We start from the raw sequence: 112,384 nt of genomic DNA, 5'->3' as shown, positions 1-112,384 counted from the left end.
TGCCCCTGACGGTGTGGGGCATTTTCACGGCGACCGTCATGGCGTTGCTGGCATTCCCTGCACTCTTCGTTGCCTCGGTCATGCTGCTGCTCGACCGTCTCCTGGGAACCAGCTTCTTCATGCCCTCCCTCGTCGAGATGGGCACGCTTTCGAAATATGGCGGCGGCAGCCCGCTGCTCTTCCAGCACCTGTTCTGGTTCTTCGGCCACCCCGAGGTCTACATCGTCGCCCTGCCCGCCTTCGGCATCGTCTCCGATCTGATCAGCACGCATGCGCGCAAGAACATCTTCGGTTATCGCATGATGGTCTGGGCCATCGTGGGGATTGGTGCGCTCAGCTTCGTCGTGTGGGCGCACCACATGTATGTGAGCGGCATGTTCCCGCAATTCGGGTACTTCTTCGCCACCACGACGCTCATCATCGCAATCCCCACTGCGATCAAGGTCTACAACTGGGTGCTGACGCTGTGGCGCGGCGACATTCATCTCAGGGTGCCGATGCTGTTCGCCCTCGGCTTCATCATCACCTTCGTGAATGGCGGCCTCACCGGCCTCTTCCTCGGCAACGTCGTCGTGGACGTGCCCCTCTCGGACACCATGTTCGTGGTCGCGCATTTCCACATGGTGATGGGCGTGGCACCGATCATGGTCGTGCTCGGCGCGATCTATCATTGGTACCCCAAGGTCACGGGACGGATGCTGAACGACGTCCTGGGCAAGTTTCACTTCTGGGTCACCTTCCTCGGCGCCTACCTGATCTTCTTCCCCATGCACTATCTTGGACTGCTCGGGGTTCCGCGCCGGTATTTCGAACTCGGCGACACGGCGTTCATCCCGTCCTCGGCCCATACACTGAACGCCTTCATCTCCGTGGTGGCCTTGACCGTCGGCTTCAGCCAGATGGTGTTCCTGTTCAATCTTGCCTGGAGCCTGTTCAAGGGTGAGGCCTCGGGCGGCAATCCGTGGCGGGCGACGACGCTGGAGTGGCAGACGCCGGAGACGCCCCCCGGACACGGCAACTGGGGCAAGGAGCTCCCGATCGTGTACCGCTGGGCCTATGACTACAGTGTGCCCGGCGCCGCGGAGGACTTCATTCCGCAGAACCAGCCGCCGCGCGCGACGCAGCTCGTTCAGGGAGCTGCTTCGTGAGCGCCATCATCCTGTTCCTGGCTGTGCTTGCGGTGATCGCCGGATGGTGGCTGTCGCAGCAGCGGCTGATGGCCAAGCCCTGGCTGGAGGAAGGCTCGGTCGGTGACTTCCCCGGCGGCGATAGCATGACCTGGCCGGCAGCGAAGGTCGGACTTGGCGTGTTTCTCGCTGTCGCGAGCGCACTGTTCGTCCTCTTCATCAGCGCCTACTCGATGCGCATGAGCGTGGTGGACTGGCGGCCGCTGCCGGTCCCGCGGCTGCTGTGGGTCAACACGGGCGTCCTGGTCCTGAGCAGTGTCGCGCTGCAATGGTCGTACGTGGCTGCCGGGCGAGACGATACCGAGAGCGTCAAGATCGGTCTGCTCGCCGGCGGAGCAACTGCCGTGATCTTCCTCGCCGGACAGCTCCTGGCCTGGCAACGGCTCGGGGCTGCCGGATATTTCGTGGCGTCCAATCCGGCCAATTCCTTCTTCTACCTGTTGACCGCAGTGCACGGGCTGCATCTGACGGGTGGCCTGGTGGCCCTCGGCCGAACCTCGGCCAAGGTGTGGCGCGGCACCGAGATCGCCGACATGCGCTTGAGCGTGGAGCTGTGCGCCATCTACTGGCACTTCCTGCTGCTGGTCTGGCTTGTCCTGCTCGGTCTTCTCACGGGCTGGACCGACGATTTCGTCAACATCTGCCGTCAATTGCTGAGCTAGGGAGGCGAGACCAGATGGCTGAAACCGTGCTGACACATTCGGGCCAATCGCCTGCGCGGCTTGAAGGCTGGCGCGGCATCGCCGCCGACTGGGCGTCCGATCAGCGCGCCTTCAAGAACGTGTCCTGGGGCAAGGCCATGATGTGGATCTTCCTCCTCAGCGACACCTTCATCTTCAGTTGCTTCCTGCTCTCCTACATGACGGCGCGCATGTCCACGACCGTGCCGTGGCCGAATCCCAGCGAAGTCTTCGCCCTCAATATCGGGGGCCACCACATCCCCCTGATCCTGATCGCCATCATGACCTTCGTCCTGATCAGCAGCAGCGGCACGATGGCGATGGCCGTCAATTTTGGCTACCGCCGGGATCGCGTGAGAACCGCAATCCTGATGCTGGTCACGGCGGCCTTCGGCGCAACCTTCGTCGGAATGCAGGCGTTCGAATGGACCAAGCTGATCATGGAGGGCGTTCGACCCTGGGGCAATCCATGGGGCGCGGCGCAGTTTGGCTCAAGCTTTTTCATGATCACCGGTTTCCACGGCACCCACGTGACGATCGGCGTGATCTTCCTGATCGCGATCGCGCGAAAGGTCTGGCGGGGCGACTTCGACGTCGAGAGGCGCGGCTTCTTCACAAGCCGCAAGGGCTATTACGAGATCGTCGAGATCATGGGCCTGTACTGGCACTTCGTCGATCTCGTGTGGGTGTTCATCTTTGCATTGTTCTATCTTTGGTGAGGTCGGCGCATGACAAACGCGGCGGTACACATGGAAGGCCAGCTCCACGCTCCGGCGCACGGCGCAGTCGCAACAGCAGCCGTGCACGCCAAGGGGCAACAGCACCCGATCAAGCTCTACCTCGTGGTCTGGGGCTGGCTGTTCGTCCTCAGCACGTGCTCCTACCTCGTCGACTACTTTGGCCTACACGGCTACCTCAGGTGGTCGCTGATCCTGCTGTTCATGGTGTTGAAGGCCGGCCTGATCGTCGCCGTCTTCATGCACATGGCCTGGGAGCGGCTGGCCCTCACCTATGCCATCCTGCTGCCGCCGATCGCGGTAATGGTGTTTGTGACCATCATGGTGCTCGAATCCGAATACACCCACTTGCTTCGGGTGATGTTTTTCGCAACCCCGTCGTAGCGGCAAGCTGATTTGCACTGTCATGCCCCGCGAAGGCGGGGCATCCAGTAACCCGTGTCAGCAGTCGGTTCCTACAATGCCCGCCACGGAGTACGGGATCATCCGCCTTCGCGGATGATGACAGGGGTGGGGCGCCATCGCCGCGCGGCTCGCATCAGCCCTCGAACGCGTCGATCGACGCCGTGCTGCCGCGCGAGACCAGCGTCTCGTCCGCCGCAGGCAACGGCTCGCCCTTGTCACGAAAGCGGTTGGTGATGGGATAGCGGCGGTCGCGGCCGAAATTCCTGGCCGTCACCTTCACGCCCGGTGCGGCCTGGCGGCGCTTGTATTCGGCGACGTTGAGCAGATGATCGATGCGGGTGACCGTCTCGCGCTCGAAGCCGGCGGCGATGATCTTGTCGAGCGGCTCCTCGCGCTCGATCAGACGCTCCAGGATGGCGTCGAGCACGTCATAAGGCGGCAGCGAGTCCTGGTCGGTCTGGTTCTCGCGCAGCTCCGCCGTCGGCGGGCGCGTGATGATATCGGGAGGAATCACCTCGCCCGCAGGCCCGAGCGCGCCGTCGGGCTTCCAGTGGTTGCGCAGCGCGGCCAGCCGAAACACCTGCGTCTTGTAGATATCCTTGATCGGATTGAAGCCGCCGTTCATGTCGCCATAGAGCGTGGCGTAGCCGACCGACATTTCCGACTTGTTGCCGGTCGTCACCACCATCAGCCCGGTCTTGTTGGAGATCGCCATCAGCAGCGTGCCGCGGGTGCGGGCCTGCAGGTTTTCCTCGGTGATATCGGGCGGCAGATTCTTGAAGATGCCGGACAGGATGGTCTCAAAGCCGGTCACGGCCTCAGCGATCGGCAGCACCTCGTAGCGGATTCCGAGATGCCCGGCGAGCTCGCCCGCGTCCGCGATCGAGCTCGCCGCCGTGTAGCGGTAAGGCAGCATCACGCCGTGCACCTGGTCCGCACCGAGCGCATCGACGGCGATCGCTGCGCAGAGAGCGGAGTCGATGCCGCCGGAAATGCCGAGCAGCACGCCGGGAAAGCCGTTCTTGGCGACATAGTCGCGCAAGCCCAGCACGCAGGCGGCGTAGTCGGCGTGGTCGCCCTCGGGCTGCGCGGCAATCGGCCCCGCGCAGCGCCAATCCTCGCCGTTCCTGGTGAAGCGCAATGTGGTGACGCTCTCTTCGAACGCCGGCAATTGCGCCGCGAGCGAGAGATCGCCGTTGAGCGCGAAGGAACCGCCGTCGAACACCAGCTCGTCCTGGCCGCAAACCTGGTTGAGATAGACCAGCGGCAGACCGCTCTCGGTGACACGCGCCACGGCGACAGAGAGGCGCACGTCGCTCTTGTCGCGGGCATAGGGCGAGCCGTTCGGCACCAGGATGATCTCGGCGCCGGTCTCGGCCAGCGTCTCGACCACGTTCTCGTAATCCTCGGACTCCTCCAGCCAGATGTCCTCGCAGATCGGCACGCCGATGCGCACGCCGCGCACGGTCACGGGACCTGCGGCAGGTCCGCGCGAAAACAGCCGCTTCTCGTCGAACACGCCGTAATTCGGCAGATTGCACTTGAAGCGAAGTGCGGCGATTTTTCCGCCATCGAGCAGCGCGCAGGCATTATGGAGCCTGCCGTCCTCGATCCAGGGCGTGCCGACCAGCACCGCCGGGCCGCCATCGGCGGTCTCGCGCGCGAGCGCCTCGATCGCGGCGCGGCAGGCGTCCTGGAACGCCGGCTTCTGCACCAGATCTTCCGGCGGGTAGCCGGCGATGAACAATTCCGGAAACAGCACGAGATCGGCGCCGTCGGACCTGGCTTGCGCGCGCGCGTCACGCACCTTCGCGGCATTGCCCTCGATGTCGCCCATGGTCGGATTGAGCTGGGCGAGCGTGACCGCGAATACGTTGAGACGTTCGGTCATGGCCGCCGCACTCCGCTTCAGAGGAACCCCAATCGCTCGACGATGGCGATGATCCAGAACGCGCCGGCCATCAGCAGCGCAACGCCGACCGCGGCCGAGCCCATGTCCTTGACCCGGCCGATCTGCTTGTCGTGATCCATGGTCAGCCGGTCGGCAAGCTTCTCGATCGCGGTGTTGAGCAGCTCGACCGTCAGCACGAACGCAACCGAACAGACCAGTTCGACCGCCCGCAGCGCCGTCGCGGCGACGAACCACGCCAGCGGCACCGACAGGATGAGCGCAAAAATCTCCTCGCGAACGGCCTGCTCCGACCGGAACGCGAAGGCCAGACCGTTGCGTGAATTGATCGTCGCCTTCCAGATCCGCAGCAAGGTGTTAGAGCCCCGCGGCGACCGGCATCGGCCTGGCCTTGCCGGCGCGTTCCTGCTTGAGGAGCTCCGCGATCAGGAAAGCCATGTCGATCGATTGCTCGGCATTGAGGCGGGGATCGCAGACCGTGTGGTAGCGGTCATTGAGATCCTCGTCGGTGATCGCGCGGGCGCCGCCGATACACTCGGTGACGTCCTGACCGGTCATCTCCAGATGCACGCCGCCGGCGTGCGTGCCTTCCGCCGCATGGATGGTGAAGAACGACTTCACCTCCGACAGGACGCGATCGAACGGGCGTGTCTTGTAGCCCGACGTCGAGGTGATGGTGTTGCCGTGCATGGGATCGCACGACCAGACCACAACCCTGCCCTCGCGCTTCACGGCGCGGATCAGTCCCGGCAGATGGTCGGCGACCTTGTCGGAGCCGAAGCGGTTGATCAGCGTCAGCCGGCCCGGCTCGTTGTCGGGGTTGAGCACGTCGATCAACCTCAGCAGCTCGTCGGGCTTGAGCGACGGGCCGCACTTCAGGCCGATCGGGTTCTTGATGCCGCGGAAATATTCGACATGGCCGTGATCGAGCTGGCGGGTGCGGTCGCCGATCCAGATCATGTGGCCCGAGGTCGCGTACCAGTCGCCGGTGGTGGAATCGACGCGGGTCATGGCCTGCTCGTAGCCGAGCAGCAACGCTTCGTGGCTGGTGTAGAAATCGGTCGAGCGCAGCTCGGGATGGGCCTCGAGATCGAGGCCACAGGCGCGCATGAAATTGAGCGCGTCCGAGATGCGGTCGGCCAGCTCCTTGTAGCGGCGGGACTGCGGGCTATCCTTGAGGAAGCCGAGCATCCACTCATGCACACTGCCGAGATTGGCGTAACCACCGGTCGCGAACGCACGCAGCAGGTTCAGCGTCGCAGCCGACTGGCGATAGGCCATCAGCTGGCGCTGCGGGTCCGGCACGCGCGCTTCCTTGGTGAAGGCGATGTCGTTGACGATGTCGCCGCGATAGCTCGGCAGCTCGACGCCGTTCATCTTCTCGGTCGGCGACGACCGCGGTTTTGCGAATTGGCCGGCAATGCGGCCAACCTTCACCACCGGCACCGCGCCGGCATAGGTCAGCACCACCGCCATCTGGAGCAGTACGCGGAAGAAATCGCGGATGTTGTTGGCGCCGTGCTCGGCAAAGCTCTCGGCGCAATCGCCGCCCTGGAGCAGGAAGGCCTCGCCGGCCGCAACGCGGGCCAGCGACTTCTTCAGATTGCGCGCCTCGCCCGCGAACACCAGCGGCGGAAAGGTCGCAAGCTGCGCCTCGACGTCGGCCAGGGCCTTGGCGTCGGGATAATCGGGCACCTGTAGCACCGGCTTGCTGCGCCAGGACTCGGGCGTCCACCGCTCGGACATCGCAATCTCTCCGTGAAGTAAAAAAGCACAACCTGATCTGTGGGTTGCGAGGGCCGCCTTATACACAGCCCGGTCCCCCGCCGCCAGTTGTAAATCCATTTCGCACTGCAAACCCTTGCGGGGAAAGCCGAATTCGCATTTGCTGAGGGCCGGCAAGGAAACTGGCAGGACATCGGCTGCCCATGGACGCGGCGCGCGACGACGTTTTCATCGACGAGATCACCTTCCCGGCGACGGACGGGTATCCGCTGGCAGGCACCCTGTTCCTGCCGCGCGGCACCAAACGCCATGCCGTGCTGATCAACTCCGCCACCGCCGTCCCGCGAAAGATCTATCGCGGCTTTGCCTCCTACCTCGCCCATCGCGGCTGCGCGGTCCTGACCTACGATTATCGCGGCATCGGCGATTCCCGGCAGCCGGCGATGGTCGGCTACAACCAGCCGAAATCGCTGGTCGGCTTCAGGGCCTCGATGTCGGACTGGGCCGCGCAGGATGTCACCGCCGCGGTGCGCTGGATGCGCGAGCGCTACACCACCCTGCCGCTCGCCTATGTCGGCCACTCCTTCGGCGGCCAGGCGCTGGGATTGATCGAAAACAACAGCGACATTTTACGCGCCGCTTTCGTGGCCTCGCAGGCCGCGACCTGGCGGCTGATGGCGTCGCCGGAAAGATATCGCGTCTACGCCTTCATGAATTTCGTCGGCGTGCCGCTCGTCCACGCGCTCGGCTACGCGCCGGCCTGGGCCGGCATCGGCGAGGATCTGCCCAAGGGCGTCTTCCTGCAATGGGCCGACTGGGTCTCCAGCCCGCGCTATCTGTTCGACTCCAAATTGCCGGCGCTGGAGAACTTCGCAAAGTTCAAGGGCGAGCTGCGCGCGCTCTGCTTCTCCGACGATCCCTGGGCGACGCGGCCCGCGGTCGAGCTGCTCGCGAGCGGCTTCACCGCGATCAAGCCGGAGGTGCTGACGGTGAAGCCGTCCGACGTCGGCGCCAAGGCGATCGGCCATTTCGGCTTCTTCCGCCCCGAGCACCGCGACACGCTGTGGCGCGGCGTCGCGGAATGGATCCAGGGGGAGTGACATTATGCGGCCGCCGCGGGCAGTTTGATGACGATCCGCAATCCGCTTCGTTCGCCCTCCGTGATGTTCGCAGCGTCGATCGATCCCTCGAGTCGATCGACAATCCGCTTGACGATCGAGAGGCCCAGACCGACGCCCTCGCCTTCCGGCCGCTGCCCACGGAAGAACGGCTCGAATATCCGGCCGATCTCTTCGGGGGACACGCCCGGCCCATTGTCCTCGATCCGAAGCACAGCCATGGCACAGTCCCGGTAAATCGCCACATCGATCCTGCCGCCCGCCGGCGTGAAACGGAGCGCGTTATCGAGAAGATTGCGGATCATGGCTGCGAGCATGACCGGCTCGCCGCGCACCGGAACAGACTCGGCCCGTTCGAAACCGAGATCGACGCCGCGGCTGATCGCCTCCCGCAAGAGATCGGCGATGACGCTCTTCGCCGCATGATCGAGCTCCACAACCTCCCATTGCCCGCAATCGGTGGACGCAGCGTCGTGTCGTGCCCGCGCAAGCAACTGCTCCAGAAGATGCTTGCTGCGACTCATGCCCTGCCGAAGCGCCGCAAGGCGCTCGCGCGCGGCCGGTGGCAGTTCGACGTGATCGAGATTCTCAGCCTGTACGCTCAACGCCGTAAGCGGTGTGCGCAGTTCGTGCGCGGCGTCCGCGATAAACCTTCGCTGCTGCCCTATCATCTCGTGCATGCGCTGCAACAGGCCATTGATGGAAGACACGAACGGATTCAGTTCGCTTGGGAGGTCGCGAAGCGGCAAGGCCGTCATGTCATCCGCACGCCGTGCGTTGAGTTCGTCCGCCAGCCGGACCATGGGTCGAAGCGATCCGGCAATGACAAAGGCGATCACCAGCATCAGGCAAGGGATCAGCGCGGCGATCGGAAGCACGGTGCGGAGCGCCATGTCACTTGCGATCTCATCCCTGACCCCCGTGCTCTGGGCCACGGCAAACCGGCTGCCGTCGGATCGCGTCCTCAGCACCACCCGGACCGGCTTTCCCTGTCGCGTTGCATCGCGCATCCCATCCTGAAGCCGCCACAACTGGCGTTCCTCGGGTGTGCCTTGCGGCGTCCTGCCCAGCTCCATCAGCCAGACTTCGGAGTTTTCATCGACCCCATGGAGGTCCTGAGCTCCGGTGAAGCCACCACTCTGAACGAGGCCCGCGATCTGGATCAGCACGGAGTCCTGCGTCTCGATCGCCTCATCGAATGCCCACCGGTGTGCGAAGACGCCCCCGATGAGGCCGGTCACCAGCACGATCGTCGTCAAGCTGATGAACAGCCGGCCGCGTAGCGAGTTGATCATGGCGCGCGATCCACCATCCATCCCATCCCGCGCACGTTGCGGATCGCCTCCGTGCCGAGCTTCTTGCGGATGGTGTGGATCAGGAATTCGACCGCGTTGCTTTCGACCTCCTCGTTCCAGCCGTAAAGCTGCCGCTCGAGCTCGCTCCGCGACAGGATGGTGCCGGGGCGCGTCAACAAAGCCTGGAGCAGCGCGAACTCGCGCGCGGTCAGGAGGGCCGTTTGGCCAGACAGAGAAGCCTCGCGGGTCGCGGGATCGAGACTGAGCTTGCCGTTGCCAAGCACGGCGGGCGCACCGCTGCCTTCGCGGCGAAGCACCGCCCGCATCCGCGCCAGCAATTCGCGTATCTCGAACGGCTTGACCAGATAATCGTCGGCGCCGAGATCGAGGCCTTCGATCCTGTGATCGACGCCATCCCGCGCGGTGACGATAATGACCGGGCACCTGCAGCCATTCGCGCGCAACTGCCGCAGGATATCCCGACCGTCCGCATTCGGCAGGCCGAGATCGAGCAGCAGCACCTCGTAAGACTCGGCTGAGGCGGCAAGCAGCGCGGACTCGCCATCCCTCACCCAGTCGACGGCGTAGGCAGCATCCTTCAGCGCCTGCTCGACGGCGGCCCCAACCATCCTGTCGTCTTCGATCAGCAAAACCCGCAAAGCTCGATCCTCGAAACCGCCGGGCCATCCGGCCGTCAAAATCATGACCGTTCCGACTTAGCGCAGAGTTAGGGAGCGCCAGCAGGCCCAAAATGCGGCGAAGGCCGCCCCGCATTGAAAATTCTCGTCCCTAAGCCCGGCCTAAGTCGCCTGCGCGACGGTCTCGCATCGCTTCGGCTTTGGGAGATTTGGGCGTGTCGCAATATTCAGGTCTTGGCGCAAGACGGATGCTGAACAAGGTTCCGGAGGTCACGGCGATCTTCTGGGCCATCAAGATTCTCTCGACCACGGTTGGCGAGACCGGCGCCGACTATCTCGCGGTGCATGTCGGCCTCGGCGCCAGCCTGACCGCGATCTGCATGAGCGTCCTGCTGGTCGCGGCACTGCTGCTGCAACTGAACCGCCGCGTCTACGTGCCCTGGATCTACTGGCTGACCGTCGTTCTCGTCAGTATCGTCGGCACGCAGCTCACGGATCTCCTGACCGACAAGCTCGAGATCAGCCTCTACATCAGCACAGCGGCGTTCGCTTGCGCGCTCGCCGCGACCTTTGCGGTCTGGTACGGCGTCGAGCGCACGCTATCGATCCACAGCATCGTGACGACGCGGCGCGAGCTGTTTTATTGGACGGCAATCCTGTTCACCTTCGCGCTCGGCACGGCCGCAGGCGATCTTGCCACCGAAGCACTTGGTCTCGGTTTCCAGCTCGGCGTCGCCGCCTTCGGCGTGCTGATCGCGGCGGTGATGATGGCCTATTATTTCGGCGCCAATCCCGTCCTCACCTTCTGGCTTGCCTACATCCTGACCCGCCCGCTTGGCGCCTCGCTCGGCGATCTGCTCTCGCAATCGCGCGAGTACGGCGGCATCGGCCTCGGCACGATCCAGACCAGCATCGCCTTCCTGACCGTGATCGTCGGCCTCGTCGCCTGGGTCTCTTTCGAGGGCGACGGCAGGCGCCGCGCCGATCCGGCGTAATAGCTTCAACCGCGAAATCCCGCTCCCTGCATGAAGCAGGGGCTCCACCAGGAGAAACCACATGATGAAACTGATTTCCGCCGTCGCCGTCTGCCTGCTGACGACCTTCGCGGGCGAACCGCACATGCACGCGAGCCAGCACTTCACCTTCGTGCCGCTCGCGGAAGCCGCGACCGCAAAGCTTGGCGATCTCACGCCGTTCCGGAGCATCGTGGTCGACGTCGCCGCGCTGATCGACAAGGGCGACCTCCCCGCCGCCAAGACAAGGATCAAGGACCTCGAGACCAAATGGGACGAAGCCGAAGCCGGATTGAAGCCGCGCGCGGCAGCCGATTGGCACACCGTCGACAAGGCGATCGACCGCGCGCTGGAGGCGCTGCGCGCGGGCGCGCCGGATGCGGCGAAGTGCAAACAGGCGGTCGCAGATCTGCTCGCGGCCATGGATACCGCCGCGAAGTCCTGACGCCTCTGCGCGCCATCATCCCGTCAGCCGCGGATCCCGGTCCGCGGCTGACGCATCAACGAGGACACAATGGAAGATCAGACCAAAAGCAGTATCAGCAACGAGAGCAAGGTCCCCGAGGTCACGCTCGGCTTCTGGATCATCAAGATCGCCGCCACCACGCTCGGCGAGACCGGCGGCGACACCGTCACCATGACGCTGAACTGGGGCTATCTCGCCGGGACTTGCCTGTTCCTCGCGGCCATGATCGTCCTGGTCGCGGCGCAGGTCCGCGCGCGCAAATTCCATCCAGCACTGTATTGGGCCACCATCGTCGCATCGACCACCTTCGGCACCACGATGGCTGACTTCGCCGACCGCTCGCTCGGCATCGGCTATACCGGCGGCTCGACGCTGCTGCTCACTTGTCTCGTGCTGGTGCTCGGCTTCTGGTATCGCGCCGAGGGAACGATCTCGGTCAACAGCGTCAGCACACCGCGCGTTGAGGCGTTCTATTGGGGCGCGATCACCTTTTCACAAACACTGGGTACTGCGCTCGGCGACTGGATCGCGGATACCGGGGATATGGGCTATCGCGGTGGCGCACTGATCTTCGCGGCCGGACTCGCCGTTATCGCAGCACTTTATTTCTGGACGCGCGTCTCACGCGTCACGTTGTTCTGGGCCGCCTTCATCTTGACGCATCCGCTGGGGGCGACCGTCGGCGACTTTCTCGACAAGCCGCTCGACCACGGCGGCCTGGCGCTGAGCCGGCCGCTGGCCTCGGTCGTGATCGCAGCTTTTATGCTGGGGTGCCTGCTGCTGCTCCCGCAACGCGCGGGGCAGCATCCCGGCAACACCCCGGCGCCGGAGCAAGCCTGAATGGCCGAACGTTAGCGAATGATCGTCGTCAGAGACGAGTAGCGCCGGTTCGGCTTGGCCTCGCCCGGCGCAAACTGCGCGAAGGCCTCGCTGACGCGGACCGCCGGCGGCGTATCGCTGGCGAAGCGGAATTCCTTCGGCCGCGGCGCGTAGAAGCTGGCGCTGTAATAGGCGTCGTCGAAACGCGCCTCGCCGACGCCGAACAATGCGTCGCAGACGAACAGGAGCGCGTAGACTCCCGCAACCGCCGCAACGATCTCCCTGAGAACAGACATGTCGATGCCCCAACCTTTTGCAGGCAGGAAGCACGCCGGTTCCAAAGCCGAGGTTTAAGGCAGCGGCCTTCTTGTCCGCAGGGTTTGCCGCCGCTGAGCGGAATGCAGACAATTTTATCGATGTCGAAAAGAGAGCCCGCCTGACCGGACGATCAGGCGGGCCCAGGATTGGCCGATCGGGAGGTTATCAGACGGCCAGATTCATCCAGACAGCCTTGGGCTCGGTGAAATTGTCGAGCGCGGCGGTGCCGTGCTCACGGCCGAGGCCGGAGTCGCGCTCGCCGCCCCAGGGCAGGCGCACGTCGGTGTAGCCATAGGTGTTCATCCAGACCGTGCCCGCACGCGCCCGCTTGGCGAAGCGCTGGAGCTTGCCGATGTCGCGGCTCCAGACGCCGGCGGCGAGGCTGTAGGCCGTGCCGTTGGCGATCCTGAGCGCATCGGCCTCGTCCTTGAACTTGATGACGCTGACGACGGGGCCAAAAATCTCCTCCTGCGAGATCCGCATCTCGTGTACGACGCCTGCGAACACCGCGGGGCTGATGAAATAGCCGCGATCGCCGACCTTCTCGCCGCCGGTGACGAGGGTCGCGCCCTCCTTCTGGCCGATGTCGACATAGTCGAGGATCGACTTCATCTGCTTCTCGGAGATGACGGGGCCGAGCACCGTCTTGCGATCGAGCGGATCGCCGATCCTGAGCGACTTTGCGCGCGCCGCGAGACGCTCGACGACCTCGTCGTACGCCTTCTCCTGCACCAGCACGCGGGAGCCGGCCGAGCACACCTGGCCGGCATTGAAGAAGATGCCTGAGGCCGCAGCCTTGGACGCCGCTTCGAGATCGGCATCGTCAAAGATGACGTTGGCCGACTTGCCGCCGAGCTCGAGCGAGACGCGCTTGAAGTTGCTGGCCGCGCCCTTCATGATTCCGCGGCCGACGCCGGGCGAGCCGGTGAAGGTCACCTTGTCCACGTCAGGGTGATTGACCAGTGCGTCGCCGACGACCCGGCCCGGACCGGTGACGACGTTGAAGACGCCCGCCGGCAGGCCCGCTTCGAGCGCGAGCTCGGCGATGCGCAGCGCCGACAGCGAGGTCAGCTCGGCCGGCTTCATCACGATGGTGCAGCCGCAGGCCAGCGCCGGCGCGAGCTTCCACATGCCGATCATCAGCGGGAAATTCCACGGCACGATCGCCGCGACCACGCCGACCGGCTCGCGCACTGTATAAGTCAATGCATCGTCACGTACCGGCACGACGTCGCCGCTGATCTTGTCGGCCCAGCCGGCGTAATAGATCAGCGTGTCAACGGCAGCTGGAAAATCCTGGCGCGTCGTCGCGGAGATCGGCTTGCCGGCATCGATCGACTCGAGCTCGATGATTTCTTCGGCGTGTGCCTTAAGCAGATCCGCCCAGCGCAGCAGTATCTGGCCGCGCTCCGAGGCGCGCATCGTACGCCACGGACCTTCGAATGCCCGGCGCGCGGCTGCCACGGCATGCTCGACATCGGCCTCGCCGCCTTCGGCGACGACGGCGATGACCTGCCCGGTGGCGGGATTGAGGGATTTGAAGGTACGGCCGGAGCTGGCGGGGACGCGGCGGCCGTCGATGAGCAGATGCTGCGGCCGGGCCATGAATTCGGTGGCCGGAGAGTGCGCAAAGTCATATGCAACGGACATCATATTTCTCCTGTTCTGGTATACCAGACTAGGCGCCTATTGGCTGGAGTAAATATGATATGGTTTGCCAATGGACGCCTTACATATGAAGCGTAGTTCATAAGGATTTCAGATGCTTCAGATCGAGATCGAGGCCGTCTGGCGATTTCGCCACGAGGGCAGCCCGCGCACCGCCGTGATCATGCTCGGCGTCCTCAACGAAATCAGGAAGACCGGAAAGATCACGAGCGCGGCCAGCGATGTGCACCTGTCCTACCGGCACGTCTGGAATCTGATCGAGCAATGGTCGGAGTTCTTCGGAACCCCTCTGGTCGAGACCCAGCGCGGCAAGGGCTCGAAGCTCACGCCGTTCGGCGAGCGGCTGGTGTGGGCCGGCGAACGCATGCAGGCCCGGCTCGGGCCACAGCTCGAAAATCTGGCGCAGGAGCTGGCGAGCGAGATAAAGCCGTTCCTCGAACAGCGCCCTTCGGTGATCCGCGTTCATGCCAGCCACGGCTTTGCCGTGGCAAAACTGCGCGAATTCCTCGATCGCGAGCCCGGCATCGGCGTCGACCTGCGCTATGTCAGCAACCAGCATTCGCTGGTCGCGCTGGCGCAAGGCGCCTGCGACCTCTCCGGCCTGCATCTGCCGCACGGCGCGTTGCGCGCGCAAGGCATCAAGGCGGCGCGCGAATGGCTCGACCCGCGCGAGGATCGCATCATCAGTTTCGTCACGCGCGAGATGGGGCTGATGGTCGCGCGCGGCAATCCGCTGCGCATCGCCTCGCTTCATGACCTCACCGGGCCAAAAGTCCGCTTCGTCAACCGCGACCATGATTCCGGCACGCGCCTGTTGTTCGACCAGCTGCTTGCCGCGAACGGCATCGACGAGAGCAAGATCAACGGCGCGCAGCAGATCGAGTTCACCCATGCGGCGGTCGCAGCCTACGTCGCAAGCGGCATGGCGGATGCGAGTTTTGGTGTCGAGGCGGCCGCCCGCCACTTCGGCCTCGATTTCATCCGCATCCTCACCGAGGATTATTTCTTCGTCTGCAAGCGCGCCTTCCTCGATACCGGGCCGATGCAGCGCATCCTGGAGATCATGCGCAGCGCCGATTTCCGTGCCGCCGTCGCCACCCTGCCCGGCTACGTGCCGTCGGATACCGGCAACGTGACCGGCGTGAAGGCGTTTCTGGAGATGCACGCCGTGCGGTGATGCTCGGCTCGGCAATGATCTCGCGTCCCGCCGATGGGATGCGCGGCACGGGCACTATCGCCAGCGGCTGACCTTCGTTGGCTCACTCAAGCTGATCGTCAACCACATCTGACCCGGCGCGGCACCTTATTGCCGAGCGCTCGGACTCAGCAGGCAGGCCGCAAGCTCGGTGCGGTTGTGCACGCCGAAGCGTCGGCACAGGTTCGCGACGTGCTCCTTCACGGTCTGATCGGAAATCCCCATCTCGCGGGCGATTTCCTTGTTGGTCTGGCCGCGGCAGACCCGGATGGCGACGTCCGCGGATCGTGGCGGAAGCGATGCCGAGAGCGTCGCCACCGGCGTCGCTGCCGGCTCGGGGACCCGGATTGCGGCAGGATGGGCGTCGATCGCGCCCGCGTTCGTCATGTTGGTCAAAGCGAGCGAGCCGGCCCGACACAGCATCTCCATGCGCTGCCGCGACCGCATCGTGTACGGCGCGTCCGTATCAGTCGTCGCCGTAAACAGCACGCCGACGATCTTCTGCCCGCACCACAACGGGCCGCCCATGTTGTATGCAAAGCCCCACTCGTGCAGCATCTCGAAGGACGGACTGTGCCGCCATTGCTGCGGACCGATCACCGTTTCGCCGTCGACCGCGCGGCCTTGGGTCATGATGCAGTCGAGCACGGGGTCGCGCTTCCAGAAGCCGGCCCTGTAATTGTCGAGCAGGCCTTCTGCGACGTGCCGGCTGTAGACCAGTTCCGGTTCGAGCCCGTCGAGCAAATAGAGGCCGACGGTCGGCGATCCCGTCAATTCCGTGATCGCCGAGCAGCAGGCAATGCCAAGCGCGCGCACCGAGCGGCTCTCGGCGATGGACATCAGCCGATCTGCGAGCTGGCGCTCGGGCAGACCATCCAAATGCTCCTGCTCGGCTCTCACCGCCACTCCTCGCGCGAACGCGCCATGCCCTCGGACACACGCGCGTCATTGCCGATTGTTATAGGCTTAAAATTTCTGCCTTGCCTGATCTTTGGTCAAGCGAAAAGAAGCGGCAAAACACTGCTCTCCCGGCCCAGCTTTGCGGCAGAGCAGCATGGCCAACACCCCCCATGATGGGGGATTGCTGCTTTAGCCGCCTCATCTCTAGCATCCTGGCCATCGGGATCGCGTAACGACGTTCGCGGGTTCCGACGGGGACATTTCGACACCAACGCGAGCCGTTCGTCGCGCGCACCAACAGTCGTTGGCGCGTGTGGGCGGAGTCTTGCCCGCGACCGGCGTCTGTTCCGCCCGACCCAGATCTTCGCGTCCAGCAGCGTTGCGCGAAGAACCAACAGCCCGACGTGGAGACACCGACCATGAGCCCTTCCGTGCAACTCGCAGTAAAGCCTTCCGCGACCCCGACGGTGGCCGAGTTCCATGCGCGCCTCGACGCGCTGCTACCGCTGGTCGAATCCAGGGCCGCGGAGGCTGAGACACAGGGCTATCTGACTGACGATGTGGTAGCGGCGCTGCGCAACGCCGGCATCTACACCATGCTGTTCCCGAAGGAGGTCGGCGGCGCCGAGCTTCTGCCTTACGACGCCATGACCGTGATCGAGCGGCTCGCGTACGCTCACGCCTCCGCCGGCTGGTGCGTCATCGGCAACAACATGGAAGGCACGACGCTCGCCATCTACATCGAGGACGAGGGTATCAAGAAAGTCTTCGCGGGCGGGCCTGACATTACGATTGCCGGCAACGGCGTGCCGCGCGGCTTCGCCCGACCGGTCGATGGCGGTTACATGATCCGCGGCAACTGGGCCTATGGCAGCGGCATTCAGCACGCCGAGTGGGTCCATTCAGGCTGCTTCGTCACCGACGCATCCGGCAAGGACATGGTGTTCGGCCCGAACGGCCAGCCCAAGATCGTCGTCACCCACCATCCGCGCGCGACCATCAAGTTGATGGGCAATTGGGACGTGCTCGGCCTGCGCGCGACGGGAAGTTTCGACTACACTTTGAGCGAGGGCGACGAGTTGTTCGTGCCCACGCACATGACCTACGATTTTGACATTGGCGCGCCGCGCCGAGGTGGTGTGCAGGGTGCACTGGGGCTGGCAGGCTACAGCGCCTGGGCGCATTCCGCCTGGGCCGTCGGTGTCGGCCGCCGCATGCTCGACGAACTCGTCAAGGTGATCGTCCAGCGCCAGGATCCATTCGGCAAGTCGCGCGACAGCGCGAGCTTCAAGTTCCAGTTCGCGCAGGCCGAAGCTCGTTTCCGCGCAGCACGTGCGTTGGTCCACGAAACCTGGAAGGACGTCTCGGAGACTTGTGCCGGCGGTGAAAGTCCGTCGCTGGAGCAGATGACGATGATCAAGCTGTCATTGCGCCACGTCCACGACGTTCTGTCGGACGTCGCCACCTTCGCGCATCGCGCCGCCCGCGGCGCCTCGCTACACAACACGCCGATGCAGCGGTTCTATCGCGACATCCATTCGGGCACGCAGCACATCCTGATGGCCGACCAGATCGTCGAAGAGTGCGGCCGTGCGCTGCTCGGCCTCCCCGGCCCCGGTGCGCAATGGACGGTCTTCGGGGTGACGGGCTGAGCAAGCGACCAGACACGAGGGCGTCGAGGTGAGGACATCCCGCATCGTTGGCTTCTGCGGCAATAGTTGGCGCCCGGCGAAGTCGCGCATGCTGGTGGAAGCCGTCGCCGCCGATCTTCAGGCGCAGCATGGACTGAAGACCACCGTCCTCGATCTTGTCGATGCCGGTTGCGGCATCGCCGGCTTCACCCGGACCGCACTCGATGACAACGCGCGCGCCGTCGTCGAGGCCATCGAACAGGCCGACGGTCTCGTGATCGGATGCCCGGTGTTCCAGGGCTCCTATCCCGGATTGTTCAAGCACGTATTCGACTTGATCGAACCCAGCGTGCTGCGCAATCGCCCGGTGCTGCTGACCGCGGTCGGCGGCGGCCTGCGCCACTCGCTGGTGGTCGAGCACCAGCTCCGCCCGCTGTTCGGCTTCTTCGAAGCCTGCACCGTTTCGACGGCGATCTACGCCAGCAGCGGCGAGATCGTACCGGGCGAGCCGCTCGCACCAATGACAGCCGCGCGGCTCGCCAACGCCGTCGAACAATTCGCCTCACTTCTCAGCGGTCGCCAGGAAGCCGCCGCATGACTCACCAACGCCCGGCTCTGCCGCCTTCAACCGGAGATGACCATGCTTGATACCGTCAAACCCTCGCCCGATCTCACCGGCTTCTCCCGCGCGGAACATACGATCAACCGCGTGCGGACCGTCGTTCACAGCATCGGAAGCGGCCCGGTGCTGGTGTTCCTGCACGGCACCGGCACCTTCACCGGCTTCGAGATGGCGCGCGATTGGGCGAAGCGGCACACGGTCATCATCCCCTATCATGCGGGCTTTGGCGATTCCGGCGACGCCGAGACGGTCGACACCGTCGAGGATCACGTCCTTCACTACATGGATCTGTTCGACAAGCTTGGCCTTGAGCAGTTCGACCTCGCCGGGTTCTCCCTCGGCGGATGGCTTGCCGCGGAGTTCGCGATCCGTCAGCCGCATCGGGTCCGCAAGCTGGTGCTGGTTGCGCCCGCCGGTCTTGTGGTCGGAAGCGCGCCTGCGCCCGGATTGTTCGAGATCGCACCGCAAGAACTGCCAGCCTATCTCGCGCACGATCCGGCCGCGGCACTCCGTTACTTTCCCAAGGCGCCCGATCCGGCCTTCGACGCCCGGCTTGGACGCGAGGTCACGGGCTTTGCCAAGCTGATCCGCAGCGAACCGCAGGGCAATCCCAAGCTCGCGCACTGGCTGCATCGGATCACGATGCCGACGCTGGTGCTGTGGGGGGCCGCAGATCGTTTGCGCCCGACCGCCCAGGCAGATGCCTGGAAAGCAGGGCTCCCCGACGCACGCGTGACGCTGGTGCCGGCGACCGGTCATCTCGTGTTCGAGGAAACGCCGTCTTCCGCACACTACGTCACCGATTTTCTCATCGATTGATCCCGCACACAACAGAGGACACCACCATGATCGAGATGCCTCCGGGCGTGACCCCTGCCAAAGAAGGCTTTGGCAACGTCATCTGGAACATTCTGGGCCAGACCTACACGCTGAAGCAGCACTCCGAGGCATCGATGGCCTGGCATGCAGTGTTTCCGGATGGCACCTTCGTGCCGCCGCACGTGCATCCGACCCAGGATGAATTCGTCTATGTGCTGAGCGGCCGCTACGACCTCTGGCTCGACGGCAAGGACTTTGTCGCCAAGGCCGGCGACCTCGTCCGCATGCCCAAGGGCATCCCCCACGGTATTTTCAACAAGTCGGGCGAAACCGCCACCAGCCTGTTCTGGGTCGCACCGACGCGGTCGCTGAAAGAGCTGTTCGAGCGCATCCACAATCTCCCCGATCCGCAGGAGGTCGTGCGACGTGCCGCCGAACACGAGGTCAACTTCCTGCCGCCGCCCGCCTAAGGCCACGCCGATTCCGTCGACACGCAAACCGCGAGAACCGATGATGACCATGCTGACAACAACTTGGACGTCCATCTCCGAGAACGACCGCCGTCGGATAGCCCGGTGGCAAAAAGGCATGCTGGCGCTCGCCATCCTCTGCGAGATCTTTCTCGCCGCCGACTGGTATGCGTTCGCGGCCGTACTGCCCTTCGTCTCCGAGAGCCTCAAGCTCAATCCCGCCGAGGCCGGGCTTGCGCAAGGCATCTTTGCGCTGACCTACGGTATCGGCATGGTGGTGTGGTCTCCGGTCAGCCGGTCGATGACAGCGCGCAACATGCTGCTGATCGGGCTTGCGGGCACTGGTATCGGCATGGTGCTCCAGGTGTTCGTACAAAGCTACACACAGCTCGTGATGCTCCGGCTCGTGATCGGCTTCTTCGACGCCGGCATCTTCATCGGCAACATGAAGCTGATCTTCGGCTGGTTTCCGCAAAGTCGGCGTGGCTCGGTGGTAGGCATCATCCTCGCCGCCTACAGCCTCGCCATCACTATGGATTTCGCGCTCGGCATTCCCCTGACGATTGCGACCGGTTGGCGGACCTTCTTCGCCGTGCTGGCAATCGGCACGCTGCTCGTTGCAGCCGTCGACGCACTCGTCGTCCGCAACGATCCGCGCGAGCTCGGCATCGACGGTTTCACCTGGGGCAACGAAACACCGCAGGAGCACCTGCCGCTCGGCGAGATCTTCCGCTCGAAATGGATCGCGGTCGGCGGCTTCGGCATCGTGGCCTGCACCTTCGCGATCGCCGGCACCGCCACCTGGGTGGTGCCGGCCTTCATCACAGTACAGCACATGCCGCCGGAAGCCGGCGCTGTCATCGGCACCGTCATGGGGTTGTCGCAGGTGCTCTTCCTGGTGATTGGCGGCTACATGTCCGATAGGCTCGGCAAGCCCTTCATGATCAAACTCACCGCATGTCTCGCTTTCCTGACCGCGCTGATGTTCCTGTGGAGCGTGGTCACACCGATGTCGTTCTCGATGCTGGTGCTGTTTGCAGCACTCAGCGGTATCGCCCTGCTCGGCGGCGGCGCTATCTTCGCCCTGCTCAGCGAAAAATACTCCGACGCGCTCGCACCGGCCGCGATTGGATACGCCGAGGTATTTGGCATCTTCTCGGCCTTCGTGGCGCCCTGGATGATGGGCGCCATCATCAACGCCTCGGCCGGCTCGTTCACCGGCGCCTTCATTGCTTTCGCGGTGGTCGAGCTCATCATCGTCGGCCTTTTGATGATCCTCGCCCGCGAGGACGTCAGTCAGGGCGCGGTGGTCGGAAGCCCCGCGGAATAAGATGCAGCGATCAGGGCACGGGCTAAAGCCCGTGCTCTGCGGACCTCGACAAAGGTCCATCTTCTGGGAAATCGGGCGCCCTCACCTTGTCCGCGACGGGCAAGAGTGGCAATCTCGCGAGGCAGAGCCCAAGAGACCCCGTCATGCCGCGCGTGAGCGCCAAATCCCTCCCCCAGCTGAGCCTTCGCATCGACCTCGACGGCGAGGATCGGATCGGGCCCGGCAAGATCGAGCTTTTGGAGCAGATCCGCGAGCAAGGCTCGATCTCGGCGGCCGGCCGCGCCATGGACATGTCCTACAAGCGCGCCTGGGACCTCGTCGACGAGATCAACCGCATTTGCGGACATCCGGTGGTCGAGCCGCAGGCCGGCGGCAAGAACGGCGGCGGCGCGATGCTCACGCCCTTCGGCGAGAAACTTGTTGCTCGCTACCGCAAGATCGAACGCGACGCCGCGCGCGCCGTGCACAAGGAGCTGGAAGCGCTCAAGAGCGACATCGGCCGTTCGCGGAAATCGTGAACGGACGGGCGCGCATCCTGGCGGCTCGCTAGCGCATCCAGCGTGGCAGAGGCAGATTTTTCTTGCGCAGGAATTCCGGGTTGAACAGCTTGGATTGATAGCGCTGTCCGCCATCCGCGAGGATGGTCACGATGGTTTTGCCTGGACCGAGGTCGCGCGCAAGTCGCATGGCTCCAACGATATTGATCGCGCTTGAGCCACCCAGCACCAGCCCTTCGTGCTCGATCAGGTCGAACAGGACAGGCAAGGCTTCCTCGTCCGTAATCTGATATGCCGTATCGATGGGGGTGCCTTCGAGATTCCGGGTGACACGGACTTGCCCGATCCCTTCGGTGATGGAGTCTCCCTCTGCCGTCAGCTCGCCTTTGGTGAACCAATTGTAGAGAGCGGCCCCCATGGGATCGCTGAGCGCAATCTTGATGCCGGGATTTCGCTCCTTGAGGGCCCGCGCGATCCCACCCAAGGTACCGCCGCTCCCGACGGCACATGTGAAGCCGTCGATTCTTCCAGCCGTCTGCTGCCAAATCTCGGGACCGGTCGTGCGATAGTGCCCCTCCCGATTGGCGACATTATCGAACTGATTGGCCCAGAACGCACCGAGCTCCTCGGCGAGCTGGCCGGAATAGCGCGCGTAATGACCCGGATTGGAATAAGGTACGGCAGGTACCAGGCGCAGGTCGGCACCGCACAACCGCAACATGTCCTTTTTCTCCTGACTTTGCGTGTCAGGCATCACGATCACGCTTCGATAGCCGCGTGCATTCGCCACGAGCGCTATGCCGATTCCGACATTGCCGGCTGTTCCTTCGACGATGACGCCTCCTGGCCCAAGCTTGCCGCATCGTTCGGCATCGTTGATCATGGCCAGCGCCGCGCGATCCTTGATCGAGCCGCCGGGATTGAGAAATTCGGCCTTGCCATAGATCTCGCAACCCGTGGCCTCCGACGGCATTCGCAGCCTGATCAATGGCGTGTTGCCGATAGCGTCCAGGAAACCCGTTCGAACATCGCTCATCGCTTGCCACCTCTGCCCGCCCGCAACTTTAGGCTGGCGAACAGGCAAAGCGATTCTCTAGTTCATTCGAGGCGTGCAACATTTCCGGCGCTCGACCGGCCCAATCGGCAATTCCATTCTTAGGCGGTGTTTTGTTTACGCCTTTGGCCCAAGCCGCTAGTTCGGCCGCACCGACATTCCCGGCATCGGCTGGGTCAGCGCTTCGCCGAGCAGGCTCTGCTCGGCTTTCGGGATCGAGAAGCGCACCTTGAAGCCGTCCTCGGTCTGAAGCGTGATGATGCGCTGGGTCGTATCGGTCGCCTGCTCGATCGCCCAAGACGCCAGCGGATAGGCGTAGCGCAGGCTCTGGTCGCCGTAGCGGGCCTTCAGCGCCGCCTCGAGCAGCCCGGGCAGCGTCATGATGAGGGCGCCGACCTGGTTGAGCGAGACGCTGACCGCGGCGGGGTTGCCCGCCAGATCCTCGAAGCCCAGCGAGATCGCGCCGCCGTCGGACGCCACCTCGCAGGTCGTGAGCTGCCTCACCTTGATTTCCATCGTCAGTCCCGGAACGCGGTTCGCTATATTCATCACGATATATCGATATGTCCACCCGCGTCCAGCCCTGCTTTTCTGGAATTGATCGAACCGGCCGCCATGGCCGGTTCGGCAAAGTCGTGATATATAGTTCGATATAACGAGGCCCCGAACGGCCCGTTTCTGCAAGGGAGCGCAAAGCCAATGAGTGACTACAATCTTCTCATCGACGGCAAGATGGTGCCCGGCGACCAGACCATGCCGGTTCTCAATCCCGCGACCGAAGAGGTGCTGGCGCAGTGCCCGCGTGCCTCGAAGGCGCAGCTTGACGCCGCCGTCGCCGCGGCGAAGGCCGCCTTCCCGGCCTGGGCCGCGACCCCGATGGCGGAACGCCGCAAGCTCGTGAACAAGATGGCCGACGTGATCGAGGCCAATTCGGGCGAGCTCTCCCACATCCTCACCAGCGAGCAAGGCAAGCCGCTTGGCGACGCCACCGGCGAGGTCCTCGGCATGGCCGCGTTCTTCCGCTACCTCAGCTCGCTCGAACTGCCGATGAAGGTGATCGAGGATTCCGGTGACCGCAAGGTGGAAGCCTATCGCCGCCCGCTCGGCGTCGTCGGCGCCATCATTCCCTGGAACTATCCGCTCCTGATCCTCAGCTTCAAGCTGCCGTCGGCGCTGCTCGCCGGCAACACGCTGGTGGTGAAGCCGGCGCCGACCACGCCGCTCGCGACGCTGCGCTTCGCCGAGCTGATCAAGGACGTCCTGCCGAAGGGCGTTCTCAACTTCATCACCGACGCCAACGACCTCGGCGGCGAGATGAGCAAGCATCCTGATATCCGCAAGATCTCGTTCACCGGCTCTTCCGCCACGGGGCAGAAGGTGATGGCGAGCGCGGCGCAGACGCTCAAGCGCATCACGCTCGAGCTAGGCGGCAACGACGCCGGTATCGTGCTCGACGATGTCGACCCGAAGAAGGTCGCTCCCGGCATCTTCGAGGGCGCGTTCCAGAACTCCGGCCAGGTCTGCCTCGCCATCAAGCGGCTCTACGTCCACGAGTCCGTCTATGACGAGCTCTGCAACGAGCTGGTCGCGATCGCCAAGAGCACGGTGGTCGACGACGGCGCCAAGCAGGGCACCAAGCTCGGACCGCTGCAGAACAAGATGCAGTACGAGAAGGTGAAGACGTTCCTCGAGGACGCGCGCAAGAACGGCAAGGTGGTCGCCGGCGGTTCGGCGATGGACCGTCCCGGCTATTTCATCGAGCCGACCATCGTGCGCGACATCCAGGAAGGCTCGAAACTGGTCGACGAGGAGCAGTTCGGCCCGGTGCTGCCGCTTATCAAGTACTCCGACAAGAACGATGCGATCCGCCGCGCCAACGCCACCACCTACGGCCTCGGCGCGTCGGTCTGGTCGTCCGACATCAAGCGCGCGCACGAGGTCGCAACGCAGCTCGAGTCCGGCACGGTCTGGATCAACAAGCACCTCGACATGGCCCCGCACATCCCGTTCGGTGGCGCCAAGCAATCGGGCATCGGTACAGAGTTCGCCGAGGAAGGTCTCGCCGAATTCACCCAGCTCCAGATTATCAACGGCCCGCCGGCGGCCTGATCGGAAAACCGGGGCCGCGGCGGAAACGTCGCGGCCCCAATTCTTTGCCGTCAAACGGAGGCCGACCATGTTCGATGCGCAATGCGACCTCGCCGCCCTCGTCTACGAGGCGCATCAGGACCCCGACGCGGTCCTGCGCAGCTTCGCGGCGGATCTGAATGCGCGTGGCTGTCGCGTCGTCGGCATGGTTCAGGCCGGCCAATGCGCGGATTCGAGCCTGTCGGCCGTGCTGCTTCACAGCGGCGAGACGCTTCCGCTCGCGCAGGATTTCGATCCGGCCGCGCGCGGCTGCCGTCTCGATCTCGCGCGGCTGCAAAATGCGGGGATGCGGATCGCGGACGCCCTCTCGCATGGCGCCGATCTCGTCATCATCAACCGCTTCGGCAAGCGCGAGCGCGACGGCAAGGGCCTGTCCCATCTGATCGGACGCGCGCTCGACGCCGACATTCCCGTGGTGATCGCGGTTGGCAGAGACCATTTCGCCGACTGGATCAAGTTCGCCGGCGGCATGAGCGTCAGGCTCGGCTGCGAGCGCGGCGCGCTGGAGGCGTGGTGGCGCAGCATCTCCACAAGCAACGCGCGGCTTGACGTCGGATCACATCCTACGGTGTGCGAAATTCTGAAGTGAACGATCTGAGCCTGCCGGACTCGCGTACTTGTCCGTGGAGTCCTCACAGCATCGCGCCGACTTCCCCTGTCGCCGCCGCGCAGGCAGTAGTTTCCCGGAATATGGCCGACGGTCGGGCCTCTGATACGCTTGTGCGGATTCAACCCGCTCACCTCGACATGCCCTGGGTTCCCAAAATGCCGGTCCGTCGGCTAAAGCCATCGCGTGTCCTCAGCGTCGAGCGCTTCTCGGACTTCGACGAGTTTCGCGCCAACGAGGTGCTCGGACTCGGCACCAGCACGCCGCTCCGTCCGCGGGAATTCTCGTTGTCTCGCGCCATCCTGCCGCTCCGCGACGGGCTCTTCGTGCTCCAGCGCTCCTTTGCACGGCGGTTTGAGGCCGAGATCGGCACGGACAATGGCGTCGGCCTCGTTGTTCCCCTCACCTTTCACTCCATCGCCAATGGCCGCGAGGTCGATAGTTCGATGATCGCCGTCATGCGCGGCAAAGCCCCCGTCAAGGCGATCGAGCATCACCCCAACACTTACCTGATGCTGCGCTTCAACTCGGACATGCGCCATCGCGGCTGGGCGGATTTCGACACCGGCCTCGCCTATGTCCGCACGCAGGACGATCCGATGACGCGCCTGCGCGCGGCTATCGTGGAGATGTTCTCGCTGGCGTCGGCATGCAACGATCCCCGGCAATTCGAGGCGCTCTACCGCCCGATCCAGGAAACGCTGCTCGCCGGCCTCGACGCCACCCTGCTGCCGGCAGGCGCACGCAGCGCCCGCCCCGGTTCATTCGACAAGCACCGCAAGCTGATCGCGCATCTCGACGACGTCGTTGCGCTGTTCGGCAGCAAGCCGCTCTACAGCGACGACCTCGCCGCCGCGCTCGGCGTGTCCGTGCGCACGCTCCAGGTCGCGACGCACGCGGTGCACGGCGTGAGCCTGCACCACTATCTGCGCCTCAAACGGTTGTGGGCCGTTCGCGTCCAGCTCATGACCGGGGGCGATGGCTTGACCGTCAAGGCCGCCGCGCTCGGCAACGGCTTCTGGCACCTGGGCGACTTCTCAAGGAGCTACAGACTGGCCTTCGGCGAAGCGCCGTCCGAGACGCTGGCACGCGGACGGCGTCCGTTGCATCTGGCCATCGGCGCCTGAGAGTGCGGATCGCCCCTCAGGCGTGACCGTTCTGCTTGCGGTGCCCGCTCTCGCTGATGCGGTCGACCCAGGCGATACCGATTGCGGAAATGATGAAGGTCAGGTGGATCAGCACCTGCCACATCACGCCGGACTCGGTGAAATTGCTGCGCGTGGTGCCGAGATTGCCGGCCTCGATGAAGGTCCTGAGCAACGAGATCGAGGAAATGCCGATGATCGCCATCGCGAGCTTGATCTTCAGCACGCTGGCGTTGACGTGGCTCAGCCATTCCGGCTCGTCCGGATGGCCGTTCAGGTTCAGGCGCGAGACGAAGGTCTCGTAGCCGCCGACGATCACCATGACCAGCAGGTTCGAGATCATGACGACGTCGATCAGTCCGAGCACGACCAGCATGATCTGCTGCTCGCTGGCGTCGAACGAGTGCGCGACCAGGTGCCAGAGCTCTTTCAGGAACAGCAGCACATAGACGCCCTGCGCGACGATGAGGCCGACATAGAGCGGCACTTGCAGCCAGCGCGAGCCAAAGATGAGCTGGGCGAATGGGCCGATTTTCGGTCGCGGCCCGGCGTGCGCCGAAGGTGCTTTGGGTTCAGACGTCATGGATCACTCCGGATTGCAGGCAGGAATTGTCGCCTCAGAGACTCGCGATGACGGGCGCGAGTTCGAGCGAACCGCGATAGATCATCTCGAAGGCGACGTAAACGATGATGGCGAGACCGACATAGGCGATCCAGCGCTGCTTCTGCAACACCCGGCCGAGCAGATCGGCGGCGACGCCCATCATCGCGACCGACAGCAACAGTCCGAACGCGAGGATGTAGGGATGCTCGCGCGCGGCGCCTGCGACCGCGAGCACGTTGTCGAGCGACATCGAGACGTCGGCGGCGACGATCTGCAACGCCGCCTGCCCGAAGGTCTTGCGCGACGCCGGTGCGCTGCCCGCGCTGCCACCGTGGCTCAACGCGAGCTCGGTGTGCGCGGACTGCTCGCGCAGCTCGCGCCACATCTTCCAGCACACCCATAGCAACAGCACGCCGCCGGCGAGCAGCAGGCCGATCACCTGCAGGAGCTGGGTCGCGACGCCGGCGAAGACGATCCGCAAGGCTGTGGCTGCGACGATGCCGACGACAATGGCGCGGCGACGCTGCTCGGCCGGCAGGCCGGCGGCGGCAAGGCCGATGACGACGGCGTTGTCGCCGGCGAGCACGAGGTCGATCAGGATGACCTGGAGCAGCGCGGTCAGCGCGTCGGCGGTGATGAATTCAGTCATGATTGATCATTTTTCGATGCAGACGGATCGAGCCATTGCGGCTTCTTCCGCTCGACCCAATCCAGGACCTTGGAGCGCGAGGCGCGCAACGCCGGGACGTCTTCGGCGAGCAGTGCGAGGCCGAGCGGCAGCATCCAGACTCCGAGCACCGGCAGGAAGGAGAGCACGCCGCCAACGATGAGCAGCGCGCCCGAAGGGATCCTCACCCAGCGGCTGGACGGTTTCAGCAGATAGGCGACGGTGTCGCCCATACGCGGCGGCAGGCGGCGGACGAGCTTGTCGAGACGCGGGTCGCCACCGGCCATCTGGCGGGTGGTGACCAGGTTTCCTGTCGTCCGCTCGTCCGATGCTGTGCTCATGCTCACTCCTGCGTGGCGGCGCGCCGTTCAGTGCCTGCGCTGCCCGGCGCCACCGGCTTTGCGCGCGGCAGCACCAGCGTCAGCAGGCGCAACAGCTTGATCGCCTGCACTTCATGGGGATGCACGTCCTCGTCCGCAGCCGCGACGCGCTCCGACAGTTCCATCAGATGAGCCGACAGCGGCAGGTCCGAGACCGGACGCAACGTGTCGATCACCACATTGGCAAAGTCGGGCTCCTCGAGCCGTTCCGCCAGTTCATCAAAAATCGCAAACAGCCGGTCGTCACTCATGTGCGGCGCCAGTCCGCGATCCCTGATGAAGCGGATCACCTCGTCGCGCTCGACCGGCGAAACGCGCCGGTCGGCGACGGCGACGAGCGCGCCGGCAATGATCAACGCGACCGCAGCCTGCTCGTTCAGCCTGGACGGTTCCGTGATCTCGATCTCGGTCGGATTTGAAGTGGCGGCGTCGGACATCGTAGCTCCCTTACGTTGCGAAATGGCCGCACGGAGCTGCGATGGGGACGATTGAGTCGGAGAGAACTCGATAAGGCCCGACGATCGGCCGATCCATCGCATTCGCGCGGGACAGGTCATCCGACATCGCGAGGTTTTGCTGACATTGTCAGCGTCCTCGCCAGAGGGGCCCGGATTCTTGTTCGCTTCAGAGATAAAGATAGGTGGGCCGGAATCAAGGCGAACGGAGTGCGACCAGCCGCCGCATCGGGTTCCGTGTTGCCGGATGTGGTTAAGCAGTCGTGCGGGCTACGCACCTGCGATTATCCTCGCTGTCATCGCCCGCGCAGGCGGGCGATCCAGTACTCCGAGACGTCCGGGGTTCATCGAGAAGCCGCGGCGTACTGGATTCCCCGCCTTCGCGGGGAATGACAGCGGAGTGTGGAGCGCGCGTCTCACCTCACGACCTCGACAAGATGCGCGCGCGACGGTGCGGGATCGAACCTCTCGCCGAAATACTGTGTCTCGTGCGCCACCAGTCCTTCGCGGAATTCCATGATGCTGACGACATAGGACGGCACCCCGTCGTAGGTCAGCACGAACTCGCTCACCCAGAGATCGCCGCCGCCGACGATCCGCCGGACCGTGAAGCGCTTCTTGTTGGGCTGCACGAACCGGCTTTCCTGTATCGTCCTGCGGCCGCGGATGCGCTCGCCGGACTGCGGATAGTCGAGCACGGCGTCCTCACGATAGATGTCATGCTCGGCCTCGAAATCATTCGCGTCCGACGCAGCCCAATGGCGCTGAAGGGCCGCCAGTATCGCCTGATCATCCATCGCGCTCTCCCATCTTGCGGTGTCTCTCCCCAGATCGGGGCGCAGACAGCCGGCGACAAGACTGTCTAGCAACGTCTAACAACGACTAACGGGCCTAAATTCCGACATGGATGCAGATTGGCATTGCAGCGACCTGGAAACCGCCAGAGCCGCGCCGTCACGCCGGGGAACCCCATGGCCCGTTTGCTCTCCCTCAATGTCGGCCTGCCACGCGACATCGCGTGGCAAGGCAGGACCGTGCATACCGGAATCTGGAAGGCACCCGTCAGTGGTCCGCGCAGGGTGCGCCGGCTCAACATCGACGGCGATGGCCAGGGCGATACCGCCGGTCATGGCGGCGAGCAGCGCGCCGTCTACGTCTACCAGCAGGACTCCTATCAATATTGGCAGGAGCACCTCGGTCGAGCGAACCTCGTCCACGGTCAATTCGGCGAGAATTTTACCGTCGAGGGCCTCGCCGACAGGGACGTCTGCATCGGAGACCGTTACAGGATCGGCTCTGCCCTGCTCGAGGTGACGCAGCCGCGCGTCACCTGCTACCGGCTGGGTATTCGCATGGAAGAGCCGGACATGGCCGCGCTGCTCGTCAGGCACGGCCGGCCCGGGTTCTATTTTCGGGTGATCGAGGAAGGCGACGTCGAGGCCGGCGACGAGATCGTCCGGGTCGCTGACGGCCCCGAACGCATGAGCGTGTCCGAGATCAATGCGCTGCTCTATCTGCCCCCTCACCCGCGTGACCGCCTGGAGCGCGCGCTGAAAATTCCGGCGCTGAGCGGTGGCTGGCGTCATTCCTTCGAGGCGCTGCTCGAGCAGCAGCGCAAGGACACGACGGCGGGAAACGCCGGGCTCGGCCCGGCGTCGAGCCCGCCTCCGGCCTGGCGCGGCTTCCGGCCGTTCCGCGTCGCGCGCAAGATCGCCGAAAGCGGCAACGTGACGTCGCTGATCCTCGAACCCACGGACGGACATCCCGTCGCCGCCGCCCTGCCCGGGCAGTTCGTCGTCGTGCGGCTCGGCGCCTCCACTGCCCCCGCGATGACGCGCAGCTATTCGCTGTCCAGCCGCTCCGATGCCGCGTCCTGGCGCATCAGCATCAAGCGCGAAGCCCACGGCGCGGCAAGCCAATATGTCGCCGACGAGGTCAAGATTGGCGACGCTGTGCAGATCGGCGCGCCGCGCGGAAGTTTCACGCTACGGCAAGATGCGCGGCCCGTCGTCTTGCTGAGCGCCGGCATCGGCGTAACGCCGGTGCTTGCGATGCTGCACGCGCTCGCCGCGGAAGCATCGACGCGCGAGGTCTGGTGGCTGCACGGCGCCCGCAACGGTCGCGAACATGCGTTCGCCGCCGAGGTGCGTGGGCTGTTGACTGGGCTGGCCCACCATCACAGCCATGTCTGCTACAGCGCGCCCGACCCGGGCGATCGTCTCAATGTGGATTTCGACACGACCGGACATCTGGACCTCCGGGTGCTTCAAGCCCTCGGCGTCCCCTCAGACGGCGATTTCTATCTGTGCGGGCCGGCACCGTTCATGACTGATCTCTCGCGCGGGCTTGCCGGACTCGGCATCGCACCGGATCGCGTACACACCGAGATGTTCGGCGCCGGACCGTCCCTGACACCCGGCATAGCGGCATCCCCGCAGACGCGGGCGCACTTGCCGGCCGGCGCGACCGGCCCGGGCCCGATGGTCTCGTTCGCCCGCAGCGGCCTCAATGTCTGCTGGGGACCAGCATATGCCAGCCTGCTTGAGCTGGCCGAAGCCTGCGACGTTCCCGTGCGCTGGTCGTGCCGGACCGGCGTGTGCCACAACTGCGAGAGCGGGCTCGTGGCCGGATCCGTCAGCTATGCGCCGGACCCGCTCGACGCTCCTGCGGACGGCAATGTCCTGATCTGCTGTTCAAGGCCCCAGGGCGACGTCGTGATCGATCTGTGAGTGTCAGCACCCACGCCAGACGTGCGAGAAGACATGCGAGAGTTCGAAGACATGGGAGAGTCCAATGCGACCTGACATGATGCCGGGAGTAACCTTCCCGGATTACGAGCTCAGCGACCACACCGGCAAGCACCGGAAGCTCTCCGAGCTCCAGGGTGGCGATCCGATGGTGCTGGTTCTCGGGCGCGGCGGCTTCTGTCCGAAGGACCGGCGCCAGGCCGAAGGCCTGCTGCAACTCCATCGCGAGATGGAGGTCGGCTATTGCCGGCTGGTCACGATCACCACCGACAACATCACCCAGACCAACGAATATCGCAGCGGCGTCGGCGCGCACTGGCCTTTCCTGTCGGATTCGCGGCGGATCGTTCAGAAGGATCTCGACATCGCCGAATACACCGATCCCGTCCACAATCCGATGATCCCGCATGTCATCGTGCTGGAGCCCGGCCTGCGCGTTCACAAGATCTATAACGGCTACTGGTTCTTCGGACGCCCGACCGTCGAAGAGCTTCGTCAGGATCTCCGAGCCGTCAGCATGAATTGCCGTCCGGACTGGGACATCACCGCGCCCGGGCTGAAGGCCCTCTGGGATCAGGGCCACAAGGAGCATTTTTATCCCTACGGCAAGGCTTACGTCGAAACTCTCGGCGAACGGGATTAGAACCACATTCCGGCATCGTCCGTTCGGACGAATGCCGAGCCAGGAATGTGGATGATCCAGATGAAGACGACTCCCGGCGATCGTGCCGGCCGCATGGGTGCGCGCCAGATCTACGAAGCCCTGAGAGATCAAATTCTGACGCGGGTCTACGGCATCGACGGCCTGCTGCCGTCGTCGCGGGCGCTCGCCGGCGAGATGGGCGTGGCGCGCTCGACCGTGACCGTCGCCTATGAACAGCTCGCCGCCGAAGGTTTTATCGAGACACGCCATGGCGCGCGGCCACGCGTTGCCCGCGCCGTCGTCGAGCGCGGACGCGCGCGCGCCGCATCGCGGCCCTCGGCGCGCAAGGTACGGCTGTCGGCCTTCGGCGAGCGGCTGCGGTCGGACCCGCCGCGCTGGATCGAGCCGCCGCGCGGGCTCATCGCCAACTTCCGCTATGGCGAGCTCTCGCCGTCGGATTTCCCGGTGCTGGCATGGAAGAAGGCCGTGACGGCCGCGATGGCGCGCAAGCCCGAGCGGCTGGCCTATGACGACCCCTGCGGCGCGCTGCGGCTGCGGACCGCGCTTCAGGGCTATCTGTGGCGATCGCGAAGCGTCCGCTGCGAGGTCGATCAGATCGTTGTCGTGAACGGCTCGCAGCAGGGCCTCGACATCTGCGCGCGCCTCCTGCTCGATGCCGGCGACCGCTTCGTGATGGAGGATCCCGGCTACCAGATGGCGCGGCATACGCTCGCGGCGACGGGCGCCGAGACGGTGCCGATCCCCGTTGACGCGGATGGACTGGAGACAGCGCGGCTCGACGGCACCGAGGCCCGGCTCGCCTATGTGACGCCGTCGCATCAATATCCGCTCGGCGGCGTCATGCCGATCGGACGCCGGCACCAATTGCTCGCCTGGGCACGCCAGCACGACGCCTACGTGATCGAGGATGATTACGACAGCGAGTATCGCTACGACACCAAGCCGATCCCGCCGCTGCATGCGCTGGAGGGCAGCGACAACGTGATCTATCTCGGCACCGTCTCCAAGACGCTCTCCCCGACCTTGCGGATCGGCTACCTGGTCGTGCCCGCCGGGCTGCGATCCCTGTTCGCCGCCGCCAAGCAGATCATGGACCGGCACACGCCGCTGATCGAACAGCACGCTCTCGCTTCGATGCTCGAAAGCGGCGCCTATGACAGCCACGTCAGGCGCGTGCGCCGGCGCAACGCCGAGCGTCAGCAGGCACTGATCGGCGCGTTGCGCCGCCGGTTCGGAGATCGTGTCCGGATCGAGGGCACGGCGGCGGGCCTGCACGTGGTGGCGTGGCTCGACGATCTGCCGCAGAAGCGCGAGGATGCATTGATCCAGGCGGCTCGCGCGAAGGGCGTCGGCATCTATCCCGTCTCTGCGTTGTTGGTCGGCCCAAGCCGGACGCCAAGCCGGACGCGGAAGACCGTCGGTCTCGTCATGGGCTATTCGGCACTGGAGATCGCGCAGATCGAGAGAGGCTGCAAGCTCCTCGCCCAGGCCGCCGCCGCACTGGACTGATCAAATCATACAGAACTGGCCGTTTCATACAGGCCAGATTCCGGCTATCTCCGCATTGAGAACGGAGACACGCCATGTACATCCCGCCCGCCTTCAAGGACGACGACATCGAGAGCATCCGCGCGACCATCCGCGGTGCGCGCCTCGCCAGCCTGGTGACGGCCACCGCCGAGGGCCCGGTCGCAACGCCCCTGCCGCTCTTCCTCGACGAGAGCGAAGGCGAGCACGGCGTGCTCTATGGCCATGTCGCCAGGGCCAACCCGCAATGGAAGCTGCCGCCGATCGGCGATGCGCTCGCCATCTTCAACGGCCCCGACGCCTATGTGACGCCGTCCTGGTATGCGACCAAGCAGGAGACCGGCAAGGTGGTGCCGACCTGGAATTACGTCGCGGTGCATGCCTACGGTCCGGTCGAATTCTTCCAGGAGCCGGAGCGCCTGCTCGACGCCGTGACGCGGCTGACGAACAGGCACGAGGGCGCACGCGCCAAGCCGTGGGCCGTCAGTGACGCCCCCGCCGATTTCATCGCCGCGCAATTGCGCGGGATCGTCGGTGTGCGTATTCCCGTGGTTCGGTTCGAGGGCAAGCGCAAGATGAGCCAGAACCGCCCTGAGGCCGATCGCGTCGGCGTCGCGCAAGGTCTTGCGGCAAGCGAGGACGCGCATGATCGCGAAGCTGCCGCCCTGATCCCGCTTCCGGTCTGAGAGAGCGGGATTCTCGGTGCTGAGAGGCTTCACCGAGAGTCTCCGTGGACCATCAGCTTGCGCACGAATGCGCGACGACGCGCTCGCCCCTCACAACGGCTTCCGCCAGTTTGCGCCCGACGTCACCGAAATCCGATAGGGCAAGATAGCCTTGCGCGTAGGCTTCCTGCGTCAGGCGTTCGAAGCGCTTGTCGTCTCCGGTCGACCATTGCTTGGCGATGTAGTCTGCCCCGGCTTTCCCGAAAATCTTGGGGTAGTGTTCCATGTCGTTCTGACGACGATAATAGTAGTAGTCGATATGGGCGACGAATTGCTTCCGCCCCTCTCCCGCGCAACGCGATCCATAAGGGCGCTCGAACGCCAGAGCGGTCTCGCGGCGCAAGCCTGCGCGACCGTCCACGAAGATCTTTTCGTTGGAGCCATAACCCGGACCATCGACCGGTGCGGCTGGTTGCTGGGCTGTCTTCTGCGGAGCGAATGCCCAGGCGGCGACCTGCCAGATGACAAGCGCCCAGACGATGAACCAGGCGCGGCTCATTTGAAGCTCGCCGACGCCTGCTGCCGTGGCAGGCATACCGGAGACGGATCAAACAACATACCAGGCCCGGTGAACCAGAGAACGACGTCGCGGATATCCTCCGGGAAGTCTTCCTTGACGATGCCCTTTTGTTTGAACGCCTCGGCCAGCTGCGCCTTGACGCGAACGTCCAGCGGCGTGGAATACGCGGCGTTCGCCCGATCGCGCTTCTCTTCACTGCAGAACATGCCCATTCTCGGATTTGGGCAGTCGTAGATCTTCACCCAGCCCCGCGCATAGGCCTCCGTAGCCGCCCTCAGGTTCGCCTTCATGGTGTCGTCGCACGGCGACATCGCGTAAGCGGTGCTTGCCTGCAATGCGTCCATCCGCAGTGCGTCTTGCTTCGGGTCCTTGTCGCTTTGCAGGGTGTGCTCCGCTTCCCAATCCTTCCGCTGCTTGGCCTTTGAATGCTCATCGCCGAACGAGGAACTGAGCGTGGGCCTCAATTCACCGACCAGCGAAACGTGCGACACCGGAAATCCGCGCATCGCCCAGGAGACGCCCACGAACGTGGAGACGAACGCCATGCAGGTGAAAAGAACAAATCGGCTCATGATGCGCACTCAAAATTCGCGCGCAACCTAACCGTGTCGGCGTTAAGAGATGGATTAATGCGCGGGTTCCCGCAATGCAGGGTAAATGAACGTCTAAAGCAGGCCACAGAAATGATCGGATTTTGCAGAACACAACGCCGGGAACCCAACACAGGCGATCTTGTTGGTGAACCTTACGCCACATCCTGACAGGAAGGCCGCATGTGCCGCTGGATCGCATACCGGGGCGAGACCACCTCGTTCGAGCCCTACATCACCGAGCCCGAGCATTCGCTGATCGCGCAGAGCATCCGCTCGCTGCAGTCGACGGCCGGCTCGAACGGCGACGGCTTTGGTCTCGGCTGGTATGGCGAGCATCCGGAACCCGGCCTTTATCGCGAGACCCGTCCGGCCTGGTCGGATGAAAACCTGCGCTACCTCTGCCGCCATCTGCGCTCGCATCTGTTCTTCGCCCATGTGCGCGCCGCCACCGGCACGGCGGTAACGCGGCAGAATTGCCATCCGTTCGCCTGCGGCCAGTGGATGTTCATGCACAACGGCTTCGTCGGCAGCTGGAATCGCCTGCGGCGCAAGGTCGAGGCGCTGATCCCCGATGCCTACTACCCCTCGCGGCTGGGCACGACCGATTCGGAAGCCGTGTTCCTCGCCATGATGGGCGCGGGACTCGACGGCGATCCCCTTGGCGCAACGCAAGCCGTGCTGCAATCGCTGGTCGGCCTGGTCAACGAGGACGAGCTTCGTGAGCGCCTGCGCTTCACCAGCGCGATCGCAAACGGCCGGGATCTCTATGCGTTTCGCGTCGCGGCCAACGATGCCGCCAACACGCTCTATTATCGCGAGGCCGGCGGCGGCCAGGTCGTCGTCGTGTCCGAGCCGTTCGACAAGGAAACGGACTGGACGGAAGTTCCGCCGAATCACGCGCTGGTCGCGCGCGCGTCCGAAACCGTGAAAATTGTTCCGTTCGACCTTGCAATTTCCAGTGAGGCCGACGCGGAACCGGCCCGGGTCAGGCGGATTATTGCCCGCAGGTAATACCACTGCCGGGTGGCCCTATGACATTTGCTTCAGACGTTTTGCAACTGCTGCGCCTCGATTCCTCTGATGACAAGCAGCACCTCGTCATCCGCTCTGCCGGCGGACGCGGCAAGGCGGCTGAATATTCCTTCGGCATCGAGGAGGAATACTTCCTCGCCGATCGCCGCAGCTTCGAGGTCGCGATCGAAACGCCCAACGCCCTGTTCGAGTCGGTGAACTGGTCCACCGGCGGCCAGGCGATGCGGGAGATGCTGCAATCCCAGCTCGAGGTCGCCACCAACGTTCACGTCGATGTCAATGACGCCCGGGAGGAGCTGCGCTTCCTCCGCCGCGAGGTCGCCAACGTCGCCGCGCAATACGGCTTCGTCATCATGGCCTGCGGCACGCATCCGACCGCGGTCTGGCGCATGTCGCAGCCGAGTCCGAAGCCGCGCTACGAGGAGATGATCGAGGATCTGCGCAGCATCGGCCACCGCAACATGATGTGCGGCATGCATGTACACGTCCAGCTGCCCGATCCCGAGAAGCGGATGGCGGTGATGCGGGCGATGCTGCCGCATCTGCCGCTGTTCATCGCGCTGTCGGCCTCCTCCCCGTTCTGGAATTCCCACAAGACCGGGCTGAAGGGCTACCGGCTTGCCGCCTATTCCGAGCTGCCGCGCACCGGCTTGCCCGAACTGTTCGAAACCAGGCACGACTACGACGAATATGTCGGCGCGCTGCAACGCTCCGGCGTGATCCCCGACGAGAGCCATATCTGGTGGGCGATGCGGCCGTCCATGAGGCACCCGACCCTCGAGCTTCGCGCGCCCGACACCTGCACCTTCATCGACGACGCCGTTGCCATCGCCTCACTCTATCGCTGCCTGACGCGCCATCTCTATCTGCGGCCGCATCGGTCGAAGGAGGTCACGGTGGTCGAGCGCGCGATTGCGGTCGAGAACAAATGGCGGGCGCAGCGCTACGGCACCGATTGCATCCTTGCCTCGAAGGACGGGCCGGTCACCATCTCGGAGCTGCTGACCCGGATCATCGACGCCGTCGCCGAGGACGCAGCCGCGCTGAACTGCGCCGCCGAGGTCGAGCACTGCCGGACCATCGTGGAGCGCGGCAGCTCGGCGGAATTCCAGCTTCGCGCCTATCGCGAGAATGCGGAGGACATCGGGGCGGTCTCGCGCTGGATCGCAGCCTCGACGATCTCGGGCGCGAGCGCTCCGATCGGAAGCGTTCGTGCGCCTTCATAGCGCCCGCGCAAGCTTGGCGAACGACAATGTGACTCCTGAATTCGGTGATCGTGGAGGAACGCGTGAATCGCGTCACGCCTTGCGCTGGCTGCGGCCACGGACTTGTACCGCTGCTTTCGGCCAAGGGCCGCGCGGAGCTCAGCTGCCTCTGGTGCGAAGGCATCGACGCGCGAACGGTGGACATGGCGAAGTGGGCGGACAGCCCGATCGGCAAGCCCGAGCGGATCACCCGTCAGTCGTTCGAATGAGCGGTTTTGCATGCCCGGCCGCCGGCCTTTGCTGATCGACGCGACCTGCGCGGCTGCACGCCTGCGCCGGGGCTTGCCGACAAATTAGACAAACCGCGCCCCGTCGTCGGGGTTGTGGGCTCGGCGATGAGGCCCAGGCAAGCCAGCCTAACGCGCCGCCTAACCTCAGGTGCAATCTCGATTTTTCATCGCGCCGTGCGGGGCCGCCGAGCCCGCGCATCGTGCTGCATCCCGACTGGCCCAGAATTCGCAAGGCAGCGTCAGGCCTGATTCCCTACTCCCACGAATTGGCGCAGCAAGATGCGTGCGCCGGAGACCGGATGAGCGGCAAAGATCGGAGAGTGCCATGAACGTGCATGCCGCCGGCAATCTCAAATTTACCGGCCTCACCCGTCCGAACGGCGCGCCGCTACGCCTCAACGCTCAGGATTTCGTGGCGATCGATCGCGACAGGAATGCCAAGTTCGAAGCGACGTACCGTCCGCAAGCCCTCTACAACCGCGCAAACGAGGGCTTCCACGCCAACAACGAAACCTTCCTCCTGCACGAAGTCGCGACGAACCTGCCGATCTACCGCCCGGACACCGGCCCCACCGATTTCCATCTTCATCTTCCGCCGGGCGGCTTTCAGCTCGTGCTGGTCACCTCGGGCGCCTTCACCTTCGACTACGACGGGCGCTTCTACAATGTCGGCCCCGGCGCGGTGATGCTGCAAAGCGCGATCGTCCACCGCCAGCTGTTCTACACCTGGTCGGGACTGTCGACCGAAGAAAACCTGAAGACGCCGCAAACCGTGGTGCCCGACCCGATCTCGATGGGCTACTCCGGCAAATTCCTCGAAGCCTTCGTGACCGATCCGACGACCTTTCCGAACCCGACCATCGTCGGTCCGGACCAGATCAACGAGGCCGAGACGCCGCGCGTGGCCTGGAGCCACCCGCTGCACAACCGGCCGGCCGACGCAGGCTTCTGGCTTCAGGATCCCCTCGCGCTGGATGCGTTGTTCAAGCCACTCGTCGACGGTCCGATCAAATCGGCCTTGCCGGTGTACGTGCGCGATATCGGGATCGAGATTCCCAGCGGCCATCTCGTCAGCGGCCACATCATCGCGACCGACCCGCGTGGCCAGTCACTTCTGCCGAAGAGCACATCGACGGCAGCAGACGCCAGCTGTTTCGCCAAAGGCGAGGTCGCAATCTACCGCGTCATTCGCGGCACGGCCGAATTCAAGAACAAGGCCGGTGAGGCGATCGAGCTTGCGGCTGGCGATGTGGTGACGGCGGGCAAGAGCTCGATCAGCCTCGTCGGCCTCGGCGAGAACACGCAAGTGCTCCGCCTCGGTCTTCTAAAGGGCATGAACGACCTTTGCAGCTGGACGCCGACCCAGCGCGACGAGATCGACGGCCTCGCCGGCCAGATCATCACGCAGAAGGACATCCGCCCCCTGCGCACCGAGGGCAAGCCGGTTGGATATCTGTACGCGTAGCCGCACGAAAAGACGGCCCGCCGAAGCGGGCCGTCGCGATCTCATTGGCGCAATGATCCTTAACGCACTGATCCACCGTAGAGCTGCCGCTCCTTGCGAACTTCGTCCGCACCGTAGGGCTTGCTGGCGGGATCGAACGACTTCCATCCGGTCTTCTGCCAGGCGGCGCTGCGGTCACGCAAATTGACCGACGACTCGTTCAGGACTGCGTCAAGGCGGGATCGATCGGCATCTGCGACCCGCGCCGACACCAGCGTGCCTCCCCGACGCACGCCCTCGGCGTAGGAGTCCGCATCTTCCCGCGAAATGCCGGCCTCAGTCATCGCTCCAACGACACCGCCGGTTGCGGCTCCGGCGGCCGCGCCGACCGCGGTCGCGGCGAGCCAACCGGCCGCAACGACGGGTCCGAGGCCGGGGATTGCGAGGAGGCCGAGACCGGCGAGAAGGCCGGCAGTGCCACCCACGCCCGCACCGATGCCGGCGCCCTTGCCGGCACCTTCGGCGCGATCGTCGACGCCATCGCGGTCACGGTCCACCTTCTTGTCGGTGTTGAACCAGCTGTCCGAATTATTGGCGACGATGCTGATGTCCGAATGCGGCACACCGGCGGCTTCGAGACGCTGAACCGCCTGCTGCCCAGTGCTGTAGTTGTCGTAAAGACGAGAAATTGTAACGGTCATTGTGTGTCCTTCTTACTTGCTTATTGGCTTACTTGGCCGAATTGACATTGCCTTGAAAGTCGACGCTGACCGCGGTGGCAGATCCACCCTTGCTGGCATGGCCGCGCCAAACACCGTTGTCGTCCTTCTTCAGTTCGGTGACGTTGGCGTAGCCGGCATCCTCGATCTTCGACTTGGCTTGTCCTTCGGTGAAACTGTTGCGACCTGCGACAGGAGCGTCGGAGTTGTTTTGCCCCGCGCTATTGACCGCGCTGTTGTTCGGTCCGGACTGCGCCGGTGGATTTTGTGCCGAGGCCGGAGCAGCTGCGAAGGCGGTTGCCGCCACGAATAAAGAAATGCAAACGATAAACGATGGGCGCTTCATGATGGTCTCCAGTGTCTAAGGAGTGATCCAAGCCCCCATCAGAGCTTTAGTTCCTACGTCTCGCGCTGTGACATCTCCTTCACGCTCAGGTTCTGAAGAATATCATCCACGTCATCACCATGAGGATGACTGCAAGTCCCACACTCACACCCAGCAGCATCAACACGCTGGGACCGAGCTCGCCTTGGCGCGCTTCGAGCGCAGTCTCAACGATGCGGCCGCTCTTGTCTCGATCCATGTCATCTGGTCCTTGCATTCCGAGGGAAGGTCGGCCGTTTGCTTGCGTCAGCCTCGGCAGCAAGAGCCATCAAGATGAGAAGCTTGCGCGCGGTTCACGCCAAATCGTCCATGGATCTCAATCGGACCCTTGGTGGTTCGTTACTATTGGCAAACGGTGAAAGCTCGGGCTCGAGATCTGCGCTGGCTATCCAGGCAAGCGGCGTCCCGGAGCGGTCAGACAGGAGTTGATATCGGCAGCCATCTTGTTCCGGTGTGCCTTGCTCAGCAGCGCATCCCGCTCTGGGCCGGGTTCAAGGTGCGAGGCCTCTTCACGCAGCCTCAGTGCATCAGCTGCGAGACGCTCGGCAAGTGAATCCGCCTGACGCACGCGGTTGCGCTTCTCATTCATGACGAACGCCCCTGCGTTGGCATCGGAATCAAATCAGCGCTTTGCGGCTGCGGTCGCGAGACCGGCGGCGTCGCGCCATCGAGCCACTCCTGCGTCTCCGCGAGAGCGAGCCAGGCATCGCCCATGCTCCTGAACTGCTTGCGCGCCGCGTCGTTGGCAGCGGTGTCTTCCAGCGTCAGGCAGTGCCCGGCATTCTGCCGAAGATGCTCGGACTGGCTCAATTGGATATCAGTGCTGCTCGTGGCATCGGCAGAGGTCTGCCAGGAGTTCTTGCACACAGGGCACCGCCACTGATTGACGAAGTTCCCGGTAGGCAAGTAGGTCGCGTGCACGGGAGCCGCCACTATTCGCCCGCAGGCGGTACAGCCGTTGGGCCGTTGTGACGGGGATTGCTGTGTCTCGTCCTGAACCGCTTTCGCGCTCCAGCGGCGTTCGAACTTGCGGCAGAGATGCAGGGGATAGGAGATAACGTTCAATGCGCGCCTCCGGCTGTGGCGGGAGCGCGGCAGCGTCTCTCTGTCACCGGCGCCTGTCACGTCTGTGCGGGTGATACCCTGGATATGGTGTCGCAAATGACATTCACCAGTGCGCGGTCCCGAGAAACCACGCCTTTTGCCTCCGATCTACGTCAATGGCCGACTGCGGGCTGCATCCATTGGATTAGGAACATCTCTCCATCCGATTAGGAACATCTCTCCGTCCCTCCTGTTGCGTCTGCACGACATGATCCGTGAATGCGCATGCCGGGAGGTCCGGACCAGCACTGTTCCGGGTCCCAAGAAGGCGAAATCGATCCCTGCTCGATGGTGCTGATCCGGTCTCCGAACCGCACCCGCGACGCACGGAAATCTCCTCCAGCAAGAATCCGGCGCCATCGCGGTCGTGATGCGACCAAGGGCGTCAATGCGGAAGCGTCCCTTCCCCACTCTCCAACAGCTGGCTGCAGTCAGCGAAAGTGTCACATGCGCATACTGAAAAAACGTTCGCCATCTTTGGCGGCCACGGCCCTTCATGCTCTCGCAGAACATCCCTTGGCCTCCACGATTGCCGCGACGGCCGGCCTGCTCGCAGCGGCCGCGTTCGTCAATCGGCGCCTTGCCGACAAGGCACAGCGCGATAATCCGCCCCAAGGGCGGTTCATCGACATCGACGGTGTTCGGTTGCACTATGTCGAGCGCGGGTCCGGACGCCCGCTGGTTCTGCTCCATGGCAATGGCAGCATGATCCAGGATTTCGAGTCGAGTGGCCTGATCGATCTTGCAGCCAAGGACTATCGGGTCATCGTGTTCGACCGTCCCGGCTTCGGGCACAGTCTGAGGCCGCGCAACGTGGTGTGGACGCCGGCCGCCCAAGCCGACCTTTTCAAAGACGCGCTTGCGCACCTTGGCGTCGACAAGGCGATCGTGCTCGGGCATTCCTGGGGCGCATCGGTTGCGATCGCCCTGGCAAGCAGACATCCCGCGATGGTCGAAGCCTTGATACTGGCGTCGGGCTATTATTTCCCGACGGCCCGCACCGACACGATGATGGCGATGGCCGGGCCGGCCGTCCCCGGGTTTGGCGACATCCTCAGCCACACGATCTCACCAATCCTCAGCCGCCTGATGTGGCCGGCGATGCTGCGGCAACTGTTCGGACCCAAATCCGTCCCGCAAAAATTCGACGGCTTCCCCAAATCACTGGCGGTGCGTCCGTCGCAGCTTCGTGCGGGTGCCGCCGAAGCAGCCTTGATGGTCCCTTCTGCGATGCTGTCGGCAAAGACGTACGGCGAACTGGCCATGCCGGTCACCATCCTGGCCGGCGAGGACGACCGCCTCATCGACATCGACGAACAGTCCGGCCGACTGCATGACGAGATCAAGCACAGCAAGATGCGTCGCGTCCCGAATGCGGGTCACATGATCCAGCAATCAGATACGGCTGACCTGATGGCCGCTGTCGACGAAGCCGCGGCGGAAACGCTGCATTGAGCCACCTGATTCTCCCGAGAAGCATCTGGTCGCGGCACGATCCGAATTAGGAACGTCCAACACAGCGCTCAGTTGGCCCCGGTGTCTCCTGTAGTCAAAGGTCTTTCCATGTATCATCACGTCAAAAAGCTCATGTTCACAGTCCGGGTCGACGAGCCCGATCCCCGGTTCGGCAATATGCTGCTGGAGCAATTCGGTGGCGCCAACGGCGAGCTTGCGGCCGCCATGCAGTATTCCATTCAGGGTCTCAATTGCGAGGATCCTGACCGTAAGGATCTCCTCATGGATATTGGAACCGAGGAGTTGAGCCACCTTGAGGTCGTCGGATCGCTCGCGCGCCTGCACTTGAAGCCCATGAAGTTCGATCGCGAAGCGGCGGAAGCCGATCCCTTGATCGCGATTGCCGGAGGCGGCGGCGTCAATCTGTTCAACTCGCAAGGCAGTGCCTGGACGGCGGATTATCTCAAGATCACCGGAGAACTCGACGTCGATCTGCGCAGCAACATCGCCGCAGAAGCTCGGGCCAAGATCGTCTATGAGCGCCTGATCAATTTCTGTGATGACGCCGGCACCAAAGACGCCCTGCAATTCCTGATGACACGGGAGATCACCCACATGAAGGCGTTCTCACGCGCGCTGGAAAGCATGAACAAGCCCACGTTCAGCATCGGCCGCATCGCTCCGACGCCCGGTCTCGTGGACCAGTTCTTCAACGATTCGACAGGGTCCGGCGACAATGGCGAAATCGACACCAGAGGTCCCTGGAATGAAGGCGAGGACTGGGTTTTCATGGAATCACCGGCACTCCAGAACGGCGATCCCGGTGCGGCGCCTTCCATCGTTGCCGAGAGCTCGCCATCGGAACCGTCCGTTGGCCTTGACGACCTGCTGATCGATCAGCTGCGGGATCTCCTGCACGCGGAGAAGCAGTTGACCAAGGCATTGCCTCAGATGATCGAGGCTGCCCGCTACGACCAGCTCTCTGAGCTGTTCACCGTTCACCTGGCCGAAACCGAAGCGCAGATCGAGCGTCTCGACGAGTGCTTCGAACTTCTCGGGAAGAAGCCGCGCGCCAAGGCTTGCAAGGGCATGCAGGGGCTTGTCGAGGAAGGCGACGAAGTGATCAAGGAGGGCGCCAGGAAGGACGATGCCGCCGCGGATCTCGCGTTGATCGGTGCGGCACAGCGTGTCGAGCATTACGAGATTGCCGGCTACGCGACCGCCCGCAACCTGGCGCAGCAGTTGCGTCACACCGCCGTCGTCGCGCTGCTTTCCAAGAATCTGGCGGAGGAAGAGAACGCGGACCAGTTGCTCAATCAGGTCGCACGTTCGTTGATGTCGGTTGCGAAGATGCCCGCCGCCATCGAGCAGACCTTCGCCGAGGATGAGCCCGCCGGAGGCTAGGCCGGCCTTGAACCATTGACCACAAGGCAAGGCGGCCCCTGCAGGGGCCGCTGCGCCACCACAGCCGGAAAGGATCTAGCATGCCCCCGAAGATCAAAGAACATACCTGCCCGCTGTGCAACGGAACCGGCTTTCCCAAGTCCAAGGAGCCAGCGCACCCGGGCCGCAAGATCTATCCGGTCAAATGCGAGTCCTGCCAGGGCAAGGGCAAGATATCGGAGATGACGTGACGTGATCTCAGTGCTTTGAGGTCGCGCTGAAGGCCGGTCCTACTCCGCCGCCTGACGCACATGGCGCGCCGTCGGCGTGCGCATGGTGACGAGCTCTTCGGCCGCGGTCGGATGCAGCGCGATCGTCGCGTCGAAGTCGGCCTTGGTCGCCTTCATCTTCACCGCGATCGCGACCACCTGGGTGACCTCGGCAGCGCAATCGCCGACGATGTGGCAGCCGAGCACGCGGTCGGTCGAGCCATCGACGACGAGCTTCATCAGCACGCGGGTGTCGCGGCCGGACATGGTCGCCTTGATCGGGCGGAACGTCGTCTTGTAGATGTCGACGTGGCTGAATTGCGCACGCGCCTCGGTTTCCGTCAGACCAACCGTGCCGACCTCCGGCTGCGAGAACACCGCGGTCGGAATGTAGGAATGATCGACCTGCACCTCGCGCTTGCCGAACACGGTGTCGGCAAACGCATGCCCCTCGCGGATCGCAACCGGCGTCAGGTTGTGCCGGTGGGTGACGTCGCCGATCGCATAGATGTTGTCGACCGAGCTCTTCGAGAAATGGTCCACCGCGATGCCGCCATTCCCGGGGTTGATGGCGACGCCGGCCTTCTCCAGGCCGAGATTGGCGACCGACGGATGGCGGCCGATCGCGAACATCACCTGGTCGGAAGCAAGGCTCGAGCCGTTCGACAGATGCGTGGTGAATTCCTCGCCGTGCCGATCGACCTTCGCCACCGTGCAGCCGGTGAGAATGGTGATGCCCTGCTTCTCCATCTCGCTGCGGACGTGGGCGCGAACGTCCTCGTCGAAACCGCGCAGGATGTTGTCGCCGCGATAGATCACGGTGACGTCGGAGCCGTAGCCGGCGAAGATGCCGGCGAATTCCAGCGCGATATAGCCGCCGCCCTGGATCACGATCCGCTTCGGCAGCTTCTTCAGATGGAACGCCTCGTTGGAGGAGATCACGTGCTCGATGCCGGGGATCGAGGCGCCGTGGTTGGGCGCGCCGCCGGTGGCGATCAGGATGTATTTTGCGGTGATCTTCCGGTCGTTCTCGAGCAGGCGGACGGTGTGCTTGTCCTCGATCACCGCGCGGCTCTTGACGACCTGCGCGCCCGACTTCTCGACATTCGTCGTGTAGGCCGCTTCCAGCCGCGCGATCTCCTTGTCCTTGTTGGCGATCAGCGTCGGCCAGTCGAAGGTCGCGGGCGGAACGGTCCAGCCGAAACCGGCGGCATCTTCCAGCTCGTGACGGACATGCGATCCGATCACGAACAGCTTCTTCGGCACGCAGCCGCGGATCACGCAGGTCCCACCCATGCGGTACTCTTCCGCGATCATCACACGCGCACCGTGGCCGGCCGCGATGCGGGCGGCACGCACGCCGCCCGAGCCGCCACCGATGACAAAGAGGTCGACGTCGAATTCAGCCATTGTCCACTCCGACCTCTTCTTTCAGCGCATGATCCGGAGAAGTGTGCAGCGGTTCTCCGATAGGACCATGCGCAAATAACATCCTAAAGCGCGATGACGCGCTTTAGGGATTTCTGATCAGATAGGTACTGTCAGATTTCCTTGCCACGCTTGCGCATCTCGGCACGGAAGGCACCCATCACGGTCTCGGAGAAGTTCTGGGCCCAGGAGTTCATGAAGGCCATGCTGAGGCCGATGGCGCGCGGCTCGGCGTCGATCAGCTTCTTGCCCAGCGGCGACTTGTAGAAGGTGACGAGGTCCTTCAGTTCCTGCTCGGTGAACTCGCTGGCATAGATCTGCGCCATGCCTTCGCCGATCTCGTTCTGGCGGCCGTTGAGCTGCTGGGCCACGATCGGCGCGACCTCGCTGAGCTCCTTCTGGTAGTTGAGATTCTGCTGGATCAGCGTGATCTTGGTCTTCTCGACCATGCCAGGCACGGCGCCCTGATACATCGCGGTGGCGTTCTTGATCTGCAGGATCTCCTTGGCCGCCGCGATCGCCGCAGGCGAGGCTTTCGGCGGGGCCGGCGCGGGAGCAGCCTTCTGGGCCGGCGCGGCCTGCTGCGCGATCGCCGGGACCGCCAAGACGGCCAGTCCAGCAGCAAGCGTCGCGGCCGGCAAGAATCTCAATACGCTCTTCATTCCTAGTCTCCTTTCGGCTTACGCCGTTCAATCACGCGAATTCCCTCGCCGCCCGCCAAAACGGCCGAGCTGGCCAAGCCGATAAACAAGCCATGCTCGACCACGCCGGGGATCGAGCTCAACGCCTTGGCGAGGCCAGGCGGATCCACGATGCGTCCGAGCTGAGCATCGAGAATCCAGTGGCCGCCATCGGTGACGAAAACGTGGCCATCCTTGTCGCCGCCTTTGGCCTTGCGGACCGCCATTTGCCCGGAAACGCCGCATTCGGCAAATGCCTTCTCGATCGCGCGGCGCGTCGCGCCAAGCCCGAACGGGATGACCTCGATCGGCAGCGGAAAGCGGCCGAGCGTCGGCACCCATTTGCTGTCGTCGGCAATCACGATCATGCGATCCGAGGCCGCCGCCACGATCTTCTCGCGCAGCAGTGCGCCGCCGCCGCCCTTGATCAGGTTGAAGTCGGGATCGATCTCGTCGGCGCCATCGACGGTGAGGTCGAGATGATCGATCTCGTCCAGCGTCGTCAGCTTCACACCGCAGCGCTCGGCGTCGAGGCGCGTCGCCTCCGAGGTCGGTACGCCGATCACCTTGAGCCCGGCCTGCACGCGCTCGCCGAGCAGCTCGACGAAATGTTTGGCGGTCGAGCCGGTGCCGAGCCCGAGCTGCATGCCGTCACGCACCTCCTCGAGGGCGCGCGCCGCAGCCTGCCGCTTCAACTGGTCCATGTTCACGATGCGCCCGCCCCTGAATTTTAGAGTGTGCCGCCGATAGGTTGCTTGCGGCGGCCTATGTAGCCTCGTTTTTCCTGCCGGAACAGGCCTCCGGGCCGATCTTATAAGGTGAACTTATGGCTTCGGCCCTTGCGCCGATCCGGCCGGCCCGATAGCGCTGGGACCATGACCTCCCCTTACACCCTCGTCTTCGATCTCGACGGCACGCTTGTGGACACGGCGCCCGACCTGATCACCGCGCTGAATTTCGTGCTCGACCGCGAAGGGCTGCCGCCCGTGCCGATGGCCTCGGCCCGCAACATGATCGGCGCCGGCGCCCGCAAGCTGATCGAACGGGGGCTGGAGGCCGAGGGCCGCACCTTCACCCCCGCGGACATGGACCGGATGACGGCGGATTTCATCGCCTATTACGCCGACCACATCGCGGTCGAATCCCGTCCGTTCGAGGGGCTCGAGGCCGCACTCGACCAGTTTGCGGCCCAGGGCCACCGGCTGGCGGTCTGCACCAACAAGCTGGAATGGCTGTCGAAGCGGCTTTTGGACCAGCTCGACCTCACCCGCCGCTTTGCCGCGATCTGCGGCGCGGACACCTTTGGCGTCCAGAAGCCCGATCCGACCATTTTCCGCGAGACCGTGGCGCGCGCCGGCGGAGCGGTCAAAGCCAGTATCATGGTCGGCGATGCCGGAACCGACGTCGGCGTGGCCCGGCGCGCCGGGGTGCCCGTGATCGGGGTCAGCTTCGGCTATACGGACGTGCCGATCGCGGAGCTGAAGCCGGACCGGCTGATCCATCACATGCGCGACCTGCCGGCCGCGGCCCACAGCCTGATGACCACCTAGGAGCCACAAGCCTCTGAGATAACTGGTATATTCTACGGAACCCTGCGTTAACCATCTATTAACTATGCGCAGCGCGCCGGTTGCTTGCTTGGAACGACGCTCGTAGGTTCGCCCGGGGATGTGGCGGTTCGTCGCAGTTAGAAGTGGGTGGTCATGCGTCGTGTCATCGCGATTGCGCTAGCGGGAGCGAGCCTTGGTGGCTGCTCCTCGATGTCTTGGGACATGTTCAAATCGGCGCCGCCGACCGTCCAGGTCCGGCTCGAATCCAATCCTCCGGGCGCCGACGCCACGACCTCGCTGGGTGCGGGTTGCAAGACCCCCTGCTCCGTCTCGGTTCCCGCCCCCGACGCGCCGTTCACCGTCGCTTTCGCGCTGCCGAAATATCAGCCGGCCAGCGTGCCGGTGAACGCGATCAAGAATCCCGGGGATTTCACCACGCCCGCCTCGGTCACCACCGACCCGAATCCGGTGTTCGCGGAACTCCAGCCGGCAGTGCCGCCCAAGCCTGTGAAGAAGCCGCACCGGCCGAAGAAGCCGAAGCCGGCCGCAGCCGCCGCGGCGCCTGCGGATGCCGCACCCGCTGCGGCCCCTGCGGATGCTGCACCTGCTGCGGTGGCGGCCTCGCCGTTTCCCGATCCGAACGCAGGAAAGCGCTGATCCAGGCGCTGATTACGTATACCACCCGATTGTCCTAGCCGCGTCCGATGCTTAGATTGCTTCCAGAGCACCACTGAAGCAAAGGTGCGCCCGTCGCCGTAAGTGACAAGGCATTTGGCAAGGCATCTGGTATGAACGGACCTTCCGCGAGCCCTCTCGCAGCAGCGAGCCCCCGCGACGCGCTGTCGAGCGCGATGACCGATCCGTTCGGGCGGACCATCTCGTATTTGCGCGTATCCGTCACCGACCGCTGCGATCTGCGCTGCTTCTATTGCATGTCGGAAGACATGACGTTCCTGCCCAAGGCGGACCTGCTGACGCTGGAAGAGCTCGACCGGCTCTGCACGGCCTTCATCGCCAAGGGCGTGAAGAAGCTGCGGCTCACCGGCGGCGAGCCGCTGGTCCGCCGTAACGTGATGACGCTGGTGCGCTCGCTGTCCCGCCACCTTTCGAGCGGCGCCTTGAGCGAGCTGACCCTGACCACCAACGGCACCCAGCTTGCGAAACACGCCCGGGAGCTCGCCGATTGCGGCGTCCGCCGCATCAACGTCTCGCTCGACACGCTCGATCCCAAGAAATTTCGCGAGATCACCCGCTGGGGCGAGATCGACAAGGTGCTGGAGGGCATCGAAGCCGCGCGCGCCGCTGGGCTTGGCGTGAAGATCAACGCGGTGGCGCTGAAGAACCTCAACGAGGACGAGCTTCCCGACCTGATGCGCTGGGCGCACGGCAAGGGCATGGGCCTGACGCTGATCGAAGTCATGCCGATGGGCGAGATCGGCTCGGGCCGTATCGACCAGTACCTGCCGCTGTCGCTGGTGCGCGCGCGGCTCGCCCAGCAATTCACGTTGACCGATCTGGCCGAGAGCACCGGCGGGCCGGCGCGCTATGTCAGCATTGCCGAGACCGGCGGCAAGCTCGGCTTCATCACGCCGATGACCCATAATTTCTGCGAATCCTGCAACCGGGTGCGCATCACCTGCACGGGCACGCTGCACACCTGCCTCGGCCACGAGGATGCTTCGGATTTGCGCAAACCTCTGCGTGCATCTGACGACGACATGCTGCTTGCGGATGCGATCGACCGCGCCATCGGGCTGAAGCCCAAGGGCCACGACTTCATCATCGACCGCCGCCACGACCGCCCCAGCGTCTCCAGGCACATGAGCGTCACGGGCGGCTGAGGGATTCGCGCCCTCCCCGCCATAAGCTTTTGACTCGGCGTCAATTTGCCCATTTTCCGATTGACGGCGCACAAGCCCGCTGGTTTGGTGCAGCCGCCTTTGCTTGCCCGGCAGCAATAAGCCGGCCGCGCCCCTTTGGCGGTCGCGGTCAAGACGGCAAGGCACGAGGGGAGGACTGACGCCGCAATCGCTCCGGAATATTGTCCGTGCGGTCGCGTGCTTTTCGCACGCCGGCCAGGCGATGCGTGCTGAAGCCTCCCGTAAAGTGTTGGGCCGCGACGGCGACGGAGAGAAAGTAAGATGCGTCCATTGCTGGCGGTGAGCAACGCCATCGACGCCCTCAATGAAAAGATTGGGTACGTCTGTAACATCCTGGTGCTGCTGGCGTGCCTGGTCAGCGCGGCCAATGCCATGATCCGCTATGCCTTCAGCAACTCCTCGAACGGCTGGCTGGAGCTGCAATGGTACATGTTCGCCATCCTGGTGATGTTCGGCGCGTCCTACACCTTCAAGCGCAACGAGCATGTCCGCGTCGAGATCTTCTACCTCACGCTCTCGGAACGCGGCCAGCTCTGGCTCGACATGATCGGCACGCTCTGCTTCCTGATCCCCTCCTGCCTCCTGCTCGCCTATCTGTCCTGGCCGTTCTTCATGCAGGCCTATAACGTCGGCGAGATGTCGGGCAATGCAGGCGGCCTGATCCGCTGGCCCATCAAGTTCGTGATCCCCGCCGGCTTCGTATTGCTGGCGCTCCAGGGTGTTTCCGAAGTCATCAAGCGAATCGCGGCTCTCCAGGGCTATGTGACGATCGACGCCAAGTACGAGAGGCCGACCCAATGATTACGCTGGAAATGATGCCGCCGCTGATGTTCGGCGGCCTGGTTCTGGCGATGCTGATCGGCTTCCCCGTCGCGTTCACGCTCGCGGCGGTCGGCCTCTCCTTCGGCTTCCTCGCCATCCATCTCGGATTCTTCGACCTCAACTTCCTCCAGGCGATTCCCGGCCGCGTGTTCGGCAGCGTGCTTTCCAACGAGCTGCTGCTCGCGATCCCGTTCTTCACCTTCATGGGCGCCATATTAGAGAGATGTGGACTGGCCGAAGATATGCTGGACTCGATGGGCCAGCTGTTCGGCCCGGTCCGCGGCGGCCTCGGCTATTCCGTCATCATCGTCGGTTTCATCCTCGGCGCCATCACCGGCACGGTAGCGGCGCAGGTCATCGCCATGGCGCTGATCTCGATGCCGGTGATGATCCGCTACGGCTACAACATGCGCTATATCACCGGCGTGCTCGCGGCCTCCGGCACGATCACGCAGCTGGTGCCGCCCTCGCTGGTGCTGATCGTGCTCGCCGACCAGCTCGGCAAGTCGGTCGGCGACATGTATCTCGGCGCCTGGGGCCCCTCGGTGTTCCAGATCATGCTGTTCGCCGGCTACACCTTCATCCTCGGCCTGATCAAGCCGAGCCACGTGCCGCCGGTGCCGAAGGAAGCGCGCACGCTGACCGGCTGGGCGCTGTGGAAGAAGTGCCTGATGGGCATCATCCCCTCGGCCGTGCTGATCTTCGTCGTGCTCGGCACCATGATGATGGGTCTTGCGACCCCGACGGAAGCCGGCGCGATGGGCGCGGTCGGCGCCATTGTGCTCGCCGCGATCCATCACAAGGACTTCACCTCGAAGGACCGCATGATCCTGATCGGCGGCGTGATCGCCGCCGGCGTCGGCACCATCGTCGCGATGCTGTTCACCGAGAACCTGGTCTTCAGGCTCTCGTTCGCGGTCACCTACCTCGCCGTGGCGTGGATCTGCATCCAGGCCGCACGCATCCCCGAGCTGCGCGACCTGATCAAGCAGGGCTACGAGTCCACCATGCGCCTCACCTGCATGGTCACCTTCATCCTGATCGGCTCGACCTGCTTCTCGGTGGTGTTCCTCGGCGTCTCCGGCGGCGTCTGGCTCGAGCATCTCCTGACCTCGCTGCCCGGCGGCGTGTGGGGCTTCCTGATCTTCATCAACCTCTTCATCTTCTTCCTGGCGTTCTTCCTCGACTTCTTCGAGATCGCCTTCATCATCCTGCCGATGATCGCGCCGATCGCGCAGAAGGTCCTCGCCCCGGTGGTGGGACCGGACGCGGCGCTGATCTGGTTCGGCGTGATGCTGTGCGTGAACATGCAGACCTCGTTCCTGCATCCGCCGTTCGGCTTCGCGCTGTTCTATCTGCGCGGCGTGGCGCCGAAGGAAGTGAAGAGCTCCGACATCTATTGGGGCGCAATCCCCTGGATCGGCCTGCAGCTGATCATGGTGCTGCTCGTGATCATCTTCCCGATCACGGTGACGGGCCTGCTCGACAAGCCGCTCAACGTCGACCTCGACAAGGTCAAGATCGAAGTGCCGCAGATCGACCTGCCGCCGCTGGATCTCGGACCGCCGCAGAAGTAACGGCCATAACCATCGCCGTCATGTTCCGCCTCGGCGGTTCATGACGCGCGCGTGACAAGCAACGCAAACACGGGCATACCGGGCCATCCTCCAACTGATGGACCGCCGCGCATGTCCCGATCGCTCCCTGCTCCGTCGCTCGCTCCCTTGATCGCATCGCTCTGGCTGGCATGTGCCGCAACGTTTGCGCATGCTGAACCGATGACCGATGTCCATGCGCTGGCGCAAAAGGAGCAGCAGCCGCTGCTCGACACGCTGCGCGATCTCGTCAGCATCGAATCCGGCAGCAAGGACATCGACGGCCTGAACCAGATCGCCGAGCGCGTTGCCGGCCAGCTCAAGCAGCTCGGCGGCACGGTGGAGATTTTGCACCCCACCGACGTCTATCGCCTCGACGACACGCCCGAGACAATCGGCCCGGCCGTGCACGCCGTGTTCAAGGGCACCGGCAGCAAGAAGATCATGCTGATCGCCCACATGGACACGGTGTACCTGAAGGGCATGCTGAAGGACCAGCCGTTCCGCGTCGACGGCGACAAGGCCTACGGCCTCGGCATTGCCGACGACAAGCAGGGCGTCGCGCTCATTCTCCATACCGTGGCGATGCTCCAGAAACTCAATGTCAAGGATTACGGCACGCTCACGGTGCTCACCAATGGCGACGAGGAAATCTCCTCGCCCGGCTGGCGCAGCACCATCACCAAATTCGCCGCGGATCAGGACGTGGTGTTCTCGTTCGAGGGCGGCGGCACCGACGGCACGCTGCGCCTTGCCACCAGCGGCATCGGCTCGGCCTATCTCACGGTGCACGGCAAGTCCTCGCACGCCGGCGCGCGGCCCGAGGGCGGCGTCAACGCGCTGTACGAGCTCTCGCACCAGGTGCTGCAGATGAAGGACCTGTCCAAGCCCGAGCAGGGCCTGAAGCTGAACTGGACGGTCTCGAAGGCCGGCACCAACCGCAACGTGATCCCGGCCGACGCCTCGGCCCAGGCCGATGCGCGTGCGCTCAAGGTCGCCGATTTCGACGAGTTGCAGAAGGCATTGCAGGACAAGATCAAGAATCGCCTGCTGCCCGACTCCAGGGTCGAGCTGAAATTCGAGGTGCGTCGTCCGCCGCTGGAGGCCAACGATGCCTCACGCCGCGTCGCGGCCTACGGCAAGACGATCTATGGGGAGATCGGACTGTCCCTCAAGGTCGACGAGAAGGCCACCGGCGGCGGCACCGACGCCGCATTTGCCGCGCTCAAGACCAGCGGCGCCGTGGTGGAAGGCATGGGCCTGTCAGGCTTCGGCGCGCACTCCAACGATGCCGAATATGTGCAGATCAACAGCATCGTGCCGCGGCTTTATCTGGCCACGCGCATGATCATGGACCTGTCCACGGGCAAGCTGAAATAGCGGCCGCTTTCTTCCCTTCTCCCCTTGTGGGAGAAGGTGGCGCGAAGCGCCGGATGAGGGGTCTCTATCCGCACGTTTTAATGAGAGTTGGACTCGCGGAGAGAACCCCTCACCCGTCTCGCCGCTTATCGCGGCGAGCCACCCTCTCCCACAAGGGGAGAGGGTGAAGAAGCCGTCTTCTCCGCCAGCCGAAACCGCAGCGTGAACTCCGCGCCGCCGCCTGGAAGATTTTCCACCGCCACCGTCGCGGCATGATCGTCCGCGACCCCGCGCACGATCGAGAGCCCGAGGCCCGCGCCGTCGCTGCGCTGGCGGTCGGCGCGCCAGAAGCGCTGGAAGATCAGCTCGCGCTCGGTCTCCGCGATGCCGGGGCCGCAATCGCGCACGCGCACCGAACCGTCCTCGCGCACCTCGACGTCGACGGAGGTATCCTTCGCCGTGAACTTGATGGCGTTTTCGGCGAGGTTGAAGATCGCGCGCTGGAGCATCTCCGCATTGCCGTGGATCAGCACCGGCGCGTCGGCGCCCTTCAGCGCGATGTCCTTGTGCTGTGCGATCGCGAACGGCGCGATGGAGCCGACCACCTCGGCGCAGACGGCGCGCAGATCCGCGGTCTCGCCGGGATCGAGCACCAGGGTGTCGAGCTCGGCGATCTCCAGCAGCTGGGCGACGATGCGGCTCATGCCTTCGATGTCGTCGTGCAGCGCCTGCCTTGCGGCGCCATCGCCCAGCGTCTCGATCCGCGTGCGCAGGATCGTGAGCGGCGTCCGCAATTGATGCGCGGCATCCGCCGTGAACTGCCGCTGCACCCGAAAACCGTCCTCGAGCCGGTCGAGCGCCTGGTTGACGGCGGTGACCAGCGGCATGATCTCGCGTGGGATCTGCTCCGTCGGCAGGCGGATGTCGGTGCGCGCCGGCCCGATATTGCTGGCCTCCTCCGACGCCTTCCACAATGGCGCGATGGCGCGGCGGAAGATGATGATGTCGGCGGCGAGCAGGATCAGCAGGATCGGAATGGTGATCCACCCGACCCGGCGGAAGAAGTTCGAGATGATGTCGTCGATGATGACGTCGCGATGCGCCAGATCCTCGGCGACGCGGATGCGCACGATCTTGCCGTCGATGATGCGGGTGACGCCGGCGCCGGAAATCGTCTCGGAAAGCGTCGGCGGCGCCGACGCGGCCGCTCCCGTCTTGCGGCGGGACGAAAACAGCAAACGGCCGTCGGCATCGCGGATATCGTAGAGATAGCGGCCGTAGGCTTCCGAATAGAGGCCCCGCAGGCTGTCCGGCAGGTTGAACGTCAGCAGGCCGTCCGGCGCCGCGACGATGCGCTCGGCCAGCACCTCGGCCTGCGCCCGCATGGCTTCGCGGTGCAGCTGATCGACTTCGGAATTGAGCAGCCAGAACAGCACCAGCGGCAGGAAGATCGCGACCACCGCGACCGCCACGATGTGCATGAACACGATGCGCCAGATCAACGATTTGAATGTCGGCGATCTGCCATAGGCCCCGGCGGCCGCCACGCTATTTCTCCTCGGACATGAGATAGCCGACGCCGCGGATGGTGTGGATCACGACCTTGGCGCCGTGTTCAGTGAGCTGCTTGCGCAGCCGCGAGACGTAGACCTCGACCGCGTTGGAGGCGACCTCGCCCTCGAGCCCGAAGATGTGGTCCTCGACGTTCTTCTTCGGCACCACCCGCCCCTGCCGGCGCAGCAGGATCTCCAGCACCGAGGTCTCGCGCGCGGAGATGATCCGCGGCTGGTCGTCGACGAAGATCTGGCGGCTTTCGGTGTCGTAGACGAGATTGGCGAGGCGCAACGAGCGGCCGAGCAGCTGGCCGGGCCGGCGCAGGATCGCCTCCAGCCGCGCCACCAGCTCCTCCATGGCGAACGGCTTCGCCAGATAGTCGTCGGCGCCGCTGCGCAGGCCGCTGACGCGGTCCTGCAGGCCGCCGCGCGCGGTCAGCACCAGCACCGGCAGCGGCTCCATCTGCCGGCGCAGCTCGCGCAGCACCGACAAGCCGTCGCCGTCGGGCAGGCCGAGGTCGAGGATCATCGCAGCGTAGCTCACGCTGCTGACCGCCTCGCGTGCCTCGGCCGCGGTGCTCACGATGTCGCTCTGGTAGCCGGCGGCCGACAGCCCGGCGGCAACGAGCCGCGACAGCTCGACATTGTCCTCGACGATCAGAAGGCGCATCGCAGTCCCGCCGGATGTTCCGGTGCAATCACGGCTCGCGCCGCATCTTCGCTCTCTTCCACCATTCCGGCCGCCTCGGCCAGCGAAAAAGCGCCTGGCAAGCTCGCCCGCGCCCCCTGTCAGGTTCGTGTAAGCCGACCTGGGCACGTTCCCATGATGGCTTACTCGATCACCTCGTCTGCGCCCGCAATGACTGCTGCGGAGAACGGATGGCCGAGCAGTTTCGCTGCCTTCAAATTGACAACGAGCTCCACCTTCGTGACGAGCTCAACTGGAAGATCAGAAGGCTTCTCGCCCGACAGAATGCGTCCGGCATAGATACCCGCGCGACGGTGCGACTGCATGAAATCTCCTCCGTAGCTCATCAAACCTCCAGCCACGGGAAAGTCTCGGGTCTGCGTGATTGCGGGCAATTGATATTTCATCGCGAGAGCCGCCAGCCGGGCACTGCGAAATGCAAAATAAGGGTCGGAGGTAAACACAACTCCGCCTGGCCCGTCCCTGGCAACGGCCGCGAACACGGATTCAAATTCATCCTCCTTGCTTGCGCTATAGATCTGCAGTTGAACCCGCAGGGTTTCTGCGGCCGCCTGAAGCTTCTGCAATTGTGATGGTGCGGTCGGACTTGTCGGGTTGGCGACCACCGCCAATCTGGTCGCCGTGGGCAACAGATCGCGCATCAGCTCAAGCCGCTTTGGCGACACATCGACGCTCAGGCTCGATACCCCCGTGATATTTCCGCCCGGCCGCGACAGGCTGTCCACCACGCGTAGCTGAACGGGGTCGCCGCCCATCTCGAACACGATGGTCTTGGTCGTACCCGTACCCTTCGCGGCAAGTGCCACGGGAGCCCCGCCAGGAGCCACGATCAGGTCTACATTTCTGGCGACCAATTCGGCAGCCAGGGCTGGCAATCGAGAATATTGTCCGGCGGCCCACTGAAAGTCGATCGCCACATTGCGCCCCTCGACGAAGCCGGCTTCCTCCAGTCCCTGTCGGAAAGCCTCAAGTCGACTGCCAAAGAGCTCGGGCGACTCCGGGCAAAGATATCCGATGACCGGCATGGAGGGCTTCTGCCCATACGAGACGGTCGTCCACGTCGCGGCGCCTGCCATCCAAAGAAGAAAATCACGCCGTCTGGCGCGTCTGCGTAGCGTTGCTGCTTCAGGGTTGGCGCACCTCATGCCCACGGACCCGCTGCCGTCAGCCGTTTGCCGGAGCATAGCCCCGGATACGCGGACAGTCTCTAGCGGATTGTGCCGGGCATCCCGCGGCCACTCGGCTCGAGAGCCTCGAAAGATATTCCGAAGACTGGAATGGCTTCGTCAAATCCTTTGATCTCGCGGCCCCCGAGATCCTCAACGGGCCGCCTGCCCTTGACGTCGGCGGCGACTTTGGCGTCGATCAGGATTTCCTTGTCTGCGGCAGATGCGCACAGCCGGGCCGCAAGATTCACGACGCTTCCAATGGCGGTGTAGTCGAGCCGGTCCTCGTATCCGATCCGGCCGACAGTCGCCGGCCCGCTGGCAAGGCCGATTCCGAAACCAATGTGGTAGCCACGCGATCGCCAGCCGGCGATGAGGGCTTGCACGTTCGTCTGCATGTCGACGGCGAGATCGATGGCTCTCAATGCAGGCTCTTCGACCGGGACAGGTGCGTTCACCAGCACCATCAGTCCGTCTCCGGAGAAATTGATCAGCGTTGCCTCGAATTTCGTGATGACCCTGCCAAGGCTTTCATAATATTCCGACAGTACGCTCATGACGTCCTCGGGCGCGGCGCCTGCTGAAAACGCGGTGAACCCCCTCAAATCGCAGAAGACAACGACAACTTCCGTACGGCGGCCGTCCAGCACGCTGTCATCGCCGGCTCGATCGACGAGATCGGCGACCTGGGGGGCAAGGAACCGCTTCAGCTTGGCGATGCGCTCCTGGTGCTGCTGCGCCAGCGCCAGCTCGGACGCCATTCTGTTGAAACTGTTTGCAAGACGCTGGAACTCGTCCCCGGTGTGGATTGAGATGCGGTGGTCAAAGGACCCGGCACCAATCCTCTCCGTGCCCTCCTCGAGCAGCTTGATCGGCTCCGTCATCCGGTGCGCCAATGCATAGGCAAGTATCCCTGCGAGCATGGTGCTGATTGCGAGGAGCATTGCCGTCCGCCACAGGGCGGAATAGATCGGCGCGTAAGCTTCGGATAGCGGCTGCACGACCACGACTGTCCAGTCGGGGCCCTGTACGGGAGCAGCGCTGGCGGCAACATAGTGTCCTTGTGCATCCCGGCTCGTTGCGAAGCCCGCTTTCGACCCTATCGCGTCCCGCACAGCCCGAAATGGCTTGGAGGTTGCTTCCTCCGCCCCGCGGAGCACGAGGCTGATGTCGGGATGGGCGATCAGGCGACCCGATCGGTCCAGGACGAAGGCGGAGCCGGTCTTTCCGACCTTGATCGCCGAGATCACGTCCCAAATCAGCTTGAGGTTCACTTCGGCTATGACTGCGCCGACAGCCGGCCGGTTGCCGGCAATCCCGACCGTCAAGTACGGTTCGGAGCCTCGATTGTAGCTGACGTCGCTGAACCAGATCTGAGCTGCGCGGGCACCAACCAGGGCGGGATCGGCTGATCGGTCCGTGCGGCTCTCGATACGATTGAGGCCGATCCGCGAGATGTAGAGACGCTCCAGGCCATTGCCGTCGAGGAGTGTGAGACTGACGATGGCGGGCGCTTGTCGAAGCAGGCGCAACGCGTCGGTCCGCCGGCGTTCGTCGAACTCGTCACTCCATGGAAGCTGAACCAGCCAGCCAAGCTGACTCGTGATGCCGTGGATGAAATCGTGTATTTCGGCGGCCGCGGATGCGGACTGGAGGCTAAGCCACTGGTCGAGCCTCGCGCGCTGATCGCGATAGCCGAACCACGCCTCAATGACGCCGTTGAATGCAAGTGGGATCGCGACAGCCACGAAAAGCGCGAACAGATATTTATGAAAAAGGCCGCGAAACCGATCCTGAGGAATCATGATCCGGTCTCCTGATAATCACATAAATACAATGACTCAGAATAACATGTCGCTCCGCCGTCGGGTGGGGTTCATTCGAACCCGAGCGTACCGGTGCACCCTTCGCGCTTTCTAGGGCGGACCAGCCACGCGGTCTGGCGACAAATTGGCGCCATGGCTGAATTGTCGGCCGATGTCAGCCTCCGGCTGACTGGCCTTCGCGCCGCACGCCGGCTTTTGACCACCCTGAACGGGCGTTGCTGCCGGGCAGACGTAGCATGCGCCGCAGCCACGTTGATCTAGGTCAAGCATCACCCCCGCCTTTGGCCTCACGTCATGTTCAGCCCATTTCAGGCGGCGACGTCGCCTTTCAGTTCGCTGGCGCCCGGCAATTTCCAGCTCGGCGTCGCATTCTTCCAGTGGCCTCCTCTCCCTCCTGATCCTGCAGCAGGCTTATTGGGGGTTCGTCGACGAGGACCTTGCTCATGATAACAATTCCAGAACTGACGTCCCAGGCGCTCGGTGCGTTCCTCATCTCGGAGACAAAAGGCCGCTTCGGCTCATCGCATGCCAGCTTGCCGGAATTGCTCCCTTACGCGGCGAAGCTGGCCCTGGAATGTATCGGCAACAGCGATGCATTGTATCACAACGTGGAGCACACCCTGTTGGTCACGCTGGTGGGGCACGACATCCTGATCGGCCGCTCACTTCTGAGGCAAACCACGGCCAGCGATTACGCTCACTTTATCCTGGCCTGTCTGATCCACGACATCGGCTACGTTCGGGGCGTCATCTACGGAGACCAGGAGGGCGCCTATGTCGTTGATGGTACCGGCCGAACGGTTGAGTTGCCGGTCGGCTCCTCCGATGCAGCGCTTGCGCCCTATCACGTCGATCGCTCAAAATTGTTCGCGGTGGAGCGCCTCGACGCAGTCGACCAGATCGACGCCGCGCGCGTTGCCCAAGCCATCGAATATACCCGCTTTCCCTATACAGACGCACCAACGAGCGAACTCAAGGATGATCTGGACGAGGAAGAAGGTTTGTTGCTGCGCGCTGCTGATCTGATCGGCCAGCTCGGCGATCCGAACTACATGAAGAAATCAAATGCGCTCTTCTATGAATTCGAAGAGATAGGGCTCAACAAATCGCTCGGATACGCCACACCCGCGGACGTGGTGCACAAATATCCGCAGTTCTACTGGACCAAGGTCGCACCGCAAGTCCAGACGGCGATCCGTTATCTGAACGTAACGTCGAGCGGAAGACAATGGATCAGCAGCCTGTATGGCAATGTCTTCCGCGCCGAGCGAGAGGTTAGACTATCTGGCCCGCAGTTGTAGATCGGTGGTCTTGAACGGATTCGAGGCCCCGGTTTTGGAGCTTGAATCACGTCTCGGGCAGCGTCACCAACCCGCAATGGCCGGTCGCGGTCCTGCTAATGCTCTGAACTTACTTCCGCTTACGGCGGCATTGTCGGACTTGCTACTGGCCGACGCCCGTCGCGAATGACCCGCAGCCGACGTTTCGGGCCCGTGAGCGGAAGGTTGATCTAGATCAACAGAAGCGTTGCGGCGTTGTGTCTGGGGTACGCGTCCACAGGGTTCTGACATCTCCATGACGGAGCTTGCAATGACCCGTACCCGTGACATCTCCAAATCAGAAAGCGCGCGCAGGCGCGAACAACTGATGCCACGGCAAATCCGGCCGGGTGTCCCCTCTTCGGGGCCCGGCCGGACATTTGTGCACAAAATCACGTAACTGCATCTCTCGTTACCCGAAGCCTTAACGATGGAGGCTGGGAATGGGCAGAGACCTATCCGTTAATTTGCTGGCATTGTTTTTGGCTGTGACGGGGCCTGCTCCGACATCCGCACAACAACCCCAAAAGCCAAACGTTGTTTTCATTCTCGCCGATAATGTCGGCTACGGCAAAGGCGGCTCGCGTCTGTATGCGCCAAACTCCTGATGGGTACGCTTATCGAGCACGCCCGCTCGTGTTGCATTGTCTAAATGATCACGGAGGTCTCCAATGGCATCGGAACCAACGTTCACCCGACGCGATTTCGGTCTTGCTGGACTGGCTATTGCTGGACTGGCTTTAGGAGCGATGGCGCTCCCTTCTGTCGCGCCCGCCCAGGCTCAGCAGAAGCCGAACATCGTCTTCATCCTGGTCGACAACACTGGCTGGGGCGACTGGAGCTGCTATGGCGGCACGACGCCCACGCCGCGCATCGACAAGCTCGCGAACGAGGGCATTCGTTTCAACAACTACAACGTCGAGGTCCAATGCACACCCACGCGCTCCGCAATCATGACCGGACGCATGCCGGTCCGCTCAGGGACCTACGCCGTGACGCTTGGAGTTCCCTACGGCCTGGCACCCTGGGAATACACCATAGCCAACCTTCTATCCGACGCAGGATACGCTACGGCGTTGTATGGCAAATGGCACCTCGGCGATATTCAAGGGCGTATGCCGAACGACAAAGGCTTCGACGAATGGTGGGGTATCCCGAACACTTGGGACGAAGCCGCGTACACGCAATATCCGACATACAACGCCCTGGTGAAGCAGATGCTCGCCGAGCATAAGGGGCCGGAGCCGCTCGACATTCCTCCCCACATCCTGGAGGGTCGCAAGGGCGAGCCGTCCAGGATAGCGATGGCCCTGGATGAGAACGTCCGTCCCGTCGTGGATGAGAAATACCTTGTCCCCAAGACGATCGACTTCATCAAGCGGAATGCGACCGCGAAGAAGCCGTTCTTCGTTTACCTAGGCTACTCGGAAATGCATCAGCCCGTCATGGCGAATCCGAACTTCAAAGACAAGCCTGGCGGGCTCTACTCCCAAGTCATCGGCGAAATGGATTTCCGCGTCGGGCAAGTCCTCGATGCGATCAAGGAAGCGGGCATCGACGACAACACCATTGTGATTCTCAGCAGCGACAACGGGCCTTACGGTCCGGTATTGGCGGGCGGGGCTGGAGGCTCGAGCGGGCCTTGGCGGGGAAGCTTCTTCATTCCGCCATGGGAGGGAAGCCATCGGACCGCTGGGATGATTCGCTGGCCAGGCAAGGTGCCGGCCGGAGTCGTCACCGACGAGATGCTGGCCGCGACGGACTGGCTACCGACGCTTGCGGCGATCGTGGGCGCATCGAACCTGGTGCCGAAGGATCGGCCGATCGACGGCATCGATGCCTCAGCGTTCATGCTGGGTAAAAGCCAAACCACCGGTCGCGATTACTACATGTTCTTTGGACCCGACGCCAAGCTCATGTCCCTCAAGTGGAAAAACTTCAAGACGATCCTCCGCTATTCCAAGGGAATCGATGAGCCCATCGTCGAGCCGCAGGCGCCGATGACGTACGATCTGAGCAGCGATCCGCAGGAGATGTATAACCTCTTCGCCACCGTCCAGACGAACGGTTGGATATTTCTGCCCTTGTACCGCGAAATCGCCAAGTACGAGGAGAGCGTGAAGCAATACCCGAACCTCAAGGTGGGCGAAGATTTCAAGGGCTATGGGAGGAAATGAGGGCGATCGAACGTACAGCAAGGGAGGATCACAAATGTGCCAATGGTGCTTGTGCTCGAACCTTTCGCGGCCGTCGAGAAGGCGTTTTTTGGCTTCGATTGGCGCATCGGCTGCTGCTGTTACCCTCGCGGGACCAGCCGCTTTCAGCGCCTCTGCCGTAGCACAAGATGTCAAAGATCCCCCAACGCGGTCGATCACAATCTCAACCAAAGAGGTTACGGATCCCGACGCGGCGGTTTCGCCTGACGGGCGCTGGCTGGTCTTCACCGCGCTGGGTCACCTGTTTCAGCTGCCGACCACGGGTGGTGCGGCGAAGCAGCTGACTTTCGGCCCGTACTACGATTCAGCGCCGGCGATCTCGCCCGACGGAACGAGCGTGGCGTTCATTTCCGACCGGGAGACCCTAAGCCAGGGCAACGTCTTCGTCCTCGATATCGCGAGCGGCCGAATCCGCCGGCTAACCAACGAATTCTGGGCCGACCGGCCGGCATGGTCGCCCGACGGCAAGAGCATTGCCTTTCTCAGCTATGAGCTGCTCGGACCCACGGGCGATTACTGGTTTGTCGTCCCTAAAGGGCTGAGGAGTCAGGTTCGACGGGTCGGCGTCGCGGACGGCAAGGTCGCGGTGTTGTCGGAACCCGGCTTTGCGCGGGCCGTCGCGTTTCTCACCGACGGTCGCCCGGTCTGGTCGGAGGTCGAGCTCGATAGCGAAAAGGAACCCGCCGTGAGCCGGCTCGCAGTGGCGACCCAGGCGGGCCCGCCGACGACCGCGCTCATGGTTGAAGGCGTGGTGGACCGGATCGGCGTCGATCCCGGCGGCCTCTATCTCCGACTCTACGAGGTCGCGTCTCCACTGAAGAACCTTTTTCCGCAGCGTGAACGACTGGCTTATCTGCCGCTGGGTCGGGGCCGCGCCGACCAGACGGTGACCGGCCTGTTGAGCGGGCCGGAACGTTCGGCGCAGGGAGTCGAGGACCGCGGCGAGGGCGCGCGCGTTTATCCAGCGCAACTTTCGAATCCGATGCCGCGACCGGCGTTTGGCGTCGCCAACGGCTCCATCTACCTCGGCGACCGAGGCAAGCTGTGGCGTGTAGACGCAGCCACCGGCAAGCGCGACGAGATCGCCTTCTCGGCGGAGATCACCTTCGACTTCTTGCCGGGATCGCCGCCGCCCGCTTACACAAATCGAAATCCCGCCTCGCCCACGAGCATCCTCACTCCTCGCCTCGCTCCGGACGGCGCAAGCGTGATCTTCACTGCCGGCGGCTTCCTGTGGCGGCAGACGTTTGCCGGAGGCGAGACCCGGCGGCTGCTCGACACCGGCGGCTTCGAGTGGGGTCCGGCGGCCCTCTCGCCTGACGGCAAGAAGCTCGCCTATCAATTGAGCGAAGGGGCCGACCAGCAGCTTCGAGTCGTGGACCTCGCGACCGGCCGAAACCAGGTGCTGATCTCTCAACCTCGCACCGGGCGCTACCAGCCCGCCTGGAGCCCGGACGGCACCCGGCTCGTTTACGCATACTACGAGCACCGGGCGCACGGGCCGAAGGTGCCGTGCGTTTACCTCGCGGATCTCGCCAGCGGCAAACGCCGCAAGCTGGCGGACGGAAATCCCCGTTGGACGCCTTCCCCACACTTCTCGGGCGACGGGAAGTCGGTCTATTTCACTGCCGATGGACAAGTGCATCGCTACCCGATCGAGACACCCGGCGCCGGCCAACCGATCACCGAGTTCACGGAGTTCGCGGCGGACGCGCAGGTTTCACCGGACGGCAAGCGGCTCGCCTTCCGCCGCAACGACGAGATCTGGATGGCGCCGCTCGGGGCGCATCGCGTCAGGCAGGACGAGACGTTCCGGCTTTCCCCGAGGGGCGGACACAATTTCGCCTTCACGCCTGACGGTGCCTCGCTCGTCTACTCGAGCGGGGCCGACGTGTGGCTCCATCCTCTTAAGGATGGCGGACAGAAACAAATCCCTATCCAGCTCAAATTCTCGACAGAACCTCCACCACCGGTACTGCTCCGCAACGTGCGTGTCCTGGATTTCAAGGTTGGTGGCTTCACTGAGGGCACGTCGCTTCTGGTCGAGGACGGCCGGATCCAGTGGATCGGAAGCGAGGCGGGCCACACGCTACCGGCAAACCTGAACGTGGTGGACGGCGGCGGACGGTTCGCCATTCCCGGCCTGTTCGACGTGCACACGCACACCGCAACCCCCATCCATCCCCAATCGGCTCGCGACGTCAGCCATATGGAGCTCTGGATCGCGTACGGGGTCACCTCGGTGGGAGACATGGGCAGCGACCTGAGCACGCTCAACGCCTGGGCGGATCGCCGCACGGCCTTCGGGGCGCCCGTGCCGCGAATCTTTTCGTACGGCAGCATGATCGAGGCGATGCCCTTCATCTTTGGCGGCTCCGCCTTCATCGCCTCCGACGAGCAGGCGCGAGAGGTCGTGCGCGTGGAGAAAGGAGAAGGCGCCGTCGGCTTGAAGTCCTATTTCACCTTGCCGTGGTCGTTGCATCACGCGATAGCTCGCGCAGCGGTCCAGGAGGGGCTGCCCGTCCGAGCCCACGCGTTCGCCCGGGAGGAAGCGATCCGGGGAGTCCTCCTCGGCCACGAGGGCGTGGAACACATGCTTTCCGTCAACATGTACTACGACGATATCCTGAAGCTTTTCGCCGCGGCGGGGACGCGTTGGACGCCGACCTTGCCGGTCATGTTCGCGTTTATCCCCGAAGCCGCGCCGGTCCGGACCGCCATGATCGATACGGTAAAGCGCGCCTATAGAAATGGCGTGCAGCTCCTTCCCGGTACGGACTCACTGAATCTCCGGGATGAGTACGGCCAGGCGGTCCATGCCGAGCTCCAGAATTTCGCGCAGGCGGGAATCCCGCCGCTCGAAGTGCTGCGCATCGCGACCCAGCACAGCGCCGCGATGGTGGGTGCGGACAAGCTCCTGGGCAGCCTGGAGCCGGGCAAGCTGGCGGATATCGTGCTGCTCGAGGGCAACCCCCTGGACAACATTGCGAACACGCTGACGGTGTGGAGGGTGCTCCTCGGCGGCAGGGTGTTCGAAGAACCTCAGCCGCTAACCGCAAACGGCGGCGAAGATGTAAGCACCTCGGATGATCCGCATTCGGGTCATTGATGCGACCTCGGCGGGCGCTTCTCGGGCGCCATGCCGTGCGTACGCATACACAATTCGTCTTTCGCACCCTTCACCGGACCAAGGGCCAGCGCGGCCTCGATGGGTTGGAGACATGCTTGAGAGGGTTGGTGCGGCGGCTACGCTACAGCCGGGCGGCGACACCTGGAACTAAATCGACGATGAAGGTGGCGGACATGGGCAGTGACATCGGCACGCTTGGAGCCCTGATCCACGCCGCCAGACGGAATCACGCCACCGGAAGGCGACGGTGAAAATAGCTCAAACCCGATCTTCATCAGGATAATTCCGCCGACGATACGGACCATGCTCAGCGGTACGCCGAACAAGCGCAGGATCAGCGTTCCGAAGATCAGAAAAAAGAGAGACAGCAGCAGCGCATAGAGGCAGGCTTTCCAAGCCACCTGGCGATGGGTGGCTGCGTCCCGGCCTTCCAGCATCTTCAGATAGACCGGCAGGACCTCGAAGGGATTTATGATCGCGAGCAATGTCGCAAACGTGCCCACGAACAACGAGAGTTCATGACCCATCGACCTTATTCCTCTCGCGGCGACATCATCGCGCTCGGGCTCAAATCGCGGACGGGGCTGCTGCTCACCCAGCCGGCGTATGCGCGCGAGACGAAAGTGCTCGGCGGCCAGGTGTCGTTCGGGACTCGGGTTCGGCTACAGTATACAGGATTTCAAGCAGGCTAAGGAGACGTTGGATGCCGCGCTATGCATGTTAGGCAAAATAGCAAGCGCTTTGTCGGGCAACTTGGCATTGACGCAATTCATGCAGCTCGACGGGCGGACGCATTAGGATCCGTAGCTGTGGTGCACGAGACACAGTCTCGTAGCAAAAAGCAACCGAGGAAAGATTTGCCGATTTTCGCGTAGACGAGCCGGTGCGTGCGCGCTTTCCTACCCGTGCGCCCGCACACCCGGGTGTCCTTTGGCATCATGGCCGGTGGGACACGAAAGGGAGGACGGCAGATGCAGCGTAGTAGATCGTGGCCGAGTCCTGGTTCTTGGCAGCAGCTGGGTGTCTGCGCGCTTGCCGTCTTCCTAACGCTATTCGCTCAATGTGCCAGGGCCGATGAAAGCGGCGTTTCGTTCTGGATTCCCGGCCAGTTTGGCAGCCTTGCAGCCGTCCCGACGACGCCTGGCTGGTCGCTGGGGACAGTCTACTACCACACGTCGGTAGCCGCATCCGGCGGCGTCGCCGCCGCCAGGGAAATTCAGATCGGCCGCTTTGCGCCGACCGTCAATGTCAGCCTGAACGCGAACCTCAATTCGCCAGCCGATCTCGTATTCCTGTCGCCGACCTACACCTTTGCCACGCCAGTGTTGGGCGGCCAATTCTCGGCCGGGGTGACAGGAATATTCGGCAGGGTCGAGACGAGCATCGCGGGCACGCTGACGACCGCGGTCGGCCCGACCGCGGTGCAGCGCACGGGCACCATATCAGACTCGCTCACATCGGTGGGTGATCTCTATCCGATGCTGACGCTCAAGTGGAATAATGGCGTCAACAACTGGATGACTTACCTGACCGGAGATATTCCGGTCGGAGCCTATGATCCGAACCGGCTCTCCAACCTCGGGATTGGTCACGGCGCAATCGATGGTGGTGGAGGTTACACCTATCTCAATTCAGTGACGGGGCACGAATTTTCCGCAGTGGCCGGCTTCACCTACAACTTCAAGAACCCGGACACGCAATATCAAAGCGGAATCGATTTCCATCTCGACTGGGGTGCGTCGCAGTTCCTCTCAAAGCAGTTTTTTGTGGGCCTCGTCGGCTATGCCTATCAGCAGGTGACTGCAGATTCCGGTCAACACCCAATTCTGGGACCTTTCAAATCCCGTGTTCTCGGGATCGGGCCCCAAGCGGGCTACATTTTTCCGATTGGAAAGATGCAGGGATATTTGAACCTGAAGGGCTACGGCGAATTCGATGCGGCAAACAGGCCGTCGGGGTGGAATACCTGGCTGACGTTCGCGATCTCGGAGGCGCCGCCTGAAAGTACGGTGACGCCGACCAGGCATCGGGTGACCAAGTGAGCGGCCATTGACCTCGTGAACCCGACTGCCGCCTTGGCAGGTCACGCAAGTCGAACGCCGCAGCATCGCAGTTACAACGCGTGATTGCGGCGAGCCCGGTTACCCGAATGACCCGGGCAAAAGGTCCCCGCACATCGAGAGAGAGGGCGGCTTCCGCTTCTGGCCCATGGCGTCATTTCGCTCCGACGCGGAATTTGATCGCTGCCGGGGCATAGCGGACTCTCGCGAGCCGTCAGCTCGGCCGATTTATGGGTTCACGGCCTAGTACGGTGCCGCAGAAAAGCGGCTCTGAGTTCGGCCAGTTGGTCGCTCGTTGCTCCCAGCTCTGCGTCGGCTCGATCTGTGAGCAAGTCGACGTAGGCAATCGGCTGATCGAACTGGCTCGCCGTGAAGTCATACCGCCGGCCTTCGATCCGATTGTAGAAATGATCGGCCGCCGGCAGAGGCGTTTTCAGCAGCTCGCCGCCGAAGAGTTCGTGAACGAGCAGCGCCGTGACGTTGCACTGCCCTGCCGCCGGATTGTTCGGCGTCCATTGGCTGGAAGTCGACAGCGACCATGCCTTGCGCAGCGCGCGTTGAACCTCATCGGGATCGAAGCTCATCGTCACCTCACGGGATCGGCACCGAAGCGCCAATTTCGGATTATGCGATGCTAGCTTTTTGCCACTGTTTTGCCCGACGTGTCAAACGGGTTCGTTGCTGGGTTGAGCCCAACTCCATCCACCCGTCATTGCGAGCGTAGCGACTTGTCCGCCGAAGCCTCGGCGAAGGCGGAAGCAATCCAGAGTCCATCCGCGGTGACAGTCTGGATTGCTTCTTCGCAAGGGCTCTTCGCAATGACGATGCGGGAACGGACGCGCGGCAAATGACGATGTCATTCCAGATGCCGCGATCAGGCAAAATCGCCGCGTTGGCCCCGGTTGCGCGACGATTGCCCCTTCCTGCTGATTTGCCCCAACGGTCCAAATGGTTGGCAGCATTCACAGGGCAACCTGCCCTCATCGCGCTTCTACTGTGCATGGGGTTGTTTTTCATATTTTTGTTTGGGCGGCCGCTGGCGACAAAGAAAAAGCCCGGCCTCGCGAACGAGGCCGGGCTCTGTCGTCTTGCGACGTTTCGAAAGATCAGCCGCGGGTGCGCGAGCGGATCATGAAGCTGTCGTAGGTGTATTCGGCGACCTGCCACCACAGATATTCGTCGGAGCGGTAGGCCTGCATGGCGTCGATCGACTTCTTGAAGTCGGGGTTCTTGGCCGAGATCTCGCCCCACAGCTCGTTGGTCGACTTGAGGCAGGCCTCGAGCACTTCGTTGGTGAAGGGACGAAGCTGGGTGCCGCCGGCGACCAGACGCTTCAGCGCCGCCGGGTTCTGCATGTCGTAGCGCGCGGCCATCCAGCTGTTGGCGTTGGCCATCGCGTTGGTGAGGATCGCCTGGTAGTTCTTCGGCAGCGAATTCCACTTGTCCAAATTGGTGAAGGCGTGGACGGTCGGACCGCCTTCCCAGAAGCCGGGATAGTAGTAGTACTTGGCGACCTTGGCGAAGCCGAGCTTCTCGTCATCGTAGGGGCCGACCCACTCGGCGGCGTCGATGGTGCCCTTCTCCAGTGCCGGATAGATGTCGCCGCCGGCGAGCTGCTGCGGCACGACGCCGACCTTCTGGAGCACCTGGCCGGCGATGCCGCCGATGCGCATCTTGAGGCCGGAGAGGTCCGCAACGGTCTTGATCTCCTTGCGGAACCAGCCGCCCATCTGGGTGCCGGTGTTGCCGCAGGGCTGACCGATCACGTTCGACTTCTTGAAGAACTCGTTGCCGAGTTGCTCGCCGCCGCCCTGGTACCACCAGGAGTTCTGCTGGCGCGCGTTGAGGCCGAACGGCACCGAGGCGTAGATCGCCCAGGTCGGGTCCTTGCCGACATAGTAGTAGGAGACGGTGTGGCACATCTCGACCGTGCCGTTCGAGGTCGCGTCGAGCGCCTGGAGGCCGGGGACGATTTCGCCGGCGGCGAACACCTGGATCTGGAATTTGTTGTCGGTCATCTCGGCGACGTACTTCGCCAGCTGCTCGCCACCGCCATAGATGGTGTCGAGCGACTTCGGGAAGCTCGACGTCAGGCGCCACTTGATCTCGGGCATGGACTGCGCGATCGCCGGCGAGGCCACCGCGGCGGTCGCCGCCGCGCCTGCTGCCGACACTTTCAGGAAATCACGACGCTTCATCTTCAGGTCTCTCCTTGTTGGGGCGTTTCCCCTAAACTTCCTCGTTGTCGCCGCTCGTTCCGGCGACGCGTTTTTGTCGCGTCGAACCGAAGGGGCTTGACTGCCGTGGCCTTTAACACGGAAGCCCCGCTTTCGGAACGCGACAATGGCATGACGGGGCTCTACGAAAGTCGCATGTCCCCAAAAGACCGGCTCAGGCCGCGGCGATAACGCCTTTGAGCTGGTCCCGGACCTGCCCCGCAATGGCGCGATAGATCGCCGCATGAGGGCCGTCCGGCTCGCTGTCGACCACGGGATTACCGGCATCCGAGGTGGCGCGAATCGCCATGTGCAGGGGGATCTCGCCCAGGAACGGTACCCCGAGCTTCTCGGCCTCGTGGCGCGCGCCGCCATGGCCGAAAATATCCGATTTCGTGCCGCAATGCGGGCACTGGAAGTAGCTCATGTTCTCGACGATGCCGAGAACGGGCACGTTGACCTTCCTGAACATCGCAAGCCCCCGCCTTGCATCGATCAGGGACAGGTCCTGCGGGGTCGAGACGATCACGGCGCCCTTGAGCGGCACGTTCTGCGCCAGCGTGAGCTGGGCATCGCCGGTGCCCGGCGGCATGTCGACCACGAGTACGTCGAGGCTCCCCCATGCGACGTCGCGCAGCATCTGCGTCACCGCCGACATCACCATCGGACCTCGCCAGATCATCGCGGTCTCTTCCTCCACCAGGAAGCCGATCGACATGATGGCGAGGCCAAAACGCTTGAGCGGAATCATCTTGCGCTCGCCGTCCAGCGCCGGCTTCTCGTGGAGGCCCGTCAACCGCGGCACCGAGGGGCCGTAGATGTCGGCATCGAGCAGCCCGACCCTGAGGCCGAGGTCGCGCAGGCCCAGCGCCAGGTTGAGCGCGGTGGTCGACTTGCCGACGCCGCCCTTGCCCGAGGCAACCGCGATCACGGCAGCGACACCCGGAATCTCGGACTGGCGAGCCATCGGCGATTGGGCGCCGCCCTGCGGCGGTGGCTTGTGGGCGTGGACCGGCTGCACGCCCGGCGTGCCGCGGCTCGGCGTTGGCGGCGGAGGTGGCGCGGCGCCCGGCTTGCGCTCGGCGGTCAGCGCCACCATCACGGTGGTGACGCCGGGAATGGCGCGCACGGCGGCTTCGGCTTCGGCCCGGACGGATTCCCAGGCCCGCGCCTCGGCGGCATCGACGTTGATCGAGAAGAACACCTTGCCGTCGGCCGCGCTGATCGCGCTCAGCACATTGGCATTGGTGAGCGCGACCCCGCGGGGCGACTTGATCCTGGCGAGGCTGTCGAGAACCTGTTGCTGCGTCACGCTCAAAGCGCATCTCCTGAACAGAGCATGATCCGGAAAAGTGTGGAGCGGCTTTCCGATCAGATCACGCTCAAGGCTTGAGGATGCCCCATTAGAGCGGAAACGGCCAAAAGGCTACTGCTTGCCGATATCGTCTGCCATCTCCGCGGGGGCAGCCCCCTGCTCCGCAGCGGCCTCGTAATTGAGCTCGATCATGACCCCGTTGGGGTCGTGGACGAAGATCTGCCAGAGGTCGCCGCCGGGCACCTGGCGGGAGTCGAATTTCATGCCCTTGGACGTCAGCCGCTGCTTCATGCCGTCGAACCCGCGGCTGACGAAGGCGACATGGTGGACAACGCCGGAATCCGGCTTTTGTGGCTCCGAGGTCGGGGAAATATCGACGAGGTGCACCACCGCCTTGCCCTCGCTGTACATCCAGGCCCCCGGGAAGGCGAAATCGGGCCGGGCGCCTTTTTCCAGGCCCAGCACGTCCTCATAGAAGCGGACCGTCTCGGCCAGATTCCGGGTCCGGATGTTGAAATGATCGAGGACACCAACGCTCACGCCGCCCATGCTTTCGCTCCCTTTTTTTATGTAGGATCTTAAGTCCCGCCATCCTAGCACAGGCGGCTGCCAAACGAAGCCGTTGCCCTCTGGCCTCAAGGGTTTATGGTGCGCTCCTAATCCGCCCTCATAGCGGAACCAGGCGCCCCCTCGCCCGGCAAAAACCGTAAAACCCAAACTACGGACAAGGTACCACACATGGCTAAAGTCGCTTTCCTCGGTCTCGGCGTGATGGGCTTCCCCATGGCCGGACACCTCGTGAAAAAAGGGGGCCATGAGGTCACCGTCTACAACCGCACCGCGGCCAAGGCGAAGGAATGGGCGGACAAGTTCGGCGGCAAGACGGCTGCGACCCCGAAGGCGGCAGCCGAAGGCCAGGATTTCGTGATGTGCTGCGTCGGCAACGACAACGATCTGCGCGCGGTCGCGATCGGCCCCGACGGCGCGTTCGCCGGCATGAAGAAGGGCGCGACCTTCGTCGACCACACCACCGCCTCCGCCGAAGTCGCCCGTGAGCTCGATGCGGCGGCCACCAAGGCCGGCTTCAAATTCATCGACGCTCCCGTTTCCGGCGGCCAGGCCGGCGCCGAGAACGGCGTGCTGACGGTGATGTGCGGCGGCGCGCAGGACGCCTATTCCGGCGCCGAGCCGGTCATCACAGGCGCCTATGCGCGGATGTGCAAGCTGCTCGGGCCCGCCGGCTCCGGCCAGTTGACCAAGATGGTCAACCAGATCTGCATCGCGGGTCTGGTCCAGGGCCTCTCCGAGGGTATCCACTTCGCCAAGAAGAGTGGCCTCGACGTCGCAGCCGTGATCGAGACCATCTCGAAAGGAGCCGCGCAGTCCTGGCAGATGGAGAACCGCTACAAGACCATGAACGAGGACAAGTACGATTTCGGCTTCGCGGTCGAATGGATGCGCAAGGACCTCTCGATCTCGCTGGCCGAAGCCCGCCGCAACGGCGCCAATCTGCCGGTGACCGCGCTGGTCGACCAGTTCTACGCCGAGGTCGAGAAGATGGGCGGCAAGCGCTGGGATACGTCGAGCCTGCTCGCGCGCCTTAACCGCTGACACCTGTCGAACTGATCCCGCCTTGCTGATCGCGATCGCCGTCATCTTCGTTCTGGCCTATGCGGCGATCGCGCTCGAACACCCACTCCGGATCAGCAAGAGTGCCACGGCGCTGATCGGCGCCGGGCTGCTCTGGGCGATCTACGCGGCCACGATCGGCGACCACGCCATGGTCGGCCGACAGATCGACGAATCCGTCGTTTCCACCGCGCAGATCGTGTTCTTCCTGATCGGCGCGATGACCATCGTCGAGGTGATCGACGCCCACGACGGTTTCGAGGTCATCACCTCCCGCATCAGCACGACGAGCCAGGTCCGCCTGATGTGGCTGATCGGCTTCGTGACCTTCTTCCTCAGCGCGATCCTGGACAATCTGACCACCACCATCGTGATGGTCTCGCTGATCCAGCGGCTGATCGCCAGGCGCGACGACCGCCTGCTGTTCGCCTCCCTCATCGTCATCGCCGCCAATGCCGGCGGCGCCTGGACCGTGATCGGCGACGTCACCACGACCATGCTGTGGATCGGCGGGCAGATCACGCCGTTGAAGATCATGGGCTCGGTGTTCCTGCCCTCGCTGGTCAATCTGCTCGTGCCGCTCGCGTTCATCAGCCTTCTGGTGAAAGGAAAGACCATCGCGCCGCCGCCCAAGGACGACGGAGTTCAGCTCGTCGGGTCGTTCGAGCGCAACCTGATGTTCTATCTCGGGCTCGGCGTGTTGATCGCCGTGCCCGCCTTCAAGGCGGTCACGCATCTGCCGCCCTTCATGGGCGTGCTGCTCGGGCTCGGCATCGTCTGGCTGGTCGGCGAGGTCGTTCACCGCGACAAGGACGAGCATGTTCGGCGGCCGCTGACGCTCGCGCATGCGCTGACGCGGATCGACATGAGCTCGATCGTGTTCTTCCTCGGCATTCTGCTGGCGGTCGCCTGCCTCGAACATGCGGGCCTCCTGTCGATGCTGGCGCGCTGGCTGGAGGCGACGATTGGCCGCCAGGACGTCATCGTCGTCGTGCTCGGCCTGCTCAGCGCCGTGATCGACAACGTGCCGCTGGTGGCGGCGACCATGGGCATGTACGACCTCGGCCACTACCCGCCCGACAGCTTCCTCTGGGAATTCATCGCCTATTGCGCCGGCACCGGCGGCTCGATCCTGATTATCGGCTCGGCCGCGGGCGTCGCCGCCATGGGGCTCGAGCGGATCGAGTTCCTCTGGTACGCCCGCCGCATCGCCATCCCCGCGCTCGCGGGCTATCTGGCGGGCGCGGTGGTCTACGTCGCCCAGCATGCGGCACTGCACTGACCGGCACTGCGCGCGTTCAAAATTAACGCCGGGTTAACGTAATTCTTTAGCTCCTTAAGTCACCTCTTAAGGATTTCTTGCCAGAGATAGACAATGCAGAAGGCCCGCCTTTGCGCAGGCAGGAATGTTGTTGTTCGATGAGTAAACCCGCTGAAAAGCCAGAGGTCGTACAGCTTCCGGCCGAGCCGGTGAGCGCGCCATCGGCGAGCAGCCGCCGGGCTGCGTCGCAGCGGGTACGCGAGGCGCGCGACAAGTTAACGTCGACCAGCGGAACCCGGCCGGCTTTCGACGCCGAGATGCTGCGCCAATATGCCCAGACGCGGCTGTCGGCCTCTTATGTCGTGATGCTGCTGGTGGTCGCCACCGGCGTGCTGTTCGGGCTGTGGATGCAGCCGATCCCGGCCGCGGCCTGGACCGCCGGCATGCTCTGCATCCACGCCGCAATGATCCGCAGCTGCCACCGTTTCCTGGCAGAGGCCCCCTCGCCCGCGGCGACGCGCACATGGCGGACGCACTTCGTCGTGCTCGACCTGCTCTATGGCCTGTGCTGGATGGCGATCCTGATCCATCCCGTGCTCGACATGGTCACGGAAACGCTGATGATGTTCCTGATGCTGCTGGTGATCGCAGTGTCGAGCATGCTGGCCGCCAATCTGCCGATCGCCGCCCTTGCCGCCACGGCGCCGGTCGCGGTCGCGATGGCGCTGAGCTTTGCAATCACCGGCGCGCTCGACAATTACATCCTGGCGGCGCTCGCGCTCGCAGCCGAAGGCTATTTCGTGCTGCTGGCGCACCGCCTGCACTCCTCGACCTTCGCCACGCTCGAGGCACGCGCCGAGAAGGACGCGCTGATCGGCGAGCTCGAACAGGCCAAGGCGATCTCGGACGAAGCGCGCCACCGCGCCGAATCCGCCAACGTCGCAAAATCGCGCTTCCTCGCGCAGATGAGTCACGAGCTGCGCACGCCGCTGAACGCGATCCTCGGCTTCTCCGAGGTGATGAAGAGCGAAATTTTCGGTGCGCACGCGGTGCCGGTCTACAAGGAATATTCCGCCGACATCCATAATTCCGGCGTGCACCTGCTCAACCTCATCAACGAGATCCTCGATCTGTCGCGGATCGAGGCTGGCCGTTACGAGCTCAACGAGGAAGCGGTGTCGCTGGTCGGCATCGTCGCCGACTGCCACCACCTGATGAAGCTGCGCGCCTCGAGCCGCGGCATCACCATCCACGAGGTGTTCGAGCAGGCCATGCCGCGGCTCTGGGCCGACGAGCGGGCGATCCGCCAGGTCGTGCTCAACCTGCTCTCCAACTCGATCAAGTTCACCCCGCAAGGCGGCGAGATCTGGCTCAAGGCCGGCTGGACCGCTTCGGGCGGGCAATATCTCTCGGTGAAGGATTCCGGCTCCGGCATCCCCGAGGACGAGATCCCGATCGTGCTCGCCTCGTTCGGCCAGGGCTCCAACTCGATCAAGTCGGCCGAACAGGGCGCAGGGCTCGGCCTGCCCATCGCCAAGAACCTGATCGACCTGCATGGCGGCACATTCACGCTGAAATCGAAGCTGCGCATCGGCACAGAAGTGATCGTCACCTTCCCGCCGGAGCGCGTGATGAGTGCGCTGGCGCCGATGTCGGACGATTCTCCGCCGCTCCAGCCGGACAGTTCCGCGGTGCCCGACGAGAAGCGCCGGCCGCGCCACAAGCCGATCATGAGCGCAGGTACGGGCTCTTAACGAGATGCTTGCAGACATGCCCGACGATCCCCCACTATGGCCACATGAGCAAAGAAACGCCGTGCGTCGCCGTCTGCATGATCGATCCCAAGACCAGGCTGTGCTTCGGCTGCGGCCGGACCTTGCCGGAGATCGCGCGCTGGCACGCCATGGAGAGCACGGAACGGCTCGCGGTGATGGCGCTGTTGCCGGCACGCATGGCGGACGCGGGTTTGCAGCCGATCGCGGGATCGCCGAAACGCGCCTGACCGCCCTGCGTCGCCTCGGAGGCGCGCAATGATCCGCTTCCTGCTCGTTCTCGTCATGCTCGCCGGCACGGCCGGTGCCGTTGTCGCCTATGGCGATCCCGACCGGATCGCGCGCGCGAGCAACAAGGTCTCGCACATGTTTCGCGCGCAGATCGCCTCCCCGGCCCCGGCCGTGCAGATCCAGCGCGGCCAGGGCGGCGAATTCGCGCTGCGCGCGAAGATCAACGGCGTCGCCGCACCGATGGTGATCGATACCGGCGCGACCTCCGTGGTCCTGACCTGGGAAACCGCGAAAGCGATCGGACTGCCTCTCGAGATGCTCGAATACGACGTCGATCTCGAAACCGCGGGTGGCCACACCAAGGCAGCCCGCCTTACGCTCGACCGTCTCTCCGTCGGCCACCTCGTCGAAAAGTCGGTGCCGGCCCTCGTCGTGCCGCGCGGGCAGATGAAGACCAATCTGCTCGGCATGAGCTTCCTCGACCGCCTGGAGAGCTGGGGTGTGCGCGCCGACAAGCTGATGCTCACAGGCTACCCGGAATTGCCAGATCGCCGCGCGCTCCGATAATCCACTTCGCTGCGCGCCTCACACGATCAAGGCCCAATCAGCCGGGACTGCCTGAGCCGCATAACGCGATCGGCGTTTGTCAAATCGCCCTTGGCCGCTCTGGCGCCGGTCAAACTGATGGAGCCGCTCCATCCCCGGCACATCCTGCGCCGACGCATTGCGCGGAACGAAGAATATCGAGACGCTCACCAGGATCACTATGGCCATGAAAATTGGCATCGCTGGTCCCTCATCAAATCGACCCACATGAAGGGTCCGAGCCCAACGTCTCCGACGCGAAAACAACCGCGAACGTCACCGCATGAAATGCTGCGAGAGCCGAGGGATCGTCGGACGAGTAAATAACAGAGAAATAAACAATCTTAGATTGTCGAGCGCTGCTATTGTCGCGACCCTCTCGATCCACCCATCATTGCGATGTCGAGTATGCGCCACGCCAGAGGCATGTCGCCTCGTCATCATGACGGACAGCGGCCAATCTGGCGCCTCGTAAGGCCACCTTTGCGCCAGCGCGCTGCGCAGCATCGGCGCGGCTGCCAGCCAACCGCCTAACTCGAGCCCCCGCGAACAATCCATCGATGTGGCATTTCCTCTATTTACAAACCGCCTAGTCGGTTTATAACAATCCCATTCCGGGATCGGGGTTGGACAAGGCTGCTCCGTGAGGTGCGGCCAAGTGGGAGATTGAGAGTCATGACTGCCAGAGCCGCCTTACGCCGCACGATGCGCGCCCTGCCCTTTGCCGCGGTGTTCGCCGCGAGCAGCGCCTGCGCTGCCGACCTGTCGCCGCGCTACGCCGCACCCTCCTCGGCCTACACGGCGCCGCAGCCGGTGTATTCGTGGACGGGTCTCTATGCGGGCTTCAACGCCGGCTACGCAGAGAGCGGCGACGACGCGTTCAATAATCTCGTCGGCATCAGCGGCGGCAAGGTCAAGGGCGCCGTCGGCGGCGTGCAGATTGGTTACAACTACCAGCTCTCGCCGATGTTCGTGGTCGGCATCGAGAATGACTTCGAGGGCGGCGACATCAAGAACCGCGACGCGCTCAACAGCGCCGCGGTGAGCATCCCCTGGTACACGACCGGCCGCGCCCGCGCCGGCATCGCGACGATGGATTCACGGCTGCTGTTCTTCGGGACCGCTGGTCTTGCCACCGGCGAGTTGAAGGACGGGCCGATCAACAAGATGAAGATGGGCTGGACCGCGGGCGGCGGCGTCGAATGGGCGTTCCTGCCGAAATGGTCGGCCAAGGCCGAATATCTCTACACCGAGTTCGAGCACGACGATCTGCCGGACTGGAACGCCGCGAAATTCCACACCTTCCGCGTCGGCGTGAACTATCATTTCGATCTGCTCCGCTGAGACGGATCGACGAGGAGCCGGATTTTAACGATCCGGCTCTTCACCCGTTTGGGCTAGGCCGCGGCCTCCGCCGGAGCGCGCGCACCGACACGTGCGATCGCATCGCGCAGCACGTCCACACCGGCGCCCGGCTTCACCCCCTGCTCGGCAAGATGGCGGCGGAAGGCGCGCGCACCGGGCACGGCGTGGAACGCCCCGACGAAATGCCGCGTGATCGCATGCAGCCGCGTGCCCCGCGCAAGCTGCTGCTCGATATAGGGCATCATCGCTTCGAGCGCGTCCTGCATCGTCGCATGCGGCGCCGCTTCGCCGAAGATATCTTGATCGACGGAGAGCAGCCGCCATGGCTCCTGATAGGCGGCGCGGCCGAGCATCACGCCGTCGACGTGCTCGAGATGCGCTTTCGCCTCGTCGATACCGGGGATGCCGCCGTTGATGATGATGGGCACATCAGACATCGCGCGCTTGAGGCGATAGACGCGGTCATAGTCGAGCGGCGGGATGTCGCGGTTCTCCTTCGGCGACAGACCGTTGAGCCAGGCCTTGCGGGCATGCACGATCAGCGCATCGCAGCCTGAGGCGACCACTCCACGCGCAAGCGTATCGAGCGCGACCTCCGGATCCTGATCGTCGATGCCGATGCGGCATTTGACGGTGACGGGAATGGAAACCGCGCCCTTCATCGCGTCGACACATCGCGCCACAAGCTCCGGCTCCGCCATGAGGCAGGCTCCAAAGCGGCCATCCTTCACACGATCCGACGGGCAGCCGACATTGAGGTTGATCTCGTCATAGCCGAACTCTTCGCCGATCCGCGCGGCCAGTGCGAGCTCGCGCGGATCCGACCCGCCAAGCTGAAGCGCCACCGGATGCTCGACCGCGTCGAACCCGAGCAGCCGCTCCCGGTCGCCATGAATGATGGCACCGGTCGTCAGCATCTCCGTATAGAGCAGCGCCCGCCGCGTCAGATGGCGATGGAACACCCGGCAATGCCGATCGGTCCAATCCATCATCGGAGCCACAGAAAAGCGATAGTGTTGCGATTTCAATGATTTACCTTATGCTTCAACAAGATGAAACATGAACGTGTGCACTCCAAACTAGTCGAAATTGCACACGTTTGTACCCGCTTTGACCTCTTAGTGCACACGTAGCGCACACGATTTGGGGAGTGCACACGACCGTGGCCAGCTTCACTCAGTTGCCGTCCGGGAACTGGCGCGTCCAGGTCCGCCGCAAGAACCGTTACGTGGCAGAGACCTTCCGTCGGCGCAAGGACGGGGAGGAATGGGCACTCGATATGGAGTGCAACATCGATCGTAGCGGATCACCTAAACCCCGCGCTGCCGTCAGAGCGAAGACGTTCGGCGACATCATCGATCTGCACATCGAAGACATGCTGGAGGTTGGTCGCCCTCCCCGCAAATCGAAGGCAGCCGTCTTGGAGGCGTTGAAGGAGGACCTCGGATCAACGAAGCTTCCCAGGCTCAACCGCGAACGGTTGATTGAATATGGCCGAAAGCGAGCGAAGGAAGGTGCGGGACCAGCGACCCTTGCGATCGACATATCGTTCATCAGAACCGTCGCTACACACGCAGCCGCTGTTCACGGGGTCGAGGTTTCTGCCGAAGAGGTTCGCCTGGCACGCGTGGCGTTGAAGTATTTAGGTCTCGTTGGAAAGTCCGATGAGCGAGACCGGCGACCAACTCAGGATGAGCTTGACGAGCTCATTGAATACTTCGAATCCAATAATCGGCAAGCCATCCCAATGGGCCGCATCGTCCGATACGCGGTCGCAACGACCATGAGGCAGGAGGAGATTTGCCGGCCCGACTGGCCGGACGTCGACATGAAGAAGCGGATCATATTGATACGAGACCGCAAAGATCCGAGGGAAGAGGATGGCAACGACCAACAAGTGCCACTCCTGAACCTCACAGGCTATGACGCCTGGGAGCTCCTGCTCCAGCAGCGGATCATCACCAGGGGTCTGGGTCGAGTATTCCCGTACAATCACCGTTCAGTGAGCGCGGCATTCACGCGCGCTTGCGACAAGCTGAAGATCGAAGATCTCCATTTCCATGACCTGCGGCACGAAGGCACTAGCCGCCTCTTCGAAGCAGGATTGACGATCGAGAAAGTAGCGCTTGTAACCGGTCATAAAGATTGGCGTACGCTACGGCGATACACAAAGCTAAAACCCGAAGAGCTTCATAAGCTGCAAACCGTGCCTCAGCCGTCACTGGAAGAATTCATGGAAGCGCTTGACGCAGGGACGTCGCATAGCTTCCCTAGCGCCCGTTGTGATTGAAGAACCTTCGATGGCGACTTTCCATCTGGGCAAACCAAACACTATTTTTTGTCGCCTCGCGTTGACACGTCACATACTCATTGATGCGAGTATCGCAACGGTATTCGCTTGTCCGACCGATAAGTTTTCCGACCAAAGCTTATCAGTCAACTAACCGAGCCCCACTCTTTGGGCCTTTACTCTCAATCGATGTCACCTTTGGCACTGGCACCGGACATTGCGCGCGGCCGTGATCGCGACGCATTTTCGATTCCGCGACGCCGTCGCCTCTAAATGTCTCACGACGATCATTTCGCACATTGCCACTCGCTTTATACGAGTATCACGTTTTAATCTACGCGTTACTACCTCCGGTTAGTAAGAACTGCTGACCAGAGTTCATGCGTTCGTTGATCCCTTTTGGCAATCACCTGCCCGCGATATCGTCGCGACATGACGAACAGGTCCATCGCAGCGAAAATCTTAACGTCTCGGATTGCGGAACCCGGGCCTACAAACATAAGCGGAGCGGATTAATTTCATCACTGACTGCGTCGGGTGCTCCGTCTCGGGCCGCATTATGCGCCTGTTGGACGCGCGCCAGGCCCTGATAGATCAACTGCCTGATCTTCAGCTCGCGTTCGTGAGCTTGCCTGGCGGCGGCGCGAGCAGTGTCCGCGTGGCGCTCGGTTCCGAAATAGTAGCCGGTCACGGTCCCCAGGAGTCCGAGAGCCAGAGAAAGGATTTCTTTCTGACGATCAAAGGTATCCGCCGTTGTCTTGGCCCCACAATAAACATCCCAGAGGAGAAGTAGAGCGAGGCCCACGATTAGCAGACTGATCACTGTCGTGACGAGTTCGCGAAGAATCTCGCTCCAGTTCTGGCACCTACAAGTACGGACAATCCCGTTCGGGGCTGGCACGGCATCATTCGATGCATTTGGCGGGACCGACATAGTTCCTCCTTGTCGCAAGATGAACGCGGCGGGGTTAGTTCACTTCATCGGACATTTGCGCTGCCCGATCGAACCGTTGAATCATACCATCCGCAATACCCGTATCGGTTGCATATCCACTAATCTACCCGAGTGAGGCGGCGCGTTTGCGTGTTGCTCGAGACGAGGTTCACACGCAGCTGCATTCACACGTGTTGCTGCTGTTGCCCCAGGGAAAAGGAGACTGGCCGGCGAAGTGTCGAGGCTCACTTCTTCATTTGTGATGGAGCCATTCTCGGAATTGGAGTATAGTCGAACGATTTCGCCGACTGCGAGAATTCAAGATAATTGCAGGAACGGCAGCGCTCCTCACAAAATCATGCTGCAGTTCGGACGATTGCGAACTCAGCTGCGGTAGGAAGAAGCGCGTCAGCTGACTACGAGCTAACTCCGCGAACGTCGGGGGCGTGGTTGTGACGCTGTCGATTTGGTTCAAGAGTTTTTCTGGGGAAGCCGCGGTGGCCACAGCGGTCACCAAAAGGCTCGCGCATTTTGGATTGACCGTTCGATCGGACGAATCCTTTTTTCATGACGGCGACTGTTGCCTTGCGGCTGTTTCAGCCGTTGATGCGACCGTGATCGCCGATCTCGAGAAGCTGTCGCGCTCATTCCATGTCGTGGTGCTGTCCGTTCCAAAATCGTTACCTCGGGAGTCGCGATGGCAGCTGCTCCACGCAGGTGTAGCCGACGTCCTTGACTGGACCGATGACCGTATCTTCGCTGAACAGATCGTGGCTCGTGTTCATCGTCACCTGGAAATCGAGCGGCTCGCCAATGACGACTCTATCCGCAATCTACTGGTTGGGGACTCTCCGGCCTGGCGCGAACTGGTGCGAAGGCTAGTGGAAATCGCCAGCTTTTCCGGCGGCACTTTGTTGGTCGTTGGTGAAACCGGAACCGGGAAAGAGCAGATCGCGAGGGCCCTTCACCTCCTCGACAGGCGCGACCATAAGCCCGACCTTGTCATCGTCGATTGCACGACCTTGTCGCCGGAATTGTCGGGCAGCGAGTTGTTTGGTCACGAACGCGGTGCCTTTACCGGGGCGGTTGCCGCGCGCGACGGCGCCTTCGCGCTCGCAGACGGCGGCACATTACTGCTCGATGAGATCGGTGAATTGCCGATGCCGCTGCAGGCTCAGCTGTTGCGTGTCATTCAGGAGCACACCTACAAGCGCGTCGGCGGCAACGTGTGGCACAATACCGAGTTCCGTCTGATATGCGCGACCAACCGAGATCTCGAGCAATGCGTGAGGAATGCTACATTTCGCGCGGATCTTTATTATCGCCTGGCGGACTGGATTTTGCGGCCACCGCCGCTGCGCGAGCGGCGCGAGGATATTCCGTTGCTGGTCCGACACTTTCTCGAGCACGCAGCGAATGGCGGCTCCAAAGTCGAGGTCGACCCGTCGCTTGCCGATTTTCTCCTTTGCCGCGACTACCCGGGCAACGTACGGGACCTCAAGCGGATCGTGATGCGCCTTCACGCGCGTCACGTGGGACCAGGACCAATCACAATTGGTGCGCTGCCGGCCGACGACCGACCCGATGGCGCCACACTTATCGAACCGTGGGCGGAGCCCGGACTTCTGCTGGCTCTCCAGCGTGCGCTGGACCAGGGCATCGCCCTCAAAGAAATCGGCCGGGCCGTCACCAATGTTGCGATACGCATGTCGCTCGCACAGGAGAATGGCAATCTCCAGCGCGCGGCGAAACGCCTGGGCGTAACGGACCGCGCATTGCAGATGCGACGCGCGAGCCATGGCGGCCTTACCTCGGATTTAGCCACCCGCTACGACAACGTCGTTCAGCGCTCCGGCGGGGGATGAGCCAGACGTGCTTCTGTGCGTTGATAGCGGAGCACTCGAATCAAGTTGCCTCCGAGAATCGCGGCCTGGTCGCCGGGGTTCAGATTGAGGGCATAGATTTTCGCAATCTCCACTGCCGGGTGCAGCCAGGGCCCATCGGTGCCGAACAGAACCTTGCGGGCACCTGCCCGCCTCACGGCTTGCTCAAGGATATCAAAGCGGCGCACGCCTGCGGTGTCCGTGAAGATATTCGGGTGGCGTACCAGATGATCGACGAACGCGGTCTGTGCGTGCCAGTCGTCCGCGAAGCTTCCGAGGTGCGGGATGATAAAGGCAACATCGGGATATTCCTCGGCCAGCATTTCCGCCACGGACACCTCGCCCATCACATCATAGAGGATTGGCACGCGATAGCGACGCGCGGCTTCGCAAATTTCGCGCGTGATCCGGCCGTCGTGTCGGTGGACCTTGATGCCTACGAGCCCGAGATCGGTGACGGCCTCGCGGACCATGGCATCGACGCGCCCCTTGTCGGCGAGCGGATGAAGAAAGGCGAAGCCGAGAAGCCGTTGGGGATTGCGAGCAACGATTCGGGCGACCTCTCGGTTGGCACGAAGATAGCCCTCCGAGAACGCGGCAAATATGACGGTCCGATCGATACCCGCGGCGCGCGCGCGCTTGAGATATTCGTCGAGCGGGGCGGCCGTGTCGGCCGGTTGGGTGAGCCCATCGCCTTTTCCGGCGTGACAATGGCAGTCGATGATCATGGCGCGCCCCGTCTTTCACCCTCGGATCCTTCTGACCGCTCGCGGGCTCCGGCGGCTCCGCTCAGACGCCATCGAGCACAATCGTGTTGCCGCGGCGCCACCAGCGGCCGCTTCCTGTTGAGGCAGGAAGCAATGTCTGTTCGCTTAGCGTGGGAAGTGTTGCACTTGGAATGTTGCGACGAACCGCCGACGCCAGGGCCGCCCGCGCGGCCACTTCCGGCGACGCGGCTCCGAGCGTCTGGGTTAGATTCAGGATTGCGCTACTGAGGACGCGGACAATTCGGCGCGCCTTCTCGATGTTGGCTTGTGCGGGATCCATACCCGTGTATTCCAGTTCGAGCGCGTCGGCGGCCGCGCGGCCAAGCGCTCCCCCGATCATGGTGCCGACTCCGGGGATCGGAATGAACGAGCCGAGAGCTCTTCCGGCAATCGGAAGGGCAACCTTGGCCAGTGACCTCAGCGCTGGCAACGCGATCCTGCCGACCGACTTGAGGCCGCGGCCGATGCTCTTTGCGAGGTTGCCGAGGAACTGCTCCATCTCATATTCGTTGTTGACGGAGAGCAGCTCCATGGCGAGCTCCAGCTCCTCCTGTTCGGACATTTCACCGCTCTCGAACGATTCGTATTCGAGCTCGAACTCGCCTGTCCTTCCAGACATGCAGTTTGGACATGTGCAACTTACCGGATGCATGGTCGCCTCCATCGTTGGATACAGGTCGTCAGTTTCTGCAATTGTCTCGACGCGATTTGCACTGTCGCCGGAGCAAGCCGTCAGAGCCTGCTCAATTGGATAAACTCCAGTTCGGTGGTCCTGTTCAGCCGAAGGCTGTTGTTCTTGTGGTACCTATTGATCGCAGCCTCGATGCTGCGAATCTGCTCGCTGGTCTTGCCCGGCATTCGGCAGAGTACGAGCCGATGGTTTTTGGTCTCCATGCCGAAATGCGAGAGGCACCACAGGTGCTGGATGATGCGTCGACGAAGATCGGTCGCCATACCGGTGTAGAACCGTCCATCGGCGGCAAAGAAGCGATAGAGCCCAGGGACCGGTGGTCGTCCAAGTGCCTTGAGGACAAACCGGATGGGCAGCGCTTTGCTCCGCGACAGTGCGGCATCCACCGCTAGAACATCGTCGCCCGATCCGGTCTCCCGTTCGAACTCGGGTTGTTCGCTTTCGGAGCCGGCTCCTACGCGCCGCAGGGCCGCTTCGGTGTCCGGACCGATATAGCCGCTCGCGGGCAGCTGGTTGTTGCGCTGAAACTCTCGGATCGCATCGCGCACGGCCGGGGACATGGCGCCATCCATCGGGAGGGTCCCGCCAATCGCGCGATTGAGCGTAGCTTGCAGCCAGCGGACATATTCCGGCGATCCGGCCGATGGCGGCGGCTCGGGCTCCGCCTGCGGTTCTGCGGCGCTGTCGGGCGCCGCTCCTCCCCATCCGCCGTAAATCGATGGGGTGCGTAGAATGCGTCGCTTTCGGAATGACGGCCACGGCTTGGAAACTGGACGTCGCGACATGCTCCGCACGCCGCGAGCGGATCGCGCCCCGGCCTCAAGCTCGTGCCGGAAGGGTTCGACCTCGAACATTTCGGCTGTCATACTCATGCGGCCTCCACTCTCTGATGATAAGCCCGCGAGGCTGCGTCCATGGCACGGGCAAGCCCCGCCGCGGCGCGGGAAATGTTGGCAGTCGTGTGGCGCGCTGTGATCAACAAGGTAAGACTCGGCAGGCCGCCCAGGCACGATCTGGTCACGAGCCCGTAGATGCAGCCTTCGTCCAGGGACGCGAGCACCGCTTTGGCCACGCGAAGGGACGGCATCGCGATTGCCTGCACGGGAATCGGTAGCTCGCTGCGCGACTGCAGGCCCAGTTTCTCCAGCTCCTTCCGCAATTGCTCCACGAGACGCACGACGCGCGCGCGCCGCCCCTCCCCCTGCGCTCGATTGATGGTGACCGCGTTTTGCCCCGCTGCGACATCCGCTGCCGACGCCGCGCTTGTATGGATGCGTGTCTGCCCTTCGCGCGCAAGCTGCTTCATGATTGTCGACGCGCCGCTCACGATCGCGAACGGTGCGCCGAACGCCTTGGCGAGCGATGCTCCCACGATCGTGGCCTGAGAGCGAAGGCCATACCACGCGAGTGTTCCGCCACCGCCGATGCCGAGCGGCGCTATCGGCGAAGGCTCGCGTCCGAGCACGCCAATTGCCTGGGTGTCATCGATCACGAGACGCCCGCCGGCGTCGGCGGCAAGACGCGCAAGCGCGGGCAGTTGCGCCGGCCGGCCGCAGGACGGGCAGAGGCCGTCGACCACGATCAGCGGCCGTTGCCCCGCGCGTCGCGCCTGTCGCACGCGCCGTTCCAGCGCAATCAGATCACGATGTGGGAAAGTCTCGATCGGAATTCCATTGACTGCCGCGCCATCCGCGCCCCAGCGCGCGATCGGATAAGATGCCCCGTCGAACAAGATCAGCGTGCCCTTTGGGGCTGCGACCTGGAACAAATCCCGAAACAGATGCAACGTCGATGGATACAGAAGGCCGGCTTCACCGCCGATGAGCCGCGTCAATTCCTGCGCCAACGCTCGGCCACCAGCCGACTCTGCGAGCGCGGCTGGACGACCAAGGGTCAATGCTTCCCAGGGCGGGAGCGAGGCGCTCGGATGGGCGAATCCGAGATACAGCGCCGAGGTGAAGTCCGGCATGGCACATCCCCGGCATTAGACTCTTTGACGCTGCTCTGACAAGCGCTTCACGAGATGCACCGATGGCATCGTGGTGTCGATCCGCGCATTGGTAACATCGACAGAGAGATCGACTCCGGTAACCGAGCGGTAGGCGTGAAGGTATCCCTGGACTTGCGGGCGCCAGTATCGCGCCCAGTTCACCGCGCTCACCGGTTCGTAGATGCTGTTCCAGTTGCCATAGCGAACCCCGAGGACGATCTCCTCGCCGAAAATCGCCAGGTTGCGGAAATGCAGCACGCTGGTGTCGGTCCAGCCCTGCAGCTTCTTCATGGCATCGACCCGATCCATCCACGGCTCCGGGTAGGCGACCATGATCCGCGTCGGAATGAACTCGCGGAATTCCGGGCGCGCCAGGATCCACTGTAGCATCAGCATCTCGATGCGCGCGGTCGACGGCAGGTCGCCGAACTGGTTGTGCGCGCCCTGCGACAGGATTAAGTGCGCCTCCTTGAGCGCGTTGAGCACCGGGAATCCGTCGGCCACCATCGTGGTGTCGTCGTCCCGCTTGTAGAAGGCCGCAAGCGTACTCAGGAGCGTGTGGAACGCTTCCAGAAACTTCGACCGGCTGTCCGCCGTGCGCGCATTGTTGACCGCCTTGCCGGCCAGCCGCAGCCCATATTGGTGATCGTACTCGTAATTGCGGCGGACCACGCTCAGCCGATGCTGCTCATCCTGTATCCAACCCCAGATCAAGTTGTTCAACGGCCGCAGCGGATCGACCTCGAGATTGGCGAGCGGATCGTTTGGCAGCGGACCTCGCATGTTCTGGAACCGACGGGTGATTGCGTTGATCGTCTGGACCAGCATGCCCTCCTCGTTCCAGTACGACCAGATCAGCTCATGCAGGCACGGGCAGGTGAGTTTCTCCCGCAGGACGCCGTAACAGGCGGCTACAGGATCGCTGCCGGTACCATGGGGCGGCCATGTGCTCTTGTTGCGAAGCCGCAAGTCGCCGATATCCGAGTTCTTGAGTCTTTCATCCACGAGCTTGGCCCGTATCACCGCCAGGTACGGAAGAAACCCGTCCGGCTTGGTGTAGTCGGTGAGCAACGCCATAGGATCCGTTGTCAGATCGACGGCGACGTGATCCGCGATATACGACGCCTCGTCCGTCTCAAGGTCGTAGATACAGCAATTGGCCATCACGAATGCTTCGGTGGCCGCCTTGATGTTTCGATAGCCGTCGGTATCGGTGAACGGCAGGAAGCGTCTGCGGTCGAGCTGAGCCAGCTTCGAACTATAAGACGTCGTGAGAGCGCTGTCGTTTCTTCCATCGCCGCAAAATATCCAGTTCATGAAGTCCATGTAGCGATCGAACGAGAGGGCATCGGAAGCCCGGCGGATCATGGACGAAAGCGCGAGATCACTGGTTTGGGAGCTGGCGGAGCGCTTCAAGGAAATGGAAAGGTCGCCTTGCACAGACGTGATGGGCGGCGGCTTAACAGATGGCGCGAGGACTCCTGGACGAGACTGTAGACTGGTCAGAGCCGGAGCCGAACCGGTGGATGCAGCCCCGAGCAGGTACGCAAATTGCGGTGCTGTGGGAAGCACAGCAGCATAATACTCATGATCTTGGACGCTCGCTCCTGGCGGCGGAGGCGCAGGGCTGACTGTTGCGCCGCTCGCGAAAACGGCGACCGTCGTCACGGGGCTACCGGAGGGCCAGGTGACTCTGAACCACGTCGGTTTCCCGAAGTGCAGGTTGCAGAGACTACCTTCCGCGTAATCAGCTCGACAATGCGTCTCTGAGACGGCGACCTTGAACCCCGCCAGTTGCGGCACTTGCACCGTCGCTTCGATCGTGTCGTCTCCGCAGATGTGGAATGGAGTCGACGAGACTTCTTTTCCTCCTGCGAACGTTGCGCGCGCCTGGTAGGTTCCTGCTGGCAGGGGAGTGCTGTAACGTCCGTCACTATCTGTCGTCCCTTTGCTAATGCATTCTCCCTGGGGTGGTTTCTTGGAGACTCTGCTGGGGGATGGTCCGGTGGCATCGGCCGCCCCGTCGGCGATCTTGAAGATCTCAACATCCGCCTCGACCAGCGCGAAGGGAAAGGAGTCGACGGTGCCGAGCACGTAAATGATCACGTTTCCTTGTTTCTCGCTCATCTCATCCTCCTAGTGGATGGTCAGACTGTGGGATTGGTGTTGACGGGCGGCCGCACGCGATTGCCGCAAACGCCCGCTCATCAGGGCGCATTCGTAGCTGGTGTCGAGCACCGTCTTGAGCGCCCAGAATGTGAGCAGCTTGCCGATCAGCACACTCTCGTCTTCGGGCGAAAGACGGCCGTCGGCGCGCGCCTGTCCGAGCACTGCGAAGACCAGCGTCGGGCGTGCGCGATACATTTCAGCCGGCGCCTCGGACCATGCTGAGAACAATCGCGTGAGTTCGGTCGGAGCGCGGCTCGAAACCGTCAATACTTCCGGCAGTGTGCGGCCGCGGAGCTTGGCGGGACGGTGGCCCGCAAGCAGCGCGACGAATGCCGGCATGAGTGCTTCGAGGCGCTCGAATAGCGCCCCGCGTTCAGGATCGAGCCCCTTGCGAGGATAAAGCTCCTCCCAAAGCGCCGCGAGACGCGCCCATTGCGGATCCGGGTAGAGCGCCTGTCCCATCGCCGCGCTGAGCTTGACGCGCAGCCATGGCGAAGGGTGAGGATCGTTGAGATCGACGCGGAAGACGAACGCACGCGGCAGGCTGACGACGCCGATGAGTCCGAGTGTCGCGATGACGCCGACGCGCGCGACCGACCAGAAATCCGCGACGATCTCGGAAATCCAGCGCTCCCATACCGCCCACATGTCGCGATTGGCAGTGTCCGTGCGTTGCAATCCCTGCAGCGCGCCCCGAAGCGACGGTACGAGATCGAGCAGGGCGGCGCCCTGATGGCCCACCTCGTGGATAAGTGAAGCTGCAATCCCGCTCCCCACCATGCGCTCGCGGGGCACCTTGATGAGGGCAACCGGATTCCAGTAGCCCCCCGGAAGTCGCGTGCGAGCGCGCCGAATGGCTGCTCCCGGGCCGCGGTCGAGATAGCAGATGATCGGCGGCAACTCGTAGAATTGACCAGGCATGCTGAGAGCATCAGCGGCGACGATGTCGAGACCGGAGAGCCACGTTCCGTTGTCCTGTTCGCTCCTCTGCGTAATCGCGTCGCTGAACATGTCGAACTCGTTGAGCACAGCGTGAAACCGCAAGCGCAGAATCGCGAGACGGCGCTGTGCCTGTTCGGCCGTTGCAACCGATTTCGATCTTCCAAGCCAGGCGAGGAAGCCGCGGATGAGACGCCGCAGCTCTCGCCGCCCTTCGACCATGGCCTGCTCGATCGCCGATTGCGCATTTGGATAAAGGCTGGCTGCCGGAACCATCGGCTCGAGCAACGCGAAAGGCTTGATGCGATCGAGGCGAGTCATGAGCGCGCGAGCCTCTTCTTCGAGCAACCGGGCGGCGAGCGGAACGATGGTCATGACGCCTCACACCCCGAACAGCACGATCTGGTGGCCGCGACGCAGCCAGCGGCCCGACTTTGGTCGATGTCCCATAAGGGGCGCTGCCATACCCACGACACCGCCCGTGCCTGGACTCCAACCGACGAGGCCGGGAGCAAATTTGCGAGCGGCCGCAAGCGCTGCACTTTGTGCGGCAAGGCGTGGATCGGCGCCGGCCGCAGCAGCGGCGGCAGCCTGCCGGGCAGTGTTGGAGGCCAGGCGAACGAACTGCCGCGCGCCGGCGAATTCTAATTCCTCGCTCTCGCCGAATTCCTGCTCGAGTCCGATCGCCTTGCCCGCGGCGTTGGCCAGTCCGTTGCCGATCTTTGCACCGAGCGGTCCGCCGATGTAGCCGCCGAGCGCCGCTCCCGCCATCGGCAGGGCCTTCCTGGCAACGCTCTTGAGCACGCCCCCGATCGCCTGACCGATGGGCGACTTGGCAATCTGGCCTACCGTGCTCACGGCGCGCCTGATGAAACTTCCGAGAAACTGCTCGAGCTCCTGCTCGTTGTTCACGGCCAGAAGCTCGTGCGCGAGCTGGATCTCCTCTTGCTCGCTCATCTCGCCAGCCATCGCTCCTAACTCGAACTCCTGGAGCTCGAATTCCTCCTGCTGGAATGGACCCGCCTCTTGGCTGTATTCGAGCTGCGTGCGATCGATGTCGTGCATGGTGATCTCCTCAGTTGGCATCATACGAAGGTACGACGAACGGCCCGACGCAATCTGAAGCCGGGATAGTTCGGTTTGACTGTGCCGATCAGGCCTGGTGCGTAGCGGCGCGCGGCAGTCCGCTCGGCGAAGGCCGCGACGACAGCGGGGCTGTGCCCAGGACGCGCTCTAGCCGCAACGCGCGCAGCTTCCAGCGCAAACCGCACGAAGAGACGCGCGGTCTCGAATTCCTGATCCTCACCGCTCAAGCCCTCGAGTTCGGCGCCGAAGATGCGTTCGGCGCTTTCGGCCGCCAATTCGGCTTGACTGCCAGGCAGAATGATTTCGTGAGTGCTCAGTAGTCCCCGGATCGCCGACGCCCTGGGAACAAGACGTGTGCCAAGAGCGCGAGCAAGTTGATCGCGGATCGGATTTCCGGCTTTGATACTCCCATATCGGATCAGTCGATCTATCAGCACGCCAAGTTCGGTAGGATTGCCTGTGTCCAGAAATGCGCTCGCAAGCTCGAGCTCGGCAAATTCCGCTGATCCGACTGTAGGCCGGCGCTGGATAGCGCCGAAGAGCAGCGCTTCGCCTTCAGTGCCATAACCTTCTGGGTTGTAATCAATGAGCCGGCGGTTCATGCGCGCGCTCCAACTTGCCCATGGTCAGCTGGCGACCTATCTTTGTGGATAGTGGAGCAAGCGGCGTGCCAGATCGGAGTGAATGAAATACTGCGGCTTTCGGCAGTGAGAGGCGAAGCGAATTTCGCGCGCGGCAAGAAAGATCGTGTTTTGGCGAAACCGGATTCGCTTATGAAGCGTGCTCGGTGCGGGGTTCGATCCCTTGTGCGCCCACCATAGATTTCAATGGGTTACTCCCAGTGGCACGTTCCCAGAATTCTGACTCACGGCACCCTGACAGCACAGACCCATCCGGTGCAGCGATTGTCACCGCAAGAAGTCTGAACTTGAAGAGTTGCTGCAGGAACTTGAAAATGGAGCCACGAGCGTCAGATCGGCGCTTGCATTCCTCGAGCGTCGGGCTCGTCATTCAACGAACGGCAACTAGGCATCACTCTTAATTCGCTTGAAGGCTTTATCCCTATCAAGAAATGCCTCGAGGATGAACGGTATCAAGTCGGCCACCTCCTCCCTGTTGCCGTAGGTTTCCGCATAGAAGTTGGCATACTCTCGTAGCCTCTGCGCGAGGCCCGGCGTGAAAATAACGCTCATCTTTACCGGCGTCCGATCAGGAAGTTTTGCAAGCTTCATCCCTCACCTCCCCTTCGCCGCTGCCTGAAGGTCCGAGTACGGCTTCAGCACCAAATCCTTCGAAACAATCACCCTCAACGGCCAGCCCGGTCGGACTGTGATCGTTGGCTGCACATCGAGCTCGCACTCCACCAGTCGCTGACCGGCGCGATTGGTCGTCTGCTGCGCACTTTCCCGCAGCGCCTTCGCGAGATCGCTCTCGTCATTGCTGAGCGACAGCTGCGTCCCGACACCGATCAAAGTCGCGAGCGCCACCCCCTTCAGCAATTGCCAGGTATGAAAGTCCACCTCATCTTCGAGCCCGGCATAGCCCGCGACATCCGTGGCCGGTAAGTTCTCGATCACAATCGAATTGCCGTTCGGCAGAATGAGACGTGCCCACACGACCAGCGCCCTCTTCTGGCCGAAGGCGACGACGCTATCGTACTTGCCCACGAGCCTAGTTCCCTGGGGGATAAGAAGATGCTCAGCCAATTGACGCCGCCTTGGGTGATCAATCCGCATCGGAGGTCGACCTCCGCTTGCTGGCCTCAGAGTATGCGACGAGGTCTTCGATGTGGTAGCGGACATAGCGCCCGTGCTTGCGGTAGGCGGGCCCTCGTCCGTCCACCCGCATCTTCTCGAGGGTGTTCTTGGTGAGCCGCAGCCAGGCTGCAGCCTCTACGGTGTTGAGAAAGGGCTTCTCGGCTTCCTTGTCGTCGTTTCCGGTCATGCAGAAGTGTTCCTTCTTACAGCCCACGCAACCCGTAGGTGTGTGAAGAAGCGTCGTCCGATCGGGAGCGGTTTAGGGAGTGGCGAAGTTGGGCGAGGCGCATTTCGCCACTAGGCGCGCGCAAAATTGGTCTAGTGAGCGGGGAACTCGGCCAGTCGGCTAATCCGGCAAGGCCTCGTTAACCCAGGAGGTCTCGATAGCCACCTCGCATGAGCTCGTTGCCTTTCGCGACGAGCCGTCGCGTGCGGTCCTTCAAGAATTGACTATGGCTGCGCCATTCCTCGGTGACTTTCTTCTCTCCGAAGATGGTCATCGCAATCTCGCGGTAAGTCTTGCCACGACGGCTTTCGTCGAGCGCGATGAGCGCGTGATGTAAACGCTCATCGTTTGCAAATGGCGATCGCTGAGAGGCCTGGAAGCCCTGCTCAGTGAAGCGCTTGAGCTGCTTCAGGAGGTCTGTCTGGGCCGTGACATCGGCGAGGTCGTGCAGCTCGAAGACTGGCGCGAAGGGCAATGTCAGGGCGCGGAGGCCATGGATTTCGAGGGGGATATGGACCCCGCCGCCTTTCAAGAGGACGAGCGGGACGCCTTCGGCGTCGATCACGGCACGTCGATCAACCTTGAAATCTGCGAGTGTCATCGCGCCGCTTTTGTCCTCCCCTGTCGGCCGAGTTGCCTTCAACCGGACCACGCGTTTGAGAGCGCTCGCATGCCAGAACACGGGCGTTTGGGCGGCATCAAGCGTGGGATTGGCGAAGGCGCGGAGGCCCCATTTCTCCGCCCGGGGAAAGCGTCTCGGCAGCCGCAACAGCTTTGTGCCGTCGATCAGCGTGATGCAAGGCAAGCGTTGTGGCACAGAGCAGCGCCAGTCTTTGGCGTAGTCCTCGTTGCGGCGCAGGAACTCCCAGGCCCAATCGCTGCCGTCATAGGCGACGGGATTGCAGCCGACAGGATCGCGGGCAGCACGATCACCGGCGCCTTCGCGCGACGGCGTGACAGAATTTTCCAATGGTCGCCCCAGCAGACAATGTCCCAATGCAGATGGTTTCGTCCAATTGAGGCACGAGCGCAACTCCGAGAGAGCGGTCAAGTGAGGGCCCCCGCGACCGGTGTTCGCGGGGGCCGTTGGCGTTAGTCGCCGGGGTTCCAGATCAGGGCGAAGACGCTGTCGTCGTCCTGGCCGGCGGCTCGGCCGAGATTGGCGTAGAGCTTGCGCGGACCGAACTCGGGCGCTGCCAGCGAGAGGCTCACATAGTCCTTGCGGCTGTTCTCGCCGCGGCGGATCCAGCCTGCCCCGATCTCGACGCCCTGGGTCATGACGCGGAAGTCCGGATGGGTCTCGGCGGTCTTGTCGCGGTTGGGGATGATGTCGATGTCGGCCCTGATGGAAACCGTGCGGAGCTGGCCCTTGTAGCTGCCGTTGTCGTTCTTGGTGACGTATCCGATCGCGGTCATGGTCTTTGTCCTTTTGTGTTCGCGAGGAGCCGATCCCCTCGTGATGGCTCGACCGTGATGGGAAGCGAAACGCCTTCGAACCCGCGTTCACGCGGGGCGTAGCGCACGCGGAGCACCTGAGCCGATGGCTTTTTTGGAGCGAAGCGGCCGCGAGGAGCCGGACTTGTCCGGCGGGGAAAAAAGCTATGCGAGCGAGGGTTTGGCAGGCGGAGCGCTTCCCATAGGTCACTCAGCCACGCGCAGGGAGATCGGACCCGCTAACACAAGGACAAAGGCCGACGCACGTCGGGATGTTTCGAGATGGCGCTCGAGGGCTACCGCAGTCTCTCATCAGTGCCTCGGCGTCGACATCATCCCCAACCGCGACAAGGCCGCCGAGACCCGCTCTGACGTTCGTGACATGCCCCGGTGTATCGCGATCGCTACAGGTTGGACCTGCTCCGGCGAAATAGCAGCAAAGACCATGTGAACCCTCGCCCTGGCAGCGCCAACCTCCGGCCTGCCAGCTCTGCCGCATTCTCGGCCGGGCGGCCGGCGAGGACGACAACAGCGCTCGTCGCCTTGATCAGGAAATCCACCGACTGACGCCAACGGTCTCCGCCAGCATCGGTCGCGGGGCCCTCTCGTCACGGCTTTCTCTTAAAGGCGTCCTGCGAGCACGGAGCCGCGTGTTGGAGGCGGCTCACTTAGGATCGCCTTCTCTTGGGACTGCCTTCTCTTGAGATCGCTGTCTCATGGGGCAGCCGTTGCCTGGAATTGCCGCGGCAGCGATGCGACGGCATCGGTCGCTCTTCTCATGCAGCGCTATCTTCTCGAACAACGTCGAGCGACTCGAAAAGCGTGATCAAGCCGCCTCACTGTCAATCTTTCAAAACAGTGTTACACTTTTTTCTGTGCATACCGATTCCCGGTTTGCATCCATTGAGGATTGACGGAGGGCATATGGCTAAGAAAGCGAAGAAGGCAAAGAAGACCGTCGCGAAGAAGGCGAAGAAGGCCGCCAAGAAAAAGTAGTAGGTCTTCGGGCATCGAGACCCGCTTTCGCTCCCGCCAGAGGCACGCCCCTGAGGCATTTGGCCTTTGTGGACTTGCCACCTGATTGATCTCACGGCGATGGCTGGAACGATAGCTCGTCGTTAAGCCGGATCGTAGACGCGCCGGGCGCGATACGATCCGGCTTTGGCGTTTTGGCAATAGAGCATTGCAGGCTGCGTCAGGACGGCGTCGCTCTTTCCAGCCAATCAGAGCTTGTTCACGACGATCGTGAGGCACGACAGCAGTACGGCCGTTGACGTCAGTGCCGAGACGCTCACCACGACCTGAGCAACGCAAATACGCCTGAGCTTCACTGCATGCGGTTCGGGAAACGCCTTGAAGGGATCAACCATGGTCGGCTCCATGATGCGCTGCACGCGCTCTGCTTGGACCCTCCAATAGGCTGAGTCGTCAGAATCGCTTCCGGCTAAATTTCCACCTCGCCCGATTGACTCCAAGGCGACTCGGACACCGCAGAATTCGGGCGCAAATTGCGTCCTTGCGCCCGAATCGAGAGCGTCAAGGGCTGGTAAACAAAGGGTTAATCATCTCGCAGGCGCGGGCCGAGATAGCGATTATTTGGCGTCCTAATGACCGATCGGAAACGCCATGTAGCGCGGCACACAGGCGGCGGCCGCACGCGGCTCATCGAGGGCGCGGCTCAGGGCGCCCTCGCCTTCGCTGCGGCCGCTCGGTTGTCTTCGCTGAACGCGAGCAGAAAATCGGCGGCCTTGGAGGCTTTGCTTGCGGCCCGAAAAATTGCGCGGCTGTCGCTGCGGAGCACGTCCAGCCATGAACCGAGATAGTCGGCATGCCGGACCGTCGGCTTGATGGAGCGCGCGGCGCAGACAAAAGCGGCGGTCAACTCGGCGACCAATTCCTCATGGGCGTAAGGTTTCGAGCCGAAGGTACCCGTGAGGTCGCGGTTCAACCGGTTGGGATGGCCGGTCCAGTGTCCGAGCTCATGAAAGAGCGTCCGATAGAAGTTGATCTGCTCGAAGAATGCCGGCTGTGGCGGGATGTGAACGGTATCTGCCAGCGGCAGATAGAATGCGTCCGCGCCGCCGATGCGGATATCGGCAAGCGTTGCCTTGGCGAGCGCCTCGGCCTGCGGCACGAGCTGCCGCTCGGGCAGTTCGGGTGACGCGAGGCTGAGATCGGCCGGCAATTGGTCGCATTGATCCAGATTGAAAACCGTGTAGCGGCGCAGGAAGGGAATACTTGCCTCCCCCTCCTCCGCCTGCCCCTCTTTGCCTCGGCGCGCAGAATCTTGCGCGCGCTTGGGGACGAAGCGGTCGGCATAACAGACCGTCGTGCCATGCTCTCCTTTGCGTACGGTGCCGCCGAGGGCTGATGCCTGATTGAAGGTGAGCCACCTTTGAGAGGTGAAGCCGGATTCAAACATCTTGCCCCACAGGATCAGGATATTGATCCCGGAATAGGGATTGCCGGTCGCGGCATTGCTGGGCAACGCAAACGCCTTGCTCTCACCACTCGCGCCCCAGGGTCGCGCCCATGGGAAGGTGCCGGCCTCCAGGTCGGCGATGATGTGCGAGGTGATTTCTTCGTAGAGGCTCGGTTTGGTCGCTGTCGTGCAATCAATCTTGCGGCCCTTGGCCATGATGATCTCCATCCACTCTTCTTCCGCAACCTGCCCCCGGAAGGCGGGGTGGGCGGCGAAGAGCGACCGGAAAGCCCCGAACGCCTGAGGTGGGCCGCACCGGAACGGCCGGAGCGCGAGCGGAGGACCGCGCCATTATCATGATCGTCCTGGAGGAGCAGAGAGGGGCGCGGTTGCGGCTCACCGGTTCGGGGCTATGCGGGAGCGCCGCCCACCCCGTCTTCGGGGGTAAAAACAAGCGCAGGCCGCTTGCGGCCGGCTTCATCAAAGAGCGCCTCCGGCGACAATTCTGCCGTGTGGATATCGCGTCAAGTCACTCGTCAGATTTGGAGATATCGGACGACGACTCCATCATGGTCCTACGCCAGGGATCGAAGCCGGCAGGCCGAGACCGAAAGGGCTCGGTTCATATGTGGACGGCCCCCGACTTGCAAGGACGGTTCTAGCAGCTTGCTCGGATCGCTTGCGCTCATATGTCCGGCCTGTTTTCGGGTCTTACGACCACCGGCCAAGATGGGCTCCGCGGACAGTGAGATCCAAACACGAGAGCGGCATTTTCTGCCGGTAAACCGAGCGGAGCTCGCGCAAACACCACTCCAGCCAGTCGTGAACCACTATGTGGCGTCATTGGCGATGATGACACCGAATTGCTGCGCGCCTCGTGGGGTGGCGCCGTCCGCGGGGCCTTTTCTGAGAGAACGTCGTGACGAGGAGAAAGTACACCGGTCGCTACCGACACGCACTGCCGGCGCTCGGCCTCACTAATGGAAGGTCGGCATGGCAAAATTGACGTCCGCGCGAATGTCTGTGGGCCATCGTGTCGTAATCGTCTTCAATTGCGTGTAGAAGCGCACTCCCTCTGGACCGTGGATATGATGACCACCGAACAGAGAGGCCTTCCATCCTCCAAAGGAATGGAAAGCCATGGGAACGGGGATAGCAACATTGACCCCCACCATGCCGACGCGTATCCGATGCGCGAATTCACGCGCTGCTTTCCCATCACGGGTAAAGATCGCAGTACCGTTGCCAAATTCGCTTCGATTGATCAGGCTGGCGGCAGCTTCGAAGCTTTCCGCACGCACTACGCAAAGCACTGGTCCGAAGATCTCTTCTCTGTAGATCGTCATGTTCGGCTCAACTTGGTCGAAGAGAGAGCCCCCAATAAAATACCCCCCTTCGTGACCCTGCATCTTGAAACCACGACCGTCGATCAGCAGGTTTGCGCCCTGGGTCACGCCCGATTGGATGTAAGCGTAGACCCTCTCTAGATGCTGTTTTGTTATCAATGGCCCAATCTCAGCGTCAGGATCGGTCGCCGGTCCGATCCTGAGCGCACGCACCCTGGGGGCCATCCGCGCGATCAATTCGTTAGCCGTATGTTCGCCGATTGGCACCACCACGGAGACCGCCATGCAACGCTCGCCTGCCGCTCCATAGGCCGCTCCCATCAAGGTATCTGCAACCTGATCCAAATCCGCATCGGGCATGACGATCATATGGTTCTTTGCACCACCTAGCGCTTGACAGCGCTTTCCGAAGCGGGCTGCGGTCTCGTAGACGTATCGAGCGATCGGCGTCGACCCGACGAAACTCACTGCCGCAACATCCGGGTGTACTAAGAGTGCATCGACCGCTTGTTTATCGCCCTGAACGACATTGAATACTCCTGGCGGAAGGCCGGCCTCGGTTAGCCACTCGGCGAGCAGGATCGCGGCAGAAGGAACGCGCTCCGAAGGTTTCAATATGAAGCAGTTACCGCAGGCAAGAGCGACTGGAAACATCCACATGGGGACCATCGCGGGGAAGTTGAACGGCGTAATCCCTGCAACGACCCCAATCGGCTGTCGGACCGAATGACTGTCAACCCGTGTTCCGACGCTTTCGGTAAACTCCCCTTTCAGAAGCTGCGGGGCACCGGTCGCGAACTCAACAACTTCAATGCCTCTTTGCACTTCGCCCATCGCATCAGCGAGCACCTTGCCATGCTCCGCGCTAATCAGAGCTGCCAGGCGTTCTGCCCTTTCCTCCAGAAGCCGCAAGAACTTATTGAGAATTCGTGCTCGCCGCAGGGGAGTAATCTCCGACCAGATCGCGAAAGCCGCAGCCGCGCTCGCAACCGCGCGATGAACGTCCGAGCCGGATGCAAGAGGTACCAATCCCGAGTGCTCGCCTGTCGCCGGATTGAAGACCGTTGAGGTTCGTCGCCCCTGACCTATGCACCGCCGCCCATCGATGTAATGGCCAATGTATTTCGCCATACCCACTTCTCCCTACCGTCACATCAGATTGTTCGGCCTGCCGAAGAACACTCCGAGAGCTTCCGTCGACCTCAGCGAGCAACGAAAACCATGAGCCAAGAACTGTATCAGCGACGTCGCAAGTCACGCTCATCGTTTGGCCCCGGTCGCTCGATCGATTCAAGCGAGACTTCCGACTTTGCCAAGAACAATCGATGGTCGCACATCCGAGCGCCCCCTGATGAACGTCAGTACGTTCTCGTTCAACCAAGATAATCCGGTCGCTATTCGCTGCGCGTCGCTCCGACGCCGTCCATCCTCTTTCGTGATCGCTTAGTCAGATCGACCATCCTGAAGTGCTCGGGTGACACCAGTTCGTAAGCCCGCGCCGTGGCGAGTACGCCTGAGTCATTTCCTCGTGCGCCAACAAATTGCAGTCCAATTGGAGCTCCAGAAGCCGTCATTCCGCAAGGAACTACGCACGCAGGCTGCTGGCTCAGATTGATGGGAAAGCTGAAGGATGCCCACTCGGTCCAATGGCTAAGGCCACTACCTTCTGGCACATCTCGCCCGGCTGCGAACGGAGGAATGGCGGCGGCTGGAGAGACCAACACATTGTAACTCTCGAGCAACTCGTCCATGAAGGTGCCGAATTCGGCGCGAAGCACTTGGGCAGCCACCAGGGTAGCAGCGCTGTACTCCCGGCCTTTCGCCGCGGCCAACAGGAAGCCGGCATCGTATACTTCGGAGGCAACTTCGCCCGCTGAGACGAGCCGATTGGCGGCCCCCGAAAACCAGTGGATATGGAACAGCTCAAGAAGATCAATGGAAGGCAATTCGACCGGCTCGACGATCGCTCCCCACTCCTCCATTCGCCGAACCGCAGCCGCCACACTCAATTCGACTTCCCTGTCGACGTGTCCTACAGGGGGAGTTGACCAGTATCCGATCCGCATCCCCGTAAAGTCCGCCTGCCGCTTCCCCAATCTTGGTAATTTTCCTGCGCCCTGCGCCCAGTCGCGCAAGTCGCGCCCAGACATCGCCTCAAGCATGGCTTCAGCATCGCCAACGCTTCGTGCCATCGGACCGATGTGCGCCACTGTTCCAAAAGCGCTGGGAGGATGAGCGGGCACACGTCCGAATGACGGCTTATGTCCGACTATACCGTTGAACGACGCCGGAATGCGTATCGAGCCACCGCCATCGCTACCCAAATGAAGGCTGCCCGCTCCGACAGCTGCGGCTACCGCTGCTCCTCCGGAGGATCCTCCTGCCGTCATCGAAGGATCCCAGGCGTTGCGCGTCACGCCAAAGAGAGGAGAGTCGGTAACCGCCTTCCAGCCGAATTCCGGCGTTGTTGTCTGCCCGATGAAGATCGCGCCTGAGCGGCGCAGCCTCTCGACCGACGGCGCATCCCTTTCACACGGCGAAGCTGTCGTCGTGCGGCTGCCGCACCGAACCGACCACCCCTCGACCCAGACGATGTCCTTAATCGTTGTCGGGATGCCATCGAGGTCTGACAAGGGTGCGCCGGACCTCCAGCGAGCTTCGGACCGACGCGCCTCATTCCTAGCCCGATCCCGGTCGATAAACGTGAACGCGTTCAGCTCCCCGTTGACTGCCTCAGCTCTCTCCAAAGCGGCTTCGGTCACCTCAATCGGTGACAATGTCCCCTTCCTATAGGCGGAAAGCACCTGGGCCGCATTCAGCCCACATATGTCGGTCCCATCAGGCGGACTGAAGACGTCCATAGACACTGCTTTTCCCTCTCTCACAGTCAGGAGCGGTCAAACTCGGCTCCGTCCGGCGAGCATTAGGAATTTACGAGCTGGTCATAAAATGCATAATTTGTAGAAAGACCATCGATCAACTGTAGGGAACGCCTTGTGGATCTTACGATTCGGCAAATTCGATACGTAAGCGAAGTCGCCAGGCTTGGCAGCATGCACGCAGCATCGGTGAGTTTGCGGATCTCGCAATCGTCGATCCTTGCGGCGATTGAACTTGCTGAAACCGAAATGGGCGCTCGAATCTTTGAGAGGCGTCCCTCACGCGGGGTCAGAGTAACCCCGGCGGGAGAACGCTTTATCTGCGCAGCCCGCTCGATGCTGACCGCCGATGCAGAATTCAAAAGGACGATAGCTCGCTTGGGAGGACTGAGCACGCCGGCAATCCGTATTGGCTGCTTCAATCCTTTCGGCGCACTTTTCATTCCCGACACACTGAAGCGCTACATCGAGCGCGTTGGGCCGGTTGAGATTTCTGTGCTCGAGGGAGACCAGTTGCAGTTGCGAGAATGGTTCGCAAACGGAGCGGTCGACCTGGTCGTAACTTATGATATCGGACCGCACTTCAAAGAGAACACAACACGCGTCTGTAAAGTACCTGCGCATGCGCTAATTTCGCGATCCGACCAACTCGCGCGTCAGCCGGCCGTATCTATCGCAGAATTGGCAACTCGGCCTTTGGTTCTGTTGGATTTGCCACAGACCGCGCTGTATCTCCTTACATTGTTCGATGTGCTGGCAACTCAACCAACGATCGGCTTCCGCACGCGCAACTACGAGACTATCAGGACCTCTGTTGCGTGCGGGTTTGGAGTTTCTGTGCTCAACATGCCCCCACTGGGCCACGCTTCCCCGGACGGCACTGAGCTTATCCGGCTGCCGATAACTGACGATCTGCCCGCACCCACGCTCGTCATCGCCGACGTTTACGGATCGAATAAGCCCGAATACGTGCGAGTCCTCATCGACGTTATCCGTGAGTTCTTTCGAGATCTCGGCCCGCACGGATTCGCTATCGCAACTTTGAAGAATGAAGAAACGCTTTTCGACGTTTAGCCAACGTCCCTTTTGGCGCACTTGGTTACAGACCGACAACTACCCCATGCGAGCGGGAGCACACCTCACTCACGCCCCTCAACCAAGGGGCAAGTTTAGCGATCCATCCCGGCCCGCTCTTGACCCAGTGCGGACATTGCTCCACCGAGCCTAGCAATCACTTTTGGCTCTCTTCCGCCCCTTGGCCTATGTCGTCGTGCGCAGACCGACCGCTGGCTTCAAATCCTCGGCTGAAGCGTCGCCCCCCTGATGATCCCGGTGTCTTCCGCGCCCATCGGCGTGAAATCGACGCACATGTCTGCTCCCAGGATCGCGGCCGCACCGGCCCGGGCGACAGCGAGATCCTGTGTGCCTGATCCGGAGCCCGCCGCCACTGCGCCAAGGATGAACCCATCGACGCGGATCGGGAGACCACCGATCAGATTGGTCCAGCGATTTTCATGCGCGAGAGTGACCTGGATTTCCACGTCCGCGTGAGCGCCGCCGGTCGGCGAGCCAGACAGTGCCGACGTCCGTGCCTTGTTGATGGACGAGGTCACGCTAAGTCCCTTCGAGCCGTCCATGCGCCCGAACGCCAGCAGATTGCCGCCGGTATCGACCACTGCGATGCACATCGGCTGTCCAATGCGGGTCGCCTCGCCGATTGCCGCGTTGAGCACCTTAAGCGCGCCTTCGAGGGTCAGCGTCCGTGCTTCCTTGATGTCGGTCATGCCAGTCCAATCGAGAATTCCCGCGCCAGGGTGCGCGCTGCTGCGACCAATGCCGCATCGCCGCCGCGCCAGCCAATGAGGGACAGCCCGACCGGAATAGAGCCGGATGTAGCGACGGGCAGGCTGACCTGTGGAAGGCCCGTCAGGCCCGCGATACCGGTCAGGTCGACAATCCGCTGTACCGCCGCGCGAATGTCCGACAGGCGCGCGTCGCGGCCTATCGGCAGAATGGGCGAGGTCGGCAGGCACAGCATGCGGCGCCCCTCGAGCAAATCGTTGAGCCGCTTCGATGCGCACTCGCGGAAAGCCTTGGCGGCCGAGAGGTCACTCGATTCAATGCGGCCTTCGTCGGCAAACGCGCCGGCTACCTCCGACGAGAAGCGCGGGTTCACGCGATCGATCCAATCCCGAAACGTGGCGTGGAATTCACACTTCTGCAGGATGCGCTGGTGGCGCGCCCAGTCGAGGAGCGCGCCTTCGGCCAATGGCGACGCGGTGATCGCCACTGCATCGCGCATCCGATCAACAACCGGTTGCAAGGCGCGCCTTACCGGCTCGTCGGCGATGGCAAAACAGTCGGCCGCAACGACGATCTCGCTGGGCAAGACATCGGGCGCCTGCTCTCCGAGTAGCACCGCGCCGACCCGGCCGAAAGTCAGGGCATCGCGAGTGAAATAGCCAACGGTATCGAATGATGGTGCCTGGGGCATCATGCCGGCGATGGAGATACGACCATGAGTCGGACGCAGGCCGTAAATTCCGCAGAAACTCGCGGGGATGCGCACTGAGCCGCCGGAGTCGGTACCCAAGGCAAAATCAGCCAGGCCGCCGGCAACAGCGGACGCGGAGCCGCTCGACGAGCCGCCCGGTACACGGTCCGGCGCGCGCGGGTTCAGCGGCGTGCCGTAAAACTTGTTGATGCCAAGCAGCCCGAGCGAGATCTCGTCGGTGATGGTCTTGCCCGTCAGCGAGGCGCCGGCGCCCAGCAGAGCGTCGACGGCCCAGGCGTCGGCCTTTGCGATCTCGTGGGTGGCAGCCCAGTCCGGATTGCCGCAGCCGGTCACGCCGCCTGCAACATCGAACAGGTCCTTGACCGCGAAGCTCAAGCCCGAAAGTGGCCCTGAGCCGTGCGGCGCCCGTTGGATGATGGGGCCTGGAACGAAAGCGCCGAGCGTGTCTTGCACGGTGTTTCCCCGATGAATGGCAAGCGCCCCCGTTCGAGCGCGCTTGCCGTCCTCTCATTCCTTGTAGAGTTTGCGGAAATCCGGATGCGTGTGAAACCAGTACTCAAAACCCTTGACGTTCTTCTGCACCGCATAGTCGGCAAACCGCGTGTAGAGCGGGATGCGAGGCAAGTCGGTCATGACGATGTCGACCATCTTGTTCAGGCTTGTCTTGTAGATCTCGGGATCGCGGGTGAAGCGCGCCTGGTCAATCACCTTGTCGAGGTCGGGATTGACGTAGTTGGCAGTGTTGAACACGGAGTTGTTGCCGCCGTGGAAGGTCCAGAAGAAGAAATAGTCGGGGTAATCGAGCCAGCCATAGAATTCGGCGATGACCATCGGCATCGTCTTGCTGGCCATCTGGGCAAACCAGTTCGAGCCCGGGACCTTCTCGATCGTGAGTTCGACGCCGATCGTCTTGAGCGCCTCCTGGATCAAGATGGCAGTCGGCTCGCGCACGGTGGATTCGCTGAGATCGATCGACAGCGTGGTCTTGAAGCCGTTGGGGAACCCGGCCTCGGTCAACAGCTGCTTGGCCTTCGCAAGATCCTGGCCATGCTTGATCGGAACGGGCCACGTCGCGTCGGGATAGGGTTTGTCAGGGTCACCACCGAACATCGGCTTGGCGCGGTTATAGAGCGCGGAGCTGACGATCTCCTTGTAGGGGATGGCGTAGGAGATCGCTTCGCGCACCTTGGGATTGTCGAACGGTGCGATCTTCACATTCATATCGACGAACACGAGGTCGTTCTGCACCGGCACGCCGATGATCGTCACCTTCCCCTGCTCTGCCAGTTCGGCATAGTCCTTCGGCGGAAGGCCGACCGACATATCGACGTCGCCCTTCTCCAGCAGCGCGCGACGCGTACCGGCCGAGGCGATCTGCCGATAGACGACGCGCTTGAGTTGGGGCAGCGGGCCGGACTTCCAGGCGTCGAAGCGGGTAAAAACAGTCTGCTGGCCGGGCGACCAGGACTCCACCTTGTAGGCACCGCCGCCGCAATCGTTGCGTGACACCCACTCGAACGCCCACGGGTCTTGCGCTGTCGCGTGCTTCTTGGCCAGCTCGGAATTGACGATGACGGGCACCGGCACGACGAGGTCAGGCATCGTCAGCTTGTTGAACTGATCGAACGTCGCCTTGAAGGTGTGATCGTCGACCACCGTGAACTGTTCGGGCTTGACCAGGGATCCCGCCGCCATTTGCACCGCCGGAAAGCCGCCGGCGGCGATGGCGCGATCGAACGACCATTTGACGTCCTTGGCGGTGACCGGGCTGCCATCGTGGAACGTCGCGTCCTTGCGCAGATGGAAAATGTAGGTCTTGCCGTCCTCGCTGGCTTCCCAGCTCTCGGCCAGCTCTGGCGTCATGACCTTGGCGTCGTAGGATACCGTGCCGTCGGCCAGCTTTTTCTCGCCGTGGCTGACGAGCCGGTCGTAGGCCTGCCACACCACCATGCGGCTGTGATCGTTGGCGGTCGGCACCATCGTGTCGAGACCGTTGGGGCCCATTTCGGACACGATCACCATCGTGTCCTTGGCAATTTCGGCCGCGCGTGCGGAAGCGCCGGGCCAGACAACGGACGCTGTGAGCAGCGCCGCTGTAGCGAGACTACGATCGAACTTCATATCGTGCGTCCTTTCTGGATTTCGGTTGAAAAAGTCGAGGCAGCGTCAGAGGCCGAGATCGCCCAGCAGTGTCGGCCATTTGTGAGCCCACGGACGCGCTTGTTCGAAGGCGCCGGAGGCGGCGAGCACGGTACGATCCGCCAGATGGCGACCAATGATTTGCATGCCGACAGGCAAACCGGTTTTGGTGAAGCCGGCGGGAATGGTCGCTGCTGGCTGGCCGGTCAAATTGCAGATGAAGGTGAAGCAGAGCCAATCGCCGGTAGAGACCATCTTCTCTTCGATGATCTCGGGCCCCTGCATGTAGAGCGGGAATGCCGGCACCGCGAGCGTTGGCGTGATCAGGAGGTCGTAGTTGGCCATGAACCGCCACATGCGGTTGCAGACCATCTGCCGGATCATCTTGGCGTCAGTGAATTCTTCCGCGGTCCATTGCCGCTGCAACAGCCCGACCAGGTGCGGCGACATTTCCTTTTCATGCCCCTTCATCATGCGGCGCATACCGGTGAGGTCGGTGTCGCCGGCGACGATGGTCCAGAAATGAGGGAACGGATCTTCCCATCCCGGATGAGCGCGCTCGATCGTGCAGCCAAGATCGGTCTCGAACACGCGCACCGCTTCAGACACGACGCGACGGACTTCCGGATCGACCGGCGCATAGCCCCAATCTTCGCTATAGGCAATGCGAAGGCCCTTGATGCTCTCCTTCACGGCGCCGACATAGTCGAAGTCGGCAGCCGGGATGGAATAGCGATCGCGCGGATCGGGTCCGGTGATCACCTTCAGCATCAGCGCCGAGTCGGTCACGGTGCGGCTCATCGGGCCGACGTGCTCGAGCGATTCCCAGCTCGAGACGCCGGGATAGCGTTCATCCCGGCAACCCGGGTAGAGCGGCACCCGCCCCATCGAGGCTTTGATTCCGTAGAGCCCGCAAAGCGCGGACGGAATGCGGATCGATCCGCCGCCATCGGAGCCGATTGCGAAAGGTGCGACGCCGGCCGCGACCGAAGCTCCGGAGCCAGCGCTCGATCCGCCGGATGTCATGTCGAGATTCCAGGGATTACGCGTCGCGGGAAAAACCGGGTTGTGGCCGACGCCGCTGTAGCCGAATTCCGGCACGTTGGTCTTGCCGATGATGACTGCGCCGGCGTCCTTCAGCCGCTCGACGACGATGTCGTCCTCATCCGGCACGAAGTCCCGGTAGAGCGGAGAACCCATCACCGTCAGGATGTCCTTGGTGGCGACGAGATCCTTGATTCCGATCGGTACGCCCGCCAGCAGGCCGGGATCCTTGCCGGCTGCGATCTTGGCGTCGACTGCCGCGGCCGCAGCGCGCGCCACGTCGGGCGTCGGTGTGCAGAAGGCATGGATGTGCGGTTCGAGCTTCTCCATGCGGCGCAGAACGGCTTCGGTGACCTCGGCGGCGGATAGCTCCTTGTTCCTGACCTTAGCCGCGACGGTCGCGGCGTCCATGCGGCAGATCTGATTGTCAGCGCTCATCGGTTCCTCCATCGGGTGAAAGAGCGAAGTGGCAGGCGGCGAAATGGTCCGGGCCGACCGCGCGAAGCGGCGGCATGGCCTTGGTGCAGATGTCGGCCCCCTTGGGACAGCGGCCGTAAAAGCGGCAGACGTTGGGGTCCGGATCGATCGGGCTGGTCGGACTGCCGTCGAGTCGAGGCCGCGCTTCGCCACGCCGCGCCGGATCCGGGATCGCGGCGACCAGCGCCTGCGCATAGGGATGACGAGGCGCGGTGAACAGCGCCTCCGCCGGCGCGATCTCGACGATCTTGCCGAGATACATCACGACCACGCGCGAACAGAGAAGCCGCACCACGTTGAGATCGTGCGATACGAACAGGTAGCTCATCGCCAGCCGTGCGCGCAGGTCGGCGAGCAACCGCAGGATTACGGCTTGCACCGACACGTCGAGCGCCGAGGTCGGCTCGTCGAGGATCAGCAACGACGGCTCGACCGCAACGGCGCGCGCGATGCCCACCCGTGCGCGCTGGCCGCCCGACAATTGATGCGGGTAACGCTGCAGCAGTTCTTCTGGCAGTCCAACCAGCGCGGCGGTGGCGCGAACGCGGCTGTCCAACTCGGCACCGTTATTCATGCCGAGTAGCCGTTTCAAGGGATCGGCGATCGCCTGGAAAGCGCGGAACGATGGATTCAGGCTTTCGGTCGCGTCCTGGAACACCACCTGAATACGCCGCCGGCTTGCCGAGGACGCGAACTTCGCCTGCGCAATCGCGGTGAGATCCTCACCGCCGAGCAGGATCTGGCCCGCCGTGGGATCGATCAGCCGGCCAAGCAGGCGAACCATGGTGGATTTGCCGCAGCCGGATTCGCCGACCAAGCCGACGCTTTCACCGGCGCCGATCGTCAGATCCACATCGTCGACCGCGTGGAGCCGGGCGCCGCGCGAGGCCCGCTTGATCGGGTATAATTTGGACAGCGACCTGACTTCGAGCAGCGGCGTCATGACAGGGGAAACCGGCAGCGCACGACATGCGCGGGCGACAATTCGGTCCAGGGCAGCTCTGCCTCGTCGCAGATTAGTTGCCGCAGCTCGCAGCGTCCGCTGAAGCGGCACGGCGGCAACGCGCCGCGCAGATCGGGTAGATGGCCGGGAATGGAGTTGAGGTCGTCGAGACGCGATTCCGGAACGGGCGTGGCGGCGAGCAACTGGCGTGTATAGGGGTGGGCCGGATGATCCAGCAGCGCCTCGGTCGACGCGATCTCGACGATATGCCCGGCATGCATGACGGCGATCCGGTCGCAATATTCGCCGGCGAGCCCGAGATCGTGAGTGATCAGCAACGTCGACATCCGCGTCGAGCGGCTCATGTCCCTGATCAGGTCCATGATCACCGCCTGGGTTGTCACATCGAGCCCCGTCGTGGGCTCGTCCGCGATCAGGACCGACGGTGTGCAGGCCAGCGCCATGGCGATCATCACGCGCTGGCACATGCCGCCCGAGAGCTCGAACGGATAGGCTTCCGCCCGGCGTTCGGGATCGGGAATGCGGACTCGCGCCAGTGCTGCGATTGCCGCTTTCCTGAGATCACGACTCGGCAACCCGGCATGCTCCTGCAGCACGTCCTCGATCTGCTTGCCGACCTTACGGATCGGATTGAGCGCTGTGCGGGGGCTCTGGAAGATCATCGCCATCTCGCGTCCGCGCAGTTCGCGCATCGCTTCCGGGCGTGCCGCCAGAAGATCGATGCCGCCCATCGTGATGTTGCCTTTGGTGATCTGCGCCGCCTCATCGTTGAGGCCCATGACGGTGTAGGCCGTGACCGACTTTCCGGATCCACTTTCACCGACCACGCCGACGATCTCGCCGCGGCCGACCGACAAGCTCACGTCGTCCAGCGCCCGCACCACGCCGTGACGGGTGCGAAACTCCACTGACAGATTGTCGATCTCGAGCTGCGCCATTACACGCGTTTCCTCGGATCGAGCAGATCGCGCAGTCCGTCGCCCAGCATGTTGAAGGAGAACACCGCGAGCACGAGAGCGGCGCCCGGGAACATGAAGGCCCACCACTCGCCGGAAATGATGTAGCTGGCGCCTTCCGAGACCATGATGCCCCATTCCGGCGTCGGTGGTCGGACTCCGAGCCCGATGAAGGACAGGCCGGCGGCATTGAGGATCGCCCATCCCATGTTGAGCGAAGCCTGCACCATCATCGGCGGCAGGACGTTCGGGACGATATGGTTGAGCAGGACGCGCAGCGAGCCGTTGCCGCCCATGCGCGCCGCCTCGACATAGCCGAGCTCGCGCCGCACGTTCACCTCGGCGCGCGCGAAGCGGCAATAGAACGGCAGATTGATGATCATCGTGGCGATGATGATGTTGGCGACGCTGTTCCCGAGCGCCACCACGATGCCCATGGCGAGCACAAACAGCGGGAACGCCATGATGGTGTCCATGGCGCGGCCGATGATGCGGTCAGTCCAGCCGCCGAAATAGCCGGCGAGCGAGCCGAGCGCCAGGCCAAGCACGAACGACAGCGCCACCGCCGAGACTGCCATCCCGAGGTCGAGGCGTGTCGCGACGATGACACGGCTGAGGATGTCGCGTCCGAGCGCGTCGGTCCCGAACGGATGCAGGGTGCTGGGCCGCGCCAGTTTGGTGGTGGCGGAGGTGACCAGAGGATCGTACGGCGCGATGTAAGGTCCGAAAATCGCGCACAGCGCCAGCAGCACCAGGATGATCACGGCCATCAGCGTCAGGCGGTTTTCGCCAAAGGCATAACCTGTGTTGCGGGCGAGCGTGACTATACTCATCGCTCAGCCCTCGAACCGGACGCGGGGATCGACCAGCGTCGCGAAAATGTCGACGGCGAGATTAAGCAGCACGTAAAGCACCGCCATCATCAAGACGAAGCCCTGAACCGCTGCGTAATCGGACGCGATGACGGCCGAGACCGCGTAGGCGCCGACACCCTGCCAGCCGAACACCTGTTCGATCAGGACGTTGGACCCGAGCAGGAAGGAGAACACCATACCGAGCACGCTGCTGACCGGCAGCAGCACGTTGCGGAATGCGTAGGTCATCAGGATCTTGCGCACCGGCAAGCCGCTGGCGCGCGCAGTACGGATGAAGTCGCTGCCGAGCGCCTCCAACATGGCCGCGCGCGTGATGCGCGCGATCGGCGCCAGCGCGAACAGGCCGAGCGATATCGCGGGCAGGATCAGCTGAGACAACGACGCGCGGAGCACCGGCCAATCGCCCGCGATGAGTGCGTCGATGGTGTAGGCCCCGGTGACGTGCGGTGGCGGCGAGAAGGCGATCTCGTTCAGGCGGCCGAGCGGCTGCGGCGCCCAGCCGAGCAGGAAATAGAAGATGTAGACGAACAGCAGCCCGACGAAGAACGTTGGGAAAGCGGCGCTCACGGTGACCAGCGCACGGCAGGCGTGATCGACGCTTCCGTTGATGCGGGTCGCGGCCCACACCCCCATCGGGATGGCGATGCTGATCGCGAACAAAAGCGCAAAGGACGACAATTCCAGCGATGCAGGCAGCCGCTCGAACAGATCGGTCAACACCGGCTGTCCCGTGGTGAGCGAACGGCCGAGGTTGCCCTGCGCGAGGTCACCGACATAGTGCACGAACTGCACTGGAAGCGGGCGATCGAGGCCCAGCGTGGCGCGGATGTTCTCGATCGATGCGGCGTTCGCGGCGGGGCCGGCGAAATACGCCGCCGGGTCACCCGGCAGGGCGTGGGAGATGAAAAAGGTCAGGACGACGACGCCGATCAGACTCGGGATGGTGCCCAGCAAACGTTTCCAAACGAAAGCCATCAGCGGTTCGCCTGCCGTTATTCGCCGGTGCGACGGCCATGCCGGAGCGCATCAACGTGGTCGGGCCCCATCGACATCGGATACAGCCAGGGGCAGTTGGCATGCATCACAGTCATGTCTGGGTTTAAGCAAGCGTTATGCCAGCTCGTCTTTCGGAACTTTTGGGTGTGAGAGCCAGCGGATCAGCGCGTTTTACTGTGAAGCAGGCTCGCGCGGGCGCAGGAAATGAAGTGGCTTTGAAGCACCCTGCTACAGTTTTCGCCACATGCATGAAATTCATGCACCGTGAGCCTGATCGCTCGGCTCAGTGAACCTGGGGGGTATTGACCCAGACGATCCGCGCTTCGTCCGGCCCGACGTTGCGATAGCTGTTGGTCAGATACGCCTTGAAGAAAAAGGAATCGCCTGAAGTCATCAGATAGGTGGTGTCGTCGATGGTGAGCTCGATGGTTCCGGACACGAGATAGCCGACGGCTTCGCCCTGATGGGTAATCAGATCGATCTTCTCGCCTCCCGAGGCCACCACGTGAACATTGGCTTCGAGCAGATTTCCGGCGGCTACCGGCACCAGGCGCTCATACACGACGCCCGTGCCACCGCGCAGCGCATCAACAGGCACCTTGAGCCGATCCTCGGGCTTCTGCACCAGCTTGTAGTCGTCGATCCGCAGGCCAAAGAACGAGGCCATGTCGCGGTCGAGCGCGTCGACCATCTTAGCGAGCATCGGCAGCGACGGCATGACCTTCCCGGCCTCGATCTTGGAGATCATGCTCTCGTCGCATCCGACGACCTGCGCCAGGTCTCGCATTCGCAGCCCCTTGGACAAGCGGGCACGCCGGATACGCGGACCAATATTCAAGGTGTTGTTTTCAGAGCTCACGCAACATTTTCCAGCCAGTTGGACGGGAAGTGTATGCATCATAATCACATGATTTACCAGCATGCTGGGGCGAAGTTGGGCGAACCGAACTCTTCGCCCGCCTACGGGCGAGGCCCGCCCCCGACCTGACAAGCGAGAGCCGTTGGCTTCTACCGTCCAGGCGACCTTGGGTCTCGCCAATTTCAACCGCTTGGCCTCAAGGGACTGCCCGTCAAGACAAGGGCCCGCGAGCCAAGTTAAACAGTCCGGGTGAGCGAGCGGTAACTTGCTGGGTCGACTTGTGGCCCGAACGCGAAGCCCGGACGGGCTCTGAAATCGCCCGGTTGTCGCGGCAGATCAGACGGGACCGGCGGCGATTAGGACAGCGCCCGTTGACCTGAAGCGGACGACACGCCAATACGCCGACTGACATCTGCCTCCGCCTAGTACCCACTTTTCTTGGAACGTGAGTCGTGATTCAAGATATGGATGATCCCTGAAGCAAGAGAAGTCCGCCTTTCGCGGAAAGATCGCAC

General features: G+C 63.1%; 112 protein-coding genes (1 of these 112 cut by a window edge). 49 read left to right on the top strand and 63 right to left on the bottom strand.

Annotated elements, in window-relative coordinates:
* The 4 genes in view from ABIB95_RS40530 to ABIB95_RS40515 are tightly spaced (at most 14 nt apart) and all read left to right on the top strand, a layout consistent with a single transcriptional unit that may run on beyond the window.
* A protein-coding gene (locus tag ABIB95_RS40530; protein WP_063986452.1) for a cbb3-type cytochrome c oxidase subunit I crosses the window boundary here: on the top strand, positions 1-1,148 show its 3' portion. It extends 631 nt beyond the left edge of the window; the window shows 1,148 of its 1,779 coding nt (coding positions 632-1,779); its start codon lies off the left edge, out of view; it ends in the stop codon at positions 1,146-1,148.
* Entirely contained in the window at positions 1,145-1,849 is a 705-nt protein-coding gene (locus ABIB95_RS40525; protein ID WP_354176892.1) for a cytochrome c oxidase subunit 3, read from the top strand. Before ABIB95_RS40530 ends, ABIB95_RS40525 begins: the two co-directional genes overlap by 4 nt.
* Positions 1,850-1,863: 14 nt before the next feature.
* Positions 1,864-2,586 carry a heme-copper oxidase subunit III family protein gene (locus tag ABIB95_RS40520; protein WP_063983988.1) on the top strand — a complete coding sequence of 241 codons (723 nt, stop codon included), beginning with the start codon at positions 1,864-1,866 and terminating at the stop codon, positions 2,584-2,586.
* Positions 2,587-2,595: 9 nt separating this feature from the next.
* Positions 2,596-2,988 carry a cytochrome C oxidase subunit IV family protein gene (locus ABIB95_RS40515; RefSeq protein WP_085404837.1) on the top strand — a complete coding sequence of 131 codons (393 nt, stop codon included), beginning with the start codon at positions 2,596-2,598 and terminating at the stop codon, positions 2,986-2,988.
* A 154-nt stretch (positions 2,989-3,142) separates the two neighbouring features.
* Here ABIB95_RS40515 and ABIB95_RS40510 read toward each other — a convergent pair whose 3' ends face one another.
* The 3 genes from ABIB95_RS40510 to ABIB95_RS40500 are packed head-to-tail and all read right to left on the bottom strand — an operon-like array spanning position 3,143 to position 6,664.
* The gene (locus ABIB95_RS40510) at positions 3,143-4,900 is read right to left on the bottom strand and encodes an NAD+ synthase (RefSeq protein ID WP_354248281.1); all 1,758 of its coding nucleotides are present in this window, start codon (positions 4,898-4,900) and stop codon (positions 3,143-3,145) included.
* A gap of 17 nt (positions 4,901-4,917) precedes the next feature.
* Entirely contained in the window at positions 4,918-5,271 is a 354-nt protein-coding gene (locus ABIB95_RS40505) for a diacylglycerol kinase (protein WP_014496149.1), read from the bottom strand.
* Between the two features lie 4 nt (positions 5,272-5,275).
* The gene (locus tag ABIB95_RS40500) at positions 5,276-6,664 is read right to left on the bottom strand and encodes a class II 3-deoxy-7-phosphoheptulonate synthase (protein WP_354248278.1); all 1,389 of its coding nucleotides are present in this window, start codon (positions 6,662-6,664) and stop codon (positions 5,276-5,278) included.
* A 182-nt stretch (positions 6,665-6,846) separates the two neighbouring features.
* On the opposite strand from ABIB95_RS40500, the gene ABIB95_RS40495 reads away from it, so the two are divergent.
* The gene (locus ABIB95_RS40495; protein WP_354248276.1) at positions 6,847-7,743 is read left to right on the top strand and encodes an alpha/beta hydrolase family protein; all 897 of its coding nucleotides are present in this window, start codon (positions 6,847-6,849) and stop codon (positions 7,741-7,743) included.
* Positions 7,744-7,745: 2 nt separating this feature from the next.
* Here the strand turns inward: ABIB95_RS40495 and ABIB95_RS40490 are convergent, their stop codons facing one another.
* Together ABIB95_RS40490 and ABIB95_RS40485 are read right to left on the bottom strand one after the other, a co-directional pair.
* Positions 7,746-9,056 (bottom strand): ATP-binding protein, encoded by a 1,311-nt coding sequence (locus ABIB95_RS40490; RefSeq protein WP_354248274.1) that lies wholly within the window; start codon positions 9,054-9,056, stop codon positions 7,746-7,748.
* Positions 9,053-9,715 (bottom strand): response regulator transcription factor, encoded by a 663-nt coding sequence (locus tag ABIB95_RS40485; protein WP_354248272.1) that lies wholly within the window; start codon positions 9,713-9,715, stop codon positions 9,053-9,055. The genes ABIB95_RS40490 and ABIB95_RS40485 overlap by 4 nt, the downstream gene beginning before the upstream one ends.
* Before the next feature lie 227 nt (positions 9,716-9,942).
* Here ABIB95_RS40485 and ABIB95_RS40480 point away from each other — a divergent pair, with 227 nt between their 5' ends.
* The 3 genes from ABIB95_RS40480 (at position 9,943) to ABIB95_RS40470 (ending at position 12,013) form a co-directional block, all read left to right on the top strand.
* Positions 9,943-10,689 (top strand): COG4705 family protein, encoded by a 747-nt coding sequence (locus ABIB95_RS40480; RefSeq protein WP_354248298.1) that lies wholly within the window; start codon positions 9,943-9,945, stop codon positions 10,687-10,689.
* A 61-nt stretch (positions 10,690-10,750) separates the two neighbouring features.
* A complete protein-coding gene (locus ABIB95_RS40475) occupies positions 10,751-11,152 on the top strand; it encodes a hypothetical protein (RefSeq protein WP_502917924.1) in 402 nt (133 codons plus the stop codon).
* Between the two features lie 69 nt (positions 11,153-11,221).
* On the top strand, positions 11,222-12,013 hold the full coding sequence (locus ABIB95_RS40470; RefSeq protein ID WP_354248270.1) for a COG4705 family protein: 792 nt from the start codon (positions 11,222-11,224) through the stop codon (positions 12,011-12,013).
* Positions 12,014-12,024: 11 nt separating this feature from the next.
* Here the strand turns inward: ABIB95_RS40470 and ABIB95_RS40465 are convergent, their stop codons facing one another.
* A complete protein-coding gene (locus ABIB95_RS40465) occupies positions 12,025-12,288 on the bottom strand; it encodes a hypothetical protein (RefSeq protein ID WP_063983997.1) in 264 nt (87 codons plus the stop codon).
* A gap of 187 nt (positions 12,289-12,475) precedes the next feature.
* The gene (locus ABIB95_RS40460; RefSeq protein ID WP_354248268.1) at positions 12,476-13,960 is read right to left on the bottom strand and encodes an aldehyde dehydrogenase family protein; all 1,485 of its coding nucleotides are present in this window, start codon (positions 13,958-13,960) and stop codon (positions 12,476-12,478) included.
* A 112-nt stretch (positions 13,961-14,072) separates the two neighbouring features.
* Here ABIB95_RS40460 and ABIB95_RS40455 point away from each other — a divergent pair, with 112 nt between their 5' ends.
* Complete coding sequence (locus ABIB95_RS40455; protein ID WP_354248266.1) at positions 14,073-15,155, top strand: substrate-binding domain-containing protein; 1,083 nt, start codon at positions 14,073-14,075, stop codon at positions 15,153-15,155.
* Positions 15,156-15,281: 126 nt separating this feature from the next.
* Here ABIB95_RS40455 and ABIB95_RS40450 read toward each other — a convergent pair whose 3' ends face one another.
* On the bottom strand, positions 15,282-16,073 hold the full coding sequence (locus ABIB95_RS40450) for a response regulator transcription factor (protein WP_155795275.1): 792 nt from the start codon (positions 16,071-16,073) through the stop codon (positions 15,282-15,284).
* Positions 16,074-16,492: 419 nt separating this feature from the next.
* On the opposite strand from ABIB95_RS40450, the gene ABIB95_RS40445 reads away from it, so the two are divergent.
* From ABIB95_RS40445 to ABIB95_RS40420, 6 genes are all read left to right on the top strand, one after another.
* Positions 16,493-17,725, top strand: coding sequence for an acyl-CoA dehydrogenase family protein (locus ABIB95_RS40445; protein WP_354248264.1), 1,233 nt, complete (start codon positions 16,493-16,495; stop codon positions 17,723-17,725).
* Between the two features lie 28 nt (positions 17,726-17,753).
* Entirely contained in the window at positions 17,754-18,302 is a 549-nt protein-coding gene (locus ABIB95_RS40440) for an NAD(P)H-dependent oxidoreductase (RefSeq protein WP_071915146.1), read from the top strand.
* A gap of 42 nt (positions 18,303-18,344) precedes the next feature.
* Complete coding sequence (locus tag ABIB95_RS40435; protein ID WP_354248261.1) at positions 18,345-19,145, top strand: alpha/beta fold hydrolase; 801 nt, start codon at positions 18,345-18,347, stop codon at positions 19,143-19,145.
* A 26-nt stretch (positions 19,146-19,171) separates the two neighbouring features.
* Positions 19,172-19,615 carry a cupin domain-containing protein gene (locus ABIB95_RS40430; protein WP_028159377.1) on the top strand — a complete coding sequence of 148 codons (444 nt, stop codon included), beginning with the start codon at positions 19,172-19,174 and terminating at the stop codon, positions 19,613-19,615.
* 118 nt (positions 19,616-19,733) lie between these two features.
* A complete protein-coding gene (locus ABIB95_RS40425) occupies positions 19,734-20,945 on the top strand; it encodes an MFS transporter (RefSeq protein ID WP_166094212.1) in 1,212 nt (403 codons plus the stop codon).
* Between the two features lie 143 nt (positions 20,946-21,088).
* Positions 21,089-21,463, top strand: a complete 375-nt coding sequence (locus ABIB95_RS40420; protein WP_354248258.1) for a winged helix-turn-helix domain-containing protein — start codon at positions 21,089-21,091, stop codon at positions 21,461-21,463.
* A gap of 28 nt (positions 21,464-21,491) precedes the next feature.
* Here the strand turns inward: ABIB95_RS40420 and ABIB95_RS40415 are convergent, their stop codons facing one another.
* Entirely contained in the window at positions 21,492-22,478 is a 987-nt protein-coding gene (locus ABIB95_RS40415) for a cysteine synthase A (protein WP_354248296.1), read from the bottom strand.
* A gap of 156 nt (positions 22,479-22,634) precedes the next feature.
* On the bottom strand, positions 22,635-23,012 hold the full coding sequence (locus ABIB95_RS40410; RefSeq protein WP_354248294.1) for a hypothetical protein: 378 nt from the start codon (positions 23,010-23,012) through the stop codon (positions 22,635-22,637).
* Between the two features lie 183 nt (positions 23,013-23,195).
* Here ABIB95_RS40410 and ABIB95_RS40405 point away from each other — a divergent pair, with 183 nt between their 5' ends.
* The 3 genes from ABIB95_RS40405 (at position 23,196) to ABIB95_RS40395 (ending at position 26,378) form a co-directional block, all read left to right on the top strand.
* Positions 23,196-24,605 carry an aldehyde dehydrogenase family protein gene (locus tag ABIB95_RS40405; RefSeq protein ID WP_354248256.1) on the top strand — a complete coding sequence of 470 codons (1,410 nt, stop codon included), beginning with the start codon at positions 23,196-23,198 and terminating at the stop codon, positions 24,603-24,605.
* A 67-nt stretch (positions 24,606-24,672) separates the two neighbouring features.
* Complete coding sequence (locus ABIB95_RS40400) at positions 24,673-25,233, top strand: DUF2478 domain-containing protein (RefSeq protein WP_354248254.1); 561 nt, start codon at positions 24,673-24,675, stop codon at positions 25,231-25,233.
* 176 nt (positions 25,234-25,409) lie between these two features.
* Positions 25,410-26,378 (top strand): helix-turn-helix domain-containing protein, encoded by a 969-nt coding sequence (locus ABIB95_RS40395; RefSeq protein ID WP_354248252.1) that lies wholly within the window; start codon positions 25,410-25,412, stop codon positions 26,376-26,378.
* A gap of 16 nt (positions 26,379-26,394) precedes the next feature.
* On the opposite strand, the gene ABIB95_RS40390 is transcribed toward ABIB95_RS40395, so the two are convergent.
* The 5 genes from ABIB95_RS40390 to ABIB95_RS40370 all read right to left on the bottom strand — a co-directional run bounded on the left by ABIB95_RS40390 (position 26,395) and on the right by ABIB95_RS40370 (position 29,299).
* Positions 26,395-26,979, bottom strand: coding sequence for a TIGR00645 family protein (locus tag ABIB95_RS40390; protein ID WP_354248250.1), 585 nt, complete (start codon positions 26,977-26,979; stop codon positions 26,395-26,397).
* Positions 26,980-27,013: 34 nt separating this feature from the next.
* Positions 27,014-27,649 (bottom strand): TerC family protein, encoded by a 636-nt coding sequence (locus tag ABIB95_RS40385; RefSeq protein ID WP_354248248.1) that lies wholly within the window; start codon positions 27,647-27,649, stop codon positions 27,014-27,016.
* Entirely contained in the window at positions 27,646-28,008 is a 363-nt protein-coding gene (locus tag ABIB95_RS40380) for a hypothetical protein (protein WP_354248246.1), read from the bottom strand. The genes ABIB95_RS40385 and ABIB95_RS40380 overlap by 4 nt, the downstream gene beginning before the upstream one ends.
* 2 nt (positions 28,009-28,010) lie before the next feature.
* On the bottom strand, positions 28,011-28,484 hold the full coding sequence (locus tag ABIB95_RS40375) for a TerB family tellurite resistance protein (RefSeq protein ID WP_354248244.1): 474 nt from the start codon (positions 28,482-28,484) through the stop codon (positions 28,011-28,013).
* Between the two features lie 434 nt (positions 28,485-28,918).
* Positions 28,919-29,299 carry a nuclear transport factor 2 family protein gene (locus ABIB95_RS40370; protein ID WP_208071012.1) on the bottom strand — a complete coding sequence of 127 codons (381 nt, stop codon included), beginning with the start codon at positions 29,297-29,299 and terminating at the stop codon, positions 28,919-28,921.
* Positions 29,300-29,473: 174 nt separating this feature from the next.
* Between ABIB95_RS40370 and ABIB95_RS40365 the strand changes: the two genes are divergently transcribed.
* The 4 genes from ABIB95_RS40365 to ABIB95_RS40350 all read left to right on the top strand — a co-directional run bounded on the left by ABIB95_RS40365 (position 29,474) and on the right by ABIB95_RS40350 (position 34,126).
* On the top strand, positions 29,474-31,231 hold the full coding sequence (locus tag ABIB95_RS40365) for an MOSC domain-containing protein (RefSeq protein WP_354248242.1): 1,758 nt from the start codon (positions 29,474-29,476) through the stop codon (positions 31,229-31,231).
* A gap of 64 nt (positions 31,232-31,295) precedes the next feature.
* Positions 31,296-31,892, top strand: a complete 597-nt coding sequence (locus tag ABIB95_RS40360) for a redoxin domain-containing protein (protein ID WP_085404858.1) — start codon at positions 31,296-31,298, stop codon at positions 31,890-31,892.
* A 51-nt stretch (positions 31,893-31,943) separates the two neighbouring features.
* Positions 31,944-33,422, top strand: a complete 1,479-nt coding sequence (gene pdxR, locus ABIB95_RS40355) for a MocR-like pyridoxine biosynthesis transcription factor PdxR (RefSeq protein ID WP_354248239.1) — start codon at positions 31,944-31,946, stop codon at positions 33,420-33,422.
* Between the two features lie 74 nt (positions 33,423-33,496).
* Complete coding sequence (locus ABIB95_RS40350) at positions 33,497-34,126, top strand: FMN-binding negative transcriptional regulator (protein WP_354117362.1); 630 nt, start codon at positions 33,497-33,499, stop codon at positions 34,124-34,126.
* A gap of 52 nt (positions 34,127-34,178) precedes the next feature.
* Here the strand turns inward: ABIB95_RS40350 and ABIB95_RS40345 are convergent, their stop codons facing one another.
* Entirely contained in the window at positions 34,179-34,664 is a 486-nt protein-coding gene (locus tag ABIB95_RS40345) for a hypothetical protein (protein WP_354248236.1), read from the bottom strand.
* Positions 34,661-35,257, bottom strand: a complete 597-nt coding sequence (locus ABIB95_RS40340) for a hypothetical protein (RefSeq protein WP_224581006.1) — start codon at positions 35,255-35,257, stop codon at positions 34,661-34,663. The genes ABIB95_RS40345 and ABIB95_RS40340 overlap by 4 nt, the downstream gene beginning before the upstream one ends.
* A gap of 201 nt (positions 35,258-35,458) precedes the next feature.
* Between ABIB95_RS40340 and ABIB95_RS40335 the strand changes: the two genes are divergently transcribed.
* The 4 genes from ABIB95_RS40335 to ABIB95_RS40320 all read left to right on the top strand — a co-directional run bounded on the left by ABIB95_RS40335 (position 35,459) and on the right by ABIB95_RS40320 (position 39,270).
* Complete coding sequence (locus tag ABIB95_RS40335; protein ID WP_354248233.1) at positions 35,459-36,289, top strand: class II glutamine amidotransferase; 831 nt, start codon at positions 35,459-35,461, stop codon at positions 36,287-36,289.
* 20 nt (positions 36,290-36,309) lie between these two features.
* Entirely contained in the window at positions 36,310-37,536 is a 1,227-nt protein-coding gene (locus ABIB95_RS40330) for a carboxylate-amine ligase (protein ID WP_354248231.1), read from the top strand.
* Between the two features lie 62 nt (positions 37,537-37,598).
* Positions 37,599-37,784, top strand: a complete 186-nt coding sequence (locus ABIB95_RS40325) for a hypothetical protein (RefSeq protein WP_354248229.1) — start codon at positions 37,599-37,601, stop codon at positions 37,782-37,784.
* A gap of 346 nt (positions 37,785-38,130) precedes the next feature.
* A complete protein-coding gene (locus tag ABIB95_RS40320) occupies positions 38,131-39,270 on the top strand; it encodes a hypothetical protein (RefSeq protein WP_354248227.1) in 1,140 nt (379 codons plus the stop codon).
* 59 nt (positions 39,271-39,329) lie between these two features.
* On the opposite strand, the gene ABIB95_RS40315 is transcribed toward ABIB95_RS40320, so the two are convergent.
* The 5 genes from ABIB95_RS40315 to ABIB95_RS40295 form a co-directional block, all read right to left on the bottom strand.
* The gene (locus ABIB95_RS40315) at positions 39,330-39,950 is read right to left on the bottom strand and encodes a hypothetical protein (RefSeq protein WP_071915165.1); all 621 of its coding nucleotides are present in this window, start codon (positions 39,948-39,950) and stop codon (positions 39,330-39,332) included.
* 28 nt (positions 39,951-39,978) lie between these two features.
* Complete coding sequence (locus tag ABIB95_RS40310) at positions 39,979-40,314, bottom strand: hypothetical protein (RefSeq protein WP_354248225.1); 336 nt, start codon at positions 40,312-40,314, stop codon at positions 39,979-39,981.
* Positions 40,315-40,399: 85 nt separating this feature from the next.
* Positions 40,400-40,552, bottom strand: coding sequence for a hypothetical protein (locus ABIB95_RS40305; RefSeq protein ID WP_187387736.1), 153 nt, complete (start codon positions 40,550-40,552; stop codon positions 40,400-40,402).
* Positions 40,553-40,738: 186 nt separating this feature from the next.
* The gene (locus tag ABIB95_RS40300) at positions 40,739-40,942 is read right to left on the bottom strand and encodes a hypothetical protein (RefSeq protein WP_063984017.1); all 204 of its coding nucleotides are present in this window, start codon (positions 40,940-40,942) and stop codon (positions 40,739-40,741) included.
* Positions 40,939-41,418: a hypothetical protein gene (locus tag ABIB95_RS40295; RefSeq protein WP_354248223.1), complete on the bottom strand. Its 480-nt coding sequence runs from the start codon at positions 41,416-41,418 to the stop codon at positions 40,939-40,941. Before ABIB95_RS40295 ends, ABIB95_RS40300 begins: the two co-directional genes overlap by 4 nt.
* Positions 41,419-41,904: 486 nt before the next feature.
* On the opposite strand from ABIB95_RS40295, the gene ABIB95_RS40290 reads away from it, so the two are divergent.
* From ABIB95_RS40290 to ABIB95_RS40280, 3 genes are all read left to right on the top strand, one after another.
* Positions 41,905-42,912 (top strand): alpha/beta fold hydrolase, encoded by a 1,008-nt coding sequence (locus ABIB95_RS40290; protein WP_354248292.1) that lies wholly within the window; start codon positions 41,905-41,907, stop codon positions 42,910-42,912.
* Positions 42,913-43,020: 108 nt separating this feature from the next.
* A complete protein-coding gene (locus ABIB95_RS40285; protein WP_071915169.1) occupies positions 43,021-44,316 on the top strand; it encodes a DUF892 family protein in 1,296 nt (431 codons plus the stop codon).
* 80 nt (positions 44,317-44,396) lie between these two features.
* Complete coding sequence (locus ABIB95_RS40280) at positions 44,397-44,546, top strand: hypothetical protein (protein ID WP_208086099.1); 150 nt, start codon at positions 44,397-44,399, stop codon at positions 44,544-44,546.
* A gap of 39 nt (positions 44,547-44,585) precedes the next feature.
* On the opposite strand, the gene gor is transcribed toward ABIB95_RS40280, so the two are convergent.
* The 3 genes from gor to rpiA all read right to left on the bottom strand — a co-directional run bounded on the left by gor (position 44,586) and on the right by rpiA (position 47,382).
* A complete protein-coding gene (gor, locus tag ABIB95_RS40275; protein WP_071915170.1) occupies positions 44,586-45,974 on the bottom strand; it encodes a glutathione-disulfide reductase in 1,389 nt (462 codons plus the stop codon).
* 131 nt (positions 45,975-46,105) lie between these two features.
* Positions 46,106-46,654 (bottom strand): DUF2059 domain-containing protein, encoded by a 549-nt coding sequence (locus ABIB95_RS40270; protein WP_063984021.1) that lies wholly within the window; start codon positions 46,652-46,654, stop codon positions 46,106-46,108.
* 2 nt (positions 46,655-46,656) lie between these two features.
* Positions 46,657-47,382: a ribose-5-phosphate isomerase RpiA gene (gene rpiA / locus ABIB95_RS40265; RefSeq protein WP_028146742.1), complete on the bottom strand. Its 726-nt coding sequence runs from the start codon at positions 47,380-47,382 to the stop codon at positions 46,657-46,659.
* Positions 47,383-47,547: 165 nt separating this feature from the next.
* Between rpiA and ABIB95_RS40260 the strand changes: the two genes are divergently transcribed.
* The 6 genes from ABIB95_RS40260 (at position 47,548) to ABIB95_RS40235 (ending at position 53,899) form a co-directional block, all read left to right on the top strand.
* On the top strand, positions 47,548-48,222 hold the full coding sequence (locus ABIB95_RS40260; RefSeq protein WP_354248221.1) for an HAD family hydrolase: 675 nt from the start codon (positions 47,548-47,550) through the stop codon (positions 48,220-48,222).
* Positions 48,223-48,375: 153 nt separating this feature from the next.
* A complete protein-coding gene (locus ABIB95_RS40255) occupies positions 48,376-48,879 on the top strand; it encodes a hypothetical protein (protein WP_354248219.1) in 504 nt (167 codons plus the stop codon).
* Positions 48,880-49,010: 131 nt separating this feature from the next.
* The gene (gene moaA, locus ABIB95_RS40250) at positions 49,011-50,063 is read left to right on the top strand and encodes a GTP 3',8-cyclase MoaA (RefSeq protein ID WP_071915174.1); all 1,053 of its coding nucleotides are present in this window, start codon (positions 49,011-49,013) and stop codon (positions 50,061-50,063) included.
* A 300-nt stretch (positions 50,064-50,363) separates the two neighbouring features.
* Positions 50,364-50,903: a TRAP transporter small permease subunit gene (locus ABIB95_RS40245; protein WP_014496195.1), complete on the top strand. Its 540-nt coding sequence runs from the start codon at positions 50,364-50,366 to the stop codon at positions 50,901-50,903.
* Complete coding sequence (locus ABIB95_RS40240) at positions 50,900-52,501, top strand: TRAP transporter large permease (RefSeq protein ID WP_063984025.1); 1,602 nt, start codon at positions 50,900-50,902, stop codon at positions 52,499-52,501. The genes ABIB95_RS40245 and ABIB95_RS40240 overlap by 4 nt, the downstream gene beginning before the upstream one ends.
* A 111-nt stretch (positions 52,502-52,612) precedes the next feature.
* Positions 52,613-53,899 (top strand): M20/M25/M40 family metallo-hydrolase, encoded by a 1,287-nt coding sequence (locus ABIB95_RS40235; protein WP_354248216.1) that lies wholly within the window; start codon positions 52,613-52,615, stop codon positions 53,897-53,899.
* Between the two features lie 125 nt (positions 53,900-54,024).
* Here ABIB95_RS40235 and ABIB95_RS40230 read toward each other — a convergent pair whose 3' ends face one another.
* The 4 genes from ABIB95_RS40230 to ABIB95_RS40215 all read right to left on the bottom strand — a co-directional run bounded on the left by ABIB95_RS40230 (position 54,025) and on the right by ABIB95_RS40215 (position 59,111).
* Positions 54,025-55,425 carry a sensor histidine kinase gene (locus tag ABIB95_RS40230; protein WP_354248214.1) on the bottom strand — a complete coding sequence of 467 codons (1,401 nt, stop codon included), beginning with the start codon at positions 55,423-55,425 and terminating at the stop codon, positions 54,025-54,027.
* 1 nt (position 55,426) lies between these two features.
* On the bottom strand, positions 55,427-56,101 hold the full coding sequence (locus ABIB95_RS40225) for a response regulator transcription factor (protein WP_028146749.1): 675 nt from the start codon (positions 56,099-56,101) through the stop codon (positions 55,427-55,429).
* A gap of 161 nt (positions 56,102-56,262) precedes the next feature.
* The gene (locus tag ABIB95_RS40220; protein WP_502917923.1) at positions 56,263-57,216 is read right to left on the bottom strand and encodes an ABC transporter substrate-binding protein; all 954 of its coding nucleotides are present in this window, start codon (positions 57,214-57,216) and stop codon (positions 56,263-56,265) included.
* Between the two features lie 131 nt (positions 57,217-57,347).
* Positions 57,348-59,111: a cache domain-containing protein gene (locus ABIB95_RS40215; protein WP_354112999.1), complete on the bottom strand. Its 1,764-nt coding sequence runs from the start codon at positions 59,109-59,111 to the stop codon at positions 57,348-57,350.
* A gap of 464 nt (positions 59,112-59,575) precedes the next feature.
* Here ABIB95_RS40215 and ABIB95_RS40210 point away from each other — a divergent pair, with 464 nt between their 5' ends.
* The 3 genes from ABIB95_RS40210 (at position 59,576) to ABIB95_RS40200 (ending at position 65,776) form a co-directional block, all read left to right on the top strand.
* Complete coding sequence (locus tag ABIB95_RS40210; protein ID WP_085404874.1) at positions 59,576-60,433, top strand: metal-dependent phosphohydrolase; 858 nt, start codon at positions 59,576-59,578, stop codon at positions 60,431-60,433.
* A gap of 689 nt (positions 60,434-61,122) precedes the next feature.
* Complete coding sequence (locus ABIB95_RS40205) at positions 61,123-62,628, top strand: sulfatase-like hydrolase/transferase (RefSeq protein ID WP_354248209.1); 1,506 nt, start codon at positions 61,123-61,125, stop codon at positions 62,626-62,628.
* A gap of 88 nt (positions 62,629-62,716) precedes the next feature.
* Complete coding sequence (locus ABIB95_RS40200) at positions 62,717-65,776, top strand: amidohydrolase family protein (protein ID WP_354248207.1); 3,060 nt, start codon at positions 62,717-62,719, stop codon at positions 65,774-65,776.
* Positions 65,777-65,913: 137 nt separating this feature from the next.
* On the opposite strand, the gene ABIB95_RS40195 is transcribed toward ABIB95_RS40200, so the two are convergent.
* Positions 65,914-66,324 carry a MarC family protein gene (locus tag ABIB95_RS40195; RefSeq protein WP_094184481.1) on the bottom strand — a complete coding sequence of 137 codons (411 nt, stop codon included), beginning with the start codon at positions 66,322-66,324 and terminating at the stop codon, positions 65,914-65,916.
* On the opposite strand from ABIB95_RS40195, the gene ABIB95_RS40190 reads away from it, so the two are divergent.
* A complete protein-coding gene (locus ABIB95_RS40190) occupies positions 66,316-66,489 on the top strand; it encodes a hypothetical protein (protein ID WP_354248204.1) in 174 nt (57 codons plus the stop codon). The genes ABIB95_RS40195 and ABIB95_RS40190 overlap by 9 nt on opposite strands.
* Before the next feature lie 195 nt (positions 66,490-66,684).
* A complete protein-coding gene (locus ABIB95_RS40185; RefSeq protein ID WP_354248202.1) occupies positions 66,685-67,839 on the top strand; it encodes a SphA family protein in 1,155 nt (384 codons plus the stop codon).
* Between the two features lie 254 nt (positions 67,840-68,093).
* Here ABIB95_RS40185 and ABIB95_RS40180 read toward each other — a convergent pair whose 3' ends face one another.
* From ABIB95_RS40180 to ABIB95_RS40165, 4 genes are all read right to left on the bottom strand, one after another.
* Positions 68,094-68,441 carry a YunG family protein gene (locus ABIB95_RS40180; RefSeq protein WP_354248200.1) on the bottom strand — a complete coding sequence of 116 codons (348 nt, stop codon included), beginning with the start codon at positions 68,439-68,441 and terminating at the stop codon, positions 68,094-68,096.
* 522 nt (positions 68,442-68,963) lie between these two features.
* Positions 68,964-70,055, bottom strand: coding sequence for a TRAP transporter substrate-binding protein (locus ABIB95_RS40175; protein ID WP_014496209.1), 1,092 nt, complete (start codon positions 70,053-70,055; stop codon positions 68,964-68,966).
* A 193-nt stretch (positions 70,056-70,248) separates the two neighbouring features.
* Complete coding sequence (locus tag ABIB95_RS40170) at positions 70,249-71,391, bottom strand: Mrp/NBP35 family ATP-binding protein (protein WP_071915181.1); 1,143 nt, start codon at positions 71,389-71,391, stop codon at positions 70,249-70,251.
* Positions 71,392-71,499: 108 nt separating this feature from the next.
* Complete coding sequence (locus ABIB95_RS40165) at positions 71,500-71,937, bottom strand: VOC family protein (RefSeq protein WP_063984035.1); 438 nt, start codon at positions 71,935-71,937, stop codon at positions 71,500-71,502.
* A 189-nt stretch (positions 71,938-72,126) separates the two neighbouring features.
* Here ABIB95_RS40165 and ABIB95_RS40160 point away from each other — a divergent pair, with 189 nt between their 5' ends.
* The 5 genes from ABIB95_RS40160 to ABIB95_RS40140 all read left to right on the top strand — a co-directional run bounded on the left by ABIB95_RS40160 (position 72,127) and on the right by ABIB95_RS40140 (position 76,848).
* Positions 72,127-72,999 carry an NAD(P)-dependent oxidoreductase gene (locus tag ABIB95_RS40160; RefSeq protein ID WP_071915183.1) on the top strand — a complete coding sequence of 291 codons (873 nt, stop codon included), beginning with the start codon at positions 72,127-72,129 and terminating at the stop codon, positions 72,997-72,999.
* A 22-nt stretch (positions 73,000-73,021) separates the two neighbouring features.
* Positions 73,022-74,299 carry a sodium:proton antiporter NhaD gene (gene nhaD, locus ABIB95_RS40155; RefSeq protein ID WP_166094080.1) on the top strand — a complete coding sequence of 426 codons (1,278 nt, stop codon included), beginning with the start codon at positions 73,022-73,024 and terminating at the stop codon, positions 74,297-74,299.
* Between the two features lie 137 nt (positions 74,300-74,436).
* Positions 74,437-76,032, top strand: coding sequence for a sensor histidine kinase (locus ABIB95_RS40150; RefSeq protein ID WP_354248197.1), 1,596 nt, complete (start codon positions 74,437-74,439; stop codon positions 76,030-76,032).
* A 44-nt stretch (positions 76,033-76,076) separates the two neighbouring features.
* A complete protein-coding gene (locus ABIB95_RS40145) occupies positions 76,077-76,280 on the top strand; it encodes a DUF1289 domain-containing protein (RefSeq protein ID WP_028146760.1) in 204 nt (67 codons plus the stop codon).
* A gap of 28 nt (positions 76,281-76,308) precedes the next feature.
* Positions 76,309-76,848, top strand: a complete 540-nt coding sequence (locus ABIB95_RS40140; RefSeq protein WP_063984038.1) for a TIGR02281 family clan AA aspartic protease — start codon at positions 76,309-76,311, stop codon at positions 76,846-76,848.
* Positions 76,849-76,866: 18 nt separating this feature from the next.
* Here ABIB95_RS40140 and ABIB95_RS40135 read toward each other — a convergent pair whose 3' ends face one another.
* The gene (locus tag ABIB95_RS40135) at positions 76,867-77,067 is read right to left on the bottom strand and encodes a hypothetical protein (RefSeq protein ID WP_354248195.1); all 201 of its coding nucleotides are present in this window, start codon (positions 77,065-77,067) and stop codon (positions 76,867-76,869) included.
* Positions 77,068-77,541: 474 nt separating this feature from the next.
* Between ABIB95_RS40135 and ABIB95_RS40130 the strand changes: the two genes are divergently transcribed.
* Positions 77,542-78,210: an outer membrane protein gene (locus ABIB95_RS40130; RefSeq protein WP_247306973.1), complete on the top strand. Its 669-nt coding sequence runs from the start codon at positions 77,542-77,544 to the stop codon at positions 78,208-78,210.
* A gap of 53 nt (positions 78,211-78,263) precedes the next feature.
* Here ABIB95_RS40130 and dusA read toward each other — a convergent pair whose 3' ends face one another.
* The gene (dusA, locus tag ABIB95_RS40125) at positions 78,264-79,259 is read right to left on the bottom strand and encodes a tRNA dihydrouridine(20/20a) synthase DusA (protein WP_354248192.1); all 996 of its coding nucleotides are present in this window, start codon (positions 79,257-79,259) and stop codon (positions 78,264-78,266) included.
* Between the two features lie 134 nt (positions 79,260-79,393).
* On the opposite strand from dusA, the gene ABIB95_RS40120 reads away from it, so the two are divergent.
* On the top strand, positions 79,394-80,521 hold the full coding sequence (locus ABIB95_RS40120; protein WP_354248190.1) for a site-specific integrase: 1,128 nt from the start codon (positions 79,394-79,396) through the stop codon (positions 80,519-80,521).
* 490 nt (positions 80,522-81,011) lie between these two features.
* Here the strand turns inward: ABIB95_RS40120 and ABIB95_RS40115 are convergent, their stop codons facing one another.
* A complete protein-coding gene (locus ABIB95_RS40115; protein WP_354248188.1) occupies positions 81,012-81,455 on the bottom strand; it encodes a hypothetical protein in 444 nt (147 codons plus the stop codon).
* Positions 81,456-81,907: 452 nt separating this feature from the next.
* Here ABIB95_RS40115 and ABIB95_RS40110 point away from each other — a divergent pair, with 452 nt between their 5' ends.
* Positions 81,908-83,320: a sigma-54-dependent transcriptional regulator gene (locus ABIB95_RS40110; RefSeq protein ID WP_354248186.1), complete on the top strand. Its 1,413-nt coding sequence runs from the start codon at positions 81,908-81,910 to the stop codon at positions 83,318-83,320.
* Here the strand turns inward: ABIB95_RS40110 and ABIB95_RS40105 are convergent.
* The 17 genes from ABIB95_RS40105 to ABIB95_RS40025 form a co-directional block, all read right to left on the bottom strand.
* The gene (locus tag ABIB95_RS40105) at positions 83,299-84,066 is read right to left on the bottom strand and encodes an amidohydrolase family protein (protein WP_354248184.1); all 768 of its coding nucleotides are present in this window, start codon (positions 84,064-84,066) and stop codon (positions 83,299-83,301) included. The two genes, ABIB95_RS40110 and ABIB95_RS40105, sit on opposite strands and share 22 nt — an antisense overlap.
* A 61-nt stretch (positions 84,067-84,127) precedes the next feature.
* Positions 84,128-84,667, bottom strand: a complete 540-nt coding sequence (locus ABIB95_RS40100; protein ID WP_354248183.1) for a hypothetical protein — start codon at positions 84,665-84,667, stop codon at positions 84,128-84,130.
* A gap of 170 nt (positions 84,668-84,837) precedes the next feature.
* Positions 84,838-85,662: a peptidoglycan-binding protein gene (locus ABIB95_RS40095; protein WP_354248181.1), complete on the bottom strand. Its 825-nt coding sequence runs from the start codon at positions 85,660-85,662 to the stop codon at positions 84,838-84,840.
* 2 nt (positions 85,663-85,664) lie between these two features.
* Complete coding sequence (locus tag ABIB95_RS40090; protein ID WP_049826461.1) at positions 85,665-86,765, bottom strand: aminotransferase class I/II-fold pyridoxal phosphate-dependent enzyme; 1,101 nt, start codon at positions 86,763-86,765, stop codon at positions 85,665-85,667.
* 15 nt (positions 86,766-86,780) lie between these two features.
* Complete coding sequence (locus tag ABIB95_RS40085) at positions 86,781-88,913, bottom strand: carboxypeptidase-like regulatory domain-containing protein (RefSeq protein ID WP_354248178.1); 2,133 nt, start codon at positions 88,911-88,913, stop codon at positions 86,781-86,783.
* Between the two features lie 9 nt (positions 88,914-88,922).
* On the bottom strand, positions 88,923-90,269 hold the full coding sequence (locus ABIB95_RS40080; protein WP_354248176.1) for a hypothetical protein: 1,347 nt from the start codon (positions 90,267-90,269) through the stop codon (positions 88,923-88,925).
* Positions 90,270-90,275: 6 nt separating this feature from the next.
* Positions 90,276-90,959 (bottom strand): hypothetical protein, encoded by a 684-nt coding sequence (locus tag ABIB95_RS40075; protein ID WP_028159854.1) that lies wholly within the window; start codon positions 90,957-90,959, stop codon positions 90,276-90,278.
* Positions 90,960-90,979: 20 nt separating this feature from the next.
* Complete coding sequence (locus ABIB95_RS40070; protein ID WP_354248173.1) at positions 90,980-91,582, bottom strand: hypothetical protein; 603 nt, start codon at positions 91,580-91,582, stop codon at positions 90,980-90,982.
* Between the two features lie 423 nt (positions 91,583-92,005).
* Positions 92,006-92,212 carry a DUF2274 domain-containing protein gene (locus ABIB95_RS40065; protein ID WP_028159856.1) on the bottom strand — a complete coding sequence of 69 codons (207 nt, stop codon included), beginning with the start codon at positions 92,210-92,212 and terminating at the stop codon, positions 92,006-92,008.
* A gap of 3 nt (positions 92,213-92,215) precedes the next feature.
* A complete protein-coding gene (locus ABIB95_RS40060; RefSeq protein WP_502917922.1) occupies positions 92,216-92,716 on the bottom strand; it encodes a TraB/TrbI/VirB10 family type IV secretion system protein in 501 nt (166 codons plus the stop codon).
* Entirely contained in the window at positions 92,706-92,924 is a 219-nt protein-coding gene (locus ABIB95_RS40055) for a helix-turn-helix domain-containing protein (RefSeq protein WP_028152368.1), read from the bottom strand. Before ABIB95_RS40055 ends, ABIB95_RS40060 begins: the two co-directional genes overlap by 11 nt.
* Before the next feature lie 178 nt (positions 92,925-93,102).
* On the bottom strand, positions 93,103-93,933 hold the full coding sequence (locus ABIB95_RS40050) for a DUF2285 domain-containing protein (protein WP_354248170.1): 831 nt from the start codon (positions 93,931-93,933) through the stop codon (positions 93,103-93,105).
* Positions 93,934-94,055: 122 nt separating this feature from the next.
* Positions 94,056-94,379, bottom strand: coding sequence for a DUF736 domain-containing protein (locus ABIB95_RS40045; RefSeq protein ID WP_354248168.1), 324 nt, complete (start codon positions 94,377-94,379; stop codon positions 94,056-94,058).
* A 1,241-nt stretch (positions 94,380-95,620) separates the two neighbouring features.
* Positions 95,621-95,767 carry a hypothetical protein gene (locus tag ABIB95_RS40040; RefSeq protein ID WP_155256151.1) on the bottom strand — a complete coding sequence of 49 codons (147 nt, stop codon included), beginning with the start codon at positions 95,765-95,767 and terminating at the stop codon, positions 95,621-95,623.
* A gap of 308 nt (positions 95,768-96,075) precedes the next feature.
* A complete protein-coding gene (locus ABIB95_RS40035) occupies positions 96,076-97,047 on the bottom strand; it encodes an ArdC family protein (protein WP_354248166.1) in 972 nt (323 codons plus the stop codon).
* 749 nt (positions 97,048-97,796) lie between these two features.
* Positions 97,797-99,296: a CoA-acylating methylmalonate-semialdehyde dehydrogenase gene (locus ABIB95_RS40030; protein WP_354248164.1), complete on the bottom strand. Its 1,500-nt coding sequence runs from the start codon at positions 99,294-99,296 to the stop codon at positions 97,797-97,799.
* A 263-nt stretch (positions 99,297-99,559) separates the two neighbouring features.
* On the bottom strand, positions 99,560-101,026 hold the full coding sequence (locus tag ABIB95_RS40025; protein WP_085404906.1) for an amidase: 1,467 nt from the start codon (positions 101,024-101,026) through the stop codon (positions 99,560-99,562).
* 135 nt (positions 101,027-101,161) lie between these two features.
* Between ABIB95_RS40025 and ABIB95_RS40020 the strand changes: the two genes are divergently transcribed.
* On the top strand, positions 101,162-102,118 hold the full coding sequence (locus tag ABIB95_RS40020) for a LysR family transcriptional regulator (protein ID WP_028152372.1): 957 nt from the start codon (positions 101,162-101,164) through the stop codon (positions 102,116-102,118).
* A gap of 218 nt (positions 102,119-102,336) precedes the next feature.
* Here the strand turns inward: ABIB95_RS40020 and ABIB95_RS40015 are convergent, their stop codons facing one another.
* From ABIB95_RS40015 to ABIB95_RS39975, 9 genes are all read right to left on the bottom strand, one after another.
* Positions 102,337-102,828 carry a GlcG/HbpS family heme-binding protein gene (locus ABIB95_RS40015; RefSeq protein WP_063629876.1) on the bottom strand — a complete coding sequence of 164 codons (492 nt, stop codon included), beginning with the start codon at positions 102,826-102,828 and terminating at the stop codon, positions 102,337-102,339.
* A complete protein-coding gene (locus ABIB95_RS40010) occupies positions 102,825-104,012 on the bottom strand; it encodes an amidase (protein WP_354248161.1) in 1,188 nt (395 codons plus the stop codon). The genes ABIB95_RS40015 and ABIB95_RS40010 overlap by 4 nt, the downstream gene beginning before the upstream one ends.
* A gap of 54 nt (positions 104,013-104,066) precedes the next feature.
* A complete protein-coding gene (locus ABIB95_RS40005; RefSeq protein ID WP_028159863.1) occupies positions 104,067-105,680 on the bottom strand; it encodes an ABC transporter substrate-binding protein in 1,614 nt (537 codons plus the stop codon).
* Between the two features lie 45 nt (positions 105,681-105,725).
* Complete coding sequence (locus tag ABIB95_RS40000; protein WP_085404948.1) at positions 105,726-107,180, bottom strand: amidase; 1,455 nt, start codon at positions 107,178-107,180, stop codon at positions 105,726-105,728.
* Entirely contained in the window at positions 107,170-108,162 is a 993-nt protein-coding gene (locus tag ABIB95_RS39995; RefSeq protein ID WP_028152373.1) for an ABC transporter ATP-binding protein, read from the bottom strand. The genes ABIB95_RS40000 and ABIB95_RS39995 overlap by 11 nt, the downstream gene beginning before the upstream one ends.
* The gene (locus tag ABIB95_RS39990) at positions 108,159-109,121 is read right to left on the bottom strand and encodes an ABC transporter ATP-binding protein (RefSeq protein ID WP_085404909.1); all 963 of its coding nucleotides are present in this window, start codon (positions 109,119-109,121) and stop codon (positions 108,159-108,161) included. Before ABIB95_RS39990 ends, ABIB95_RS39995 begins: the two co-directional genes overlap by 4 nt.
* Positions 109,121-109,972, bottom strand: a complete 852-nt coding sequence (locus ABIB95_RS39985) for an ABC transporter permease (RefSeq protein WP_085404910.1) — start codon at positions 109,970-109,972, stop codon at positions 109,121-109,123. Before ABIB95_RS39985 ends, ABIB95_RS39990 begins: the two co-directional genes overlap by 1 nt.
* A gap of 3 nt (positions 109,973-109,975) precedes the next feature.
* Positions 109,976-110,992, bottom strand: coding sequence for an ABC transporter permease (locus ABIB95_RS39980; protein ID WP_354248290.1), 1,017 nt, complete (start codon positions 110,990-110,992; stop codon positions 109,976-109,978).
* Between the two features lie 301 nt (positions 110,993-111,293).
* Positions 111,294-111,869: a cupin domain-containing protein gene (locus ABIB95_RS39975; RefSeq protein WP_162137008.1), complete on the bottom strand. Its 576-nt coding sequence runs from the start codon at positions 111,867-111,869 to the stop codon at positions 111,294-111,296.
* Positions 111,870-112,384 lie beyond the last annotated feature (515 nt).

The sequence above is a fragment of the Bradyrhizobium sp. LA2.1 genome (assembly GCF_040547725.1).
GTDB lineage: Bacteria > Pseudomonadota > Alphaproteobacteria > Rhizobiales > Xanthobacteraceae > Bradyrhizobium > Bradyrhizobium barranii.
The sequence above is the reverse complement of the archived record's forward strand: the minus strand, read 5'-3'. Positions and strand labels throughout refer to the sequence as shown.

Excerpts from the sequence above, each read along its gene's own strand:
- ABIB95_RS40520 (WP_063983988.1), top strand. The coding sequence starts at position 1,864 with ATGGCTGAAACCGTGCTGACACATTCGGGCCAATCGCCTGCGCGGCTT.
- ABIB95_RS40515 (WP_085404837.1), top strand. The coding sequence starts at position 2,596 with ATGACAAACGCGGCGGTACACATGGAAGGCCAGCTCCACGCTCCGGCG.
- ABIB95_RS40510 (WP_354248281.1), bottom strand. The coding sequence starts at position 4,900 with ATGACCGAACGTCTCAACGTATTCGCGGTCACGCTCGCCCAGCTCAAT.
- ABIB95_RS40500 (WP_354248278.1), bottom strand. The coding sequence starts at position 6,664 with ATGTCCGAGCGGTGGACGCCCGAGTCCTGGCGCAGCAAGCCGGTGCTA.
- ABIB95_RS40495 (WP_354248276.1), top strand. The coding sequence starts at position 6,847 with ATGGACGCGGCGCGCGACGACGTTTTCATCGACGAGATCACCTTCCCG.
- ABIB95_RS40490 (WP_354248274.1), bottom strand. The coding sequence starts at position 9,056 with ATGATCAACTCGCTACGCGGCCGGCTGTTCATCAGCTTGACGACGATC.
- ABIB95_RS40480 (WP_354248298.1), top strand. The coding sequence starts at position 9,943 with ATGCTGAACAAGGTTCCGGAGGTCACGGCGATCTTCTGGGCCATCAAG.
- ABIB95_RS40475 (WP_502917924.1), top strand. The coding sequence starts at position 10,751 with ATGATGAAACTGATTTCCGCCGTCGCCGTCTGCCTGCTGACGACCTTC.
- ABIB95_RS40470 (WP_354248270.1), top strand. The coding sequence starts at position 11,222 with ATGGAAGATCAGACCAAAAGCAGTATCAGCAACGAGAGCAAGGTCCCC.
- ABIB95_RS40465 (WP_063983997.1), bottom strand. The coding sequence starts at position 12,288 with ATGTCTGTTCTCAGGGAGATCGTTGCGGCGGTTGCGGGAGTCTACGCG.
- ABIB95_RS40460 (WP_354248268.1), bottom strand. The coding sequence starts at position 13,960 with ATGTCCGTTGCATATGACTTTGCGCACTCTCCGGCCACCGAATTCATG.
- ABIB95_RS40455 (WP_354248266.1), top strand. The coding sequence starts at position 14,073 with ATGCTTCAGATCGAGATCGAGGCCGTCTGGCGATTTCGCCACGAGGGC.
- ABIB95_RS40445 (WP_354248264.1), top strand. The coding sequence starts at position 16,493 with ATGAGCCCTTCCGTGCAACTCGCAGTAAAGCCTTCCGCGACCCCGACG.
- ABIB95_RS40435 (WP_354248261.1), top strand. The coding sequence starts at position 18,345 with ATGCTTGATACCGTCAAACCCTCGCCCGATCTCACCGGCTTCTCCCGC.
- ABIB95_RS40430 (WP_028159377.1), top strand. The coding sequence starts at position 19,172 with ATGATCGAGATGCCTCCGGGCGTGACCCCTGCCAAAGAAGGCTTTGGC.
- ABIB95_RS40425 (WP_166094212.1), top strand. The coding sequence starts at position 19,734 with ATGCTGGCGCTCGCCATCCTCTGCGAGATCTTTCTCGCCGCCGACTGG.
- ABIB95_RS40420 (WP_354248258.1), top strand. The coding sequence starts at position 21,089 with ATGCCGCGCGTGAGCGCCAAATCCCTCCCCCAGCTGAGCCTTCGCATC.
- ABIB95_RS40415 (WP_354248296.1), bottom strand. The coding sequence starts at position 22,478 with ATGAGCGATGTTCGAACGGGTTTCCTGGACGCTATCGGCAACACGCCA.
- ABIB95_RS40410 (WP_354248294.1), bottom strand. The coding sequence starts at position 23,012 with ATGGAAATCAAGGTGAGGCAGCTCACGACCTGCGAGGTGGCGTCCGAC.
- ABIB95_RS40405 (WP_354248256.1), top strand. The coding sequence starts at position 23,196 with ATGAGTGACTACAATCTTCTCATCGACGGCAAGATGGTGCCCGGCGAC.
- ABIB95_RS40400 (WP_354248254.1), top strand. The coding sequence starts at position 24,673 with ATGTTCGATGCGCAATGCGACCTCGCCGCCCTCGTCTACGAGGCGCAT.
- ABIB95_RS40395 (WP_354248252.1), top strand. The coding sequence starts at position 25,410 with ATGCCGGTCCGTCGGCTAAAGCCATCGCGTGTCCTCAGCGTCGAGCGC.
- ABIB95_RS40390 (WP_354248250.1), bottom strand. The coding sequence starts at position 26,979 with ATGACGTCTGAACCCAAAGCACCTTCGGCGCACGCCGGGCCGCGACCG.
- ABIB95_RS40385 (WP_354248248.1), bottom strand. The coding sequence starts at position 27,649 with ATGACTGAATTCATCACCGCCGACGCGCTGACCGCGCTGCTCCAGGTC.
- ABIB95_RS40380 (WP_354248246.1), bottom strand. The coding sequence starts at position 28,008 with ATGAGCACAGCATCGGACGAGCGGACGACAGGAAACCTGGTCACCACC.
- ABIB95_RS40375 (WP_354248244.1), bottom strand. The coding sequence starts at position 28,484 with ATGTCCGACGCCGCCACTTCAAATCCGACCGAGATCGAGATCACGGAA.
- ABIB95_RS40370 (WP_208071012.1), bottom strand. The coding sequence starts at position 29,299 with ATGGATGATCAGGCGATACTGGCGGCCCTTCAGCGCCATTGGGCTGCG.
- ABIB95_RS40365 (WP_354248242.1), top strand. The coding sequence starts at position 29,474 with ATGGCCCGTTTGCTCTCCCTCAATGTCGGCCTGCCACGCGACATCGCG.
- ABIB95_RS40360 (WP_085404858.1), top strand. The coding sequence starts at position 31,296 with ATGCGACCTGACATGATGCCGGGAGTAACCTTCCCGGATTACGAGCTC.
- pdxR (WP_354248239.1), top strand. The coding sequence starts at position 31,944 with ATGATCCAGATGAAGACGACTCCCGGCGATCGTGCCGGCCGCATGGGT.
- ABIB95_RS40350 (WP_354117362.1), top strand. The coding sequence starts at position 33,497 with ATGTACATCCCGCCCGCCTTCAAGGACGACGACATCGAGAGCATCCGC.
- ABIB95_RS40345 (WP_354248236.1), bottom strand. The coding sequence starts at position 34,664 with ATGAGCCGCGCCTGGTTCATCGTCTGGGCGCTTGTCATCTGGCAGGTC.
- ABIB95_RS40340 (WP_224581006.1), bottom strand. The coding sequence starts at position 35,257 with ATGAGCCGATTTGTTCTTTTCACCTGCATGGCGTTCGTCTCCACGTTC.
- ABIB95_RS40335 (WP_354248233.1), top strand. The coding sequence starts at position 35,459 with ATGTGCCGCTGGATCGCATACCGGGGCGAGACCACCTCGTTCGAGCCC.
- ABIB95_RS40330 (WP_354248231.1), top strand. The coding sequence starts at position 36,310 with ATGACATTTGCTTCAGACGTTTTGCAACTGCTGCGCCTCGATTCCTCT.
- ABIB95_RS40320 (WP_354248227.1), top strand. The coding sequence starts at position 38,131 with ATGAACGTGCATGCCGCCGGCAATCTCAAATTTACCGGCCTCACCCGT.
- ABIB95_RS40315 (WP_071915165.1), bottom strand. The coding sequence starts at position 39,950 with ATGACCGTTACAATTTCTCGTCTTTACGACAACTACAGCACTGGGCAG.
- ABIB95_RS40310 (WP_354248225.1), bottom strand. The coding sequence starts at position 40,314 with ATGAAGCGCCCATCGTTTATCGTTTGCATTTCTTTATTCGTGGCGGCA.
- ABIB95_RS40305 (WP_187387736.1), bottom strand. The coding sequence starts at position 40,552 with ATGGATCGAGACAAGAGCGGCCGCATCGTTGAGACTGCGCTCGAAGCG.
- ABIB95_RS40300 (WP_063984017.1), bottom strand. The coding sequence starts at position 40,942 with ATGAATGAGAAGCGCAACCGCGTGCGTCAGGCGGATTCACTTGCCGAG.
- ABIB95_RS40290 (WP_354248292.1), top strand. The coding sequence starts at position 41,905 with ATGCGCATACTGAAAAAACGTTCGCCATCTTTGGCGGCCACGGCCCTT.
- ABIB95_RS40285 (WP_071915169.1), top strand. The coding sequence starts at position 43,021 with ATGTATCATCACGTCAAAAAGCTCATGTTCACAGTCCGGGTCGACGAG.
- ABIB95_RS40280 (WP_208086099.1), top strand. The coding sequence starts at position 44,397 with ATGCCCCCGAAGATCAAAGAACATACCTGCCCGCTGTGCAACGGAACC.
- gor (WP_071915170.1), bottom strand. The coding sequence starts at position 45,974 with ATGGCTGAATTCGACGTCGACCTCTTTGTCATCGGTGGCGGCTCGGGC.
- ABIB95_RS40270 (WP_063984021.1), bottom strand. The coding sequence starts at position 46,654 with ATGAAGAGCGTATTGAGATTCTTGCCGGCCGCGACGCTTGCTGCTGGA.
- ABIB95_RS40260 (WP_354248221.1), top strand. The coding sequence starts at position 47,548 with ATGACCTCCCCTTACACCCTCGTCTTCGATCTCGACGGCACGCTTGTG.
- ABIB95_RS40255 (WP_354248219.1), top strand. The coding sequence starts at position 48,376 with ATGCGTCGTGTCATCGCGATTGCGCTAGCGGGAGCGAGCCTTGGTGGC.
- moaA (WP_071915174.1), top strand. The coding sequence starts at position 49,011 with ATGAACGGACCTTCCGCGAGCCCTCTCGCAGCAGCGAGCCCCCGCGAC.
- ABIB95_RS40245 (WP_014496195.1), top strand. The coding sequence starts at position 50,364 with ATGCGTCCATTGCTGGCGGTGAGCAACGCCATCGACGCCCTCAATGAA.
- ABIB95_RS40240 (WP_063984025.1), top strand. The coding sequence starts at position 50,900 with ATGATTACGCTGGAAATGATGCCGCCGCTGATGTTCGGCGGCCTGGTT.
- ABIB95_RS40235 (WP_354248216.1), top strand. The coding sequence starts at position 52,613 with ATGTCCCGATCGCTCCCTGCTCCGTCGCTCGCTCCCTTGATCGCATCG.
- ABIB95_RS40225 (WP_028146749.1), bottom strand. The coding sequence starts at position 56,101 with ATGCGCCTTCTGATCGTCGAGGACAATGTCGAGCTGTCGCGGCTCGTT.
- ABIB95_RS40220 (WP_502917923.1), bottom strand. The coding sequence starts at position 57,216 with ATGGCAGGCGCCGCGACGTGGACGACCGTCTCGTATGGGCAGAAGCCC.
- ABIB95_RS40215 (WP_354112999.1), bottom strand. The coding sequence starts at position 59,111 with ATGATTCCTCAGGATCGGTTTCGCGGCCTTTTTCATAAATATCTGTTC.
- ABIB95_RS40210 (WP_085404874.1), top strand. The coding sequence starts at position 59,576 with ATGATAACAATTCCAGAACTGACGTCCCAGGCGCTCGGTGCGTTCCTC.
- ABIB95_RS40205 (WP_354248209.1), top strand. The coding sequence starts at position 61,123 with ATGGCATCGGAACCAACGTTCACCCGACGCGATTTCGGTCTTGCTGGA.
- ABIB95_RS40190 (WP_354248204.1), top strand. The coding sequence starts at position 66,316 with ATGACCCATCGACCTTATTCCTCTCGCGGCGACATCATCGCGCTCGGG.
- ABIB95_RS40195 (WP_094184481.1), bottom strand. The coding sequence starts at position 66,324 with ATGGGTCATGAACTCTCGTTGTTCGTGGGCACGTTTGCGACATTGCTC.
- ABIB95_RS40180 (WP_354248200.1), bottom strand. The coding sequence starts at position 68,441 with ATGAGCTTCGATCCCGATGAGGTTCAACGCGCGCTGCGCAAGGCATGG.
- ABIB95_RS40175 (WP_014496209.1), bottom strand. The coding sequence starts at position 70,055 with ATGAAGCGTCGTGATTTCCTGAAAGTGTCGGCAGCAGGCGCGGCGGCG.
- ABIB95_RS40165 (WP_063984035.1), bottom strand. The coding sequence starts at position 71,937 with ATGGGCGGCGTGAGCGTTGGTGTCCTCGATCATTTCAACATCCGGACC.
- ABIB95_RS40160 (WP_071915183.1), top strand. The coding sequence starts at position 72,127 with ATGGCTAAAGTCGCTTTCCTCGGTCTCGGCGTGATGGGCTTCCCCATG.
- ABIB95_RS40150 (WP_354248197.1), top strand. The coding sequence starts at position 74,437 with ATGAGTAAACCCGCTGAAAAGCCAGAGGTCGTACAGCTTCCGGCCGAG.
- ABIB95_RS40145 (WP_028146760.1), top strand. The coding sequence starts at position 76,077 with ATGAGCAAAGAAACGCCGTGCGTCGCCGTCTGCATGATCGATCCCAAG.
- ABIB95_RS40140 (WP_063984038.1), top strand. The coding sequence starts at position 76,309 with ATGATCCGCTTCCTGCTCGTTCTCGTCATGCTCGCCGGCACGGCCGGT.
- ABIB95_RS40135 (WP_354248195.1), bottom strand. The coding sequence starts at position 77,067 with ATGCCAATTTTCATGGCCATAGTGATCCTGGTGAGCGTCTCGATATTC.
- ABIB95_RS40130 (WP_247306973.1), top strand. The coding sequence starts at position 77,542 with ATGACTGCCAGAGCCGCCTTACGCCGCACGATGCGCGCCCTGCCCTTT.
- ABIB95_RS40115 (WP_354248188.1), bottom strand. The coding sequence starts at position 81,455 with ATGTCGGTCCCGCCAAATGCATCGAATGATGCCGTGCCAGCCCCGAAC.
- ABIB95_RS40105 (WP_354248184.1), bottom strand. The coding sequence starts at position 84,066 with ATGATCATCGACTGCCATTGTCACGCCGGAAAAGGCGATGGGCTCACC.
- ABIB95_RS40100 (WP_354248183.1), bottom strand. The coding sequence starts at position 84,667 with ATGTCCGAACAGGAGGAGCTGGAGCTCGCCATGGAGCTGCTCTCCGTC.
- ABIB95_RS40095 (WP_354248181.1), bottom strand. The coding sequence starts at position 85,662 with ATGACAGCCGAAATGTTCGAGGTCGAACCCTTCCGGCACGAGCTTGAG.
- ABIB95_RS40090 (WP_049826461.1), bottom strand. The coding sequence starts at position 86,765 with ATGCCGGACTTCACCTCGGCGCTGTATCTCGGATTCGCCCATCCGAGC.
- ABIB95_RS40085 (WP_354248178.1), bottom strand. The coding sequence starts at position 88,913 with ATGAGCGAGAAACAAGGAAACGTGATCATTTACGTGCTCGGCACCGTC.
- ABIB95_RS40080 (WP_354248176.1), bottom strand. The coding sequence starts at position 90,269 with ATGACCATCGTTCCGCTCGCCGCCCGGTTGCTCGAAGAAGAGGCTCGC.
- ABIB95_RS40075 (WP_028159854.1), bottom strand. The coding sequence starts at position 90,959 with ATGCACGACATCGATCGCACGCAGCTCGAATACAGCCAAGAGGCGGGT.
- ABIB95_RS40070 (WP_354248173.1), bottom strand. The coding sequence starts at position 91,582 with ATGAACCGCCGGCTCATTGATTACAACCCAGAAGGTTATGGCACTGAA.
- ABIB95_RS40065 (WP_028159856.1), bottom strand. The coding sequence starts at position 92,212 with ATGAAGCTTGCAAAACTTCCTGATCGGACGCCGGTAAAGATGAGCGTT.
- ABIB95_RS40060 (WP_502917922.1), bottom strand. The coding sequence starts at position 92,716 with ATGCGGATTGATCACCCAAGGCGGCGTCAATTGGCTGAGCATCTTCTT.
- ABIB95_RS40055 (WP_028152368.1), bottom strand. The coding sequence starts at position 92,924 with ATGACCGGAAACGACGACAAGGAAGCCGAGAAGCCCTTTCTCAACACC.
- ABIB95_RS40045 (WP_354248168.1), bottom strand. The coding sequence starts at position 94,379 with ATGACCGCGATCGGATACGTCACCAAGAACGACAACGGCAGCTACAAG.
- ABIB95_RS40040 (WP_155256151.1), bottom strand. The coding sequence starts at position 95,767 with ATGGTTGATCCCTTCAAGGCGTTTCCCGAACCGCATGCAGTGAAGCTC.
- ABIB95_RS40035 (WP_354248166.1), bottom strand. The coding sequence starts at position 97,047 with ATGGAGATCATCATGGCCAAGGGCCGCAAGATTGATTGCACGACAGCG.
- ABIB95_RS40030 (WP_354248164.1), bottom strand. The coding sequence starts at position 99,296 with ATGGCGAAATACATTGGCCATTACATCGATGGGCGGCGGTGCATAGGT.
- ABIB95_RS40025 (WP_085404906.1), bottom strand. The coding sequence starts at position 101,026 with ATGGACGTCTTCAGTCCGCCTGATGGGACCGACATATGTGGGCTGAAT.
- ABIB95_RS40015 (WP_063629876.1), bottom strand. The coding sequence starts at position 102,828 with ATGACCGACATCAAGGAAGCACGGACGCTGACCCTCGAAGGCGCGCTT.
- ABIB95_RS40005 (WP_028159863.1), bottom strand. The coding sequence starts at position 105,680 with ATGAAGTTCGATCGTAGTCTCGCTACAGCGGCGCTGCTCACAGCGTCC.
- ABIB95_RS40000 (WP_085404948.1), bottom strand. The coding sequence starts at position 107,180 with ATGAGCGCTGACAATCAGATCTGCCGCATGGACGCCGCGACCGTCGCG.
- ABIB95_RS39995 (WP_028152373.1), bottom strand. The coding sequence starts at position 108,162 with ATGACGCCGCTGCTCGAAGTCAGGTCGCTGTCCAAATTATACCCGATC.
- ABIB95_RS39990 (WP_085404909.1), bottom strand. The coding sequence starts at position 109,121 with ATGGCGCAGCTCGAGATCGACAATCTGTCAGTGGAGTTTCGCACCCGT.
- ABIB95_RS39985 (WP_085404910.1), bottom strand. The coding sequence starts at position 109,972 with ATGAGTATAGTCACGCTCGCCCGCAACACAGGTTATGCCTTTGGCGAA.